This is a genomic window from Streptomyces sp. NPDC027672 (genome assembly GCF_055566335.1).
Map to the genome: position 1 here is coordinate 568,148 of NZ_JBVHSO010000002.1, position 115,343 is coordinate 683,490.

A 115,343-nucleotide genomic window follows, 5' to 3' on the forward strand; every position below is an offset into this window, starting at 1 on the left:
GAGGGGGCCGGCCGTGCCGGTCCAGAACTGGCCGCGCAGCTTTCCGTCGGTGCCGACGTACAGCATCGGGACGCCGGTGCCGGGCGTGGTGCCCCAGGCCTTGTCCTGGTAGCCGACGAGCGGACCGCCGACGCCGCCGGCGATCGTCTTGAACCACACCTCCACCGCTGCGTCGCGGCTCTTCTTCAGCGTGCCGGCGGGCAGGTCGACGCGTGAGGTGGTGCCGTTGAAGGAGGCGGCGGTGCCGGGGTCGCCGGTGAGCGCGCCGGCGGCTTTCAGGGTGACGTTCTGGTAGGTGCCGCGGTCCTTGCCGAGGTTGGCCTCGTTGGCGCTGTTCGCCGCGGTGCCCTCCTCCTCGCCCAGGCGCCAGTAGGACTCGGGGCGGGAGTCGAGCACGGTGGTGGCGTAGTGGCTGCCGGTGCCGTAGGCGTACTGGGTGCAGCCGCTCAGCGGGTCGCAGACCTTGTCCAGCAGGTCACCGGTGTAGCTGTAGTTCCAGGTCAGCGGGGCGCCGTCGACGGGGGTCGTCTGGACCCGGGTGATGTGCGCGCCGGTCCAGGTGAAGGTCAGCGAGCGGGAGGTGCGGTTGTTCGTCGCGGTCGTCAGCTTGCCGGCGGTGTAGGTGTAGGTGACGGTGTTGGAGTACGCGTCGGTGATCTTGGCGAGCAGGCCGCTGGTGCTGAAGTCGTACGTCGTGCCGGACTTGTCCTGGAGCCGGTAGGTGCCGGCCGTGGAGTCGAAGGTCAGCTTGGCGAAGCGGCCGGGCGGCGGGGCGAAGGTCCCGTCGGCGTTCTTGCCGAAGCGGACGTCCTGGCCGTCGGGGTAGCGGATGACGACGTTGCCGCTGCCGTCGTCGTCCGGGGTGAGCCGCATGTCGAAGCGGGTCGTCCAGCCGGCGCCGAAGGCGAGGTCGCGCCGCGGGTCGAGGCTGTTGTAGGTGCGGATGAGCGTCAGGTCGGGGCCGACGCCGGCGAGGGAGGCGTCGGTGGCGCTGGCGGTGAAGTTGCCGACGTTCGGGTCGAACTCCTTGCCCTGCGCCCCGGAGAGCCGCGAGGTGATCTCGGGCTGCGGGACGGTGGCGACCAGGGCCACCTGCTGGGTCGGGACCTCGTTGGAGGCGTCCTTGACGAAGCCGCGCCACAGGTAGGTCTTGCCCCACTTCAGCCGGCCGGCGGGCACCGGGTAGGCCGAGCCGGTCTGGTAGGCGGAGGTCGTGCAGGCGGCGGGCTTGCCGTCCTTGTCCGCCTCGCAGATCTCGAACTTGTACTGGAGCGCGGACCCGGGCGGCGCGTCGATGTCGACGCCGGCCGCCCACAGCTGCGGGGTGAGCGTCTGGGCCTGGTAGCCGTTGGGCGGGAACTGCTCCTTGACCACCGGCGCGATGTCGAAGACCTGGAGGGTCAGCCGGCCCGGTGGCACCTGCTCGTCCGTGAAGACCTTGCCGCCCTGGCGCACCATCGTGAAGTCGAGCAGGTAGACGCCCGGCGGGAGCGCCTTGATGGTGGCGTCGACCGTCGCCCGGGCGCCGTGGGCCACGTTGCCGGTGAGGCTGCCCGCGCGCTGCTGCGTGACCAGCTTGCCCTTCTTGTCGTAGGCGCGGTAGGCGAGGTAGTAGGTGGCGGGCGTCCAGGTCTCGGCGCCCTTGTTGGTGACGGCGACCTTCACCTGGCCGGCCTGGTTCTGGAGCACCGGCGGGTCGGGGACGGGCTTGGGGAAGCTGTACGAGGCGTTGTACGGGGAGTGCGTGACGTACAGCTTGGGCGGGTTGGCGGTGCCGGGGCCGGTGAACTTCTTGAAGGCGAGCGGGTCGGTGGCCGAGGCCCGCAGGGACAGGCCGTTGTTGGCCTGGGTGCCGTCGACCCAGCGCTGCACCAGGTCGCGGCCGCCCTTGCCGAGGTCGAACAGCTCGCCGGCGGTGGGGCAGGCGGACTTGGACTGGCCGAGGCCGATGTAGCCGTAGGCGAAGGACTTCGACGCGAGGGCGCCGCCGACCGCCGGGCCGGGATAGGCGGTGCCGGTGCCGGCGGTCCAGGACTCGGTCACGGGGTGGACGGAGACCGAGCGCGGCTTGCAGGAGGGCGCCTCGAAGTTCACGGCCTGGAGCTGCACGCCGAAGATCTGGTGGTATCGCAGCTCCTCGTCGAGTCCGGGGAAGCCGAGGTAGGCGGCGGTGGGGCCGTCCGGGCCCTTGCCGGCCTGGAGTTCCTTGGGGTCGGTGACGGAGCCGCCGCTGCGGACCGTCATGGCGGTGGAGGCGGACGTGGTGTCGACGGAGGGGTCGACGCGGACGGGGAAGGCGCGGGCCGGGTCGGCGAGCCACTCCCGGTCGGCGGTCACCTTCAGCGCCTGGCCGCCGTCCGGCTGCCGGACGAGCGTGTACGACACGGCGTGCGACACGGACCGGGCGGCGTCCTCCATGACGCCGGCCGGGATGACGGCGCGGGTGCGGCCCTTGCCGTCCGTCAGCAGAATCGATTCTTCAGCGGCCTTGGCGGTGAGGCCCTGAAGGTGCAGCGGGAAGACGAAGGTGTTCGGCGCGGCGGCGGACTTCAGGACGAGGGTCTCCTTGGCCCCGCCGGCCCGCGAGTCCAGCCAGAGGTCGGTGCCGGGCAGCACCCGCGGGTAGCTGACGCGGACGCCGTCCGCGCTGCCCGGCACCGGTGCGGCGCCGCTCAGCCCGTACCCGAAGGACTCGCCGGACGGCAGCGTGACCGAGGCGAGGACGCCGTCGTCGGCCTGGCCGGCGAAGCGGACGGCCACCGAGTCGGCGGTGTTGGCCCAGCCGCCGCCGCTCTCGACGAGGGAGCTGTCGATGCCGCGCCACTTCCCGTCGCGCTCGCGGTAGTTGAGCGGGCTGGTGGAGAACTCGGTGGTGCGGGTGCCGTCGTCGTTGGCGTAGGTCCGGCTGTGGGCGTCCCGCCGGGAGACGATCTCCCTGCTCGTCGCGCGGTCGAAGCCCTCGGCCTTCGCGGGCGGCGCGGTGCTCACCCGGACCTTGTTCTCGCGCACCGCGGGCCGGACGGCGGACGGGGTCTTCAGCGGGTACTTGGCCCGCAGGGAGCGCGGCGCGTCGTCGTTGCGCCTGCCGCCCACGGCGTGACCGAGCCCCTCGGCGCTGCCCCAGCGCTGGGCGGGGCCCCTCGCCGCGGCCGGGTCCGCCGGGAAGAACAGGATGCCGCCGTCGGCGACGGCGAGCGCCCCCATGGCGATGACCGCCGCCACGGCGAGCGCGACGGCTCTGCCCCACCGAGTGCGCGGCATCCTGGCCGGCAGGAATTTGCGCACGCGTATCCGATACACCGGCACAGTCCCCCCACGGGAAATTCAAAGAAGTGAGGGGAGCCTGACTGTTCGCCGGCCGCTTTGTCGACCCGTCACCCGGACCATTCATCTGGGCGTGATCTTTCCGTGATCACCGCCGTGCGGACGAATACGACCATCTCAGAAGGCACTTGCACAAGGCGCCGGAAACTCCCGGACTCCCGTGGGAAATCCCCGCGTTCATGGAATCGCAAGATCCAAAATAACGACGTTCATCTTTTCGCCACCGCACCGTTCACCGAAGGCTGCCTAATGTCCGTCGCCATGACTTCCGACTCAGCGCTCCGAAGAGCGCGCCTGACGGCCCTCGCCACCGTGGTCGCCGCGACCATGCCCCTCCTGGTGGCCGTGCCCGGCACCGCGCACGCCGCCGAATCCGCGTCCTGCACCGCCACCGGCCCCACCTACGGGCTCGACTCCGCGGGCAAGCTGCTCCGCTACGACATGCCGACCCCGCTCTCGGGCGGCAACCTGAGCGACCCGAAGCAGATCGACACGGGCTGGACCGGCTACGGCCGGATGCTGGCCGGTCCGTCGGCGCAGTTCTACGGCATCAAGGCCGACGGGCTCTACCTCAGCCACCGGGTCAGCTCCACCGGGACCTGGGACGTCCACCACAAGAAGATCAGCGACAGCTTCGGCTGGCTGACCAAGGCCGAGGACCGCAATCAGGTCACCGTCGACCGCGGTGGCTGGATCTGGGTGCTCGACAACGCCGGTGCGCTGCGCGCGTACAAGTACGACACCGAGGACGGCACCTGGGTCCCCGGCAGCGGCAAGATCCTCGACCAGGGCTGGGACCGCTACAACCTGATCGTCGCGGCGGACACCGGGGTGCTCTACGGGCGCTCGGCCACCGACGGCAAGCTCTACCGCTCCCGCTACGACTTCTCCAGCCAGCGCTGGATCGAGCGCCATGTCGTGGAGAGCCTCGCGGACTGGAACCAGTACACCAAGGGCATCACGTCGATCGGCGGGGACACCCTGCTCGGCGTCAACGCCGCCGGTCAGGCCCACTACTACCGGTTCGACGAGAACATCCGCGACTTCCCGGTCTACAAGACGACCGTCGGCGCGGCCGGCTGGGCCGACTACTCCAACGTCTCGGGTGCCCCGGACGCCTGCCGGATCCTCAACAGCCACACGCCCGCCGCGACGCCGGTGCCGCTGGAGTGGTACACCCCGAACACCGTCATGCAGGCGCCCGACGGCAAGCTGGAGTTCGCCTACACCGACAACGTGGGCCACCTGGTGCACGGCCGCACCGACCCGGCCGACATCAACGGCGCCCAGTGGACGGTGATTTCCGGCCAGGAGGCCTTCGCCGGCACGCCCTCGCTCGCCGCCCACACCGACGGCCGGGTCGTGGTCACCGCCCACAACACCTCCGGCCGGGTCTGGCAGCGCAACCAGAGCGCCAAGGGCGCCGCGGACTGGAGCGACTGGACCGACCTGGGCGGCGCCATGGCCCAGCACCCCGTCACCGGCAAGACGCCCGGCGGGCTGCTGGCCGAGTTCGCCCTCGACGCGGGCGGCACGCCCTGGTACCGCATCCAGCAGCGCGCCAACGTCGACTTCATGGGCTGGATGCGGCTCTCCGGCACCGGCCTGACCGGTCCGCTCAGCGCCGTCACCGTACGCGACGGCGTCCAGCTCTTCGCCAAGAACGGCTCCGGCTCGCTGAGCACCGCCACGTTCAAGGAGGACGGCACCCTCTCCGCGTGGACCTCCCTCGGCGGCCCGGCGATCACGGGCAGCCCGTCCGTCGTCGTCTACCCCGGCTACCGCATCCGCGTCTTCGCCACCGACACCGGCGGCAACGTGGTCACCGCCGGCCAGTCCGCCGAGGGCGGCGCCTACGGGGCCTGGGACACCGTCGCCGGCATCACCGCGCAGGGCTCCCCCAGCGCCGTGATCTCCCCGCTGACCGGCCTCACCGAGGTCGTCGTCCGCGGCACCGACAGCCTCGTCCACAGCACCGGTGAGACCGTCCAGGGCAGCGCCCAGTGGCGCACCTGGAAGCAGGAGACGTACGAGGGCGACGCCGCGGCCACCGAGCCGACCGCCTTCACCTACACCAACCCCACCGGCCCCACCTGGGCGTTCACCTTCCGCACCGCCGACAACCAGACCCGCCTGTACCAGGTGCAGCGGACCACCTCGCTCGGCGCGATGCGCGCCGCCGCCGACGCGCCGGCCTTCAAGAGCGGCGAGCTGCCCGCGCCGCCGGCCAAGTGATCACACCGTAGAGGCTCCGTGACGGCCCGACGCCGTCGCCTGTCGTACCGCCGCCCGCTCCGCCCCGCGTCCTCGCGTCCCGCCGGCCCGGGGACGGGGCGGGCCGGGCGGCGGTGTGCCTCCGGTCAGGTCCGCACCGCACCAGAAAGGTCCGCCCCGCCGTGTCCCGGGTCCGCGTACGCGCCCTCGTCGCCCTGTCCCTGCTCCTGCTGATCGGAGCCCTCGCCCCGCCCGCCGCCGCCGGCGGCACCCAGCCGTCGGCCGACGGCCTCATCGGGTCCGAACAGATCCTCTTCCGCTCCGGGACCGCCGGCTACGGCTGTTTCCGCATACCCACGATCGTCCGTACGAAGGCGGGCACGCTGCTCGTCTTCGCGGAGGCCCGGCGCTCGCCCTCCTGCGCCGACCGGGGCGCCATCGACCTCGTCGTCCGCCGCTCCACCAACGGCGGCCGCACCTGGGGGCCCGTCCGGGTGGCGCTGAGCGGCAGCGACAGCGATCCGGAGGCGCCCTACACACGCGGCAACCCCGCTCCCGTCGCCGACCTGCGCACCGGCGACGTCCATCTGCTCTCCACCTCCGAGCCGGCCGAGCCGGGCGGCACCCGGCTGCCGTGGGTCCAGCGCAGCACGGACGACGGGCTGACCTTCGGCGCGCCGAAGCCGCTGCCGCGCCTGACCGACGCGCGGGACGGCTGGTTCGGCACCGGACCCTCGCACGGCATCCAGCTCAAGCACGGCGACAAGGCGGGCCGACTGGTGGTCGGGGCGTACGAGTCCCTCCCGCGCTCCGGCACCCCGCAGTTCGTCGGCGTGCTCTACAGCGACGACGGCGGCGAGAAGTGGTCCGCGAGCACCACGGCCGACTCCACCGCGCCCGGCATCGCACCGGGCGAGCCCACCGTCGCCGAACTCGACAACGGCCAGGTCTACATAGGCGCCCGCAACAACACCGGCACGCCGGCCGGGCACCGTACGCACGCCGTCAGCTCCGACGCCGGTACGACCGTGCCGGCGCAGCAGGTCGTGCCCTCGCTGATCACGCCCGAGGCCCAGGCGTCGGTCCTGGCGCTGGAGCAGACGTACCGGGCCACGCCCGGTGACACCCTCGTCCTGTCGGCGCCCTCGCACCCCACGGACCGGCAGAACATGCGGCTGCGCTACTCCACGGACCGCGGCACCACCTGGCGCGACGCGGCGCAGATCAACGCCAGACGGGCCGGCTACTCGGACCTGGCCGAGCTGACCGACGGCGAGATCGGCCTCGTCTACGAGGGCGGCGACACCTTCTCCGCGGCCAGCGTCTACTTCAACCGCTTCACCCCGGCGGCGGCCGGTGTGCCGGGCACCTTCACCGGCGCGGTCCACCCGCAGGAGTCCCGGGCCGCGGGCCGCACCACCCCCGATGCCACCGCGGACGCCAACGACGCTTATCTCGCAGGCGGTTCGGGCCTCGGCGCCGGCCGCTGGCAGCAAGGGCTGGCGCTGGACGGCGCCGGTGAGTACGCGGACGTGCCGTACGCGCCGGGAATCGACCCGGGCGACGGCGACTTCACCTACTCGGTGTTCTTCGCCTACAGGGCGCAGCCCGGCGAGACCCAGCAACGGGTGCTGCTGTGGGCCTACGGGTACGGCGCGACGAAACCGCAGGTGTGGGTGCGCGCCCAGCCCGGCCAGAACCGGCTGTACGCCTGGGTGCAGGGCACCGCGGGCACCGCCTCCGTCGCACTGACCGCTCCCGGTCCCTCGCCCGCCTTCGGTGACGGCGCCTGGCACCATCTGACGCTGGTGCGCGACGGCGGACGGATCACGCTCACGGTGGACGGCACGGCCTCGGCGCAGGCCACCGGGGTGGCCGGGCCGGTCGGCGCCGGCCGCGCCGAGGGCGTCGACGGCATCCGGCTCGGCGCCAAGCCCGACTCGACGGCCGGTGATCCCTTCGCCGGGGGCCTGGACGAGTTCCGGGTGTACCGCGCCGCGCTGACGGACGCCCAGCTCGCCGAGTTGCGCACGGCGAACTCGGCCTCCTCCGCTGAGGGTTCGCTCGGGGTGCGGCTGCCGTTCGAGGTGGTCGACACGGCCGACGTGCCGGCGCTGACCTCGGTCGCGATCGAGGACGACGTCTCCGGGCACTGCGCCGACGGCACCCTGCTCGGCGGGCTGCCCGGCGAGGTGACCGGCCGGGTCGGCAAAGGCGCGATCTCGGTCTCGGCGTCCCGGCCCGGCGTCGAGGTCCCCTATCTGCCGGCCCTCGACGTCGGCTCGGGCGACTTCACCTACACCCTGTGGTTCCGGCACAGCCTGACCGAGTCCGACGCGAACGCGGCGCTGCTGTGGGCCTACGGCTCCGTCTCCGGCGAGCCCTCGCTGTGGGTGCGCGCCCAGCCGTCCCAGGGGCGGCTGCTCGCCTGGGCCGAGACGCCCGCGGGCGCGACCCAGGTGGCGCTGACCGATCCCGGCCCGTCGGCCGCCTTCGGCGACGGCGCCTGGCACCTGCTCGCGGTCAGCCGCAGCGGTGGCACGCTGCGGCTGAGCGTGGACGGCACCGCGGCGGCCGAGGCGACCGGGCTGTCCGGTGCCCTCACCTCGACGGCGACGCCGGAGGGGCTGCGGGTCGGCTCCAAGCCGGGCGACCTCGTGCCGTTCACCGGTTCCCTGGACGAAGTCCGGCTCTACAAGCGGGCGTTCACCACGGACGAGCTGGCGAGGATCGCGCGCTCCGCCGTCGGTTCCACGGGCGGCTACCCGGCCGACCGGCCCGCCGTGTCGTGGTCCATGGAGAACGGCCACACCGAGGCCCACCCGGTGATGCGGCCGGCCGCGGGCCCGGCGACCCCGGACGCCTCGGTGCACTGCGACCACGCCTTCGTCCGGGGCGGGGCGCGGCCCGTGGCCTCGGCGGGCGGCGGCAGGTTCGGCGCCGGGCTGGCCCTGGACGGCACGGACGACTCCGTCGAGCTGCCGTACGGCGCGGACGAGGCACTGGGCTCCCGGGACTTCACCGTGGCGACCTGGATGCGCTACACGGCCGGCCAGACCGGCGGCAACCAGGTCCTGTTCTGGGCGTACGGCATCGGCGGCGCCGAGCGGCAGGTGTGGCTGCGGGCCCAGCCGGGCCAGGACCGGCTAGCCGCCCTGCTCCAGACGGACACGGCCACCACCACCGTCTACGCCCCCGACCCGAGCGCCGCCTTCGCCTTCGGCGACGGCGCCTGGCACCACGTGGTGCTCCAGCGGGCGGGCGGCAGGCTGAGCCTGTCCGTGGACGGTGGCACGCCCGGCGAGGCCGCGGCTCCGGCCGGCTCGCTGACGTACGACGACGGCTTCGCCGTGCTCGGTCTCCATCTGGGGGCCAGCCCGGACGGCTACGACCGGTTCAAGGGGTCGCTGGACGAGTTCCGCCTCGTGCGGCGCGCGCTGACGGCACAGGAGCTGACCGCGCTGCGCACGTCCAACGCGGACACCGGAACGGCCACCACCGTCCGGCTGCCCTTCGAGACGCTGTCGCCCCAGCCGTACGCCCGGATGTGAACCGGCCGGGCCGCGCCGGACGTTCCCGGCCGGCGGGGCGCGGGTTCCCCGGGCGCCGCCGGCTGAGGACTTGCTTCAGCCGTCCGTGTCCGGGGCCAGCAGGCCGTCGAGTGTGGCCGCGAGCGGCCCGGGGTCGGTGGCGAAGTACATGTGGCCGCCGGGCAGGTGACGCAGTCCGCTGCCCGGCGCGCCGGCCTTCGACCACAGCGCGGCCTCGTCGGAGGACACCAGCTCGTCGTCGGTGCCGAGCAGCGCGGTGACCGGTGCCGGGAGCACCGCGGTGGTGGCGGGGGCGTACCTCTCGGTGATGCCGAGGTCCGCGCGCAGGGACGGCAGCAGCAACTGCCGCAGCTCCGGGTCGTGCAGCGCCGGGTGGTCGTAGCCGACGAGCGCGCGCACGCGCGAGACCAGCGCGTCGTCGTCCAGCTCCGCGACGCCGATGCGCGGCCGGGGCAGCCAGGGAGCCGCCGCGCCGCTGACGACGAGACGCTCGATCCGTACGCCCTCGGCTGTCAGCCGCTGGGCGACCTCGTAGGCGACGAGGGCGCCGAAGCTGTGGCCGAACAGGGCGGTGGGACCGCCGGCGGCCGTCTCCAGGGCGAGCGGCAGGCACGCCTCGACGAGGTCGGCCATCGACTCGCAGGGCGGTTCGGCGAACCGTTCCTCGCGGCCGGGCAACTGCACCGGGACCACGCGGGTGTGGCGGAACGGGTGGCGTTGCGGCCAGGTGCGGAACAGGCCCGCGCCCGCGCCGGCGTAGGGGAAGCAGAGCAGGTTGCCGAGCGTCATACCGGGCCTTCCTGACGTTGACGCACCAACCGCGCCATGGCGGTCAGCGACGCGTGGAGATAGAGGTCGCGCAGCGGGATGTCGGGGAAGCCCGCCGTGCGCAGCTCCTCCCGCAGCCGTGGGACGAGGACCGAGGTGCCGCCCGCCTCGAAGAAGTTGTCGTCCGGGCCGGTGACGGGTACGCCGAGGAGCCGCTCCCAGATTCCGGCCAGCGCCGTGGCGACCGGGTCGTCCATGGTGCGGGGCGGTGCGGCCGTGGCGGGGGCCGTGGTGCGCGGGGGCGGGAGGCGGTCGGTGTCGATCTTGTTGTTGGGGGTGAGCGGTATCTCGTCGATGGCGGTGAGGGTCGCCGGCAGCAGGTGGCCGGGCAGTCGCCGGGCCAGCCGCCGTCTGATCTCCGCGATGCCGTCCGGCTGTGCGGTCACCACATAGGCGTCGATGCGCGCGTCCGCGCCGTGCGCCGTCCCGCGGGCCACGACGGCCGCCGCCCGGACCTCCGGGTCCTCGGTGAGCACGCTGCGGATCTCGCCCAGCTCGACCCGGTGTCCGCGGATCTTGACCTGGTCGTCGAGTCTGCCGAGGTGTTCCAGCTCGCCGTCGGCGCGCAGCCGCCCGCTGTCACCGGTGCGGTAGAGCAGCCGGCCCGGGGTGCCGGTGACCCGGTCGGGGACGAAGCGCTCGCGGGTCAGCTCGGGGCGGTTCAGATAGCCCAGGGCCAGGCCGCGCCCGCCGACGTAGATCTCCCCGGGTGTCCCGGGCGCCGTCGGGTCGCCCTGTTCGTCCAGGACGTACACGTCCCATCCGTCCAGCGGGCGGCCCACCGAGCGGGTGCCGTCCCGGGCGTCCGCCGGGGTGAGCGTGCGCCGGGTGCAGTGCACGGTCGTCTCGGTGATGCCGTACATGTTCTCCACGCGGCACTCCGGATACCGGGCGAACCACCCGGACAGGGTCCGGGTGTCGAGCGGTTCACCGCCGAAGATGAGGAGCCGTACCGCCAAGTCCTCGGTGCCGAACGCCGGGGAGGTGACGAGCTGGGAGAACGCGGACGGGGTCTGGTTGAGCACGGTGACCTGTTCGGCGGCCAGCAGGGCGTGGAAGGCGCGCGGGTCACGGCTGGTCCAGTGGGGGACGACGACGAGCCGGCCGCCGGTCAGCAGGCAGCCCCACATCTCCCACACCGAGAAGTCGAAGGCGAAGGAGTGGAACAGCGTCCATACGTCGTCGGGGCCGAACCCGAACGTGTCGGCGGTCGCCGCGAGCAGCGCGACGACGTTGCGGTGCGGGACGAGGACGCCCTTGGGCCGGCCGGTCGACCCGGAGGTGTAGATGACGTAGGCCACCGCGCCGGGGTCCGCCGGGGGCAGGGCCGGGGACGGCGGGTCCGGGGCTGAGGTCACCGGCAGGCAGACGAGCCCGGGGAAGGAACCGTCGCCGACCACGGCGCTCAGTCCGGCGTCCTCGGCGATGAACTCCAGGCGTTCCGCGGGGTAGCCGGGGTCCAGCGGCACGTACGCGGCCCCGGCCTTCAGCACGCCGAGCAGCGCGACGACGAGGCCGGTGCCGCGCTCCACGCGCACGCCGACGCGGTCCCCGGGGCGGACGCCCCGCTGCGTCAGGGCACCCGCCAGCGCGGTGGAGCGGTCGTCCAGGTCCGCGTAGCTGAGCGTGCGGTCGCCGCAGGTCACCGCGGGGCGGTGCGGGCCACTGCGGACCTGGCGGGCGAACAGTGCGTGGAGGGTGACGTCCGGGGGGAAGCGCGGTTCCTCCCCGGCGGCGCGGGAGAGCGCGCCGCTCAGCGGGCGAAGGGACATGGGACCCTCCCTGGGTTCGGTGGTGCGGGCGGGGCGGGCGTCACGGCAGCGGGGGCGCGGGATAGCTGAGGACCGCCGCGTCCCGTTCGACCAGGACCCGCCGGGGCACGGTGCGGTAGTAGGTGTCCCGCTTCAGCCGGCGCAGGAAGTTCTCGCTGTGCTGGGCGTTGCTGGCCGTGCGGGAGGCCAGGACCAGTTGGCGGTTGCGTTCGCGCCGCCGGTCCTCGTAGGTGCGCAGTCCCCGGGCCGGGTCCTCAGCGGTGGCCAGGCTCTGCGCCAGGACGACGGCGTCCTCCATCGCCATGGCGGCGCCCTGCCCCAGGCTGGTCAGCATGGGATGGGCGGCGTCGCCGAGCAGCGTCACCCGCCCGGTGCCCCAGCGCTCCAGGAACGGCCGGTCCTGCGCCGGTACGGTGATGATGTCGGCGTCGGGGGTGAGCGCGATCACCTCCCGCACCTCCTCGGCCCAGCCGGCGTAGAAGCGCGCCACATCGTCCTTGCCGCCCTTCCACGCGGCGGAGTCCGTGAGCGTCATGGCCTTGGTGCCCCACCAGTAGGCCCGGCCGCCGCCGATGTCGATGAGGCCGAAGCGCTGGCCGTCGCCCCAGTAGTGGCCGACGTACCCGGTGACGAACCGCGGGTGGTGGAAGTCGACGATGCCCAGCCAGCACAGGTAGCCGCCGTCGCGGACGTCGTCGAGGCCGGCGAGCTGCCCCCGCACGGCGGAGCGGAATCCGTCCGCGCCGATGAGCACGTCGCCCTCGGCGGTCCTGCCGTCCTCGAACCGTACGCCCACACCGTCGTCGTGCTGTTCGAACGCGACGGCGCCGGCCCCCATCTCGATGGGGCAGTCGGCGGCCGACAGCAGGGCCTGGTGCAGCCCGGCCCGGCTGACGCAGTAGCTCGGTGCCCCGGCCTTGCGGCACGCCTCCTCGAACGGCAGCGTCCGGATGAGGGTGCCGCGGCCGCTCCTGATCTGGAACCGCCGGATGCGCTGGCCGTACTTGTCGAGATGGAGGTCGATGCCGAGGGTGTCGAGCGCGGTGACCGCGTTGCTCATGACCGACAGCGCGGAGCCCGCGGCGCGGAACTCGGCCGCCCTCTCGTACACCTCCGCCTCGATGCCGACGCGGCGCAGGGCGATCGCCGTGGTCAGTCCGCCGATACCCCCTCCGACGATCACGGCCTTGCGCGCGCGCCTCCTGCCCCGCGCGCCCGGGGTGGCCCTGTCGGTGCCGGTGTGTTCCGTCATGAGCGGTCCTTCGCCGTGGCGTCGGTGAGCCTCGTCAGCTCCGAGGCGACCACCTGTACGTAGGGTTCTTCGATGATCCGCAGATGGTCACCGGGGATGTCGACGACGGTGAGCCTGCCGCGGGTGCAGCCGTCCCAGCCGTTGTGCGCGTCCTCGTGCAGCGTGCGCGCGACCGTGTGCATCTCCCGCAGGACCGCGGGCAGCGGCTGGGTGGCCCGCAGCAGGGTGAAGTCCACGTCGAAGGTGTGGCCGGCGTAGTCGATGGCGGCCTGCCAGTTGGCCTCGTAGACCTTGAACAGCCTGCGGACCACGGAGGCCGAGCTGTCCGGCGGGAGGACGCCCTTCTCGACGGCCCGCTGTGCGATGAACGCGAACTTCTGCTCCAGGTCCGGCAGGTGGCGCGGGACGAGGGCCTCCGGGGAGTCGCTGCCCAGCTTGAGGAAGAGCAGTTCCCAGAAGAACCAGCCGAGCAGGGCGTCGTCGGTCAGGCCGGTGCGTTCGCCGGGCTCCAGCGCGACGGTGTCGAGCAGGAACACGTCCGCCGTCTCCTCGCCCGCCCGGCGGAGCCGTTCGGCCATCTCCAGGGCGACGAACCCGCCGAACGACCAGCCGCCCAGCGTGTAGGGGCCGTGCGGCTGCACCCGCCGGATCGCCGCCAGGTAGTTCTCGGCGAGCGCGGCGACGGAGGTGAGCGGTTCGGTGCCGGCCTCGGTGCCGGCCGCCTGGAGTCCGTAGAACGGCTGGTCGGGCGGCAGGTGTTTGGCGAGCTGCACGAAGCACAGCACGTTGCCGCCGGCGGGGTGCACGAAGAACATCGGCGGGCGCGTGCCCTCGGTCCGGAAGGGGACCAGCGGGTCGAAGGTGGCGACCGCGCGGTCCGAACGCAGCAGCCCGGCCAGGTCGGCGACGGTGGGCGCGGCGATCAGGCCCGACATCGGGATCTCGACGCCGAACCGCTGTTTGACCTGCATGACCAGGCGCATCACGGTGAGCGAGGTGGCGCCGAGGTCGAACAGGTCGTCGTCCACGGAGACGGTGGGGAGCTGCAGCAGTTCGGCGACGGTGGTGACGAGCACCCGTTCGTACGCGTCGCGCGGGGGCGTCACCGCGGTCCGCGTGCCGTGCCGGGCCAGGGGCAGCCGGCGCAGTGCCGCGTCGTCCCGTTTGCCGCTCGGGGTCAGGGGCAGCGCGTCCAGCCAGGTGAAATGGGTGGGGACCAGGTGCTCGGGCAGGGTCCGCCGCAGGCTCTTGCGGATCTCCTCGACATCGGTCCGGCCGGCGTCGCCGACGAGGAACGCGGCCAGGAACGCGTCGTCGTCCTGCCGTGTGCGGGCCACCACCGCGGCATCCCGCAGGCCGGTGCCCCGCGCGGCGCGCAGGACGGCCACCTCGACCTCGGCGGGTTCCACGCGGAACCCGCGGACCTTGACCTGGGCGTCCGCCCGCCCCAGGTAGGCGATCGCGCCGTCCCGCAGCCGGACGCCGAAGTCGCCGGTGCGGTACAGCGTCCGGCCGGGGTCGCCGGGGTGCGGCCGGAAGCGTTCCGCGGTCAGTCCGGGCTGGCCGAAGTAGCCGTCGGCCAGGCAGGTTCCGCCGAGGTACAGCTCGCCCTTGATCCCGTCCGGGACCGGGCGCAGCCGCTCGTCCAGCAGGTGCAGCTCGGCCCCGTCGACCGGGTGCCCGATGGGCGGCAGGGCCGGGGCGGCGCCGAAGTCGCCGGTGAGGGTGAACCGGGAGACCACGTGGGACTCCGTGGGCCCGTACTGGTTCTCCAGCAGGGCGTCGGGGAGGGCCGCGCAGAGCCGGCGGATCTCGTCGGTCAGCCGCAGTTGCTCGCCCGAGGAGACGAGGACCCGCAGCCGGCGGGGCACCAGCCCGAGGGTCCCCGACGCCTCCGCGAGCTGCTGGAGGGCCACGTACGGCAGGAAGACCCGCTCCACGCGCGCACTGTCGATCAGCCGCAGCAGCGCGGCGGGATCCTTGCGCTGGTCCTCCCGGACGAGGACCAGCGTTCCGCCGGAACACAGGGTCGAGAAGATCTCCTGGAAGGAGACGTCGAAGCTCAGCGGGGCGAACTGGAGCGTGGCTCCGCCCGGGGCCGCGCTGGGCGCGGCGTTCTGCCAGGCCACCAGTCCGGCCAGGGACCGGTGGGGCATCGCGACGGCCTTCGGCACACCGGTGGACCCGGAGGTGAACAGCAGGTACGCCGTGTCCTCGGGTGCGATGACGGGCACGGGGCGGGGTCCGTCCCCGGGGATCTCGCTCAGCGCGGTGGCGAGAGGCAGGAGGTCCTCCTGCGCCTCGACGAGGTGGGTGTGGTCCGGACCGGCCACCACCCTCGTGGGACGGGCGTGCCGCAGCATGGTCCGCAGGCGTTCGACCGGGTAGCCGGTGTCGAGGGGCACGCTCGCGGCGCCCGCCCTGGCGATGCCGAGCACCAGGGCCACCAGCTCCGGCGAGCGGTCGACGGCGATGGCCACCCGGTCGCCGGGCCGGGTGCCGGACGCCCACAGGTGGGCCGCCACCCGCTCGGCGGCGCTGTCGAGTTCCCGGTAGGTCCACCGCACGTCGCCGAACCCGAGCGCCTGCGCGTCAGGGGTGCGCGCCGCCTGGTCCGCGAAGAGCCGCACCACATCGGGGTGCGCGGGCGGCTGGGGCGCGGCTTCGGGGAGGCCGGGGCTGAGGAAGCCGAAGTCCGCCTGTTCCCCGGGGTGTTCGGTCATCCGGGTGACGACGGCGCGGTAGAGGCGGGCGAACAGTTCGGCCTGGTCGCGGGTGAGCGCGCGCCCGTCGTAGTCGACGCGCAGGGCGATGCTCTCCTCCAGCGGATCGACGATCGCGTTGACCAGGAGCTTGAAGTTCGTCTCCTCCCACGTCCGGAAGGCCGGCATGCGCACCCCGGGAGTGCGCAGGATCGAGCCGAGGACGTGGAAGTGCACGTAGTTGAAGCAGGATTCGACGGAGAAGCCCGAGGGCTGGCCGGCCTGGACGGCGCTGAGCGGGTACCGGCGGTGCGGGTGGCTGCGCTGCTCCTGCGCGTACAGGGCGCCGGCCACCTCCAGCCAGGTCATGCCCGTGGTGTCCACCCGGACGGGCATGCTGTTGAGGAACAGCCCGACCATCCGCTCGGCGCCGGGCAGGTCGGGGCGTCCGTGCGTGACCAGGCCGGTGACGTAGTCCTGGGCGCCGAACTGCGCTTGCAGGGCCAGGCAGTAGGCGGCGAACAGCAGCGACTTCACCGGCACCTGCCGCTCGGTGGCGAGCGCGCGGACCGCCGCCGCGTCCTGCCGGGACAGCGGCACGTGCAGCGAGTCCGCCCGCGCGGGCGTGTCCCGTGGGGCGAACGGGCGCAGACCGTCGAGCTGGGGCAGGGCGGCGCCGTCCAGCAGGGTGCGCCAGTAGGCGCCGGCCTCCTCGGACGCGAGGGCGCGCAGCTCGTCCCGGACGTAGTTGGCCGGCGACGGGAGCAGGGCCTCCTGGACGGCGCTCACGCCGAGGCCGATGCCGTGCGCGTAGTCGCGGAGCAGTTCGCTCAGCAGTGTGGCCACGCTGCCGCCGTCCAGGATGGCGTGGTGGAAGCTGAAGACGATCTCCAGGCTGTCCGGGCACACGTGGACGTGGAAGAGGTACAGCGGTGCTTCTTCGAACACGTACCGGTGGGTGCGCCGCTGGTCGACGTGTGCGCGGACCGCGGCCTCGATCTCGTCCGCCGGCGCGGCGCGCAGGTCGGTGACGGCCAGGCCGCCGGGCGCCTCGGGGTGCACGATCTGCAGGGGCTGGGAGTAGCCGGCGAGGCCGAACGAGGAGCGCAGCACGGGATGGCGCCGCACCAGCCGGTCGAACGCCTGCCGGAAGGCGTCCTCTTTCCAGGGCAGGTCCAAGGTGTACTGGAAGACGTCGTGGTAGGCGGCGGAGTTCTCCTGCTCGCGGCTGTGGTAGAGCAGTCCGAGCTGGACGCGGCTGACCGGGAAGGCGTCCACCGCGGCGGTCAGACGGGCCCGGTCGACGGCCGAGACCAGCTCGAACGGCGCGACCGCGCTGGTGGTGGCCTTGTCGTCCCGTGCCACCGCCCGCGCGGCGAGCCGGGCGACGGTCGGTGCCTGCATCAGATCGGTGAGGCTGAACTCGATGCCGCGCTGGAGGCACACGGCACGCAGCCGGAGCATGGTGAGCGAGTCCCCGCCGAGGACGAAGTAGTTGTCGTGGACGCCCACGGACGGCTTGCCCAGGACCTCCGCCCAGACGGCCGCCAGGGCCCGTTCCATGGCGGTGCGCGGGGCGACGTGGCGCGCGGGTTCCTCCGGTGCCGCCGGCTCCGCCGCCGGGGGCCGCTGCGTCACCGCGGCGGCCGGTGCGCCGGCCGCGCGGTCGAGGGCCGCGACCGGGCTGTCCGGTGCGTCCAGGCCCTGCCGGAGCAGTGCGAGCACCTGCTCGCCGATGGTCTCGGCCGGCAGCGACCGGTCGAACACGTTCCGGTCGTACTCGAGGTCGACGTACAGGGCGGGAGATCCCTCGGGTGCCTGGACCACGACCGACAGCGCGTCCTGGTCGCGCAGCATGGCCGCCAGTGAGCCCTGCCGGCTGATGCCGGGGGCGGCCGGCGGTTCGGGAAAGTTCAGATAGGACAGGGTGACGTCGAAGAGCCGGCGGGCGTCCGGCCCGGCGGCCGTGCTGTCCGGCAGTACGTCGCCGAGACAGACCCGGCCGTGGTCTTGCAGGGTGCGCACCGACTCGCGGACCTCGGCGGCCAGTTCACGCAGGGGCCGGGTGCCGTCGGCTCGCACCGGGAGCGGCAGCAGGCTGGTGAACATCCCGGGTGTGGCGCGTTCCGCGGCGGTCCGGCGGTTCAGCAGCGGGACGCCCAGCACCACCTCCGCGGTCCCGTGCAGTCCGGTCAGCCAGCTCGCGAAGGCGGCGGTCAGATAGGGGAAGGGCGAGCCGCCCTGCGCGCGGAGCCGGGTGACGAGACCGGCGTCGACGACGAAGGAGGTGCGCCCCACGCCCTGTCGCGCGCCCTCGCCGCGCCGGGCGAACAGCGCGGGCCGGACGCCGGAGAGGAGCCGGCGGACGGCCGCCGTGTCGCGCGCGTGCTCCGCGGAGGCCCGGTAGCGCAGGTCGTCGGCCACGAAGTCCGCGTAGGGTGCGGGTCCGGTCAGGGCGGCGGGCCGGCCGGCGTAGTCGGTGAGCACCTGGGCGGTGAACTGCCGCAGGCCCCAGCCGTCCATGATCAGGTGGTGTGCCCTGAGGTAGAGATGGACCTCGTGGTCGCTCTCCCGCAGCAGCGCGGCCTGGTAGAGCCTGCCCCGCCTGGTGGTGAACCGGGTGCGGGCGGCCTCGGCCAGCCATGACGCGCGGGCGGCCGGCGGGTCGGGGGTGTGCCGGAGGTCCACCACGTCGACTTCGGCGCTCGCGGGTCCGGTCCACTGGCAGGGGCGGCCGTCGGTCTCGTCGAAGCGTAAGCGGAAGGTGTCGTTACGCTCCAGGGCGCGGCGGACGCTCGCCGCCAGCCTGCCGATGTCGACCGGCCCGGTGAGGCGTTCGTGCAGGGCGCAGGTGAGCTGCGGGGCCGCGGGCGCCAGGGATTCGGAGACCCAGATGTCCTTCTGGTAGGAGGTCAGTGCGAAGGTGGGCATGGCAGTCATGGCTCTCTTCGTCTTCCTTTACGTGTTCTCCGGGCAGGACGAACAAAAGCCGGTCCGCGGCGGGTGTCCGCGCGGGACGGGGCGCCGGCTTCGGTGCAGAGGTCGAAGGGCGGGTACGGCACGGTGGAGCCGGCGCTGCCCGGCGGGAAGGGGGACGCTGCCGGCGGCTCCTGAGCGGAACCCGCCGAGCGGGTACCGCTCGCCGGTCCGGCCGGCTGACAGCCGCCGGGTCGCCCGGGGCGTGCGGCTGCCGTTGCCCTGTGCCTTGCCCGCCGTCGCGGGGTCTCGTGAGTCTGGCGGCCCGGGAGCTACGTGAGTCACCCGGCGGGGCGTCTGGGCTTCCATCGTCCCCACGAGCCGGCTGAGGTGTCAACGAGGCGTATGACCGCGGCAGGTTCCGCAGCCGGGCGGGAGGTCCCTTCCGTGGCTGGTCATCGCGCGGTTGCCGGGAGCGGGCCCGCCTATGGTCCCGGCCGGTGGCGACGCGCGATTTGGTCAGGTCCGGCGCGGCCCGGGCGCCGGGGCACCGGGCGGGAGCACGGCCCGGCCGCGCGGCGGCCGTCGCTGCCTCTCCGTGAGACGTGCGGGCCGGAGCGGCACGATGACGCGAACTCCCCCTTCGCCGCGCCCCCGACGCGGCGATCCGGCCAGGGAGGGCGGGCCGCTCCGGACCGGCGGCCCCCTCCCCCGCCGGGTCGCGGCTGCCGTGCGGACACCACCGCCACCACCTGGGATTCGGCGCCGGCCGGGTGGGGCGCCGCCGATCGCCGGGACGGCGGACCACGGCCGGGAGGAGGCGATTTCGGGTCACTCATTGCGCCACCCTGGTGCGGCGCACGGGGGCGTCTCCGGGCACGGCCGCGCCTCGGCACTCCGCCGGCCCGCGCATTGGTCTACCGGCTGCCGGCACCGGAGTACGCGGGCGTCCGGCCGCCCCGGGACGGCATTGGTTGCCGCGAAGCGGGGCAAAGGCGGCGCCCCTCAGGGCAAGTCCGTCGGTCCGCCGGGCCGTTGACACGGGAGGGCGCCCTGGGGAAGCTGTTGCGGTCTGTACGCGTACGACGCGTCCGCGAGGGACGCGGGCGAAGGCGCCACGGAGTCGCCGCACCGATGGTCGTCGGCGGCACCGCCGAGCGGCGCCCGGATCGCCATCGGAGCCCGGTCGTCGGTCCGGGTGCGGGTCGCAGGGGCGAGGACCGCACCTCCGGCGGGGAGATCAGCGCAGCCGGCTCTCTGCCGCGCTTGTCGGGGAGCCGTTCCCACCTGCACGTCGACCATGGACCAGCCGAGCCGAGCGGGGACATCCGTGCGCAGTCCGCCTGCTGGAAACAGAAGCACCGACGCGGGACCCGGCCCGGCCGCCGTCGAGGCGCCGCGTGCCGCCCGGCTCCCGCACCGGCCGGACGTACTGCCGCGCCTCGCCTCCGCCGTACGGGCTCGCGCGGTCGCGGCCGAACGCGCCGGCGACCCGGCTCGTGCGCCCGCTGTCGTCCGCGCGCGCCGGCCACGGCCACCGGCCGCGGGCCGTCGCGGTCTTCCGCCTCAGCACCGAGAGGGTGCCGGCGCCGGCTGGCCGCCGCGCCGTACCTGCCGGCGGTCCCCCTCGCGCGGCGCCGGGCCGCCGTGAGGTCAGAGCACGGTCACCGGATGGCGTACCACCGCGCCGAACAGATAGCCCTCCGTGTTGGGCACCGCCGTGTCCGGCTGGGTGCGGCCGGCCGTGTCGGTGGCGCGGGCCAGCAGCTGGGCGGGTCCGGGGGCGGCGGGCGTCCAGGGAAGGGACCAGCGCGTCCAGGTGCCCGCGCGCGGCCGGTCGTGCAGCCGGGCCGGCCGCCAGGTCGTCCCGCCGTCGGTGCTGACCTCCACCCGTGCGACGCCTCCCGCGCCGGACCAGGACCGGCCGCGCAGCACCTGCCGCCGGCCCGCCGGGAACGTGGCGCCGCTCGCCAGCTCGAAGGCGCTCTTGACGGTCTGCCGGGTGAGCGGCGCGGTGCCCTCCTTCGGGTAGGCGGAGCCGAACAGCCGGTAGAAGGTGGTGTTCCAGGGCGAGAAGAGCGGGTGCGCGGACACCTCGATGTCGCCGACCCACTTGACGGACGAGATCCCCACCCAGGAGGGCACCAGCACCCGCACCGGATACCCGTGGTCGTACGGCAGCGGCTCGCCGTTCATCTCGTAGGCGAGCAGGACGTCGTCCAGCGCCTTGCCCAGCGGCAGCGGACGGCGCACCCGGCCCAGGTTCTCGCCGCCGCTGACGTACTCGGCGTCCAGGCCGCGCGGCTGGACGTCCACGGCGTGGGAGGACAGCCCGGCCCTGCGCAGCACGTCGGCCAGGCGCACCCCGCGCCAGCGGGCCACGCCCACGGCGCCGAGCGTCCACGGGGTGCCGTTGACCGTCTCGCCCTGCTGGGTCGTGTAGTAACTGCGGCCGTTCCCGGCGCACTCGACGAACGCGGTGCGGGTGACGGCGGGCAGGGCACGCAGATCGTCGTAGCCGAACTCGACCGGCCTGTCCTCGCCGGGGGCGCCGCGCAGTCCGTCACCCCACAGGCGCAGCCGCCAGCCGGCGGCGTCCAGGACGGGGGTCGCCGTGTGGTTGCGGACGAAGAACAGCTCGTTGGGGGTGTGGTGCCCGGTTCCGCTCAGGGCCTCCCAGCGGGTCTCGGCGTTGGTGCCGCGCGGGATGAACCACTCGGGCGGCAACGGCTTGAGGATCGACGAGCCGGCGGCGTGGGCCGGAGCCGCCGCGGGCAGCGCGGTGCCGCCCGCGGTCGCGGCGAGCAGGGTGAGCAGCCGGCGGCGCGTGACTCCTTCCGCTCTGGCCTGGCCGGCGAGCCACTGGCGCAGTCTGCGGCGGTCGTAGGCCGTTTCGTGAGGGGTGACGGAGCCGACAGCACGCATGGCAGGTCCTCGTCATAAAGGAGGGAAAGGGAAGGAGGCGGTCACGGCACTCGTGTGACGGGGTCGTCGAAGGAGGGGGCCGGGGGAAAGCCGGTCAGCCGGACGGCCGACACGGCGCCGCGGCCACCCGGACGAGGTCCACAGGGCGGCACCGCGTCAGGGGCTCCGGCGCAAACATGGCGGGATGCAAGCATGCGACCGGCGCGGGTGTCAACGGATCGGTGACGTACGGAGGTTCGCAAGGTGAGCGCGGCGCGCGGCCCGGAGCCGTCCGCGCGTCCGGGTGAAGGGAAGCGGGCTCCGTCAGGGGCTGCTGCGGTCCGGGGGCCGTCCGCGCGTCCGGGTAAGGGAAAGGTCACGCCGTGCTGGTGCGGCGCCGCGTCCATGTGGTTATCTGGCTCCATGACCGTGCTCGTGACCCGCCGCCACGTCGACTACGTGCGTGTCACCGCCACGGGTTGTCCCGCCGCGAACTGACGTCGCGCCGCCGGCTTCCGGCCGGCCTCCTCTCCACCGCACCACGCTGAACGCCGCCCTGTTCCGGGCCCGGCTCGCAGCCCTGCGGCACCTTCGCCCCTCCGCGTGCCTCACCGCACGCGTCTTCGCTTTGCGCACAAGGGAGTTACCCCATGAGCCAGCCCGTCGACTCCGTCACCGCCGGCCACACCCCCGAGGACGGGCCCGCCGGCCCCGACACCTCCGCCTGGTCCTTCGAGACCCGGCAGATCCACGCGGGCGCCACACCGGACCCGACGACCGGCGCCCGGGCGACGCCCATCTACCAGACGACGTCCTTCGTGTTCCGGGACACGCAGCACGCCGCCGACCTGTTCGCGCTGGCCGAGCCCGGCAACATCTACACCCGTATCCACAACCCGACCCAGGACGTCTTCGAGCAGCGGATCGCGGACCTGGAGGGCGGGGTCGCGGCCGTGGCGCTCTCCTCCGGGCAGGCGGCCGAGACCCTGGCCATCCTGACCCTGGCCGGTGCCGGCGACCACATCGTCTCCAGCACGTCGCTGTACGGCGGCACGTACAACCTGCTCCGGCACACCCTGCCGAAGCTGGGCATCGAGGTGTCGTTCGTGGACGACCCGGACGACGTCGAGGCGTGGCGGGCGGCGGTCCGGCCGAACACCAAGGCGTTCTTCGCGGAGACGCTGGGCAACCCGCGCGGCAACGTCCTCGACGTGCGGGCCGTCGCCGACGTTGCGCACGCGGCCGGGGTGCCGCTGATCGTGGACAACACCGTCCCGACGCCCTATCTGCTGCGGCCCATCGAGCACGGCGCGGACGTCGTCGTCCACTCGGCGACCAAGTTCCTGGGCGGCCACGGCACCGCCATCGCGGGCGTGGTCGTGGACGGCGGCACCTTCGACTTCGGGGCGCACGCCGAGCGGTTCCCCGACTTCACCGAGCCCGACCCCAGCTACCACGGGCTGCGGTACTGGCCCGCGCTCGGCCCGGGTGCCTTCGCCGTCAAGCTGCGGGTGCAACTGCTCCGCGACCTCGGTCCGTCGCTCTCCCCGCACTCCGCCTTCCTGCTCCTGCAAGGCGTGGAGACGCTCAGCCTGCGCCTCGAACGGCACTCCTCGAACGCCCAGGCCCTCGCCGAGTGGCTGGAGCAGCGCGACGAGGTCGCCGTCGTGCACTACCCGGGGCTGAAGTCCAGCAGGTGGTACGAGGCGGGGCGCAAGTACCTCCCCCGGGGCGCCGGTGCCGTGGTCTCCTTCGAACTGCGGGACGGGGTCGAGGCCGGCAAGCGGTTCGTGGACGCGGTCGAGCTGTTCAGCCATCTCGCCAACATCGGTGACGTGCGCAGCCTCATCATCCACCCGGCGTCCACCACCCACAGCCAGCTCGACGAGACGCGGCTGGCGGCCACCGGCGCCGCCCCCGGCCTGGTGCGCCTGTCGGTCGGGATCGAGAACCTCGCCGATCTGAAGGCCGACCTGGAAGCGGGCTTCCGCGCGGCGAAGGGCGCGTCCTGACCGCCGTACCGACCGCGCCCACGGTCCCCCTCCCGCCGGCCTCCGGGGCCTGGCGGGAGGGGGACCCGCCCGGGCGCCGCCAGTGGTACGTGCGCGACGGGCCGCTCGCCCTGGAGGCGGGCGGCGAACTCCCGGGCGTACGGCTGGCGTTCGAGACCTGGGGCCGGCTCGCCCCGGACCGGTCCAACGCGGTGCTCGTGCTGCACGCCCTGACCGGTGACAGCCACGCCGCCGGTGCCGCCGGGCCCGGCCACCCCGCCCCGGGCTGGTGGGACGGGCTGATCGGCGCCGGGCGCGCGCTCGACACCGACCGCTGGTTCGTGGTGGCGCCGAACGTGCTCGGCGGCTGCCAGGGCAGCACCGGGCCGTCGTCCCGGGCGCCGGGCGGCCGCCGCTGGGGCGGCCGCTTCCCCTTCCTGACCCCGCGCGACCAGGTGGCCGCCGAGGCCGGCCTGGCCGACGCGCTGGGCATCGACCGCTGGGCGCTGGTCGCCGGCGGGTCGATGGGCGGCATGCGGGCGCTGGAGTGGGCCGTGTCGTATCCGGAGCGGACGCGGGCGCTCCTGGTGCTCGCCACGGCCGCCGCGGCGAGCGCGGAGCAGATCGCCTGGGCGGACCTCCAGCTGCACGCCATCCGCGGCGACCCGCACTGGCGCGGCGGCGACTACCACGACGCCGGCCCCGGGCTCGGCCCGCACGCGGGACTCGGCCTGGCCCGCCGCCTCGCCCATGTCACCTACCGCAGCGAACCGGAGTTGCAGGCGCGTTTCGGGCGGGCGCCGCAGGGCGCCGAGGAGCCCTGGCACGGCGGCCGGTACCAGGTCGCGTCCTACCTCGACCACCACGCCGCCAAGCTGGTGCGCCGCTTCGACGCGGGCAGCTACGTCACCCTGACCGAGGCCATGAACAGTCACGACGTCGGCCGGGGCCGGGGCGGCACCCGGGCCGCCCTGAGCCGGGTGACGGCCAGGACACTCGTCGCCGGCGTGGACTCCGACCGCCTCTATCCGCTGCGCCAGCAGGCCGAGCTGGCGGCCGGCATCCCCGCGGCGGACCGGTTGCGGGTGATCGCGTCCCCGTGCGGTCACGACGGCTTCCTCGTCGAACAGGAGCAGGTCGCCGCGCTCGTGCGGGAACTGCTCGGATAGCCGCGGGATCGCCGCGCTCATGCGGGAACGGTTAGCCGCGCCGGCCCGCCGTCGGATCAGCGGACGATCTTGAACCCGAACATGTCGGTGCCCAGGGCCGCCCAGGTGTCGATCCACATGCGCAGCATCATCTCGGTGGCGCGGGCGGTCCGGATGCCGCCGAGGTCGAGGACGTCCTTCCAGCCCAGCGACTCCAGCAGCCCGGTCACCACGGCCTTGGCCGCGGCGTCGTCACCGCTGACGAAGACCGTGTGGTCGCCGTCCCCGATCGCCGCGGGCGCCGCCATGGCCTGAGCCGCCAGGGTGTTGAAGGTCTTGACCACCCGGGCCGCGGGCAGCGCGCGCTGGAGCTGCTCGCCGAGGCTGTCGGTGTTGACCGGGTCGAGGACGGCGTCCGGGTCGGACCAGTCGAGCGGGCTGGACACGTCCATGAGGACGCGGCCGGCCAGGGCCGGGGCGAGCGGGGTGAGCGCCGCGACGCAGGAGGGCCCGTCGATCGCGTTCACCACCAGATCGGCGCCCGGCACCGCGTCCGCGAACGCGCGCAGTTCCAGGGCCGGATGCCGCTCGGCCAGCCGGGCGTACGCCTGGTTGGTGTCCAGGGTGGCGCGGGGCGAGCGGGTTCCCACGACCACGTCGTGTCCCAGGTCGAGGAAGGCGGGAGCGAGGACGTGGCACACGGCACCCGTCCCCAGCAGGGCAATTCTCATCGGCTCGCTTTCTTCCGGAGGATCTGCGCCGGCCGGCTGGACAAACCGTACCCGACCCGCGCCAGTGCCCCGGAACCGAACTTATTGCCGCCGAACACGGACTTGAGCAGCGTGCGGGGTGCGGCCGCCGGGTCAAGGAGCGGACCACCGAGCCGTTGTTACGGGTGAGTTGCTGTAGCAGTCGTTCCAATTGGAGCAGCCGCTACGGTAAGGTGGGCACCACGGACCGGCGAAGGCGGCGCGACAGGGGGCATCTTCATGACCAGGCCGCAGAATGCGCGGAAGAAACGCGCGAACGGCGTGGAGTCGCGGCAGCGGATCCTGGACGCGGCGGTGGAGATCGCGGGCGAGCGTGGGTACGAGGGGACGTCGATCGCGGCCGTCAGCGCCAAGTGCGGGCTGCCGGCCAGCTCGATCTACTGGCACTTCAAGGACAAGGACGACCTGATCGCCGCGGTCATCGAGCGCAGCTTCGAGACCTGGCTCGCGGCCGTCGAGCTGCCGGACGAGTCGGCGGGCACACCCATGGACCGGGTCGTCGCCATGGCGGCGAACGTGGCGAAGTCACTGGTGGACGCACCCGACTTCCTGCGCCTCGGCCTGATGCTCGCCCTGGAGCGGCGGCCCGTCGAGCCCCGGGGCCGCACCGTGTTCCTCGAAGTCCGGGACATCGCGCGGCAGAAGATCGGCGAGGTGGTCCGGTTCCTGCTGCCGGAGCTGGCCGATGACGCGGTGCACCTGCTCACCGCCTACGCCGTCGCCGGGGCCGACGGCCTGTTCGTCCAGCGGGAGATCAACGGCGACGACGTGGACCTGGTCGCCCTGTTCGAACTGCACGCACGGCTGGTGTACGCGGAGGCGGAACGGCTGGCGGCGAGGAGCGAGTGATGATGCTGACCGATCGAGAACGCACCGAGGCGGCACGGATGTTACGCGAGGCGGAGCGGCACGCGGCCCCGGTGGAGCCGCTGTCGGCCGTCCTGCCCGGCCTGGACCTGACCGACGCCTACGCCGTGCAGCGCGACACCATCGCCCTGCGGCTGGCCGAGGGCGCCACCGTCGTCGGGCACAAGGTCGGCCTGACGTCCGCCGTGATACGCAGGCTCCTCGGCGTCGAGCCCGACTTCGGCCATCTGCTGCACGACATGGTCCACCGCGACGGCGCCACGGTCCGTGCCGGGCGGTACTGCGCGCCCCGCGTGGAACCGGAGATCTGCTTCCGGCTCGCCCGGCCGCTGCGCGGTCCCGGTGTCGGCGTCGCCGACGTCCTGGCCGCGACCGAGGCGGTGGCCCCGGCGCTGGAGATCGTCGACAGCCGGATCCGCGACTGGCGGATCACCCTGGTCGACACCGTCGCCGACAACGCCGGCACCGGTGGTCTGGTGTGCGGTCCGTGGACACCGCTGGAGCGGGCTCCCGACCTCGCCGCCGTCACGGCCGACCTCCTCGTGGACGGCGAGCGGGTCGCCTCCGGCAGCGGCGCGGACGTCCTCGGCCACCCGGCCGCCGCGGTCGCCTGGCTGGCCGACACCCTCGCCGGTCACGGCACCGGCCTGGAAGCCGGTCAGCTGGTCCTGTCCGGCGCCATGACCACCGCGCCCCGCGTCGGCGCCGGACAGACCGTCGAGGCACGCCTGAGCCGCCTCGGTCCGGTGTCGGTGACGTTCGGCTGAGCGCCACCCGGCCACCGCCGCCGTCTCATCACCCCGCATCCATCCCCGAGAGAGAGCCAGCAGGTCAGCGCATGCCCACCGCACTACGCCGCATCGACGTCCACCAGCACGTCGTACCGCCCTTCTACCGCGGTCTTCTCGCACAGACGGGCATCGCCGAGGCGGGTGGCCGCGCCCTGCCCGACTGGAGCCCCGAGGCAGCGCTGGAGGCGATGGACCAGTTGGGCACGGACGCGGCGATCGTCTCCGTCTCGACGCCCGCCACCGGCTTCCTCACCGACCCGGCCGAGGCCGCCGGTCTGGCGAGGCGGCTCAACGACTTCTCCGCCGGCCTGGCCGCCGACCACCCCGGCCGCTTCGGCTGGTTCGCCACCCTGCCCATGCCGGACACCGCCGCCGCCGCGCGGGAGGCCGGGCGGGCCCTGACCTCGCTGGGCGCCGACGGGGTCGTCCTGCTCGCCAACACCCAGGGCGTCTATCTCGGCGCGCCCGGCCAGGACGCGCTGTGGCGGTGTCTGGACGAGCGGGGCGCCGTCGTGCTGGTCCATCCGTCCGAACTGCCGGCGCCCGCGGTGAAGGACGTCCCGCCGTTCGCGGCCGACTTCCTGCTCGACACCACCCGCGCCGCCTATCTGCTGGTGCGCAGCGGCATCGTGCGCGCGTACCCGAACATCCGGTTCATCCTGAGCCACGCCGGCGGTTTCGTCCCGTACGCCTCCCACCGCTTGGCCGTCACCATCGCGCACGACACCGGGCGCAGCGTCCTGGACGTGCTGGACGACTTCCGGGCCTTCTACTTCGACACCGCGCTCTCCTCCAGCCCGGCGGCCCTGCCCACCCTGCTGGCCTTCGCCCGGCCCGGGCACGTCCTGTTCGGCAGCGACTGGCCGTTCGCGCCCGCCGGCGCCGGGAAGTACTTCGCCACCGGCCTGGACACCCAGCTCGACCCGGGCACGCTGACCGCGGTCAACCGCACCAACGCCGAAGCGCTCTTCCCCCGGCTGGCCGCCGCGCGCCCCGCGGCCCCGGGCCGTCCGCTCGGCTCGCGCCTGCGGCACTCGGCCCAACGGGCCGCCGCCCGGCTGCTGTTCAGCCTCATGCAGCCCGGCGCCGACTGACGGGCCGTACCGGCCGGTCCGCGGGGAGGCCCGGGGGCCGGCCGGTCAACGCCGCAGACCGTGGTAACGGCCGGGATCGACCACCGTGGTCAGGCCGTTGAGCAGCAGGCGGGTGCCGCCGCGCAGATGGGCGATGTCGTCGCCGCCGTCCCCGGTGGGCACGAGCCAGGTGTACTGCTCGGTCCAGGTCAGCCGGCAGCCGGCTCCCTCGTCGGTCAGTTCGACGGTGACCAGGGAGATCCAGCGGCGGACGCCGCCGACCTCCGCGGAGTAGGCGAGGACGATCCGGGTGTCCGGGACGATGTCCAGGAAGCGGGAGCGGTAGGCGAGCCGTTCCTCGGTGTCCTCGGAGACGAAGACGTTGCGGGCGCTCTCGCCGCCGCCGACCCGGAAGTCCAGTGCGTGTTCGGCGGTGGCGGACGCGCCGGGCAGCCGGAACCAGCGGCTGCGCAGGTCCGGGTCGGCGAAGCCGCCGAAGACCTCCGCCCGGGTCACCGTGAAGTCGACGGAGACGCTGAACGAGCCGTGCCGTACGGGGGATTCCGGGCCGGCGGCCGGGGAGCCGTCCGGCCCGGCCTGGGTGAGGTCACTGGCGTCCATGCGCCGAACGTAACACGGGCCCGGCCGCGTGCCGGGCGGTCCCGGTCAGCGGTCCCGGGCCGCCGCCCGGCCGGTCAGCAGGTCCCGCAGGTCACGGGCGTTGCGGCGGCTCACGGCGAGCACCCGGTCGCCGATGCGGACGGTCAGATTGCCGCCCTCCACCCGGAGTTCCTCGATCCGGCCGAGGGCGACCAGCCGGCTGCGGTGGATGCGCACGAAGCCGTGGGGGCGCCACTGCTCCTCCAGGGTGGACAGCGGGATGCGCACCAGATGGCTGCCCCCGCCGGTGTGCAGCCGCGCGTAGTCGCCCTGTGCCTCGACATGGGTGATGTCGGCCAGCGGCACGAACCGGGTCACCCCGCCCAGTTCCACGGGCACCTGGTCGCCGGCGGCGGGTACGGCGGGCCCGGGTGGCGCGAGCGCCGCCGGGCGGGGGCCCTGGCCGGCCCGGACCAGTTCGGCGACGCGTCGTACGGCCTCGGCGAAGCGTTCCTTGCGCAGCGGCTTGAGCAGGTAGTCGACCGCCTTGAGGTCGAAGGCGCGCACGGCGAAGTCCTCGTAGGCGGTGACGAAGACGATCAGCGGGGGCGCGGCGAGCCCGCCCAGCAGCCGGGCCAGTTCGAGACCGGAGAGGCCGGGCATGCCGATGTCGAGGAAGACGACGTCGAAGCCGTCCGCGCTCTCCGGGCCGCCGGCCGTCCCGCTCAGCCGGCGCAGCGCCTCGGCGGACTCCAGGGCGGGCACGGCGGTGCCGACCCGCGGGTCCTGGTCCAGCAGGTACAGCAGTTCGTCGAGCGCGGGCCGCTCGTCGTCCACGGCCAGGACGCGCAAGGGCTGGTCGGTCACCCGCATGTCCGGCGGCTCCTTCCGTCCTCGGCCGCTCCCCCATGGTGGTCCCGGCCGGGCGGCGCCGTCGAGATCGCGGACGGCGGTGTGTCCCGGCCGTGATGTTCGGCCGCCTCCGCCTCCCTTCGGTCCGCCCGCCGCTACTTGAGGCCGCTGAGCATGACTCCGCGGACGTAGTGCTTCTGGAGCAGCAGGAAGAGGACCAGGACCGGCAGGACGCTCAGCACCAGGCCGGCCATGACGACGGGCATCGTACGGGCCGGGTCGACGTGGTCCTGGAGGAGCTGGATGCCGACCGGCAGCGTCATCACGTCCGGGTTGGCGGTGGAGACGAGCAGCGCCCAGATGTACTCGTTCCAGGCGTCGACGAAGGTCAGCAGTCCCAGGGTCACCAGCACGGGCCTGGTCTGCGGGACCACGATCCGCCACCACACCGTGAACTCGCCGGCCCCGTCGACGCGTGCGGCCTCCAGTACCTCGTCCGGTACGGAGAGCAGGAACTGGCGGGTCAGGAAGATGCCGAAGCCGTTGACGAGGAACGGCACGGTGAGCGCCACCACGCCGGTGGTCAGGCCCGCGCCGCCGCGCCCGAGCAGGTCGTTGCCGCCGGCCAGCGGCCAGTGCACCAGGATCAGGAAGTGCGGGACGAGGAAGAGGAACGGCGGGAACATCATCGTGGACAGGACGAACCGGAAGAGGAAGTGCCGCCCGGGGAAGCGGAGTTTGGCCAGCGCGTAGCCGGCCAGCGACGAGGTCAGCAGTACCGAGGCGGTAATCACGGCGGTGGCGACGGCACTGTTGCGGAAGAGCACCGGCAGGTTCAGCTGGGCCATGGCGGCGCGGTAGTTGGACAGGTCGAACGCCTGCGGCAGGAACCGGTACGGCAGGGTGCCCGCCTCGCCCGCGCCCTTGAAGGACGTCATCACCATGTCGGCGAACGGCACCACGGTGAGCACGGCGCCGGTGACGACGACCGCGTACGACAGCCAGGGGAAGCGGCGGCGGTTCACCCGTCCTCCCCGGTGCGCCGGAAGAACCACAACTGGGCCAGCGTGACCACCAGGACCACGGCGAACAGCACGAACGCGGCGGCGCTCGCCGTGCCCCAGTCGCCGTAGGCGAAGGCCTGCCGGTACATCTCCAGCGCGGCCACGTTCGTCGCGTCGCCCGGCCCGCCCTGGGTCATCACGGTGATCAGCGCGAACGACTGCAGGCCGGTGAGGAACTGGGTGACGCACACGAACAGCAGGGACGGCCGCAGCAGCGGCAGCGTGATCCGCCAGAAGACGGTGGCGGGTCCGGCGCCGTCCAGCGCGGCGGCCTCGTGGTAGGAGGCGGGGATCGACTTCAGGCCGGCGGTCAGGACGAGGACCGCCGAACCGAGCGAGGCCCAGGCCTGGACGACCACGACCGAGGGCAGCGCGGTGTCCGGGTCCTGGAGGAACGCCACCGAGGCGAGCCCGAGGGCGTTGAGGACGCCGTTGGCGAGGCCGCCCGGCTCGTACATGTACTTCCAGACGTTGCCGACGGCGACGACGGTGGTGACGATCGGCAGGAAGTACAGGGTGCGCCACAGTCCCTGGAACCGCAGCCTGTCGATGCAGGCGGCGACGAGCACGGAGCCGGTGAGGGCGAGGGCCACGGTGCCCAGCGCGTACAGCAGCGTGTTGGTGAGGACCGGGGTCAGGAAGGCGGATCCGGCGGCGAAGAGGCGGCCGAAGTTGTCCAGTCCGGCCGGTTGGATGCCGCCGAGGTCGAACCCGGTCCAGTGGGACGTCGACAGCAGCAGCGCGAAGCCGAGCGGCAGGACCAGGAAGACGGCGAAGAACAGCAGCGCCGGGGCCAGGAAGAGGTACGCGACGGCCGTCTGGCGGCGCCGGGCCCGGCCGCGGCGGCGGACGGCGGGCGCGGCGGGCCGCGGGCCGGGCGCCCGGCCGGTCGTCTCCGGCGCCAGGACGTTCACCATGGGCGTGCCACCTCCCGGTCGGCCTGGCGGCGGGTCGTGCGCAGCGCCTCGTCGACCGACCGCCGGCCGGTCCACAGCGCCTCGATGTTCTTGCGCAGCAGGGACTTGGCCTGCTGCGCGCCCGGCACGTTCGGTTCCGGCACCGCGTACGCCAGCGCGTCCAGGAACGGGCGCAGGTTCGGGTCGCCGCCGGTGCCGAGGAGGGCACGCATGTCGTCGGCGCGGCCGGTCAGCGAGCCGACGGAGACCTGGAGGGCGCTCATCCGGGTCGCCGTGGCGCCCCGGCGCGCGGTCACCCTGCCGGTGTTGAGCCAGTGCAGGAACTCCCAGGCCTCGCGCGGGTGCGGGCTGGCCGTGTTGACGCCGAGCATGAAGCCGGTGGCGAGGGTGGCGGGCCGGCGGCCCGGCTCGGGCACGGGGACGGGTGCGATGCCGACGTCCCGGTAGCCGGCGCCCATCAGCTCCCGCAGGCTCGCGGTCCACCAGCCGGCGCCGATCACCATGGCGACCCGGCCGGCCGGGAACGCCCGGTAGACGTTGACGGCGGGGGCGCTGGCGCCGCGGGCGACGAGGCGGTGCTCCAGGGTGAGCACGGCGCGGCCGGCCGGCGAGTCGATGGCGGTGCTCCGGCCGTCCGCGGCGACGAACCGGCCGCCGGCGGCGTGCAGCAGGGCGAGCGTCTGGCCGACGGTGGTGGCGTCGTCGTAGGCGGACAGGCCGAAGCCCTGGACCAGCGGGTTGCCGTACCGGTCGCGCCGGGTGGCGCGGTAGGCGGTCTCCTCCAGCTCCCGCCAGGTGCGCGGCGGGCCGTCGGCGCCGGCCTCGCGCAGCAGCCGCTTGCTGTAGTAGAGGGCGTACGTCTGTGCCTCCGTGGGATAGCCGTAGACCGTGCCGTCCACCGAGGCGGCGCCGACCGCGGCCGGGCCGTAGCCGCGCCGGATCTCCTCGGCGTGCTCGGGCGGCGCGGGCCTGAGGACGCCGGCCCGGACGAGCTGGCCGTTCCACAGGCAGTACGGGTGGAGGATGTCGGCGCCCTGGCCGGCGGCCTGCCGGACCATGAGGGTGGTCAGCAGGTCGCCGAACTCGACGGCCGTCGTCCGTACCTTGACCCGGTCGTGGGTGGCGTTCCACTCGTCGACGGGGCCCTGGAGGGCCTGTCGGAGCGTGCCGCTGGCGTAGTGGGAGAGCAGGGTGAGGACGATCGGGTCGCCGGGGCGTCCGGTGCCCCGGTGCGGTCCGGCGCAGCCGGCGGCGAGCAGCGCCGCGGGCAGCGCGAGCGCGAGGTGCCGGCGGCTCGGCCGGCCGGTGCGGGGGGCCGGCGTCACGGGGCGGTCTCCCGGCGCATGATCCGGAACACCCGGGTGGTGCGGAAGCCGGCCGCGCGGTACAGACGGCCCGCCGGGGACCGTTCGCCGGTCCACAGGAACCAGGCGCAGTGGGCGCCGTGCGCCCGCATCCGCTCCAGGGTGAGGTGGAGCAGGACCGTGCCGAGCCCGGTGCCGCGCATCTCCTCCAGCACGCCGAACGGGCCGAACCGCTCGTCCACCGCCTCGTAGGCGCCGTGCATCGCCCAGCCGGCCAGGCGGCCGGAGGGGTGCCGGGCGAGGACGATCCGGTCGAGCGGGGTGCCGGCGGCCGGACAGGCGCGGATGGCGCGCGCCCAGTCCGGGTCGAAGTGGCGTCCGGCGAAGGCGGCCAGTTCCGCCAGTTCGTCGTCGGCCGGGGTGGTGAACCGGTAGCCGCGCGCGGTGAGTTCCGCGTGGCGGTGGGCGACCTCGTCCGGGAGGCGGTAGCCGACGAGGCCGCGGTCCATCGCCGCCGCCTCGTACCGCGTCCGGAAGCCCAGCGCCTCCAGCAGCCGCGCGGCGTGCGGATAGGCCTCGGCGTCCAGGCCGGGCAGGACGTAGTGCGGGGTGTACGAGGAGAAGTCGACGCGGGTGCGGCCGTGGCCGTGCAGCCAGTCGAGGGCCTCGGCCAGCAGCCGGCGGCCCAGGCCGTGCCCGCGGGCGGCGGGGTCGACGAAGAAGAACGGGATCCAGCCCTGGTCCGGTTCCAGGTCGGTGCCGGCCAGCGGGACGAGCCGGCGCACCGCGTAGGCCGCGCCGAGGACCCGGTCGCCGGCCACGGCGACCCGCAGCCCGTTCGGGTCGAAGTTGGGGTCGAGCAGCACCAGGGAGCGGAAGCGGCCGGAGCTGAGCGGGTCGGCGGGGGCGCTGCGCCGCCACGCCTCCACCAGCGGTGGTCCGTCGCCCGTGCGGAAGCCGCGGATCGCGGTCCGGGAGCGGGTCGTGGGTCCGGTCGCCGGCGGAAGGTGCCCTGCCCCGGGCCGGTCGTGCTGGCTCATCCTCTGCCCCCGTCTGCCGGTGACCTCTCGAAACGGTGGCTGGAAATCTACTGGTCCGTCCGGGAATGTCGAGCCGGACGCGCCCGGACCTCAGTCCGGCAGCACCAGCCGGGCCGTCTCGCCCGGGCCGACGGGCACCGTCCGGCCGCGCAGCCGGACGTCGATGGGTGACTGGCCGGAGTCCGGTACGGCGATCTCCAGCAGGCCGCTGCGCAGCCGCAGCCGGACGCCCCAGTGGCCGTGGTAGCGGATCGAGAAGCCGTAGGAGGACAGCTCGGGCAGCGGGACCGGGTCCAGGCACAGGCCGCCGCCGCGGGTGTCCAGGCCGGTCAGTCCGCGCTGGACGAGGTCGAGGGTGCCGGCCATCGCGCCGAGGTGGATGCCCTCGCCGGTGGTGCCGCCCTGGAGGTCGGCGATGTCGCCGCGCAGCGCCTCCTGGACGAAGCCCCAGGCGGCGGCGCGGCGGGCGCGGGTCAGGATCCAGCCGTGGACGAGTCCGCTGAGGGTGGAGCCGTGGCTGGTGCGGTGCACGTAGTGGTCGACGGTCGCGGACCAGGTGCGCTCGTCCAGCGGGTGGCCCAGCCGCTGGAACAGGGCGCGCAGTTCGACGGGCGAGAAGAGGTAGCCGAGCATCAGGACGTCGGCCTGCTTGGACGCCTTGTAGCGGTTGACGGTGTCACCCTCGGCCTCCAGGATGCGGTCCAGGCGCCGGATGTCGTCGTACCGCTTGCGGTAGGCGTCCCAGTCGAGTTCGGCGAGGTCGCCGTAGCCGTCGAACTGGCTGATCACCCCGTCGTGGAAGGGGATGTGCAGGCCGCGGGAGACCTCCTCCCAGCGGGCGGGTTCGTCCTCGGCGAGACCGGAGTACTCGGTGAACTCGCGCCGGCGCGGCTCGGGCAGGGCGGCCAGCAGTTCCAGGGCGCGGGTGAGCACCCAGGCGGCGGTGACGTTGGTGTACGCGTTGTCGTCCAGGCCCGGCCGGAGGGCGCCCGGATAGGCGTCGTGGTATTCGTCGGGGCCGACCACGCCGCGGATCCGGTACCGGCGCAGGCGGTCGTCCCAGGTCGCCGAGTCGGCCCAGAAGCGGGCGATCTGGAGGAGCATCTCGGCGCCCTCGCCGTGCCGGAAGTCGGTGTCGCCGGTCGCCTCGCAGTACTGCCAGACGTTGTACGCCACCGCCGAGCCGACGTGGTGCTGGAGCCGGGAGTGGTCCGGCAGCCAGCGGCCGGAGCGCGGGTTGAGGTGCAGTTGCTGGGTCTCCTCGTGGCCGTCGCTGCCGCTCTGCCAGGGGTAGAGCGCGCCGCGCCGGCCGAGGGCGGCGGCCGCGTGGCAGGCGGCGTCCAGCCGGCGGTGGCGGTAGCGGAGCAGGGCCCGGGAGACCTCGGGCAGGTGCAGGTTGAGGTAGGGCAGGACGAAGAGTTCGTCCCAGAAGACATGGCCGCGGTAGGCCTCGCCGTGCAGTCCGCGGGCGGGCACACCGGCGTCCAGGTCGGCGGTGTGCGGCGAGAGGGTCTGGAGCACGTGGAACAGGTGCAGGCGCAGGATGCTGCCGGCCTCGCCGGGCACGTCGAGCGCGGTGCGCCGCCAGAGCTGCTGCCAGGCCGTGCGGTGGCCGTCGAGCAGTTCCTCGAAGGCGGGCGCGGCGCGGGCCCGCTCGACGGCCGCGCACAGCGGGTCGCTGATCGCCGGGTCGCGGGAGGTGTGCAGGGCGACGGTCTTGTCCACGGTGACGGTCCGGCCGGGCGGCAGCCGCAGCCGCAGCCGCTGTACGGCGCGCGGTGGTTCGCCGGCCTGGGTCACGGGTGCCTCGGCGGTCAGCCGGGCGGCCAGGCCGAAGCCGATGTCGGAGGTCCGGGTGCGGCAGCGCAGCCAGACGGTGCCGGGCCCGGCGGTGCCGACGCCGACCCGGGTGAGGTGGCGGCCGTCCAGCTCCCGGTAGCGGGCGACCCCGGAGTTGGTGACGCCGCCGTCGAGCGCGGCCTCCACCTCCAGGTCCAGGGCGCGGCCGTCGGCGGTGAACTCGGTGCGCAGTGCGGCCAGGTGCGGGTCGGCGAGGTGGACCAGCCGCAGTTGCCGGACGAGCAGGCCGGCGCCGGTGCCGAGCGGGTAGCGGGTGCGGCGCTCCAGCAGGCCGGGGTCGAGGTGGAGGACCTGGTGGTGCTCGGTGACGGTGGTGGTGTCCGGGGTGAGCCAGGTGCCGCCGGCCGGCCGGAAGCGCAGCGGCAGCCAGTTGGGCAGGTTGACCATGTCCTCGTTCTCGACCCGGCGTCCGGCGACCTCGGAGGTGAGCCGGTTGTAGCAGCCGGCCGCGTAGGTGCCGGGGTAGTGGACGGCGTCGGCGGTGCACTCGGGCAGCGCGCCGCGGGTGGCGAAGTAGCCGTTGCCGAGGGTGCACAGGGATTCGCGCAGGCGTTCCTCGGCGGGCCGGTAGCCGTCGTACTCCCAGGCGGGTCCGGTCACGTCATGCCTCGGACAACAGGCCGGCGAGGATCCGGTCGGGGGTGAGCGGCAGTTCGCGGAAGCGGATGCCGGTGGCGTGGTGGACGGCGTTGCCGAGGGCGGCGGCGGTGCCGACGATGCCGATCTCGCCGATGCCCTTGCTGCCCATGGGGTTGAGGTGGGGGTCGTCCTCCTCGATCCAGTCGGCCTCGATGTCGGGCACGTCGGCGTGCACGGGCACGTGGTAGGAGGCGAGGTCGGACTCCGGGAAGTCGCCGAACGCCGGGTCCACGGTGCTGTGTTCGGTCAGGGCCATGCCGAGGCCCATGACCATGGCGCCGGTGAACTGGGAGCGCGCGGTGCGGGCGTTGAGGATGCGGCCGGCGGCGAACACGCCGAGCAGCCGGCGCACCCGGATCTCGCCGGTGACGGTGTCGACGGCGACCTCGGCGAAGTGGGCCCCGAACGCGTGCCGGGCGTAGGGGCTGTCGGCGTCGGCCTCGCCGGTGGTGTCCGCGCGGGCCTCGATCCCGCCGGCGGGCAGCGGTCCGGGGTGGGCGGCCAGCCGGGCCGCCAGGTCGGCGCAGGCCGCGTGGACGGCCCAGCCCCAGGAGGCGGTGCCCATGGAGCCGCCGGCCAGCGGGGCCGGGGGCAGGCCGGTGTGGCCGACCTCGGTGCGCACCCGGTCGAGGGGCACGCCGAGGGCGTCGGCGGCGACCTGGGCGAGGACCGTACGGGCGCCGGTGCCGATGTCGGTGGCGTTGATCTTGATGATGAAGGTGCCGTCGGGCAGGGCGCGGGCGGCGGCCGTGGACGGGGACGCCTGGCTGGGGTAGGTCGCGGCGGCGACGCCGGTGCCGAGCAGCCACGGGCCGTCGCGGCGGACGCCGGGGCGCGGGTCGCGGCCGGCCCAGCCGAAGCGGCGGGCGCCCTCGCGCAGGCACTCCACGACGTGCCGGCTGCTGAAGGGTTTGCCGCTGCCGGGCTCGCGCTCGGGTTCGTTGCGCACCCGCAGGTCGACCGGGTCGGTGCCGAGCGCGTGGGCGAGTTCGTCCACGGCGGACTCCAGGGCGTACATGCCGGGTGCCTCGCCGGGCGCGCGCATCCAGGACGGGCTGGGCACGTCGAGCGGGACCACCCGGTGGGTGCTGAGCAGGGCGGGCGTGGCGTACATGACGCGGGAGACCGCCCCGGCCTGTTCCACGAACTCCCGTACCCGCGAGGTGTGCGCGGTGACCTCGTGCAGCAGGGCGGTGAGCCGGCCGTCCGGGCCGGCGCCGAGCCGCATCCGCTGCACGGTGGGCGCGCGGTGGCCGACCGTGGTGGGCAGGTGGCGGCGGGGACAGGTCACGGTGACGGGCCGGCCGGTGTGCCGGGCGGCCAGCGCGGCGAGGACGACGTCGGGGCGCGGGGTGCCCTTGGAGCCGAAGCCGCCGCCGACGTGCTCGGCGACGACGGTGACGTCCTCCTCGGGCAGCCGGAACAGTCCGGCGAGCACGGACCGCACGGCGGTGCCGCCCTGGCTGGAGGTGTAGACGGTGAGCCGGTCCCCGTCCCAGTGGGCGGTGCTGGCGTGCGGCTCCATGGGGTGGTTGTGCAGCGGCGGTGTCCGGTAGGTGACGTCGACGCGGACCTCGGCGGCGGCGAAGGCGGCCTCGGGGTCGCCGTGCTCCAGCCGGCCCGGCCCGCTGGTCACCTCCTCGGGCGTGTAGGCGTCCGGGTGGTCCTCGGTGAGGCGGGTGTCGTGGGGTGCGCCGGCGTACTCGACCCGGACGGCCCGGGCGGCGGCGCGGGCGGTCTCCAGGGTCTCGGCGACGGCGAGGGCCACGTACCAGCCGCGGTGCGGCACGTGCGGGCCGCGCAGCACGCCGAGCGTGCCGTCCTCGGGTTCGCCGAGCCCGGCCGCGGCGCCGGGAGTGAGGACGGCTAGGACGCCGGGCAGGGCGAGGGCGGCGGAGGTGTCGACGCCGGTGACCCGGCCGTGGGCGATCGCCGCGGGCACGGGCCAGGCGTGGGCGCGGCCGGGCAGGTGGTGCTCGGCGGCGTAGCGGGCGGTGCCGGTGACCTTCTGGCGTCCTTCGCGGCGCTCGGCGGGAGCGCCCAGGGCAGTGCCCGTCGTGCCGGTCATAAGGGTCCTCCTGTGTCGGCTCAGGCCGCCGCCGGGGCCGGGGCGAGACGGCTCAGGACGTCCAGGGCGAGGTTGCGGGCGAGGGAGACCTTGAAGGCGTTGTCGCGCAGCGGCTCGGCGTGGGCGAGTTCCAGCGCGACGGCTCCTTCGAAGGCGGCGGGCGTGGCGGGGGCGCCCAGCAGGGCCAGCTCGGTGTGCCGGGCCCGCCAGGGCCGGTGGGCGAGCCCGCCGAAGGCCACGCACGCCTGCTCGACCACGCCGTCCACGACCCGCAGGGCGATGGCGACGGAGGCGAGGGCGAAGGCGTACGACGCCCGGTCGCGGGCCTTGCGGTAGGCGGACGGGACACCGGCGGTGGCGGCCGGCAGCAGCACGCCGGTGATCAGTTCGCCGGGGCGGATCCAGGTGTCGCGTTCGGGGTGCTCGCCGGGCAGCCGGTAGAAGTCGGCGATCGGCAGGCGCCGGCTGCCCTCGGTGCCGTACAGCTCGACCTCGGCGTCCAGGGCGGCGAGGGCGACGGCCATGTCGGAGGGGTGGGTGGCGATGCAGTGGGCGGAGTGGCCGAGGACGGCGTGGTCGCGGTGGACACCGTCCCGGGCGCCGCAGCCGCTGCCCGGCTCCCGTTTGTTGCAGGGTTTGTCCAGGTCCTGGAAGTAGGGGCAGCGGGTGCGCTGGAGCAGGTTGCCGCCGGTGGTGGCGGCGTTGCGTAGCTGGCCGGAGGCGCCGGCGAGGAGGGCCTGGGACAGGGCCGGCCAGCGCACGCGGACGCGCGGGTCGGCGGCGAGGTCGCTGTTGCGGACGGTGGCGCCGATCCGCAGGGAGCCGTCGGGCAGCTCGGTGACGGCGTCCAGCGGCAGCCGGCCGACGTCGACCAGGACGGTGGGCCGCTCCACGCCGAGTTTCAGCAGGTCGACGAGGTTGGTGCCGCCGGCCAGATAGCGGGCGCCGGGGTGGGCGGCGTACGCCTCGACGGCCTCCTGGACGCTTCCGGGCCGCAGGTATCCGAAGCCGTTCACTCGATCACGTCCTCGATCGCCTCGACGATGCGCGGGTAGGCGCCGCAGCGGCACAGGTTGCCGCTCATCCGCTCGCGGATCTCGGCCCGGTCCAGCGGGACGGGCCGGCCGGCGGGGGCCGCCGGGCCGGTGACGTGGGAGGGGTGGCCTGCGGCGGCCTCGGCGAGCATGCCGAGGGCGGAGCAGAGCTGGCCGGGCGTGCAGTAGCCGCACTGGAAGGCGTCGCGGTCCAGGAAGGCCCGTTGCAGCGGGTGCGGTTCCTCGCCGTCGCCGCCCAGGCCCTCGACGGTGGTGACCTCGCTGCCGTCCAGGGCGACCGCGAGCAGCAGACAGCTATTGAGGCGGCGACCGTCGACCAGCACGGTGCAGGCACCGCACTGGCCGTGGTCGCAGCCCTTCTTGGAGCCGGTGAGGTCCAGGTCCTCACGCAGCAGGTCCAGCAGGACGCGCCGGTGGTCGACGCGCAGGGTGTGGGGTTTGCCGTTGACCCGGAGGGTGACCTCCGAGTCGTGGCCGGGCTGGGATGCGCTGGTCATGGCCGGGATGACCTTCCGGAAGGACGGACTGCCGTCCCCACCGCGTATCCAGCTCACCCCCGGCTCACACCTGTGCGCGGCCATCCGGTGCCGCGCCGGGCACCCCGGTCAGCGGTGGCCGGCCGCCGGCACCTGCGGGTCCGCCTCCGCCGGCGCCGGGGACGCCCCGGCCGGTGCCGGGGACGCCTCGGCCGGCCGGGTGAACCGGCTGCGGTGCAGCTCGGCGTACCGGCCGCGGGCGGCGAGCAGTTCGTCGTGGGTGCCGCGTTCCACGATCCGGCCGGACTCCACGACCAGGATCTGGTCGGCGGCGCGGACGGTGGACAGCCGGTGGGCGATGACCAGGGCGGTACGGCCCTCCAGCGCCTCGGTGAGCGCTTCCTGGACGGCCGCCTCGGAGGTGTTGTCCAGGTGGGCGGTGGCCTCGTCCAGGATGACCACCCGCTGCCGGGCCAGCAGCAGCCGGGCGATGGTCATGCGCTGGCGTTCGCCGCCGGACAGACGGTAGCCGCGCTCGCCGACGACCGTGTCCAGGCCGTCGGGCAGGGACCGTACGACGTCGGCGAGGCGGGCCCGGCCGAGGGCGTCCCACAGCGCTTCGTCGTCCGCGTCGGGCCGGGCCAGCAGCAGGTTGGCGCGGACGGTGTCGTGGAAGAGGTGGCCGTCCTGGGTGACCATGCCGAGGGTGGCCCGTACGGAGGCGGCGGTCAGGTCGCGGACGTCGACGCCGCCGATCCGGACCGCGCCCGCGTCCACGTCGTACAGGCGGGGCAGGAGCTGGGCGATGGTGGACTTGCCGGCGCCGGAGGAGCCGACGAGGGCGATGGTCTGGCCGGGTTCGGCGCGGAAGGAGACGCCGTGCAGCACCTCGGTGCCGCCGCGGGTGTCGAGCGCGGCGACCTCCTCCAGGGAGGCGAGGGAGACCTGGTCGGCGGACGGGTAGGCGAAGCGGACGCTGTCGAACTCGACGGCGACCGGTCCCTCGGGCACCTCGCGGGCGTCCGGCTTCTCCTGGACGAGCGGCTTGAGATCGAGCACCTCGAAGACCCGCTCGAAGCTGACGAGCGCGCTCATCACCTCCACCCGGGCGCCGGCCAGCGCGGTCAGCGGGGTGTACAGCCGGGTCAGCAGCAGGGCGAGGGAGACGACCGCGCCGGGCTCCAGGGTGCCGCGCAGCGCGAACCAGCCGCCGAGGCCGTAGACGAGGGCCAGGGCGAGGGCGGAGACGAGGGTGAGGGAGGTGATGAAGACGGACTGGGCGGTGGCGGTGCGCACGCCGATGTCGCGGACCCGGGCGGCGCGGGCCGCGAACTGGGCCGACTCCTCCTCGGGGCGTCCGAACAGTTTGACCAGGGTGGCGCCGGGCGCGGAGAACCGCTCGGTCATCCGGGTGCCCATGGCCGCGTTCAGCTCCGCCGCCTCGCGCTGCATACGGGCCATCCGGCTGCCCATGCGGCGGGCGGGCAGCACGAACACCGGGAGCAGGACCAGCGCGAGCAGGGTGATCTGCCAGGACAGGGTGAGCATGACGGCGAGGGTGAGCAGCAGCGTGACCAGGTTGCTGACGACGCCGGACAGGGTGTTGGCGAAGGCCCGCTGGGCGCCGATCACGTCGTTGTTGAGACGGCTGACCAGCGCGCCCGTACGGGTACGTGTGAAGAACGCGACCGGCATGCGCTGCACATGATCGAACACAGCCGTTCTGAGGTCGAGGATGAGTCCCTCCCCGAGCGTCGCCGAGAGCCGCCGGCCGAGGATGCCGAGGGCCGCCTCGGCGAGCGCCACCAGCGCGATGAGCAGGGCCAGCCGGACCACGGTGCCGGAGGGGCGCCCCGCCACGATCGCGTCGACGACGCGGCCGGCGAGGACGGGGGTCGCGACCGCGAGCAGCGCGGTCACCACCCCGATCAGGACGAACCGGACGATGCCGGCGCGGTGCGGGCGGGCGAAGGCGGCGATGCGGCGCAGCGTGGCGCGGGCGAACGGACGGCGCTCGGACTGCGCCGTCATCACGCTGTGCAACTGGGTCCAGGCCGTGGTTTCCATGCTCATGCTGTCGAACCTAGGACCTCAAGCATCGTTGAGGTCAAGGTCCGCGGCATTTCACCCGCGCTGCGGACGGCCGGACGGCTCCGGAGGCACTGGTGCGGCGGGCGGTCGTCTGCGGGACAGTGGGGTCGTCGAGTCGCCGTACGGGAGGGAGCACCCATCGTGCCGGTCCGCGTGGAACGCGAGGAGTACGTCACCACGGTCGTCCTGTCCCGGCCGGCCGCCCGCAACGCGGTGGACGGTCCGACGGCCGCCGAACTGGCCGCCGCCTTCCGGGAGTTCGAGGCAGACGACGGTGCCCGGGTGGCGGTGCTGTGGGGCGAGGGCGGCACGTTCTGCGCGGGCGCGGACCTGAAGGCGATCGGCACGGAGCGCGGCAACCGGGTGGCGGCGGACGGGGACGGGCCGATGGGTCCGACGCGGATGCGGCTGTCCAAGCCGGTGATCGCCGCGGTGGCCGGGCACGCGGTCGCGGGCGGTCTGGAACTGGCCCTGTGGTGCGATCTGCGCGTCGCGGAGGAGGACGCGGTGTTCGGCGTGTTCTGCCGCCGCTGGGGCGTGCCCCTGATCGACGGCGGCACGGTACGGCTGCCCCGGCTGATCGGCACCGGCCGGGCGCTGGACCTGATCCTCACCGGCCGCCCGGTCCCGGCCCGCGAGGCCCTGGACATGGGGCTGGTCAGCCGGGTGGTGCCCACCGGGCGGGCGCGCGCCGAGGCCGAGGCCCTGGCGGCGGCCGTCGCCCGGTTCCCGCAGGCGTGTCTGCGCGCCGACCGGGCGTCCGTCCTGGACCAGGAGGGGCTGGACGAGGAGTCGGCGCTGCGCCGCGAACTGCGGTACGGCGGGGGCGTGCTGGCCCAGGGCGCCGAGGGCGCCGCGCGGTTCGCGGCCGGGGCCGGGCGGCACGGCTCGTTCACCGGTTTCTGACCCGCGCCCGGCCGGTGGTCACTCGGCGGCGACCCGGCTCGTTCACCAGTCCCTGAGCCGCGCCCTGCCGGTGGTCACTCGGCGGCGACCCGGCTCGTTCACCAGTCCCTGAACCGCGCCCGGCCGGTGGTCACTCGGTGGCGACCCGGATCTCGCCGCCGCCGGGGTCGACGCGGCCGTGCCAGCGGGTGCCGAGGGTCAGGGTGCGTCCGGGCAGCGCGGTGGCGGGGCCGAGCCGTTCCCGGTGCAGCAGGCGGCCGTCCTGGCGGACGTACAGGACCGGGCGGGGCAGCGGGGTGCCGGTGCGCAGGACGTGGCGGTCGGGCCGGGCGGCGGCCTGGACGCGGTTCGGGGCGATCCAGCGCAGCGGCGCCGCCACGGTGACGGGCACGCCGGGGTCCGGCCAGGGCGCGCCGGCCAGGAAGTCCAGCACGGCGCGGCCGGCCCGGGCGCCCTCGCGGGCCGCGGTGCCGGCCTCCTCCACGGCGTGCAGCAGGTTGCCGGCGGCGAAGACGCCGGGCCGCGAGGTGTGCGCGGAGCCGCCGACGGCGGGGCCGCGGGTGCCGGGGTCGAGGAGGATGCCGCCGCGCCGGGCGAGTTCGTGCTCGGGGAGGAAGTCGCCGGTGAACACCACGGTGTCGCAGGCCAGTACGGCCGTGCGGCCGTCCCGGTGGCGGACGCGGACGCCGGAGAGCCGTCCGCGGCCGAGGAGTTCGGTGACCGTGGTGCCGGTGAGCAGCGGGATGCCGTGGCCCAGCCGGGCCGTCTGGGCCCGCGCGCGGCCGGCCTGGGCGCGCGGGTGCTCGGTGACCAGGGCGACGACCTCGGCGCCGGCCGCGCGGACGGTGGCGGCCGCCGCGTAGGAGACGCCCTCGGCGCCGGCCACGACCGCGCGGGTGCCGATGTGCTGCCCGAACAGGTGGACGGCCTGCTGGAGTTCGCCGGTGGTGTAGACGCCGGCGGGGCGGGTGCCGGGCACCAGGCGGGCGGTGCGCGGGCGTTCGCGGGCGCCGGTGGCCAGGACGACCGCCCGGGCCTCGATCGTCTCCGGCCCGCCGGGGCCGACGGCGGTGAGCACGGGTGCGTCCGCCGCCCAGTCCAGGGCCGTCACCCCGGTGCGGAGCGTGGCGCCGGCCCGCTCGGCGGCCCGGGTGAGCAGCCGGGCGTAGCCGGGGCCGGTGAGCGGCCGGGTCCAGGTGCCGAAGCCGCCGTGGGCGCAGTGCCGGGGCACGCCGCCGGGCTGCATCTCGCGCTCCAGCACCTCCACGCGCCCGGCCCCGGCGGCGGCCAGCCGCGCGGCGGCGGCGAGCCCGGCGGGGCCGGCGCCGACCACGAGGACGTCGACCCGGCGCGGCACGGCCCGCTCCCCCGTCACGACCGGCCCCCGTCGCCCAGCTCGCCCGTCATGACCGGCCCCTCTCGAACAGTCCGCCCCACGATCCGTCCCGCTCGAACAGTCCGCCCGTCATCGCCGGCCCCGCTCGAACAGCTCCCGTACCGCGGCTCCGCAGTAGAAGCCCTGGCAGCGGCCGGCCCGGGCGCGGGTGCGGCGGCGCAGGCCCTCCAGGCTGCGCGGCGGGACCGTGCTGGCGAGGGCGTCGCGGATCTCGCCGCGGGAGACGCGCTCGCAGTGGCAGACGAGGGTGCCGTAGGCGGGGTCGGCGGCGATCAGGTCGGCCCGCTGGTAGGGGCGGGGGAAGGCCTCGCCGATGTTGGGCATGGTCACCGGAGCGGGTTCGCGCACCGGGCCGGGGTCGAGGCCGGCGTCGGCGAGCAGGGCGGTGACGTGGGCGGCGATGGCCATGGAGGCGGTCAGTCCGGTGGAGCGGATGCCGCCGACGGTGACGTACGCCTGCGCGGGGTGGGCGGTGATGCGGTAGTCCTCCCGGCCGGTGGCCGCGCGCAGCCCGGCGTAGACGGCGGTGACCTCCTCCTCCACCAGGGCGGGCAGGATGCGCCGGCCCTGGTCGCGCAGCCCGGCCAGCGCCTCGGCGGTGGACTCGGTGGCACGTTTGTCGCGCAGGTCCTCGGCGGTGGGGCCGAGCAGGACGTTGCCGTAGACGGTGGGCGCGACCAGGACGCCCTTGCCGAGGGCGGTCGGCACGGGCAGCAGGATGTGCCGGACCAGCGAGCGGGCCGGCTTGTCGTAGACCAGGAGCTGGCCGCGGCGCGGGGTGACGGTGAAGTCCTCGTGGCCGAGCGCGCGGTCCAGGGTGTCGGCGTGCAGTCCGGCCGCGTTGACCAGGTGGCGGGCGCGCAGGGTGCCCCGGCTGGTGGTCAGCAGGTGTCCGTCCGCCCGGGTCACCCCCTCCACGGCCGTGTTCAGATGCAGGTCGGTGCCGGCCCGGACCGCCTGGGTGGCGTAGGCCAGGGTGGTGGTCCAGGGGCAGATGACGCTCTCGCCGGGCACGTGCAGGGCGCCGAGCGCGCCGGGGCCGAGCTGCGGCTCGCGGGCGTACAGCTCCGCGCGGCCCAGCAGGGCGGTGTCGTGGCAGCCGTTGTGCCCGGCCTTGGCGGCCAGGCGGGGCAGCGCGGCGAGCTGTTCCTCGTCCCAGGCGACGAGCAGGGCGCCGACGCGTTCGACGGGGATGCCGCTCTCGGCGGCGTAGGCGCCGAGCCGGGCGTGTCCCTCGCGGACCAGCCGGGCTTCCAGGGTGCCCGGCGAGGCGTCGAAACCGGTGTGCAGGATCGCGGTGTTGGCCTTGGAGGTGCCCTGGCCGACGTCGTCCTGGGCCTCGACCAGGGCGACGCGCAGCCGGGGGTGGCGGGCGAGTTCGCGGGCGATGGCGCAGCCGACGACGCCGGCGCCGACGATCGCCACGTCGTACACCGTGCGCGGCAGCGGCCCGGCCGCGGTGACGGTCACGGGCCGAGGAGGGCCGCGACGGCGGCGCGGAAGCCGGCCCGGCGTTCGGCGGCCTGGCCGGCCGGCATGCGCGGCTCGTACACGGCGGCGGGCTTCCAGTCGGGCAGGACGTCCTCGACGCTCAGTCCGGGCTCCGCGCCGAGCCGGGCGAGGGCGGCGGCGCCGAGCGCGGTGGCGTCGGGCAGCGCGGACACCTCCACCGGGCGTTGCAGCAGGTCGGCCTGGGTCTGCAAAAGGAGCGCGGAGCGGGTGAGGCCGCCGTCGACGCGGAGCGTGTCCAGCGGTGCGCCCAGGTCGGCTGCGGCGGCCTCGGCGAGTTCGGCGACCTGGGCGGCGATGCCCTCGCACAGGGCGCGCACCAGGTGTCCGGCCGTGGTGTCCAGGCCCAGGCCGGTCAGGGAGCCGCGCAGGTCGCCGCGCCACCAGGGCGCGGCGAGTCCGGCGAGGGCGGGGACGAAGGTGACGCCGCCGCTGTCCGGGACGGCGCCGCCCACGGGGTCGAGGTCGGCGGCGGAGGAGATGACCCCGAGGCCGGTGAGCCAGTGGACGGCGGAGGCGGCCGTGTAGACCTGGCCGTCCAGGCAGTAGCCGGTGTGCCCGCCGAGCCGCCAGGCCACGCAGTTGACCAGGCCGGAGCCGCCGCGCCGGGGCGTGTCGCCGGTGTGCGCGAGCAGGAACGCGCCGGTGCCGTAGGTGCACTTGACGGCGCCGGGCCCGGTGATCCGCTGGGCGAGGAGGGCGGCCTGCTGGTCCACGATCAGCCCGGTGAGCGGGATCTCGGGGCCGAACGCCCTGGTGGTGCCCACCGGCTGGGCGTTGTCCGTGATCTCCGGCAGGCGTTCGCCGGCCAGGCCGTACAGTTCGAGGGCGCGCGGGGACCACGCGGCGCGGTCCAGGTCGAGGAGTTGGGTGCGGCCCGCGGTGGCGGCGTCGGTGGCGTAGACGCCGGTGAGGCGGTGGACCAGCCAGGCGTCGGAGGTGGTGACGACGCCCTCGCGGGTGAGGTGGCGGCGGATCCAGGCCATCTTGGGCGCCGCGAAGTACGGATCGAGGGGCAGGCCGGTGAGGTGCCGCAGCTCCTCGGCGTGGCCGGCGAGGTCCGCGCAGACGGTGGCGGCCCGCCGGTCCTGCCAGACCAGGGCGTCGGTGAGCGGGCGGCCGGTGGCCGGGTCCCAGGCGAGGACGGTCTCGCCCTGGTTGGCGAGGCCGAGCGCGACGACGTCCTCGCCGGCCTCGGCGAGCGCGCGCCGGCCGGCGTCGACCACCGAGTCGTACAGCTCGGCCGGGTCCACCTCGACCAGGCCGCCGGGCAGATGGCGGGGGCGGACCGCGGCGAAGCCGGTGCCGAGGAGGCCGCGCTCGGGGCAGACGACGAGCGCCTTGGTGCCCGAAGTGCCCTGGTCGACGGCGAGCACCGGCCCCGTCATCGCGCGTCCCGCGCCTCGGACCTGAAGATCACCGCGCCAGCCTGCCGCCGTACCCGGCCCGGCGTCAAGGCACCCCCGGGAGCGCTCGCGTCAACTGGCGTGGCGAGATGGTTCACTTGGCAACGATGGTACGCCGCAACGTCCGCCTCTATAGTGACCGCCGACCACCCGAGATCGCTCCGACACCGCCCAGGGGAGGGCTGTTGCCACATCACCCCGCCACCTCGCCCGTGCCCCGGCGGCGGGGGGCCGGCGGCTGATGGCCAGAGACGGCACCCGCCTCTCCTACGACCCCGCCGGTCCCGACCACGCGCTGCGCGCCGCCCTCCAGGACCTGCGCACCGGCCGCTGGATGGCCATGCGCACCCTGCTCGCGGAGACCGGGCAGTGGTGGCAGTGGACCCAGCGCACCCAGATCCTGGCGACGGCCGCGGCCGGCACCGACGTGGTGCGGGCCTGGCTCACCGAGGAACCGGACAGCGTGCACGCGGCGGTGATGCAGGCCCGGGTCGGTGTGGAGCGGGCGCTGCGGGCCCGGCGCGAGCGGCACCGCCGTACCCACGAGCTGTGGATCGAGGCGTGGGACACCGCCCAGTCGGCCACCACGGTCGCCCCGCGCGACCCGGTGCCCTGGGTGTGCCTGCTGGCGCTGGCCCAGCTCGATCCGGAGCAGCGCTGGGAGGAGCACCGGACCGCCCCGCCGGAACCGATGCTGCCGCCGGGCCCGTGGGGACTGCTGGCCGAGGCCGGCCGACGCGATCCGTTCAACCGCGAGGCGCACCACCGGATGCTCCAGTTCCTGTACGCGCGCGGCGGCTCGGGACGGCTCGCGGAGGCCGCCGGGTTCGCGCAGTGGGCCGCCGGCCAGGCCCCGTCCGGCTCGGCGCTGCACGTGCTGCCGCTGTACGTCCGGGTCGAGCGCTACCGCCGGGACAGCGGGCAGGACGCGGCGCTCGACCTGCACTGGGTGGCGGAGGAGGCGGCCCGGGAGGCGCGGCGGGCGCTGCACTCCTGGTTCGAGCCGGCGCCGCCCGCCGAGCGCGCGCTGCCGGACCTGAACCATCTGGCGCACGCGCTGTGGGGGTCGCTCCAGTTCCCGGAGGCGGCCCGGGTGTTCGACGCCATCGGCCCGTACTTCACGCCGCCGCCCTGGATGTACCGCACCCGGGACCGGGACCGCGCGGTGGAGGTCTTCGCGCAGGCCCGGGACCGCTGCCGGGCCGCCGCGGACCGCCCCCGCCCCTGACCCGCCGGCCGGCGCCCGGCCGGCCCCCGCAGCACCACCCCGCACACCCCGCCGCACCACCCCGCACACCCCACCGCGTCACCCCGCACCACACCCCGGAACGCTCCTCCGCACCACCTCTCGACGCTCCTCCGCACCACCTCTGAACGTCCCGTTCGACCACCGCTGAACGTCCCGTTCGGCCACTGTTGATCTCCGGAGGTCCCCGCGTGTCCCCCATCCCCGACCCCTCGTCCGCCCCGTCGTCCCCCGGGCTGCCCCAGCAGGACGAGGAGCAGCGCCTGCGCGAACTCGGCTACCAACCGGTGCTGGCTCGCCGCATGGGCGGCTTCGGCAACTTCGCGATCAGCTTCTCCGTGATCTCGATCCTGTCCGGCTGCATGACCCTGTACGGCTTCGGCCTGATCACCGGCGGCCCGGCCGTGATGCTGTGGGGCTGGGCGGGCGTCGGCCTGTTCGTGCTGTGCGTCGGCCTCGCGCTCGCCGAGGTCACCAGCGCCTATCCGACCTCGGGCGCCCTGTACTACATGGCCGACCGGCTGGGCGGCCGGCGCTGGGGCTGGTACACCGGCTGGCTGAACCTGCTCGGCCTGCTCGGCGCGATCGCCGGCATCGACTACGGCGCCGCCCTGTTCGCCGGCGCGTTCGCCAACCTCCAGTGGGGCTTCACGCCCACACCCGGCAAGACCATGATCATCTTCTGCGCCATCCTGCTGCTGCACGCGGTACTGAACCTGTTCGGCGTGCGCCTGGTGAGCCTGCTGAACTCGGTCAGCGTGTGGTGGCACCTGGCGGGCGTCGCGCTGATCGTCGGCGCGCTGGCGATCGTCCCCGACCACCACCAGTCGCCGTCCTTCGTGTTCACGAAGTTCGTCAACGAGACCGGCTGGGACAACCCGCTGTACGTGGCGGCGGTCGGCCTGCTGCTCGCCCAGTACACCTTCTCCGGCTACGACGCCTCCGCCCACCTGTCGGAGGAGACCTCGCACGCCTCGGTGGCCGCCTCCCGCGGTATCGTCCGCGCCATCTGGGTGTCCTGGCTCGCGGGCTTCGTGCTGCTGGCCGGTCTCACCTTCGCCATCCAGGACTACGACGGCACGCGCGCCACGGCCACCGGTGTGCCGCCCGCCCAGATCATGCTCGACGGCCTCGGCACCGACGGCGCGAGCGCGCTGCTCCTGGTCGTCATCGTCGCCCAGCTGTTCTGCGGGAACGCCGAGGTCGCCGCGGCCAGCCGGATGGTGTTCGCGTTCAGCCGGGACGGCGCGCTGCCCGGTTCCCACCTGTGGCGCAAGGTGAGCGGCCGCACCCAGACCCCGGTCGCCGCCGTCTGGCTGTCCGTGGGCGTGGCCTGCGTCCTGGCGCTGCCGTCGCTGTACTCGGCGACGGCGTACAACGCGGTCACCGCCATCAACGTCATCGGCATCACGCCGGCCTACGCCATCCCCGTCTACCTGCGGCTGCGCGCCGGCGACCGGTTCCGGCCGGGGCCGTGGCAGCTCGGCCGGTGGAGCAAGCCGGTCGGCTGGATCGCGGTCGTGTGGGTGGCGTGCGTGACCGTCCTGTTCTGCCTGCCGCAGTCCTCGCCGGTCACGGCGGAGACGATGAACTACGCCTCCGTCGCCCTCGCCGTGGTCCTGGTCCTCGCCAGCGTCTGGTGGTACGTCGCCCGCCGGTCGTACGGCACGCCCGCCTCCGCGGCCTACGGCAGCGACCGTGACCAGGAGGAATTCGCGGAGGGCATCGTCTGAGCCGGCCGTCCGGCGAGCGCCGCCTCCGGTTCGGACAGGTGTGCCGGATGCGGCAGGATGAACGAGCGCGCCGGTTCCCGGAGTTCCTCCGGCCGGCGCGGTCGCACATCCCGGACAGAGCAGGTGACAACGTGACGAGACTGCACAACCGGCCTCCCGCAGCGGCTGAGCGCCCCGGAGGTGACCGGTGAACCGCACGCTGACCCTGGACGACCTCGTCCTCGCCGGTATCGCCCTGGCGGCCGGTCTGGTGCTCGCCTTCATGTCGCGCACCCTGCTGCGCTGGCTCGCCAAGCACGCCAAGCGGACCCGCTGGAGCGGTGACGACGTCATCGTGGACGCGCTGCGCTCGGTCGTGCCGTGGGCGGCGATCGCGGGCGGCGCGGCGGCGGCCGCGGCCGTGCTGCCGCTGACCAGGATCGTCCAGCACCACATCGACCAGGTCCTCCAGGTCTGGGTGATCGCCGTGGTGACGTCCTCGGCGGCCCGGGTGATCGCCGGGCTGGTCCGCTCGGTCACCCAGTCCCGCTCGGGCGTGGCGGGCTCGGCGACGATCTTCGTCAACATCACCCGCGTCCTGGTGCTGGCGATCGGCTTCCTGGTGATCCTCCAGACGCTGGGCGTCTCCATAGCGCCGCTGCTCACCGCGCTGGGCGTGGGCGGTCTGGCCGTCGCCCTGGCCCTCCAGGACACGCTCGCCAACCTCTTCGCGGGCATCCACATCCTCGCCTCCAAGACCGTCCAGCCGGGCGACTACATCCGGCTGAGCAGCGGCGAGGAGGGCTACGTCGTCGACATCAACTGGCGCCAGACGACGGTCCGGCAGCTCTCCAACAACCTGGTGGTCATCCCGAACGGCCAGCTCGCCAAGGCCAACATGACGAACTACACCCGGCCGGAGCAGGAGCTGACCGTGCTGGTGCAGGCCGGCGTGAGCTACGACTCCGACCTGGAGCACGTGGAGCGGGTGACCGCGGAGGTGGTCGCGGAGGTGATGACGGACGTCACCGGCGCCGTCCCCGAGCACGAGCCCGCCATCCGCTTCCACACCTTCGGCGACTCCCGGATCGGCTTCACGGTGATCCTCGGCGTGGGCGAGTTCAGCGACCAGTACCGGATCAAGCACGAGTTCATCAAGCGCCTGCACCGCCGTTACCGCGAGGAGGGCATCCACATCCCCTCCCCGGCCCGCACCGTGACCCTCCAGCAGGGTACGGCGGCCATCCCGCACCAGCGCACCGGGCAGACACCGGCGGACACGTTCCCCGGGACACCGGGCACGGAGTAGCCCGGCGGGGCGCGGGGCCGGGGGGCGGCACTGGTACCCCGCAGGGAGCCCCCTCGTCTTATCCTCGGAGGGTATGACCAGCCCGTCCCCCGATCCCCGCTCACTCGACCAGCGGCTCGACGCGCTCGCGCGGGAGCCGTTCCGGGTCCGGTTCCGGCTGCGCGGGCGGGAGCGGGCGACCGCCGCGCTGAAGGGGCCCGCGACGCTGCGGTGGCACGCGTACGACCTGACCGCCCGGCGGCTGGCGCCGGCCGAGCCGCACAAGGACGGCCGGCAGACGCCGTACCGCGGCCACCCGGTGTTCGTGGCCCAGCACGCGACCGCGACCTGCTGCCGCGGCTGCCTGGAGCGCCGGCACGGCATCCCGAAGGGACGGGAGCTGACCCGCGCCGAACACCTGTACGTCGTGGAGGTGATCTGCCGCTGGATCGCCCGCGAGATGACCGGCGGCGCGTTTTCCGGCCAGGACCCCTGTCGAGCCGGACCCGATCACGAGATATCTTGATGTCGAGCAATGTTGCAGACGTGGAGCGGAGCACCCGGTGACTGACTCGACCATCATCTACACCTACACAGACGAGGCCCCGGCCCTGGCGACGCATTCGTTCCTGCCGGTGATCCAGGCGTACGCCTCGCAGGCCGGTGTGCCCGTGGAGACGCGTGACATCTCGCTGGCCGGGCGCATCATCGCCGTCTTCCCGGAGTACCTGGACGAGGACCAGCGCATCCCGGACGCGCTGACCGAGCTGGGCGAGCTGGCCAAGACCCCCGAGGCCAACATCATCAAGCTGCCGAACATCTCGGCGTCCCTGCCGCAGCTGAAGGCCGCCGTCGCCGAGCTGCAGGGCAAGGGCTACGCGCTGCCGGACTACCCGGACGACCCGAAGACCGACGAGGAGCGCGAGATCCGCGCCCGCTACGACAAGGTCAAGGGCTCCGCCGTCAACCCGGTGCTGCGCGAGGGCAACTCCGACCGCCGCGCCCCGGCCTCGGTGAAGAACTACGCCAAGACCCACCCGCACCGCATGGGCGCCTGGTCCTCCGAGTCCAAGACCAACGTGGCCACCATGGGCGAGAACGACTTCCGCTCCACCGAGAAGTCCGTGGTCGTCCCCGAGGCCGGCGCGCTGAGGATCGAGCTGGCCGGCGAGGACGGCACCACCACCGTCCTGAAGGACTCCGTGCCGGTCCGGGCGGGCGAGGTCGTCGACGCCTCCGTCCTGCGCGTCGCCGAGCTGAACACCTTCCTCGCCGCGCAGGTCGCGCGCGCCAAGGAGGAGGGCGTCCTGTTCTCCGTGCACCTGAAGGCCACGATGATGAAGGTCTCCGACCCGATCATCTTCGGTCACGTGGTGCGCGCCTTCTTCCCGAAGACGTTCGCGAAGTACGGCGAGACCCTCAAGGCCGCCGGCCTCACCCCGAACGACGGCCTCGGCGGCATCCTCAAGGGCCTCGACAACCTGCCCGAGGGCGCCGAGATCAAGGCGTCCTTCGACGCCGAGATCGCCGAGGGCCCGGCCCTCGCCATGGTCGACTCCGACAAGGGCATCACCAACCTGCACGTCCCCTCGGACGTCATCATCGACGCCTCCATGCCGGCGATGATCCGCACCTCGGGCCACATGTGGGGCGCCGACGGCCAGGAGCACGACGCCCTCGCCGTCATCCCGGACTCCTCCTACGCCGGTGTCTACCAGGCCGTCATCGACGACTGCCGGGCCAACGGCGCCTACGACCCGTCCACCATGGGCTCGGTGCCGAACGTCGGCCTGATGGCGCAGAAGGCCGAAGAGTACGGCTCCCACGACAAGACCTTCGAGATCCCGGCCGCGGGCACGGTCCGCCTGGTCGACCAGGCCGGCAACGTGCTGATCGAGCAGCCGGTCGCGCGGGGCGACATCTTCCGCGCCTGCCAGACCAAGGACGACCCGATCCGCGACTGGGTCAAGCTGGCCGTCACCCGCGCCCGCGCCACCGGCGACCCGGCCGTGTTCTGGCTGGACGAGGACCGCGCCCACGACGCCAACCTGATCGCCAAGGTCAAGCAGTACCTGCCGGAGCACGACACCGAGGGCCTGGACATCCGGATCCTGTCCCCCGTGGAGGCCACCAAGCTGTCGGTGGAGCGCATCCGCCGCGGCGAGAACACCATCTCGGTCACCGGCAACGTCCTGCGTGACTACCTGACCGACCTCTTCCCCATCCTGGAGCTGGGCACCAGCGCCAAGATGCTGTCGGTCGTCCCGCTGATGGCGGGCGGCGGCCTCTTCGAGACGGGCGCCGGCGGCTCCGCGCCGAAGCACGTCCAGCAGTTGGTCAAGGAGGACTACCTGCGCTGGGACTCCCTCGGTGAGTTCTTCGCGCTGGTGCCGTCCTTCGAGCAGTACGCGGCGGCCACCGGCAACAGCCGCGCCAAGGTCCTCGCCGACACCCTGGACCGCGCCACGGCGACCTTCCTCAACGAGGACAAGTCCCCGACCCGGCGCGTCGGCGGCATCGACAACCGCGGCAGCCACTTCTACCTGTCCCTGTACTGGGCGCAGGAGCTGGCGCGGCAGACCGACGACGCCGACCTCGCGAAGGCGTTCGCGGCGTTCGCCGAGACGCTCGCCGCGAACGAGCAGAAGATCGTGGAGGAGCTGAACTCCGTCCAGGGCAAGCCGGCCGACATCGGCGGCTACTACCAGGTCGACAAGGCCAAGGCGGACGCGGTCATGCGCCCGTCGGCCACCTGGAACGAGGCCCTGGCGTCCCTGAGCTGACGCCCGCCGCCACCTCGTCCCCGCCCCGTCCGGTCCTCTCCGGGCGGGGCGGAGCCGTTGTCAGTGGGGTGTGGCACCTTGATCACGTACGCCGTGACCGACCACCTCCCTGGAGCAGCCCGTGACCCGGACCGACCCCTCCTTCGCCCTCCTGCCCGGCGCCGCCGGCTCACCGGTGCTGCTGCACGTGCCGCACTCCGCGCGCGCGATACCGGACGACGTGCGCGCCGGGATCGTGCTGGACGACGCGGAGCTGGAGCGGGAGCTGGACCACATCACGGACGCGCACACCGCCGAGATCGCCGAGCGCGCCGCCGCGCTGGCCGGCGTCCGGCCCTGGCGGTTCGTGAACCGGCTGTCGCGGCTGGTGGTGGACCCGGAGCGGTTCCCGGACGAGCGGGAGGAGATGGCGGCCGTCGGCATGGGCGCGGTGTACACCCGCACCACGCACCGGGGCGTACTGCGGCCCGCGGACACCGACCCGGAGCCGCTGCTCGCCCGCTACTTCCGGCCCTACGCCGCGGCCATGACCGAGGCGGTGGCCGGCCGGCTGGCCGCGGCCGGGCGCGCGGTGATCATCGACGTGCACTCGTATCCGGCCGAGCCGCTCCCGTACGAGCTGCACGGCGCCGGGCCGCGCCCGCCGGTGTGCCTGGGCACGGACGCCTTCCACACCCCGCCCTGGCTGGCCGAGGCCGCGCGCGAGGCGTTCGCCGGCTGCGGCGGGACCGGCCTGGACAGCCCGTTCGCCGGGACGTACGTACCACTCGACTTCTACGGCACGGACGCCCGGGTCGGCGCGCTGATGGTGGAGATCCGCCGGGACACGTACATGACCGAACCGGGCGGCCCGGCCGGCCCCGGCCTGAACACCCTCGCCACAGCCCTGGCGACACTGATCAACGCAATACGCTAACCGGCCCCCCGCCCGAGCCGGCCGGGCCCATGCGCCGGGCCGCCCCAGCCGCCCGAGCCCCGCGCCGGACCCCGCCCGGACCGGCCGCCCCTCCGCGGCAGGCCGCCGCAACCGACCGACTCCCGTACCAGACCCGTGCGCCGGGCCGCCGCAACAGGCCAAGTCCAGTGCGGCCCCCACGTCGGACCCGCCGCTCCTCCGCGGCAGGCTGCCCCAGCCGGCCGAGCCCCGCGCTGGACCCGCCTCGGGCGACCGAGTCCCCCGCCAGGCCGACACCGGACCCGTCCCAGCCGGCCGAGCCCCCGCACCGTGGCCGCCCTACCGGGCCCGTGGCCGCCCCAGCCGGCCGAGGCCGTGCCGGGCCCGCGGAGTGCGCGGGCCCGGTCGGGTTCGTCAGGCTCTCAGCCACTCCGTCACGATGACGTCCGCGCCGGTGCGCAGGCGCAGGGCGAACGGGCCGGTCGGCGGGGTGTCGCTGGTGAAGCGGCCGAGGGTGTCGGTGCTGACCGGGCGGGCGGGCGGCGGGCCGCCCAGCACCTCGATCCGGGCGGACTGCGGCGGCAGGAGCTGGCCGATCAGCCCGTCCCCGGTGACCTCCACGTCCACGGTCAGCTCGCCCGCGCGGAACGTCAGCATGCGCGGCGGGGCCATGGCCCCGCGCACCGGCAGCGCGTCCACCAGCGAGTCGAAGGTCAGCTCGGCGAGCCGCGCGTCCAGGCCGTGCCACGCGAAGGCGTCCAGGGCCGACTGGAGCAGCTCGGCCGGCACCGGGTCCAGGACGGCGGCGGCCTGCCGCAGCTCCTCCTCCAGCAGCGCGTCCGCGAACGCGTCCTCGTCCGGGAGCGGGCCCGGACCGCCGGACGTCAGGTGATCGTCGTCGTTCACACCGCACCTCCCGCGTCCATCCGGGCCCGCAGCCGGCGCAGACAGCGCTGGCGCAGCGGGCCGATGCTGCCGACCGCGATGCCGAGCGCGGCCGAGATCTCCCCGTAACTGGGCGGCGGCGAGGTCATCAGCACGCGCAGTAGCTGCCGGCAGCGCTCGCCGAGCGCGTCCAGTTCCTGCCACAGCCGGCGGATGCGCTCGGCGCGGTCCGCCGCCTCCTCCGAGTCGATCAGCGATTCCTCGGGCGTCCGTTCCTCACTGGCCCGGTCCAGCACCCGCGGGTCGTCGGTCAGGGTCAGCCGGGCCAGGCCCTTGAGCACCTTCAGACACTCGTGGCGGGCCGTACTGGCCAGCCAGGAACCGGCCTTGTCGGGTTCGCGGATGCGGCCGAGATGCTGGGCGAAGCGGAACCACACGGTCTGGAAGACCTCGTGTCCGTCGGCGTCCGACAGCCGGTGCGCGCGCACCACCGACCACACCAGCGGGCTCAGCCCCTCCACCAGCGCCTTCCAGGCCGCGGCGTCCCCGTCGACGGCGGACTGGACCAACGCGCCGACCTCTGTTCGGTCCACGGCTCCACCCCTTGTGTACGGCACGTCATCGTACGCCGTGGAGGGCAGCGTTCCGGACCTCATGCGGGCAGCGCCGGGGTCGCGAGCGGGACGGGGCGCCAGGTGGGCGGGCGGAGCGCCCGGACGTGTGCCCCGCGCACCTCGGCCCGGTCCGTGGCGGCCGCCAGCAGCCGGGCGGCGGCCGCGCGCGGGTCGCGGTCCCGGTCCGCCGTCATCCGCGCGGCGACGAGCCCCGCGGCCACCGGCGCGGCGAACGAGGTGCCGCTCCACTGCGCGAGGCCCTCGAACATCACCTGGTCCGGTTTGCCGCCGGTGCTCTCCCGGCCCTCGCTCAGCACGCCGGTGTGGCGCGGGTACTGGCAGGTGCAGGGGTAGTCGGCGCCGAACCGGCAGGTGTCGTAGGTGGAGTGCTGGTAGACGTACGGCACGGGCGTGGCGAAGCCGGTGAGGGCGCTGGTGAGGCGTTCGCCGGGGGCGTGCGCGCGCACCCAGGGGCCGTGGTTGGTGAAGCAGGCACCGCCCGCGCCGTCCGAGCGGAGCGCGCCGACCGACAGCACGGTGTCGGCGTACTCGGGCAGACCGGCGTAGGCGGCGGGCCAGAACGGGGTGTCGCTGCCGTTGTTGCCGGCGGCGGCCACCAGCAGGGTGGGCCGGCCGCGCAGTTCCCGCATGAACGCGTCCAGTCCGATCAGGCCGTCGGTGTCCTCGCTCGGGGTGCCAGCGGAGAGGCTGATGATGTCCGGCCAGCCGTCCCGGTCGACCGCTTCGAAGAGCAGGGCGCCGAACTCGGACTCCAGGACGGCACCGGCGTCGTTCAGCGCGCCCCGGACGGTGATGTCGGTGTTGGGCGCGACGGCCGCGAGCAGCCCGGCGATGAACGTGCCGTGGCCGACGTACTGGTGGAGCACCCCGTCGGCGTCGGTCTCGGACTGCTGGGCGTCGCCGCTGGTGTGGGCGAACAGCGGGTAGCGGCGGTGGTCGTGCACCAGACCGGTGTCGATCACGAGGACGCCGACCGCGGTCGCCGGATCGTGACGGGCCGCGGCGGCGCCCGGGTTGGCGGGCTCGGAGCGCGGGACGGGCACCGGCTCGTCGCCGGGGCAGGCGTTGACCGCGATGTGCACCACGTGGTTGCGTCCGGCCAGCCGGCGGCCCCGGCGGGCCTCGGCCTGCCGTACGGCGCGCAGGGCGTGCGGTACCGCGTCCTCGCCCTCCGCCGGGTCGCCGACCCGGATGCGGGTGACGCCGCCGCGGCCCGCCTGCGGGCCGACGCGGCGCACGTGGTCCGGGACGAGGCCCCGGGTCTCGGTGAAGTGGGTGCGCACGGCGTCCTCGACGAACCGGGCCTCTTCCCCGTCCCGGACGAGGACGACCCCCTTCTCGTAGAGGAATCCGGCCGAGTCGTCCGGTCCCATGGTCAGCGGGACGTCCGGCAAGGAGCGCTGGATGTGGTGGAACTGCTCGTGGAAGCGCTGTGGTGCCACCTGATGTCCTCCCCCGTAAGACGGTGTTCCACAGTGAGAGTCGCGGGACCGCCGTCTGATACAGCAGGCCACTACCATGCGAGACGTGACAGCGGGAAGCGAGCCGGTTCTCGAACTGCTGCCCATGGTGTTCGCCGATCCGGGCGAGGCCCGGGCGCGGGCGGAACACGTCCTGCGCGCCGCTCCGCCGCCGCTGCACGCGAGCGTGGCCCACCAGGTACTCGGCATCTGGCAGCGGGACTTCGGCGATCTGCGGATCGCGCTGCGGCATCTGCGGCGGGCCCGGGACCTGGCCGCGCGGGCCGAGTCGGCCGACCGGGAGGCCGACGTGCTGGCGACGCTGGGGGTCGCCCTGGTGCACGCGGGGCGCACCCGGCAGGGGCTCGCCTCGTTCGAGCGGGGCGTCGCCCGGGGCAGCGGGCACACCCGGGCCCGGGTGCTGTACCGGCGGGCCTACGTGTGGTGGGTGCTCGGCCGGCACCCGGAGGCGCTGGAGGACGTACGGCGGGCGCTGCCCGTGCTGCGGCAGGCCGCCGACGACATCTGGACCGCGCGGGCGCTGACGCTGCGGGCCACCGTGCACCTGGCGCTCGGCGCGGTGGACCGGGCGGCCGCGGACTTCACGGCGGCGGAACGGCTGTGGGAGACCACCGGCCAGGAGCACGACAAGGCGGACGCGGTGGAGAGCCGGGGCCTGGCCGCCTTCCGGTCCGGGGACATCCCGGCGGCGCTGCGGCTGCTGGACGAGGCCGAGGAGCGCTACGCCAAGCTGGGCACGCCGGCCTACAACCTGTCGATCCGGCGCTGCGAGGTGCTGCGGGCGGCCGGGCTGGCCCCGGAGGCGCTGGCCGAGGCGGACGCGGCGATCGCGGAACTGGACCGGATCGGCGGGCAGTCCACCCGCAAGGCCGAGCTGCTGCTCGCCGCGTCCTGGGCGGCCCGCTCGGCGGGGGACGCGCACACCGCCATAGCCCGCGCCGCCGTCGCCGTACGGCTGTTCGCGGCGCAGCGCCGGACGTGGTGGGAGACGCACGCCCGGCTGGTGCTGATCGAGGCCCGGGTGGCGGCCGGGCGCCGCTCGGGCCGGATGGTCGCGGACGCGGCGGCGGTGGCCGACCGGCTGGCCGCGTTCGGTTCGCCGGCCGCGCCGGAGGCCTCGCTGCTCGCGGGCCGGATCGCGCTGGCGCTGGGCTGGACGGCGGACGCGGAACGGCACTTGGCGGTGGCCGCGCGCAGCCGGCACGGCGGTCCGCCGCCGGCCCGGGTGACCGGCTGGGCGGCGCAGGCGCTGCGGGCGCGGGCGGCCGGGTCGCGGCGGGGCGTGCTGGAGGCGTGCCGGCGGGGTCTGGCCGTGCTGGACGACCACCGGATGACGCTGGGCGCCTCGGAGCTGCGCGCCCACGCCACCGCGCAGGGCGCCGAACTGGCCGCGCTGGCACAGGAGGTGAGCCTCGCCCAGGGCGGTCCGCGGCGGCTGCTGGTGTGGAGCGAGCGGTGGCGGGCGACCGTGCTGTCCGCACCGCCGGCCCGGCCGCCCGGCGATCCGGCGCTGCTCGGCTGCCTGACCGCCTACCGGGAGATCGCGGCCCGCGCGGAGGAGGCCCGGATGGAGGGCCGCCCGGTGCCGGCGCTGGAGCGGGAACAGCGGCGCCTGGAGCGGGACATCCGCTCCCGGACCCGGCACACGGGCGGGGCGGCCGGCGGCGCCGGGCACCGCTTCGACGTGGACCGGCTGCTGGACCGGCTCGGTGCCGGGCGGCTGGTGGAGCTGGTCGTGGTCGACGGCCGGGTGCACGTCCTGCTGTGCGGGCAGGGCAGGGTACGGCGGTTTCCCGGCGGTTCGCTGGCGGAGGCGGCGGCCGAGGCCGAGCATGTGCAGGCGGGGCTGCGGCGGCTGGCGCATCCGGGGGCGGAGGGGCGGCTGCCGCTGGTGGAGGCGGCCGGCCGGCGGCTCCAGGAGATCCTGCTGGCCGGCGCGGTGCCGCATCTCGGTACGGGCCCGGTGGTGATCGTGCCGCCGGGCGCGCTGCACCGGGTGCCGTGGGCCCTGCTGCCCGCGCTGCGCGAGCGGGTGCTCAGCGTGTCGCCGTCGGCGGGCAGTTGGCTGCGTGCCCGGGAGACGGCGCCGCCGCCGCGGGGCCGGCCGGTGCTGGTGCGCGGTCCCGGTCTGGCGACCGGCGGCGCGGAGGTGCCGGAACTGGCCGAACGGTACGGCACGGCGACGGTCCTGGAGGGCGACGACGCGCAGGTGCCCCGGGTGCTGAGGGAACTCGACGGCGCGGGTCTGGCGCACCTGGCCGCGCACGGCACGTTCCGCGCCGACAGCCCGCTGTTCTCCGCGCTGCGGATGGCCGACGGGCCGCTGATCGTGCACGACTTCGAGTGCCTGGCGCGCAGTCCGTACCGGATCATCCTGTCCAGTTGCGAGACCGCCCGTCTGGCCTCGGTCGGCGCGGACGAACTCCTCGGCCTGGTCACGGCGTTGCTGCCGCTGGGCACGGCCGGTGTGGTGGCGTGCAGCGCGCCGGTCAACGACGCGGCGGTGGTGCCGCTGATGCTGGCCCTGCACCAGGGTCTCGACGCGGGCCTGTCGCTGGCCGAGGCCCTCCGCGACGCCCGCGCGGCCCTGCCGGGCGACGCGGTCCACCAGGCGACGGGCTGGGCCTTCGCGGCGTTCGGCGCGGCGTGAGCAACCCGCCTCCCGCCCCGCCGCCCTGGCAGCGGTCCCCCGCGCCTCCCGGGCCGCCTCCCGCCCCGACCCGGCACCGGGCCCCGCGCCCCGCGGGCCGCTTCCCGCACCGGCCCCGCGCCTCCCGGCCCGTCTCCTGCACCGGCCCGCCGCCTCCCGGCCCTTCACGCCGGTTCCGGTACCTCCACCAGCCAGGGCAGCGCGCCCCGGTCGCCCGTGCCGAGCCGGGTGTAGGCGCCGTAGAGGTGATTGCCCACCGTCCGCACGGACAGGGTGAGCCGTTCGGCGATCTCGCGGTTGCTGAGCCCGGCCGCGGCCAGGGTGACGATCTGCCGTTGCCGGGCGGTGAGTTCGCCCAGCACCAGTCCGGCCAGCGCGGGCGTGCTCGCGCCCGGGCAGCGGCGGGCCAGCGCCACCGCCCGGGTGCGGGAGCGGCGCGCGGCCCGTGGATCGCGGTGCGCCCGCACGGCCTGCGCGTACGCCTCCGCCGCGTAGAGCAGGAACCCGCGGTCCGCGAGCGCCTCCGCGGCCCGGTCCAGCGCCGTCCCGTCACCGCGCGCGAGGGCCTCGGCGTGCCGTGCGAACACGCTGCCGGCCGGCAGCCGTCCGGCCGCCCGCGCGGGCGTGCCGAGGCGTACGGCGTCGTAACCCGCCCGCGTCGGGTCCGGGTCGGCGACCTCGCCCACCGGCCCCTCGGCCAGGGCGAGTTCGCGCCGGCACCCGGGGTCCGCCGGGAACCGGCGCAGCCCCTCCCGGGCCCAGGCCGCCGCCTCGCGCAGGTCGCCGCCCAGGCGCGCGAACCGGGCGCGGACCTCGGCGTACCCGGCCGGCAGCGGGCCGTCCTGCGCCACCAGCCAGTCCCCCACCGGCGTCGGCACCGGCCGCACGTCGCACCGCGCCATCCGCCCTTCCAGCGCCTGCCGTTCGGCGGTGAGCGCCGGACCGCCGGCGCAGGGCGCACGGCCCAGCCGCCGGGCCCGCAGCCGGCCGGCCATGGCGCGCAGCGCGGCTCCGTGCAGCGGATGGGCGAGGCTGACCGCGCCCCGCTCGTCCACGTCGATCAGGCCGTCCGCCTCCAGACGTTCGAGGGCGTCCAGGTCCAGTTCGTCCGCCGGCAGCGGCAGCGGCTCGGCGAACGCGAGGCGGTCCAGGGCGTCGCGCTCGCCGGGACCGGACCGGCCCAGGGCGGGCGCGAGCCGGTCCCGGACCGCCGGGGTGACCGGCAGCGCGCCCCGCCAGGCCCGCTCGCCGGTGCCCGGGACGGGCGTCAGCCGGCCGGCCGCGGCGAGCGCGGTGACCAGGTCGCGCAGCAGCCGCAGATCGCCCCGGCACGCCTGGTGCAGCCGGCGCACGGTGAGCGGTTCCAGTCCGGCGCCGGCCAGGAGCCGTGCGGTGTCCTCGCGGGGCAGCGGGCCGAGGGCCAGCCGGGGCAGCATCGACCCGGTCCACAGCCGGGACACCGCGCCGGGCGCGGGCCCGCCGTCCGCCGCGACGACGATCAGACGGGTACGGCCGTGCACGGCGAGCTGGTGCACCAAGGCGGCGGAGGTCTCGTCCAGCAGGTGGGCGTCGTCCACGACGAGGACGCGCACACCGGTCAGCGCCCGGACCGCGCGGTGCGGCGGGAGGGTGTCCGGGAGCAGGTGCGCGAACGCGGCGAGGGGCAGGCCCCGGGCCTCGGGCGTGCCGGTCACCCGGGCGTGGTCCGCGCCCGCCACCGCCTCGGTGATCAGCCGGGTCTTGCCGTGGCCCGCCGGGCCGGTCACCACGATGCCGGGCCGGCCGGCGGCCAGCGCGCCGCGCACCGCCTCCAGTTCGGCCGCCCGGCCGGTGAACGGCCAGGGCGGCTCAAAGGCCCCGGTGTCCGCGTAGGTCCTGGTCGTCGCGTCCTGTGCGTCAGTCCTCACACCATCTGGAGTCCGCCTACCCAGTTCTGATACAGGGCGGGTTGAGTAGGCCCCGACTCAGGCGCCCGGCCGGGGGCGGGCGGCATCCTTGCGGCATGACCCGACGCCTCTGCTCGCTTCCACGGCAGCCGGCCCCGATGTTCGCACCGGGGCTGACCGCCGAGCGGCTGGGCGCGCTGCTCGCCGGGCGGCGGATGTGGGTCAACGGCACGGTGCTGCACTACTGCTTCCTGGACGCCCGTACCGACGCCTCGGTCATCCCGGTGCCCGGCACCGGGGAGTTGCGCCGGGTGCCGTGGGCGGGCGGCGAGGAGCAGCGGGAGGTGGTGCGGGACTGCTTCCGCGAGTGGCGGGACCTGGGCGTCGGCGTCGGTTTCGCCGAGGTCGCGGACCGGCACGAGGCGGAGCTGCGGATCGGGTTCCAGGCGGGGGGCGGGTCCTGGTCGGCGGTGGGCCGGGACGCGCTGTCGGCCGGCCGGGCCGAGCGCACCCTGAATCTGGGCTGGGACGTGACCGCGCCGGGGGAGCGCGGGACCGTCCTGCACCAGATCGGGCACGCGCTCGGCATGGTGCACGAGCACCAGAGTCCGTTCGCGGGCCTGCACTGGGACGACGAGGCCGTGTACGCCGAGCTGGCCGGGCCGCCGAACTTCTGGAGCCGGTCGACGACGTACGCGAACGTGCTGGACCGGCTGGACGCCTGCGAGGCGGGGGCCTCGGTGTGGGATCCGCAGTCGGTCATGACGCTGCCGTTCGGGCCGGGGCTGGTGCTGGAGCCGGAGCAGTACCGCGGGGGGCTGCGTCCGCCCGGCTCACCGTCGCCGGCCGACAAGGAGTTCGTGCTGCGCTGGTACCCGCCCACGGGTGCGGCGGCGCCCGCGGCGCTGGTGCCGTTCCGGTCGGCGCCGCTCGGTCTGGGGCCGGGCGGGCAGGCGGACTTCACCGTGGCGCCACCGCAGACCCGCGAGTACACCGTGGGGACCTTCGGTGAGGCCGACGCCGTGCTGGTGGTCTTCGAGGAGCGCGACGGGGAACCGCGCTTCCTCGCGGGGCACGACGACGGCGGCACCCCGGACAACGCCGCCGTCCGGGTCCGGCTCGTCAAGGGCCGCCGCTACACCGTCCGGGTCCGTCTGTACTCCGGCTGGGGGGCGGGAGAGACGGCGGTCATGTGCTGGTGACGGCACACGGGCGGCGGACGGGGCCGCGGCCCCGTACCGGGGGGAAGGGCGTGGATGTCGCCAACGGGGGCGGTGACATCCACGCCCGCACCGGTGTTCCCGCGGACGGGCACCGGGGAGCCGGGTGCGCGCGCGGACGTACGCCGGGCGAGCGCCGAAGGTGCGGGCGCGAACGCGGTGTGTCCGTGTGCGACGCGCGTGTGTCCGTCCTGCGAACGGTGCCCGGGGTACGGCGACCGGGGCGTGGCGGGCGTGTGAGCATGACCGCATGCTTCCCGGAGAGACCCGCGCCGCCCGGCGCGCGCTGACGGTCTGCCTGGCCGCCGGAGTGACCACCCTGCTGGACCAGTCGGTGCTCAACATCGCCGTCCCGGCTCTGCGGGACTCGCTGTCGGCGGGCGCCACCGACGTGCAGTGGATCGTGGCCGGATACTCGCTCTCCTTCGGCCTGGTCCTGGTGCCCGGCGGCGGGCTCGGTGACGCGCGCGGCCGCAAGGGGCTGTTCCTGCTGGGCCTTTCGGTGTTCGTGCTGTGCGGGCTGCTCGCCGCGACCGGGACCGCGCCGGGCACGGTGGTGGCGGCGCGGCTGGCGCAGGGCGCGGGGGCCGGACTCGTCAACTCGCAGGTGATCGGCACCCTCCAGGACGTCTTCCAGGGTCTGGACCGGGCCCGGGCACTGGGTCTGTACGCGGTCACCGGGGGCGTCGCGGCGGCCCTGGGCCCGGCCCTGGGCGGCGCGCTGGTCGCGGTGTGCGGACCGGACACCGGCTGGCGGCTGTGCCTGCTGCTGAGCACGCCCTGCGGCCTGCTCACCCTGTGGCTGGCGGCCCGGTGGCTGCCGCCGGGCCGGCGGTCGGCGGCGGGCCGGGGACTCGATCCGTGGGGCATCTGCTGCGTGGCCGCGCTGACGCTCGCGCTGATGCTGCCGTTCATCCGCCCGCCCGGCGACGCCGCCACGGCGGCCCGGTGGGCGGTGGCCGCCGCCGGTGCGGCCGGTGCGCTCGTGCTGGGGCAGCGGCGGCGGCTGCGGGCGGGCCGGACGCCGCTGGTGCATCCGGCGCTGTGGCGGTCGGCGCCGTACGCGCTGGGCACGGCGGTGGCGATGGCCCAGTTCGGCGCCTCGCTCGGCGCCGGTCTGGTGCTCACCCTGTTCCTGCAGTCGGGGCTCGGGCTGTCCGCGCTCGCCACGGCCGCGGTGACGCTGCCGTCGGCCGTCGCGATGGGCGTGGTGTCGGCGGTGGCGTGGCGGGTCGTACGGCGGCTGGGTGAGCGGGCGGTGCCGGCGGGTCTGGCCGTCGGCGTCCTCGCCCTGCTGGGCGGCGCGTTCGCCGCGGCCGTCGTCCCGGTCGCCGCGCTGCCGTGCGCGCTGGCCGGGGTGCAGTTGGTCTCCGGCGCGGCGTCGGGTCTGACCGTCTCCCCGAACCAGGCCCGGGTGCTGCGGTACGCGCCCGCCGAGGCGGCCGGGGTGGCGGGCGGCATCCTGCAGATGGCGCAGCGGGTGGCCGCGGCGGTGTGCCTGAGCGCCGTGTCCGGGATCTATCTGCGGGGCGCGGCCGCACCGGCGGGTCCGCCGCGCGCCGCGTACGCGCAGGCGTCGCTGGTGTGCGCGGCCCTCCTCGCCGTCGCGCTGGTGCTGTCCCTGGTCCGGGGCCGCCCGGCCGAAGAGTCCGGCCGGTCGCGTCCGCTGCCCGCGCGGGCGGCGGACGCGACCGTGGAAGCTCTGGACGAGCCGGCGTGAGCCGGGCGGCCGCGGAACCGGTCAGGCGGCGGTGCGCAGCGGTTCCACGCCGATGACCTTGCGGTAGACGCGGGCGCCGTCGCCGTAGTCGTCCACGGCGTAGTGCCAGGTGGCCTGGTTGTCCCAGAGGACGAAGTCGCCGGGCCGCCAGCCGAAGCGGATCGTGTAGTCCGGCGAGGCGGCGTGCCGCAGGAGGTGGTCGAGCAGGGCGCGGCCCTCCTGCGCGGTGACGCCGGTGAGCCGGAGGGCGGAGGAGCTGAGGAAGAGTCCCTTGCGCCCGGTGAGCGGGTGGGCGAGGACGACGGGATGCTCGACGGTCGTCTCGCCGACGGGGCTGTTGCCGCGGCCCTGCGCGTAGTTGCGCGGATCGCCGTCGTAGACCGCGCCGACACCGGCCAGCAGCGTCTTGAAGGGCTCGGACAGATCGTCGTAGGCGGCCTGGAGGTCCGCCCAGAGGGTGTGCCCGCCGAGTTCGGGCACCTCGTCGTAGGTCAGCGACTCGATGGCGAAGGCCGGGGTGCGCCACAGGCCGCCGATGTGCCAACTGCTGGCCTTGCCGGTGTGCCGCACGTTGTAGGGGTAGACCAGCGGGTTGTCCGGGTGCCGCTGGGCGGTGGGGTGGTCGAACGGTTCGGCGAACAGCCGTACCGCCTCGACGTGCTGATTGGGTGTCAGGTGCTGGTCCCGGAAGACCAGCACCTTGTGGTCGCGGAAGGCCCGGCGCAGCGCGTCGGCGGTGGTGCCGTCGACGGGGCCGGTCAGGTCGACGCCGGTCACCTCCGCGCCGATGCGCGGGCCGGCCCGGTGGAGGGCGAGGTGGGTGTCGGGATGGGTGACGATGGTCATGCCCGTCTCCTTGGGAACGCCGTGCGGACGAGGGCGCCTTGGAGGCACGTGCGCGGGAGTGGTCGCTCGGAACCGCGCACGGGCCCGGGGGCGGTGGAGAGAGGTCAGGCGTGCCGACACGGCGCGGCGCCGGTGTGCGCCGGGGCCGCGTGCGGTGTGCGGGACAACGCCGGGGAGGTCACCCCTCCACGGTAGTCCGCCGGTCCGGCCCCGGGCCAGGCTCCACCATTGCACTCGCGTGAACTTCCGCCCGGGGCCGGGGCCGTCATCTGCGCTGCCACTCCTGTGCCAGCAGTTCGTACGAGCGGACGCGGGCCTTGTGGTCGTGGGTGAGGGTGGTGACGAGGAGTTCGTCGGCGCCCGTGGCCTCGCGGAGCTGTTCCAGGTGGTCGGCGACCCGGCCGGGTGAACCGACGAACCGGGTGTCGAGGCGGTCCTGGACCAGCGCCTGGTCCTCGTCCGTCCACGGCAGCGCGCGGGCCTCGGCCGGCGTCGGGTACGGGAGGGCGCCCTCCCCCGTGCGGATGCTGCGCACCCACGGGCCGTAGCCGGCGGCGAGTTCCCGGGCGGTGTCGTCGTCCTCGGCCACCACCACGTCGGCGGAGACGCTGACGTACGGCTCGGCCAGGTCGGCGGACGGGGTGAAGTGGGCCCGGTAGCCGTCCACGGCGTCCAGGACCGTGCCGGGGCTGACGTGGTAGTTGGCGGCGAACCGCAGGCCGCGCGCCCCGGCGGTCTCGGCGCTCACCCCGCCGCTGCTGCCCAGGATCCACACCTGGACCTCGGCGCCCTCCCCCGGCACGACGTGCGCCTCCACGCCGTCCGGGGAGCGGTAGGTGCCGGCGAGCAGGGCGAGGATGTCGTCGATCAGTTCGCCGTACTCCTGCGGCTGGGCGTGCGGCTGCCGCAGCAGCTTGGTCACCAGGGCGACGCGGGGCGAGCCGCGCAGGTGCTCGAAGCTGAAGGGCGGCGGGATGAGCAACCCGCCTGGGGCCCGGCCGTCCACCACCGGGGTGGCCGACGGGAGCGGGGTCCGGGGCCCCGGCGGGCCGGCCAGGGAGCGGCCGAGGCCGAGGTCCAGCCGGCCGGGGTGCAGGGCGTCGATCAGGCCGAACTCCTCGACCGTGGACAGCGCCGTGCGGTGGCCGAGCTGGACCGCGCCCGAGCCCAGCCGGATCGTGCTGGTCGCGGCGGCGGTCAGGGCCAGGACGACCGCCGGGGAGGTGCCGGCGACGCCCGGGTTGAGGTGGTGCTCGGCGAACCAGTAGCGGGCGTAGCCGAACCGCTCGGCGTGCCGGGCGAGGTCGAGGGAGTTGCGCAGCGCCTCGGCCGCGTCCGAACCGGAGGTGATGGGCACCAGGTCGAGCACGCCGAGCGGGGTGTTCGAGGACCTGTCGGACGGCGAGGAGCCTGAGGAATCCGAGGACATGAACGCCTCCTCAGCGGTCGGCGGGCACGGAACCGGCTCCGGAGGCGGCGGTTCCGGACACGGGTCGGGTCGCGGGCACGGGGCGGTCCGCGGGGACCGGGTCCGTCGCGGGTGCGGACGCGGGTTCGGGGTTGACCGGTGCCCAGGGGAACGGCGGGTCCGGGATGTTCCGGCGCAGCACCGGGGCGACCTCCGACTGGAACAGCTCCAGCGAGTCGTGGTGCCGGCCGGGCGGCAGTCCGTTCGCGTCCGCGCTCACGTGCAGCACGGTGTGTCCGAGCCGCTCGTGGTAGCGGTGCACCTTGTCGACGACCTGCTCGGGGCTGCCGATCAGGGCCGAGCTGCGCGCCACGAAGTCCTCCAGCGACTCGAAGACCACGGGCAGGCCCGTCGTGCGCTGGAAGGCCAGGTTCCGTTCGAAGACCGGGCGGTACGCCCGCAGCGCCTCCTGCGAGGTGCGGGCCACGTACAGCCCGGCGGAGCCGGCGCCCACCGCGATGTCCGCCGGGTCGTGGCCGTAGTGCTCCCAGCGTTCCCGGTAGTGCCGGGCCAGCTCGGCGTACGGCTCCACCGGGTGGGTGACGTTCGCCGAGAACAGCGGGTCGCCGTAGCGCGCGGCGAGGTCCACGGACTCCTTGCTGGTGGCGCTGCCGTGCCAGACCCGCACCGGCCGCTGGTAGGGCCGGGGCCAGACCTCGGCGTCCGTCAGCGGCGGCCGGAACCGGGTGTCGGCACTCACCTTCTGCTGCCGCCACAACTGCCGGAACACCTCGTAGCTCTCCGCGTTGCGGTCCCACTGGTCCTCGGGGGTGACCTGGAACAGCTCCCGCTGGGCGGTGCCGTTGCCCTTGCCGATGATCAGGTCGAGCCGGCCGTCGGAGAGGTGGTCCAGGGTGGCGTAGTCCTCGTACGCCCGGACCGGGTCGAGCAGGCTCAGGGTGGTGACGGCGGTGAAGAGCCGGATGCGGCGGGTGAGCGCGGCGATGTGGCTGAGCACCACGGTCGGCGCGGAGGAGAGGAAGGGCCGTTCGTGCCGCTCCCCCACGCCGAATCCGTCGAAGCCCAGCTCCTCCGCCAGCACCGCGTTGTCCAGGACCTCGCGGAACCGCTCGTGGGTCGGTGCGTACCGGCCGGTGACCGGGTCCGGCCGGTGCGCGATCAGGGTGATGGCGAGGAACCTCACGACGCGGCCCGTTCGGCCGGGGCTCCGGCGTCGGTGCCGGGGTGGGCGAGGCCCAGGTGGTCGCGCAGGGTCGTGCCCTCGTACTCGGTGCGGAAGACGCCCTGTTCCTGGAGCAGCGGGACGACCGTGTCGGCGAAGCCGTCGAGTCCGCCCGGCGTGATGTGCGGGACCAGGATGAAGCCGTCGGAGGCGTCGGTCTGGACGAACTCGTTGATGGTCCGGGCGACGGTGGCCGGGGAGCCGATGAAGGACTGCCGGTTGCCGGTGTTGATGACCAGGTCGCGGATGGACCAGTTGTTGGCCTCGGCGAGCTGCCGCCACTCGCGGGCGATGGCGACCGGGTCGCGGTACATCCGCACCTGGGCGCGGCCCCGGGAGATGTGCTCGTCGCCGACCACCGGGTCGACGTCGGGCAGCGGGCCCTCCGGGTCGTACGCCGACAGGTCCCGGTTCCACACGAATTCCAGGTGCTTGATGGCGGTGGCGCCGCTGACCTGCTGCCGGCGCACCTCGTGGGCGAGTTCCTCGGCCTCCTCGTCGGTGTCGCCGAGGACGAAGGACGCCGCGGGCAGGATGAGAAGCTGGTCGGGGCGGCGGCCGTAGGCGGCGAGGCGGGACTTGACGTCCGTGTAGAAGGCCCGGCCCTCCTCCAGGGTGGAGTGGCGGCTGAAGATGGCGTCCGCGCTGGAGGCGGCGAACTCGCGGCCCTCCTCGGAGTCGCCGGCCTGGAAGATGACGGGGCGGCCCTGCGGGGAGCGCGGGACGTCGAACCGGCCGTGGATGTCGAAGTGCTGCCCCTGGTGCACGAAGGCGCCGGCCTTGGCGTCCCGCAGGAAGGCGCCGGTGCCCTGGTCGGCGAGGATCTCGTCCTCACGCCAGGAGTCGAACAGTTCGTGCGCGGTGGTGAGGAACTCCTTGGCGCGGGAGTAGCGCTCCTCCTGCGGCAGGAAGCCGCCGCGCCGGAAGTTCTCGCCGGTGAAGGCGTCCCAGGAGGTGACGACGTTCCACGCGGACCGGCCGTCGGAGAGGTGGTCGAGGCTGGCGAACTGGCGGGCCACCTCGTACGGCTCGTTGAACGTGGAGTTGATGGTGCCGGTCAGGCCGAGCCGGTCGGTGACGGCGGCCAGCGCGGCGAGCACGGTGAAGGTGTCGGGGCGGCCGACCACGTCCAGGTCGTAGATCCGGCCGCCCTGTTCGCGCAGCCGCAGGCCCTCGGCGAGGAACAGGAAGTCGAACTTGGCGCGTTCGGCGGTCCGCGCGAAGTGCGCGAAGGAGCTGAACTCGATGTGGCTGCCGGCGGCCGGGCCGCTCCAGACGGTGGTGTTGTTGACACCCGGGAAGTGGGCGGCCAGATGGATCTGCTTCAGCGGCTTGCTCATGACGGTGCGGTCCTCCCGGCTCAGACGGCGGCTGTGGCGTAACGGTTGGCGGGGCGGGCGAGGCCGAGGTGGCCGCGCAGGGTCGTCGCCTCGTAGGCGGTGCGGAAGCGGTTCCGGCGCTGGAGTTCGGGCACCAGGTCCCGGGTGATCCGGGGCAGGTCGTGGCCGGCGACCGCGGGGCGCAGCCGGAATCCGGTCAGCCCGCCGGCCGCCAGGTCCTCCAGCAGGTCGGCGAGCTGGGCGGCGGTGCCGGTGAAGATCCGGGCGTCGCTGGTGTACGGCTCGCCGGCGAGCGTGTCGAGGCGGTCCAGGCGGGCCCGTGCGGCGGTCTCGCTGTCGTCGAGGAGGACGACGAGGTCCCCGAAGAGGTGCAGGGGCTCGTCGGCGCGGCCCGCCGCCTCCTGCTCGGCGCGGACCACGGAGACGATCGCGCGGGCCTGGTCGGCGTCGTGCGGGGTGAGGTAGCCGACGTCGGTCCGGCTGGCCACCAGCCGGTACGGGAGGGTCTGGTGGGCGAGGGAGGTGACCAGCGGCTGGCCCTGCGGCGGGCGCGGGGTGATGGAGGGGCCCTTGACGCTGAAGTAGCGGCCTTCGAAGTCGATGTAGTGCAGCTTGTCCCGGTCGATGAAGCGGCCGGTGGCGGCGTCCCGGATCTCGGCGTCGTCCTCCCAGCTGTCCCAGAGCCTGCGCACGACCTCGACGTAGTCGGTGGCCTCCTCGAACAGTTCGGTGAGCAGGTCCTGCGCGGACGGGCCGTCGAAGGACTCGACCCGCGGGATGGTGCGGCGGCCGAAGTGCGCGGCCTCGTCGGGGCGGGCGCTGACCCGGACGCGCAGGCCCGCGCGTCCGTTGCTGACGTAGTCGAGGGTGGCGATCGCCTTGGAGATGTGGAACGGCTCGGTGTGCGTGGTCACCACGGTCGGGACGAGACCTACGTGCCGGGTGACCGGGGCGACGCGGGAGGCGATGAGGACCGCGTCGAGCCGGCCGCGGACCTGGTCGGTGCGCTCGTCGGGGTCGAGGAGGAGGGAGGACTGCTGGCCGAGGCTGTCCTCCAGGGTGACGAAGTCGAGCAGGCCGCGTTCGGCCTCGGTGATCAGGTCGGTCCAGTAGCCGGCGGTGAACAGGTCGCGGGGGCGGGCGACCGGTTCGCGCCAGGACGCGGGGTGCCAGCCGGTGCCGTCCAGGGCGACGGCGAGGTGCAGGGGTGCGGAGGAGGTCGGGGACACGTCGGTGCCTTCCTTGATGTCCGTACGAGTCGGAGCGTCCGGGTGGGTCGGAGCGGCGCGCGGGCGGCCGGGGCCGGGGCGTGCGGCACCGGCGGGGGCGGCACACGGCACCGGCCGGGGCGGGCGCGCGGGAGCAGGGGAAGCCGGGCCTCGGGCCGGGCGGACGTCAGTGGCGACAGAGCGCGGCGGACACGCGCTGGAGATCGATGTGCGGCCGGGAGTGCAGCCGGACGGAGCGGTACGGCCGCGCGGCGCGCGGCGGGCGGGCCTGCCCCGGCAGTCGGGTCACGGCCGTCACCTCCCTCCGTCGGACGCGGCGGGCCGGGCGGGCGCCCGCCGGTCGGATCTCGTCTTGACGTTCAACGCGCGGCCGGCGCCGGATGTTCCCGGGGTGCGCGGCCGGCCGGTCAGGAGTTGTCCAGCGGCAGCCCGGGCGGGTTGACCTCGGCCTTGCCGACGGCCTCGTCGGACAGGTTGTAGGCGGCGAGCCACTTGGCGTACTGGCCGTGGTCGATCAGGTAGTTGAGGGCGTCGGCGAGCGGCTTGGCCAGGCCGCTGCCCTTCTTGGCGGTGGCGGCGATCAGACCCTGGACGGTCTCGCCCGCGCCGGAGAAGGTGCCCGCGCTGCGGGTGGCGTCGGGTGAACTCGCGGTCAGCCGGGCGCGGTAGGCGACGGCGGGGTTGGGGCCGAAGAAGGCGTCGACCTTCCCGCTGCGCAGCGCCAGGTTGATGCTGTTCTGGTCCGGGTAGTACTTGACCGTGAGCGTCTTGCCCTCCTTGGCCAGTCTGGCCTTCCACTCCAGCAGGATCTTCTCCTGGTTGGTGCCGGCGCCCACGGTGACGGTCTTGCCGGCCAGCTTGCGGTAGTCGCCGTCGAAGTTCCAGGTGCTCTTCTTCAGCACCTCGAAGGCCAGGTTGTCCTTGCGGTAGGAGGCGAACTCGTACTTCTTCTTGCGCTCCTCGGTGACGGTGACGTTGGTGAAGGCCGCGTCGACCTTGCCGCTGTCGATGCCGACGAACAGGTTCTCCCAGGTGGAGTTGCGCACCTCGGGCTCCAGTCCGAGCACCGCGGCGACCAGCCGGCCGAGGTCGGGTTCGGCGCCGGTGAGGGTCTTCTGGTCGCTGCCCACGAAGCCCAGCGGGGCCGACCCGGAGGGCAGCGCGCCGACGCCGATGACCAGCTTGCCGCTCTTGCGGACGGAGGCGGGCAGCTCGGCGCTGATGGACTTCACTTCGGAGACCTTCAGCGCGGTCTCCTTCGCGGCTCCGTTGGACAGCCGTCCCACGGTCACCGTGCCGGCGGCACCGGTGGTGGTGGCGGCGTCGCTGTCTCCTCCGCAGGCGGCGAGTCCGCCGGCGAGCAGGGCGGTCGCGGTCGTCGCGGTGAGGCCGCGGATCAGGCTGCGTCGGGAGAACTGGCTGGGCATGGCTGTCCTTGTCGTCGTGAGGTGCGGGAGGCCCGCGGGTGGTCGGTCGGAGGGAGGAGCCGGGGAGGCCGCCGGGGCGGTCGGGCGGTCAGAGGACCTTTGCGAGGAAGTCGCGGGTGCGTTCGTGCCGGGGGTTGTCCAGCACCTCGGCGGGCGGGCCCTGTTCCACGATCCGGCCGGCGTCGATGAAGACGACGCGGTCGGCGACCTCGCGGGCGAAGCCGATCTCGTGGGTGACGATGACGAGGGTGGTGCCGCCGCTCGCGAGGTCCTTGATGACGGCCAGCACCTCGCCGACGAGTTCGGGGTCGAGCGCCGAGGTCGGTTCGTCGAAGAGGATGATCCCGGGCCGCAGCGCGAGGGCGCGGGCGATGGCGACCCGCTGCTGCTGTCCGCCGGACAACTGCCGTGGATAGGCGTCGCACTTGTCGCCGAGGCCGACGCGGACGAGCAGTTCGCGGGCGAGTTCCCGGGCCGCCGGCCTGCTCAGTCCGCCGGTGGCGACGGGCGCGGCGGCGATGTTGTCCAGGACGGTCAGGTGCGGGAAGAGGTTGAAGTTCTGGAAGACGAAGCCGATGCGGCCGCGCTGGGCGAGGATGGCGCGCTCGCCGAGTTCCTTCAGCCGGTTGCCGTGCCGCTTCACGCCGATCAGTTCGCCGCCCACGCTGACGTGCCCGATCTCGGGCTTCTCCAGGTGGTTGATCACCCGGAGCAGGGTCGACTTGCCGGAACCGGAGGGCCCGAGGATCACCGTGACCTCGCCGGGGCGGACGGTCAGGTCGATGCCGTCGAGGACGCGGTGGGCGCCGTACCACTTGTGGACGTCGTGCACTTCGAGCGCGGCGGGCGCGGCGGGCGCGGTCTTCGCCGGGGTGTGTGCGGTGGTCATACGGCGGCCTCCCTGCGCAGCCGGGCCCGCAGGTCCGTCAGCCGGGCGCGGACCTTCTGCAGCGGGGTCGGCGGCAGGGTGCGGGTGGCGCCCCGGGCGTAGTACCGCTCGACGTAGAACTGGACGACGGACACGGCGCTGGTCAGGATCAGGTACCAGACGGTGGCGACCAGCAGCAGCGGCACCACGTCTCCGGGGTAGGTGCTGCCCATCGACTGCACCGTGCCGAACAGGTCGAGCAGGGACACGTAGAACACCAGGGACGTGCCCTTGATCAGGCCGATCAGCTGGTTGACGTAGTTCGGGGTGATGGACCTGAGGGCCTGCGGGAGGACGATTCTGCGGAACCGGTAGCCGCGGGGCAGGCCGAGTGCGGCGGCCGCCTCGTGCTGTCCCTGGTCGACGGAGAGGATGCCGGCGCGGACCACCTCGGCCGCGTACGCCGCCTCGTTGAGGCTGAGGCCGACCACGGCGATCGTCAGGTCGGTGGCCAGCCGGGACTCGTCGAAGGTGACGAAGGCCGGGCCGAACGGCACGCCGAGGCTCAAGGTCTTGTACAGGGCGCTGAAGTTGTACAGGAAGATCAGCACCACGATCAGCGGCACGGAGCGGAACAGCCAGGTGTACGTCCAGCTGACCGCGCGCAGCACCGGGCTTCCGGAGAGCCGGGCGAGGGCGAGCAGGACGCCGCCGAGGAGCCCGAGGACGGCGCTGAGCGCGGCGGCTTCGAGGGTGACGAGGAGTCCGTCGAGGACGGTCGGGCGCAGGAACCAGTAGCGGAAGCGGTCCCACTGGTAGAAGGGGTTCGTGACCAGTCCGTGCAGGATCTGCGCGACGAGCACGAGCACGGCGGCGGTGACGATCCACCGGCCGGGCCGGCGCAGCGGCTGAACTCGCTGCGCCTTCAGTGCTCTTGACGGTGTGTCGGCGGGTATCGGCGCCTCGGCGAGGGAGACGGCGCCTGGAGGTTCACTCATGAGGGGCTCCGGAGTCGGACACCCCGGGCCGCGGCCGGGCGGGCGGGCCACGACGGCACGGGGGCACGAGGCGGCGCACGGGGCTGGCGCGGAACCGGGGGCTGGGCGGACGACGGCACACCGGGCGGCGGGTGCGCGGCGGGGACGCGAGGGCGGGGAGGAGTCCTCAGCCCTGGCGGCGGGCAGAGCCCGGTGCGGTACACAGTGCGCTGTTCACGCGGAGCAGATCGACGGCACGGTCGGCGACGAGCAGGCCGGCGTACGACGGCACGCAGCCCTGAGGGCGGCTTACGGCCGTCCTGGGAGCTGCGTCCATGGCGTCACCTGTCACTGTTCCGGCCCGGCGGGGCCTCGCGCTTACCGAAAACGTCATCCGGTCCGGTCGTCACCTGGGGCACCCCACCGCGGTGCGAGGGTTGCCGGTCAGCGAGCCAGGGCTTGGCGCTGACGCTCATGACCGTTCTGAGGCGTAAGTAAGGCAGTTGACCGTTCGAATGTCAACGCCCGTCCGCCTTGTGGACGGTGGCCGACCGCTGTCACCTGCGGCGGGCCTGCGAAGGCTGTCCGGCGTGGCTCGCCCAGTCCAGGATCTGGACGGCGGCGCCGGCGGCCTCCAGGCCCTGGCAGTGGCCGTGATGGCGGCGGGCGATGCCGTCGAGGTCGAGATGGCGGCCGAAGGCCGGGTGGGCGGTCAGGCGGCGGGCGTAGGCCCACAGCGCGCGGTGGCCGGCGACGCGGTGCACGGCGGAGGCGTCGAGGTGGCAGCGGTGGACGGTGTCGAGCCGCAGCAGGGCGACCCACAGCTCGATGTCGGCGGCGGTGAGCCGGTCGCCGGCCAGGTACTCCTCCCCGTGCAGCCGCCGCTCCAGCCGGCCCAGGGTGTCCAGCAGCACGTCGAGCGCGGCGGCCCGCTCCTCCGGGTGGGCGCCGGCCCGGCCGGCGCGCTGCGCGGCCTCCTCGACGCCCTCGGCGCACATCCGCTCGACCGCGTCGAGCACGGACTCCAGGCCGGCCGGGTAGAGGCGGGCGTCGTCGTCCGGCCGGAACCGGTCCAGGTCGCGCAGGATGTCGGGGGTGTGGGTGCTGACGATGCGCCCGGACCAGTCGTCGCTGAGGACCGGGCCGAGCGCCGGGCCGGTGTAGTGGTGGGCGCTGGCCTCGTACAGCGGGCGCAGCGCCGCGTGGCCGCCGCCGGGACAGTCCGGGACGGCGGGCAGGAAGGTGACCGGACAGCTGGTGTCCAGGCCGAGGAGGGTGTGGCCGACGGCGAGGCGCAGCCCGTCGGGGCAGGCGGTCGACAGGTGGAGCCGGTAGCGGTGCGGCACGGCGTAGTGGCCACTGCGCGCGTCCACGCCGATGCGGCCCCGGAAGAGCGGGGCGGGGCGGAGGGCGGGCTGGACGGCGGCGAGCGGAGTGATGGACATGCGTCTCCCCGGGTGATGGGTGTGCGGACGGGTGCTCCGGCGCGGGCGCGTGCGGCGGCGGTGTGCGGGGCGGACCGGGTCCGGCGGAACGGGGCCCGGATCAGCGGTGGCGGCCGATGGCGCTGCAGACGCGCTGGAGGTCGATATGACGGCGGGAGGTGAGCAGGAGCGCGCGGGGCGGGGTCCGGTCCGTGCGGCCGGTGCCCGTCGCGAGGCGCGTCATGATTCCCTACCTGTTCACTAGGATTCCCTTCCTGGAGTGTCGATCGGGCCGCCTGCGGCGTCAAGGGGGCGTCCGCGCCTGGGAATCGGGGGTCTCCTCAGAGTGAGAAACATGTGACATAGTACTGCCGTGGCGAAGCGACTGACCTGCGATGTCGTGGTCGTCGGAGCCGGGATGGCGGGCGCGGCCTGCGCGCTGTACGCCGCCCGGGCCGGCCTGGAGGTACGGGTGGTGGACCGGGGCGCGGTGGCCGGCGGCACCACCGGAGCGGGCGAGGGCAATGTGCTCGTCTCGGACAAGGCACCGGGCCCGGAGCTGCGGCTGGCCCTGCTGTCCGTCCGGCTGTGGGCCGCTCTGGCCGAGGAGCTGGGCCCGAAGGTCGAGTACGAACCCAAGGGCGGTCTCGTGGTCGCCCGGGCACCGGCCGGCCTGGCCGCGCTGCGGGACTTCGCCGCGGGCCAGCGGGCGGCCGGCGTCACGGCCGTACCGGTGGACGGCGGCCGGCTCGCGGAGCTGGAACCGCGGCTGGCTCCCGGCCTGGCCGGCGGTGTCCACTATCCGCAGGACGCCCAGGTGATGCCCGCGCTCGCCGCCGCCCACCTGCTCCGCGCCTGCGGGGCCCGGCTGCATCCGGGGCACACCGTGACGGGGGTGCTGCGCACGGCCGGCGGCGCGGTGTACGGCGTGCGCACCGACCGGGGCGACCTCCACGCGCCGGCGGTGGTGAACGCGGCCGGCACCTGGGGCGGCGACCTCGCGGCGCTGGCCGGCGTGCGGCTTCCGGTGCTCCCGCGGCGCGGTTTCGTCCTGGTCACCGAGCCGCTGCCGCACGTGATCCGGCACAAGGTGTACGCCGCCGGCTATGTGACGGACGTGGCCGACGGCTCGGCCGGGCTGCGCGCCTCGCCGGTGGTGGAGGGCACCGCCGCCGGACCGGTGCTGATCGGCGCCACCCGGGAGCGGGTGGGCTTCGACCGCACCCTGTCGCTGCGCGCGGTGCGGGCGCTGGCCGCCGGCGCGGTCGGGCTGTTCCCGTTCCTGGAGCGGGTCCGCGCGCTGCGCGCGTACGCGGGCTTCCGGCCGTATCTGCCCGACCACCTGCCGGCGATCGGCCCCGACCCGCGGGTGCCCGGGCTGTTCCACGCCTGCGGGCACGAGGGCGCCGGCATCGGACTCGCCACCGGCACCGGGCGGCTGATCGCGCAGGCGCTCACCGGAACGGCGCCGGAACTGGACCTCGCTCCGTTCCGGCCGGAGCGGTTCGACACCGAAGGACACGGCACCGAAGAACACGCCATCGAAGGACACGGCACCGAAGGGCAGGGCGGCCGGGGACGCGGCGGCCCTGGACCCGGCACCGGTGCCCGGGACGCCGACGCGGGAGAGGCCGATGCGGGAGACGAACGGTGAACGCCAGGGAGCAGGGCCGGGCGCGGTCTGTACCGTCACCTTCGACGGCCGGCCCCTGCGGGCGCGGGCGGGCCAGACGGTCGCGGCGGTGCTGTGGGCGGCGGGCGTGACGGCCTGGCGCGAGACCCGGGGCGGCGGCCGGCCGCGCGGGGTGTTCTGCGGGATCGGGGTGTGCTTCGACTGCCTGGTGACCGTCAACGGCAGCCCCGATCAACGGGCTTGCCTGGTGCCGGTGGCCCCGGGCGACGCGATCCGCACCCAGCGGGGAACGGGCCGGGACGATGACTGAGGAACCGTCCCTGGCCGTGGTGGGCGCGGGGCCCGCCGGTCTCGCCGCCGCCCTGGCGGCGGCGGCGCGCGGTGTCCGGGTGACCCTGCTCGACGCGGCCGGCCAGGCCGGCGGCCAGATCCACCGGCAGCCCGCCCCGGCCCTCGCCGCCCGCCGGGACCGGCACGGGGGGCGCACCTGGGAGCGGCTGCGGGCCGGTCTGGAACACCACCGCGCGGCCGGCCGGATCACCCACCTGACGGACCACCATGTGTGGTGCGTGGTACGCGCGTCCGGCTCCGGGACGTTCGCCGTGCACGCGCTGCGCGGCCCCGCGCAGGAGGAGGGCGTCACCGTCCGCGCCGCCGCCGTCCTGCTCGCCACCGGCGGCTATGAGCGGGTGCTGCCGTTCCCGGGCTGGACGCTGCCCGGGGTCGTCACGGCGGGCGGTGCGCAGGCCCTGCTCAAGGGCGGCCCGGTGCTGCCGCCCGGGCGGACGGCCGTGGTCGCCGGGACCGGTCCGCTGCTGCTGCCGGTGGCCGCCGGGCTGGCCGCGGCCGGCGCCCGGGTCGCCGCGCTGGTCGAGTCCGCCGGCCCCGCCGCGCTGCCGCGCCGGGCGCCCGCCCTGGCCGCCCAGCCCGGGAAACTGGCGGAAGGCGCCGGATACGCGGCCCGGCTGCTGCGGCACGGCGTGCGCGTGCTGACCCGGCACACCGTGGTGGCGGCGCACGGCACCGACCGGCTGACCGCGGTGACGGTGGCCGCGCTCGACCGGCACGGCCGGCTCCGCCCCGGCACCGCCCGGCGCGTCCCGTGCGACACGCTCGCGGTGGGCCACGGCATGCTGCCGCACACCGACCTCGCCGAGACCCTCGGCTGCGCCCTGTCCGGCACCGCCGTGCGCGTCGACGCCGAGCAGCGCACCGACGTGCCCGGCGTCTGGGCGGCCGGGGAGGCCACCGGGATCGGCGGGGCGGCGCTCGCACTCGCCGAGGGGCACATCGCCGGGCGCTCGGCCGCCGCCCGGCTGTACGGCACCGCACCGGATCCGCGCGGCTGGGCCGCCGCCGGCCGGGCCAGGGCCCGCGCCCGGGCGTTCGCCGCGGCCCTCGACGCGGTGTACGCGCCGCCGGCGGACTGGGCGGAGCGACTGCCGGACGACACGGTGGTGTGCCGCTGCGAGGAGGTCACCGCCGGGCGGGTGCGCGAGGCGGCCGGTCCGCTCGGCGCCGGCGACACCCGCACCGTGAAGCTGCTCACCCGGGCCGGGATGGGCTGGTGCCAGGGCCGGATCTGCGCCCCGGCGGTCGCGGAGCTGGCGGGCTGCCCGCTCACCGCAGGGCGCAGGCCGTTCGCCCGGCCGGTGCCGCTCGGCGTGCTGGCCGCCCTGCCGGACCCGGAGTGAAGACCGGCCGCCCTGCCGGACCCGGAGTGAGCACCGGCCGCACGTCCCGACCAGTGTTATGTCACACCCTGCCGAAAGGAGCACGACTCGATGAACCACGCGGAGCACCACCGTCCCTGGCACGGCGTCCTCGTCGCCACCGCCCTTCCGCTGCGCGCCGACCTCTCGGTCGACCTTGAGCGGTACGCCGAGCACTGCGCCTGGCTCGTCGCACAGGGCTGCGACGGTGTCGTGCCGAACGGCTCGCTGGGCGAGTACCAGACGCTCACCGCCGAGGAGCGGGCCCGGGTGGTGGAGACCGCCGTGGCCGCCGTCGGCGGGCAGCGGGTGATGCCGGGCGTCGCCGCGTACGGCGCGCGGGAGGCCCGCCACTGGGCCGAGCAGGCCGCCGGGGCCGGCTGCGCGTCGGTGATGCTGCTGCCGCCCACCGCCTACCGCGCCGGCGAACGCTCCGTCCTCGCCCACTACGCCGAGGCCGCCAAGGCGGGCCTGCCGGTGGTGGCGTACAACAACCCCGTCGACACCAAGGTCGACCTGGTGCCCGAACTGCTCGCCCGGCTGCACGGCGAGGGCCTGGTGCAGGCCGTCAAGGAGTTCTCCGGCGACGTCCGCCGCGCCTGGCGGATCGCCGAACTCGCCCCCGGTCTGGATCTGCTGGCCGGTGCCGACGACGTGCTGCTGGAGCTGGCGGTGGCCGGCGCCAAGGGCTGGGTGGCCGGCTTCCCCAACGCGCTGCCGCGCGTCTCGGCACGGCTGTACCGCGCGGCGGCGGCCGGTGACCTCGCCACCGCCGTCCCGCTGTACCGCCGGCTGCACCCGCTGCTGCGCTGGGACTCCGAAGTGGAGTTCGTCCAGGCGGTCAAGGCCGCCATGGACGCCGTCGGGCGCTACGGCGGCCCGGTGCGCCCGCCCCGGGTGCCGCTGTCACCCGAGCGGGAGGCCGCCGTCCGCGCGGCCACCGAGCGGGCCCTGGCCGCGGACCTCGGCTGACCGGGAGGCAGCGCATGCGCAGCGGACTCGTCCTGCACGCCGTCGACTCGCACACCGAGGGCATGCCGACCCGGGTGATCACCGACGGGATCGGCACCGTGCCCGGCGCGACCATGAACGAGCGGCGGCTGTACTTCCGTGACCACCGCGACCACATCAGGCGGCTGCTGGTGAACGAGCCGCGCGGCCACTCCGCGATGAGCGGCGCCATCCTCCAGCCGCCCACCCGGCCCGACTGCGACTGGGGCGTCCTGTACATCGAGGTGTCCGGCCATCTGCCGATGTGCGGGCACGGCACCATCGGAGTGGCCACCGTGCTGGTGGAGACCGGCAGGGTGACGGTCACGGAACCGGTGACCACCATCCGGCTCGACACCCCGGCGGGCGTCGTGGTCGCCGAGGTCGCGGTGGCGGACGGCGCCGCCCGGGGCGTGACGCTGCGGAACGTGCCGTCGTTCGCCGCCGGCCTGGACCGCCGCGTCACGCTCCCGGACGGCCGTACCGTCACCTACGACCTCGCCTACGGCGGCAACTTCTACGCGATCCTGCCGCTGGACGCCTTGGGACTGCCCTTCGACCGCGCCCGCAAGGACGACATCCTCTCGGCGGGCCTCGCCCTGATGCGGGCGGTCAACGGGCGGGAGGAGCCGGTGCACCCCGAGGACCCGTCGATCCGCGGCTGCCACCACGTCCACCTGTACGCGCCCGGTGCCACGGCCCGGCACTCCCGGCACGCCATGGTCATCCACCCGGGCTGGTTCGACCGCTCCCCGTGCGGCACGGGCACCAGCGCGCGCATGGCGCAGCTTCACGCGCGCGGGGAGCTGCCCCTGCACACCGAGTTCGTGAACGAGTCCTTCATCGGCACCCGCTTCACCGGGCGGCTGCTGGGCACGACGCAGGTCGCCGGGGTGCCGGCCGTGCTGCCCAGCTTCACCGGCCGGGCGTGGATCACGGGGACGGCCCGGTATCTGCTGGACCCGTCCGACCCGTTCCCGGAGGGGTTCGTCCTCTAGCGGGCGCGGCCTGTTCTAGACTCGCCCGGTGATGCGTGACATGGCACCAGACACCCGGGACGCCGGACTGTCCGCGCTCCCCCGGCTCGGCGGACGGCGCAGCAGCTACCGGGAGCGGGTCGCGGACGCCCTGCGCGCCGCGCTGATCGCGGGCGAGCTGCGACCGGGCGAGGTGTACTCGGCGCCCTCGCTGGCCGCCCGGTTCGGGGTCTCGGCGACGCCGGTGCGGGAGGCGATGCTCGACCTGGCCAAGGAAGGGCTGGTCGACACCGTGCCCAACAAGGGCTTCCGGGTCACCGTCGTCTCCGACCGGCAGCTCGACGAGTACACGCAGATCCGGGCGCTGATCGAGATCCCGACCGTGACGGGCCTGGCCCGCACCGCCGACCGGGTCTCGCTGGAGGCGCTGCGCCCGGCGGCCCGGGAGATCGTCGCCGCCGCCGCGGCCGGCGACCTGATCGCCTACGTCGAGGCCGACACCCGCTTCCACCTCGGTCTGCTCGCCCTCGCGGGCAACGCCCATCTGGTCGAGGTCGTGGCCGACCTGCGCAAACGCTCCCGACTCTACGGGCTGACCGCGCTGGTGGAGGCGGACCGGCTGCACGCCTCCGCCGAGGAGCACCTGGAGCTGCTGGACGCGCTGCTGGAGCGCGACGAGACGGCCGTACACGCGGTCATGAGCCGGCACCTGGGACATGTGCGCGGTCTGTGGGCCGCCGGGGACTGACCGCCGCCGGCCCGGACAGCGCCGTACATCTCGCTGCGGAAAGCGCCCCTGACCTCAGTTTTTTCATGGCCTCGGGGGCGTCGCGGGACAAGGAACGGCGATTTTGCGCCAGATAGGGGCATCCCCGACCATGGCTGCGTCCCGGCACCCAGGGGCAGCTGTTCGATGAGAGGCGCACCACCCATGCACGTCCCCGGAACCGCACCGCAGCCGGCTCCGGCCCCCACGGAGTCCCCCGCCGCCACCGCGGCGGAGCCCCGGTCCGGCAGCAAGCACGCCCGCAGCTTCGGTCTCCCCGTCGCCACCGCGCTGGTCATGGGCAACATCATCGGCGGCGGCATCTTCCTGCTCCCGGCCTCCATCGCACCGTACGGCACCGTCAGCCTGGTCGCCTTCGGCGTGCTGACCGTCGGCGCCATCGCGCTCGCCCTGGTCTTCGGCCGGCTCGCCGCCCGCGACCCGCGCACCGGCGGCCCGTACGTCTACGCCCGGGAGGCGTTCGGCGACTTCGCGGGCTTCCTCGCGGCCTGGTCGTACTGGATCACCACCTGGGTGTCGAACGCCGCGCTCGCCGTCGCCGCCGTCGGCTACCTCGACGTGCTGATCCCGGTGAACGGCCACCGCTGGAGCGCGTGCCTGGCCGCGCTGACCCTCCAGTGGCTGCCCGCCCTCGCCAACTTCGCCGGCACCCGCTACGTCGGCGCCGTCCAGCTCGTCTCCACGGTGCTGAAGTTCGTGCCGCTGCTGCTCGTCGCGGTCGGCGGGCTGTTCTTCTTCGACCCCTCCCGGCTCGGCCCGTTCAACTCCAGCGGGCAGGGCGCGGTCGGCGCGGTGTCCGCCTCCGCCGCCCTGCTGCTCTTCTCCTACCTCGGTGTGGAGTCCGCCGCCGTCAGCGCGGGCGAGGTGCGGGACGCCCGCCGCAACGTGGGCCGCGCCACCGTCATCGGCACCGCGGGCGCCGCGCTGGTGTACCTGCTGGGCACGGTGTCGGTGTTCGGCACGGTCCCGCACGAGCGGCTGCTCACCTCCACCGCGCCGTTCTCGGACGCCGTGAACGCGATGTTCGGGGGCGGCTGGGGCGGTACGGCGGTGGCGCTCGCCGCGCTCGTGTCGATGACCGGCTGCCTCAACGGCTGGACCCTGCTGAGCGCCCAGACCCCGTACGCGGCGGCCCGCGACGGCCTGTTCCCGAGCGCCTTCGCGCGCCGCCGGCGGGGCGTGCCCACGGTCGGTGTCGGTGTGACGGCCGTGCTCGCCTCGCTGCTCACCGTCTACAACTACTTCTCGGGCTCGGGCAGGGTCTTCGAGGTCCTGGTCCTGGTCACCACGTTCACCGCGACCGTCCCGTATCTGCTGGCCACCGCCGCGCAGATCTTCCACCTGGTGGCCGGCCGGCCCGGGGCGGTGGACCGGGGGCGGCTGGTGCGGGACTCCGTGGTCACCGCGGTGGCCGCCGCCTTCTCCGTCTGGCTGATGGCGGGCGCCGGCTACGCGGCGGTGTACCAGGGCGTGCTGTTCCTGTTCGTCGGGATCATCGTCTACGCGGTGATGGCGGCCCGGCGGCAGCGGCAGCGGCCGTCAGCGAGCGGGGCGGTCTGACCGGCCGGCGTCCGGCCGGTCCGGCGGGCCGGGTCCCGGGGGCCCGTCGCGCACTCCGGGCCGGTACTTGGGGACGCGCAGGGTGATCTTCATGCCGGCTCCCACGCCGGTCTCGATCACCAGGCCGTGGTCGTCGCCGTAGACCTGGCGCAGCCGCTCGTCCACGTTGCGCAGCCCGATGCCGGCCGCCGCGTCCTCGCCGCCGCCGAGGATGCGGCGCAGCCGGTCCGGCTCCATGCCGACGCCGTCGTCCTCCACGACGATCCGTGCCGTCGCCCCCTCGTCCCGCGCGGTGAGGGTGATCCGGCCGCGCTCGCCGCCGTCCCCGAGGCCGTGCTTGACCGCGTTCTCCACCAGCGGCTGCAGGCACAGGAAGGGCACCGCCACGGGCAGCACCTCCGGGGCGATCCGCAAGGTCACCTCCAGGCGCGGCCCGAACCGGGCGCGGACCAGCTCCAGGAACTGCTCGATGGAGCGCAGCTCCTCGGCCAGGGTGGTGAACTCGCCGTGCCGGCGGAACGAGTAGCGGGCGAAGTCGGCGAACTCCAGCAGCAGGTCACGGGCCCGCTCGGGATCGGTGCGCACGAAGGACGCGATCGCCGCGAGCGAGTTGTAGAGGAAGTGCGGGGAGATCTGGGCCCGCAGCGCCCGGATCTCCGCCTCGATCAGTCCGGTGCGGGTGCGGTCGAGGTCGGCGAGTTCGAGCTGTACGGAGATCCAGCGGGCCACCTCCTCGGTGGCCCGGGCCCCGGACGCCGGCTCGCCGGCGCCGAGTACGACGAGGGCGCCGGGCACCCGCCGGTCGACGGTGAGCGGCGCGACGGCGCCCCAGCGCACCGGGCAGTCCGGGTCCGGGCAGTCCACGGTGAACGTGTGCGGGCGGCCGGTGTCCAGCACCGCGCGGACCCGGTCCAGGGCCGTGTCCGCGTGGTGCCGGCCCGGCCCCTCCCAGGCCAGCAGCCGGTCGTCGGCGGTGAGCCCGAGCGCGGCCGTGCCGAACAGCGGCCGCAGCCGGCGCACCGCCTTGCGGGCCGCGTCCGGGGTGAGTCCGGCGCGCAGCGGGGGCGCGGCCAGGGAGGCGGTGTGCAGGGTGCGGAAGGTGGCGCGGGCCGCGGGGGTGCCGAGGTCCGTGCCGTCCCGGGCGGACCGGCGGGCCAGCAGCCGCCCGGTGACGAGGCCGGCGGCGAACAGCAGGGGCGCTCCGGCGGCGGCGACGGCGAGGCCGTTCACCGGCGGGCACGGCGGGCGGTACGGGCCACGGGCGGGCGGGTCGTCATGGGGTCCTCACTCCTCGGCGGGCGGTGGGCGCGTCCGGTCCGGCCGGGCGTTCGGGCAGATGGAGCCGGGCCATGGCCGCCTCGGTGCCGGCCGGGATGCGGTCCCGGGTGGCGAGGGAGACCAGGATCATGGTGAGGAAGCCGAGCGGTACCGACCACACGGCCGGCCAGGCGAGCAGCGCGTGCGGCCAGCCGCCGGCCGGCCGCCCGGCGATGGTCAGCGCGACCGCGGTCAGGGCGCTGCCGCCGCCGGTGAGCAGGCCCGCGACCGCGCCGGGCGCGGTCAGTCCGCGCCACCAGATGCCGAGCACCAGCAGCGGGCAGAAGGACGACGCGGCCACGGCGAAGGCGAGCCCCACGGCGTGGGCGACGGGCAGCTTCCCGGCGGCCACGCTCACCGTGCCGGGCACGGCGACCGCGAGCAGCGTGGCGAGCCGGAAGCGGCCGACCCCGAGCGAGGGCAGCACGTCCTGGCTGAGCACGCCGGCGACGGACAGGGTGAGCCCGGAGGCGGTGGACAGGAAGGCGGCGCAGGCACCGGCGGCGATCAGCGCGCCGAGGAGGTCGCCGCCGGTGCCGCCGACGAGCCGCTGGGGCAGCACGAGCACGGCGGCGTCGGTGGTGCCGGTGAGCAGCAGGTCGGGGGCGTAGAGCCGGCCGAGGAGGCCGTAGAGGGGCGGCAGCAGGTAGAAGCCGCCGACGAGGGCCAGCACGATCACGGTGGTGCGCCGGGCGGCGCGGCCGTCGGGGTTGGTGTAGAAGCGGACGAGGACGTGCGGCAGTCCCATCGTGCCGAGGAAGGTGGCGCAGATCAGCCCGTACGTCGAGTAGAGCGGGTGTTCGTCCCGGCCGCCGGACAGCGGCGCCGCCCAGCTGGAGGCGGTGCGCCGGCCGTCGTCGGCGCGCTCGGGCACCGGGGCGCCGGGCGGGAAGCGCAGGGTCGTTCCGGCGCGGATCTCGTGCACACCGGGGTCCAGGTCCAGCCGGCCGCCGGTGTAGTCCTTGCCGTCGACGGCGCCGGTCGCGGTGGCCCGCAGCGGTGTGTCGATCCGGACGCGCACGGTGCTCTCGACGGTGACCTGGGTGGACCGGCGGAAGGCCGGCGGCTCGTCCACCGCGCCGGCGGGTCCCGGGTCGCCGTGCCAGGCGACGGCCAGGAAGACCGCGGGCACCAGGAGCGCGATCAGTTTCAGGCAGTACTGGAACGCCTGGACGTAGGTGATGCCGCGCATGCCGCCGGCGGCCACGGCCAGGGCGACGACGACGGCGACGAGCACCCCGCCGAGCCAGTGCGGCGCGCCGGTGACCAGGCCGAGGGTCAGGCCCGCGCCCTGGAGCTGCGGCAGCAGGTAGAGCCAGCCGACTCCGACGACGAGCACCCCGGCGACGCGCCGGGCGGCCCCGGACTCCAGCCGCGCGTCGGCGAAGTCGGGCAGCGTGTAGGCACCGGAGCGGCGCAGCGGGGCGGCGACGAACGCAAGCAAAACGAGGTACCCGGCCGCGTAGCCGACGGGGAACCAGAGCATCTCCACGCCCTGGGCGGCGACGAGTCCGGCGATGCCGAGGAAGGAGGCCGCCGAGAGGTACTCGCCGCCGATGGCCATGGCGTTGAGGTACGGCGGCACGCTGCGGGAGGCGACGTAGAAGTCGGAGGTGGTGCGGGAGACGCGCAGTCCCGCGGAGCCGATCAGCAGCGTGGCGAGGACCGCCGCCGACACGGCCACGACACCGTACGTCTGGTTCACCCGGCGGCCCCCGCGGCGCGGGCGGGCCCGCGCGGCCGGGCACCGGTCACCTGCGGGCCCTCCCGGCGGGGTCCGCCGCGTCCCGTCCGGTGTCCCGCACGGAGTCGCGTTCGTTGCGTTCGGCGCGGACGACGTACCACCGGCCGGTCAGGACGAGCACGGGATAGACCGCGACACCGAGGACGGCCCAGACGACCGCCGCGCTGCCCGGCCGGGTCGCCGGGTCCGGCAGGGCGGCGAAGGCGAGGGGCAGCGGTCCGAGCAGGGCGAGGAGCAGCGCGAAAGTTACGAGTGCCAACCGGAGTTGACGGCGCATCAGGGAACGCAGGGCCGGGGAGCCGACGGCGGGGTCCGCCGGGTGCGTCCGGGCGGGGCGGGCGGGTCCGTGGGCCGGGCGGGGCGCCCGGGGAACCCCCGTGACCACTTCACGCCGAGGAGTCCCCGGTGCACTCATGCCGCGTCCTCCGACCCGCGAAGATCAGACGTCGCAGTGGAGTGTACGCACCGGGCGACGAAAGGGACAGGTTCCCGGACGGCCCGCCCCGCACTCCGCACGGCGCCGTACGGTAAGTCCGGCACGGGGGTCGCGCGTTCCGCGCGGTGGCCGGTGTCCCCCGGCTCAGTCGCCGCCGGTGCGGAACCGGCGGCGGTACTCGGTCGGGGTCGTGTCGAGGCGGCGGCGGAAGGCCCGGACGAGGGTGTCGACGGTGCCGAACCCGCAGGCGGTGGCGATGCGTTCGAGGGTGGCGTCGGTGGTCTCCAGCTCGTGCCGGGCCCGTTCGACGCGGACGGACTCGATGTAGACGTGCGGGGTGGTGCCCAGCTCGGTCTTGAAGATCCGGGTGAGCTGCCGGTCGCTGACGTGGGCGTGTTCGGCGAGGTGTGCGACGGTGAGCGGTTCGGCGATGTGGCGCAGGATGTGGTGGCGCAGGTCCTCGATGCGCCGGGTCGCGGAGACCTGCTCCAGCGGGACGCTGAACTGGCTCTGGCCGCTGGGCCGTTTCAGGTACATCACCAGTTGCCGGGCGACGCGCAGCGCGACGGCCTCGCCGAGGTCGTCGGCGATGAGCGCGAGTGACAGGTCGAGACAGGCGCTGATCCCCGCGCCGGTCCAGACGTTCCCCTCGCGGATGAAGATCGGGTCGGAGTCGACCTCCACGGCGGGATGGTCGGCGGCGAGCTGCTGCGCGGTCGACCAGTGCGTGGTGGCCCGCTTGCCGTCCAGGAGCCCGGAGGCGGCGAGGATGTGCGCTCCGACGCAGACGGAGGTGATCCTGCGGGTGCGGGGCGCGAGTTGGCGTACCCGCTCCACCACGGCCGGGTCGACGAGCGCCTGCACCCGGTGCTGGCCGTCGACCTCGACCGCGCCCGGCACGACGAGCGTGTCGATGCTCCTCCTCGTCAGCTCCGCGAAGGTGACGTCGGGCAGGACCCTGACCCCGGCGGCGGTGGTGATGGGGTCCATGGTCTCGGCGGCGAGGGCCACGTCGTAGCCCGCCGCCTCCTCGGTCTCGCGCCGGGCGAGGGAGAACACCTCCGGCGGCCCGGTGACGTCGAGCAGGTCGACGCCTTCGAACAGGACGATGACGATGAGTCGTTCGCCGGTGTGCACGGGTCCCCCTGACCGTACGACGGTGATGTCGGTATCTGCATGCTAGACGACATTGCCGACGCGTCCGCCGGGCCATAGCGTCATGAGTGCAGGTCATCGCACCGGCGCAGTCCCCTCCCAACTCCCTTTCCTCAGGTGGTACTCCATGCCCAGAACGACGCTCCGACAGCTCAACGGCTTCGACGACGCGCCCGCGAAGCTGGCCGACTCGACCCTGGTCATGATCGACTACCAGAACACCTACACGACCGGTGTCATGGAGCTGGACGGCTGGCAGCCCGCGCTGGACGCCGCCGCCCGGCTGCTGGAGCGCGCCCGCCGGGAGGGTGCCAAGGTCGTCCACGTCGTCAACGACGGCGGTGAGGGCACGCCGTACGACATCCGCGCCGAGATCGGCCAGATCCACCCGAGCGTCGCGCCGGCCGACGGCGAGCCCGTGGTCGTCAAGCAGGCGCCGAACGCCTTCCACGGCACCGACCTCGGCGACCTCGTCGACGAGGCGGGGCGCGGCGATCTGGTCATCGCCGGGTTCATGACCCACATGTGCGTGGCGTTCACCGCCCAGGGCGCCTTCCTGCGCGGCAACCGGCCCACCGTGGTGGCCGACGCCAGCGCCACCCGTTCGCTGCCGGTCGCCGGCACGGAACTGGACGCCCGCCAGGTGCACCTCGGCGCCCTCGCCACCATCGCCGACCTGTACGGGGTCGTCGTTCCGTCCCAGGAGGACCTCGCCTGATGAAGCCGTTGCGTTCAGCCGTCGCGCTGTGCACCGCCGCCCTGCTCGCGGCCACCGTCGCCGCGTGCGGCGGAACGTCCGAGGCCGCCGCCGCCAAGGACGCGCCGTCGGCACCCGCCGCCCGGACGAACGTCGCCAAGGACACGAAGACGCTGAGGCAGCTCAACGGCCTCGACGAGACACCGGCCACGCTGTCCGACGCGACGCTGATCATGGTGGACTACCAGAACACCTACACCGACGGTGTGATGGAACTCGACGGGTGGAAACCCGCGCTGCACAACGCCGAAGCGCTGCTGAAGCGGGCGCGCGCGGCGGGCACCCCGGTCATCCACATCGTCGACAAGGGCTACGACCTGAAGTCGAAGGCGGGACAGATCATTCCGGCGCTCAAGCCCGCCAAGGGCGAGCCGGTCGTGGTGAAGAGCGTCCCCAACGCCTTCCACGGCACCGATCTGGCCGAGAAGGTCGAGAAGACCGGCAAGAAGAACGTCATCGTCGCCGGGTTCATGACCAACATGTGTGTTCTGTTCACCGCGCAGGGCGCCTTCCTCGACGGATACCGGCCGACCGTGGTCGCCGACGCCTCGGCCACCCGGCCGCTGCCGCTGAAGGGCGACCCGGAGGGCATTCCCGCGCGGCAGCTCCACGAAGCCGCTCTCGCCACGGTCCAGGACCTCTACGGCGTCGTGGTGCCGTCGCAGAAGTCGCTGACCTGACCGGCTCGCGCCGGGCCTCCCCCGGTCCGGCGCGAGCGGGCCGGTCCGCCGGCGACCTGAACGCCGGCGGTCCGGCCCGCCACCCCACCCTCGTAACGGACTTACCCCACACGTCCCCCCACGCGTTCCCCCTGTGGTCTTCCCCCCACGCTTTCCCCACTTGATCTTCCCCCCACGCCTGACCCCCCACCCCGAGGCCCCCCCCCACATTCCTCCCCCCACCCCGCAGAGGACCGATCCATCACAACGGAAAGACGGGGCATGGCAACACGTAGAGGATTTCTGGGTACCGTTTCGGCAGCAGGGGCGGCCACCTTCCTCGCCCAGACGCAGACAGCCACCAGCGCGTCGGCCGCACCGGCAGCGACCGACGAGAAGGCGGCACGCAACGCGATACGCAATGTGAACGCCGGGATGCGCGCCAACTACGCGTCCCTCAAGGCCGAGCTGATCAAGCAGCTCTCGCCCGTGATCGTCGTCCAGAACAACGCCGTCGGCGGACGCTTCACACTGATCAACAAGGGCGTGCAGGTCGAGACGGTCGACCCGGTTCCGGAGTACTTCGAACTGGCCAAGTCCATCGCGCACATCCCGCTGGGCATCTACTCGGTGATCGCCGCCTACCTCAGCGACCAGGTGCCGAACATCCCCAACGCCGGCCGCATCGACCCGCACGATCTGGACATGGTCGCCTTCAAGACACCGGGCGACAAGGGCTGGGTCACTCCGCTGAACAGCTTCCGCACGACGCTGAGTTCGGCGCTCACGATGCTGCCGACGGCGAACCTCCCCACCGACCTCGACGCCTCCTGCACCAAGATCCTGTCGGAGGCCGTCAAGTTCATCGACACCATCGTCAAGGCGGGCTCCTTCGACATGGTGGCGTTCAACCGGTTCGCCGCGACCGTCTACCCGTCCATCCGCGTCAACATGACGTTCGCCGCGACCGCGCAGATCACCGGCATCGAGGCGCTGATGAAGCGGTGGCGCACGCTGATCGGCGAGGAGGCGTGGAGCAACCTGTACGTCACGGTGCTGTCGATCTGGACGACGGCCGAGCTGAACCAGGCGTCCATCATCATCCGCCGCACCATGAACCAGGCGAAGGTGAACACCCACCTGATCGACCTGCCCACCGTGGAGACCCCGTCGGACCCGATCGCCGTGGCCCTGGACAACCTGGCCCGGATCGTCCAGGACAACGTCGCCGCGGAGATGGTCTTCAACACCGACCTCAAGGTCGCCGACGCCCTCAAGGGCAAGGAGGACCTGCTGTCGGACGAGATCCTCCAGCAGATCGGCGGTACGGCGGCCACCGCCAACACCGCGGCCTTCACCACCGCCGCGGCAGCGGCAACCTGCCCGATCACGGGCCACACCGCAAGCGTCTGACCCCACGACGCCGCCCCCTGTCCCCCGACTCCCGGGGGACGGGGGGCGCTGTGGGTCGGGGCGCCGGGGGGGGGCGTCCGCCGGGGCGTGGCCGAAAGTTCACGCCGCTCACGCTGTGTGGTCAAGGTCACCTCCGTACGGGTTTCCGCCTCACACGATGTCAGGTCATACCGTCCTGTCCCATGACCCAGCCAAGAACTCGTGAGACGGCCCGAAGGCTCCTGTTCGTGGGGTTCGTGATCGGTGCGTTCGCCCTGGGCACCAGCGAGAACGTGGTCGCGGGCATCCTGCCCGAGATCGCCCGCGGACTGCGGGTGAGCGAGGGATCCGCAGGCTTGCTCGTGACCGCGTACGCCGGAACGGTGACCGTGGCCGGCCCGATCGTGACCCTGTTCTTCGACCGGGTGGGGCCCCGGAAACTGGTGACCGGATCGATCGCGCTGTACGCCGCGGGCTCCGTACTGGCCGCCGCGGCCGGTTCCTTCCCCGCGGTGGTCGCGGGACGGGTGATCACCGGCCTGGTGCACACCACGATCATGGTGGTGTTCATGACGGCGGCCATGCGCGTGGCCGAGCCCGGCAAGGAGGCGTCGGCCGCCGCCAACATCACCCTCGGCCTGTCCGTGGCCACCGTGCTCGGTGTTCCGATCGGTGTCTTCCTCGGCCAGCACCTTGCCTGGCAGGCGGCGTTCTGGCTGGTCGCCGTGCTGGCCGCGGTCAGCCTGCTGGTGATCCTCGCCGTCTTCCCGGCCGACGAGCCGGCCGGTGCGCCCGCGCCGCGGGCCGGCCTGCGCGGGCTGGGCCGCCCCGAACTGCTCCTCGGCATCTGCGTCACCGCGCTGACCGGCATGGCGGCCCTCACGGTGGTGACGTACGTGGCCCCGTTCCTGACCCAGGGCTCCGGGGTCGGTTCCGGTGCGATCGTGTGGATCATGCTCGCGTACGGCGCCGGCTGCGTCGTCGGCAACACCCTGGGCGGACGGATCGCCGACGGCCGGGTGCTCCAGGCGATGGCCGGCACCGTCACCGCCACCCTCGCCGTGCTCGCCGTGCTCCTGCTGGTGTCCGGCAGCGCGGTACCGACGGTGATCGTCACCGTCCTGGTCGGCCTCGCCTACTTCGCCACGTTCCCGGCCCTGAACACCTGGGTGGCCTCCAACGCCGAGGGGCTGTCGCCCAACCTGGCCCTGGCCCTCAACAGCTCCGCCTTCAACATCGGGATCGCGCTGGCCGGCTGGACCGGCTCGGCCTGGCTGAACTCCGGCCGGCCGGTCGGGAACCTGCCGCTCATCGCCCTGCCGCCCGCCGCCCTGGCCGCCGCCCTCGCCTGGGTCCTGGTGCGCCGCCGGCGCTCGGCTCCCGGCTCCGGGACCGCGCGCCCGGCGGACGAACCCCACGCGGGCACTCCCACGACCGCCTGACACCGCATCCCCGCGACCGATTCCGGCGAACCGATCGATGGAGACCCCTTGCCTTCCATGACCGCCTCCGCCCCGCAGTACAAACATGCGCTGACCCGCCGTCCGCAGGGCCGATGGACCGTGGACGCCGTCAAGCAGGTGTCGTACGAAGTCCTCGTCCACCACCACCTGCTGGACCCCTCCGACCCGCACCTCGCCGACGCGCTCCGCCGATGCGTCGCCCAACCGGGAGCCACCGGCCCCGGCACGCCCAGCGACCGGCGGCTGCTGGTCGTGGACCGGACCGTCCACGACCTCTACGGCACCGCGATCGCCGCCTACTTCGACACCCACGGCTTCACCACCGACACCCTCGTCCTCGACGCCCACGAGCAGGTCAAGGACTGGCAGAGCGTGGACGCCGTGCTCGCCGCGATGGACGAGTTCGGCGTGGACCGCCGGCGGGAGCCCGTCATCGCCATCGGCGGCGGCGTACTGTGCGACATCGTCGGCTTCGCCGCCAGCATCTACCGGCGCGGCACCCCCTACATACGCATACCCACCACCTTGGTCGGCCTGATCGATGCGGGCGTCGGGGTGAAGACCGGGGTCAACCACCGCTCTGGCAAGAACCGCATCGGCACCTACGCCCAGCCGCTGCTGAGCCTTCTCGACACCAGCTTCCTCGCCACCCTCCCGCAGCGGCACCTCAGTAACGGGTTCGCGGAGATACTCAAGGTGGCCCTGGTCAAGTCCGAGACGCTGTTCACCATGCTGGAGCGCGCGGGCAGGTACGGGATCCGGGACGTCTTCGACGACGCGTTCCACGCCGGCATGGCCGAGTACATCACCCACGAGTCCATCCATCTGATGCTGGAGGAGCTCCAGCCGAACCTGTGGGAAGCCGTCCTCGAGCGCTGCGTCGACTACGGCCACACCTTCAGTCCCACCATCGAGATGCACTCCGTGGCCGAACTGCTGCACGGCGAGGCCGTCGCCGTCGACATGGCCCTGACCACGGGCATCTCCCTGGGACGCGGCCTGACGACCGAGGCCGAGGCCGCCCGGGTCCTCGCGGTCATGCGCGGCCTCGGCCTCAGCCCGTGGAACGATGCGCTGGCCGACACCGGGCTGCTCGTACGCGCGCTGGAGGACACCGTCCGGCACCGTGACGGACAGCAGCGGCTCCCGCTGACCCGGGGCATCGGAGACCACGTGTTCGTGAACGACGTCACCGCCGACGAGATCGCCGCCGCGGTGCGTTACGTGGCCGCGTACGCCGAGTCCGGCGACGGCACCCGGGTCCAGGCGGCTGCCGCATGAGCGCCGGACGAGACCCGGACGGACCCGCCGGGACCACCGACGGCGCACGCCTGGGCTCCGACGGCGCCCAGGGCTTCGTCGCCCCGGGTTTCGAGGCCGTACGGGACTGTTTCGAGGCGAACCTGCGCGAGACCGAGGTGGGGGCCGCGTTCGCCGTCCACCACCGGGGCCGGCTCGTCGTCGACCTGTGGGGTGGTACCGCCGACCCGGCGACGGGCCGCCCGTGGGCGAGGGGCACCCGGGCCCAGATCTTCTCCGGTTCCAAGGGGATCATCGCCGTAGCCCTGCTGCGCCTGTGCGACAGCGGAGTGCTGCGGCTCGACGAACCCGTCGCCCGCTACTGGCCGGAGTTCGCCGCCCACGGCAAGGACCGCGTCACCGTCTCCGACGCCGTGACGTACTGCGCGGGTCTGCCCGCCGTCACGGGCCGGGGCGTCGGCCACCAGGACCTCGCGGACGTCCGGACCATGGCACGGGCCCTCGCCGGCCAGGCCCCGGTGACCGAGCCCCGGCTCATCTACGGTCCGTGGACCATGGGCTGGATCGTCGACGAACTCGTCCACCGCACCACTGGTCTGTCCCTGCGCGCCTACTTCCGCCGCGAGATCGCCGAACCGCACGGCCTCGTCCTCGACTGGTGTCTGAGCCCGGCCGCGGAGGTGGCGACCGTGGTCCACGACGACGCGTTCGCCGCCCAGTACGACCGCTTCAACGACAGCGAGGACCCGCTGACCCGCGCCATCTGGGCCAATCCCATGCCCTTCCCGAAGGGCAGGGTGGTGTGGAACGACGACGCCCTGCGCACCGCGTACATCCCGGCGGCCAACCTCGTCGGCACCGCGCGTGACATCTCGCGCCTGTACTCGCTGGTCGTCGAGGACCTGCACCGGCCGGACGGACAGCCGGGCAACCTGGCCCGGGCCGAGACGGTCCGCGCGGCACTCACCCCGTACGTGCGGCAGGAGGACCCGACGCTCGGCTTCCCCTTCGCCTACGGACGCGGCGGGTTCCGTCTCAAGGGCACCCCGCGCACCGGTGTGGACGCCGACATGTTCGGCCACGACGGCGGTGGCGGGTCGGCGCACTTCGGCTGGCCGGACGCGCGCATCGCGCTCTCCTACACCCCCAGCCGCCTCCTTGACATCGGCAACGACGACCACCGGGCCGGCAACCTGATCCGCGCGCTGAAATCCGCCCTGCGGGATCCGGAAGCGCAGAGTGCGCCGGACGGCGAGCAGGCCATGGCCTCCGCCTCGGCGGAGACCGGAAAGGCAGTACCAGCATGAAGATCAGCGTCTCGGTCTTCCAGACCACCCGGACCGCCCGGGTGACGGATCTGGCCCGCCGGCTGGAGGACACCGGGTACGACGCCCTGTACTTCTGCGAGCACACCCACCAGTCCCTGGCCTTCGCCCGCCAGGCCCCCACCCTGGAACGCCGCTTCCGCGAGACCTTCGACCCGTTCGTGGCGGCACAGGCCGCCGCCGCGGTGACCGAACGCCTCCGGGTGGGGTCCGCCGTCAGCCTGCTGGCCCAGCACGAGCCGATCGCCATGGCGAAACGGCTCGCCAGCCTGGACCGGCTGACCGACGGCCGCCTCGACGTCGGCGTCGGCGCCGGCTGGATCGAGGACGAGATGCGCCGGCACGGTGTCGACCCGGCCCGCCGCAACGCCCGTCTGGCCGAACACGCCCTGGCCGTACGGGCCCTGTGGTCGGGCGAACCGACCACGGTGTCCTCGCCACACGTCCAGTTCGAGGACGTGGTGGTGTTGCCGACACCGCTGCAGCGGCCCGGACCGCCGATCCTCGTCGGCGGCGCCGGACCACGGGCCCCGCACCGGGTACGCACCTTCGGCGACGGCTGGATGCCCGACTTCGGCTCGGTTCCGCTGGAGCGGCTGCTGACGGGACTCGCCGAGGTCCGCGCGGTCGGCCGGGAACAGGGCCGGCACCTGCCGGTGGTGGTGATGGGCGTGCCGCACGACCCGTCCGTCCTCTCGGTCCTGGCCGAGGCGGGGGTCGACCAGGTGGCCACGCTGCTGCCGTCGGCGCCCCTGGACGACATCGAGGAGTTCCTCGCGCCGTACGAGGCGGCCCTGCGCGCCGCCCTCGGCGTACGGGTGGGGCGCTGACACGACGACGGCCGGGGGACGGGCCGAACGACCGGCGGATCCTTCGCGCCGAGAACTCCACCAAGACCAGCGCCGTCAGCGGCGGTACGGAGAACGGGACGCATGGACAGCACGAGAAGCGGCTCGACCGGCGACCACACGTCCGGTGACCCTGTAGTTGGCGACCACATAGGTGACAGACATGTAAGACACATAAGACAGATAGCTGCGGACTACACGACGCCAGGGCGTACGGTCCCGGCCCGCACAGTGCCCGGCCCCACCGGATCCGGAGGGCCGCCCGGTGTCCGGCGGTCCGCTCGTCTGAGACGCCGCGGCTTCCTCACCGCCGTCGCCGGGGCCGGCGCGGCCGGTGCCGGCACGTCGGTGGCGGGAACGGCGCGCGCCGCGGCCGCCGGCCCGGCCGTGACGGCCGGCGTACCCGTGGTGTTACCGGGCCGCGATCCCCAATACGACTCGCTGCGCACCGGCTACAACCGGCGCTTCGACGTCCGTCCCACCGAGATCCTCGCCCCGCGCACCGCCGCCGAGACGGTGGCGGCGGTGCAGCGGGCCCTCGACGGTGGCCGCCGGTTCACTGTCTACGGCGGAGGGCACTGTTTCGAGGATTTCGTGCTCTCCGCGGACGTGCAGACCCTCATCACCATGGGCTCCCTCGACCAGATCGGGTACGACTCCGCGCGGGGCGTGTACACGGTCGGTTCCGGTGCCCGCCTGTTGAACGTGTACGACCGCCTGTACCGCGACCACGGCGTCACCGTTCCCGGCGGGGTCTGCTACTCGGTCGGCGTCGGCGGCCATGTCACGGGTGGCGGCTACGGTCTGCTGTCCCGTCGGCACGGGCTGACCGTGGACCACCTCGCGGGCGTGGAGGTGGTGACCGTGGATGCCCACGGCAAGGCCGCGCTCACCTACGCGCGGCGCGGCGACACCGGCGCTCTCGGCGACCTGTTCTGGGCGCACACCGGCGGAGGAGGCGGCAACTTCGGTGTCGTCACCCGTTTCGACTTCCACAGCCCCGACGAGCCGCGCGGCCTGCCCTCGCCGCCTGCGGACGTCTTGCTGGTGTTCTGCGACTGGCCGTGGGAGGGCGTCGGTCCGGAACGCCTCGGCTCGTTCCTCGACGTGTTCGCCGACTGGTGCGCCCGGCACCACACCTCCTCCGGACCGGCCGACTCCGTCTTCCCCTGGCTGACGATCCGGCACCGGGACCACGGCGGCGTGGGCATGGTCATGCAGGTCGCCGACCCGGCGGGCGAGCCCGTCGGTGACGACCTCGTCGCCCGGCTCGGTGCGGCCCTGGGCCGCACCGACGACGAGCGGTACGTCACCCGCGCCCGTATGCCGTGGATGAACGCCGTCCGGCTCGTCGGCACATCCAGCGACGAGAACAGCGACCCCAACCGGCGGGGCAAGCAGGGTTCGGCCAATCTGCGGGGCCGGCTCACCACGGCCCAGGTGGCGGAGATCCACCGGTTCCTGCACGAGCCGGTCGAGGGCTCGCTGTCGGCCGGCGTCGACATCGCGGCCCTGGGCGGAGCGATCTCCCGCGTCCGGCCCGCCGACACGGCCGTCTTCCAGCGCGACGCCACGATGAAACTGCTCGTACAGACCTTCTGGGCGGACCAGCGATACGACGCCGGCAACATCGGCTGGCTGCGCCGCGCCTACCACGGCATGTTCCGGGAGACCGGCGGCGTGCCCGGCTACGACGAGGCCACCGCCGGCAGCTACGTCAACTATCCGAACAGCGACCTGTCAGACGCGCGGTTCAACACCTCGGGGCTGTCCGCCGGCGATCTGTACTACGGCGACAACCACACTCGCCTCCGGGCGGTCAAACGGCAGTGGGACCCGGGGAACGTCTTCCGGCACGCCCAGTCGGTGCGGCCGTGACGGCGCCCGGGGCCGGCTCCCCGGCCGCCTCCACACGGGCGGCGGACGGCACGGAACTCGCCTGCCAGGCTGTGCTGTTCGACATGGACGGCACGCTGATCGACTCGTCGGCCTCCATCGAGAGGGCCTGGTCCGCCTTCGCGCGGGAACGGCGACTGCCCGTCGAGGCCGTCCTGGCCGCCCTGCCCGGCCGGACCGCCGTCGACATCCTGACCGACTTCCTGCCCGGCCCGGAAGCGGTCGCGGCGGGTGCCGAGCGCGTCCGCCGCATGCAGCGGGAGCACGCCGGTGACGTACGCCCGCTGCCCGGCGCCTTCGACCTCCTGGCGGCTCTCCCCGCCGACCGGTGGGCGGTGGTCACGGCCGCGTACGAGGAGGTGGCGCGGGCCCGCCTGGCCGCCGCCGGACTGCCCGAACCGCCGGTCCTGATCGCCGCCGAATCCGTACGCTCCGGAAAGCCCGATCCCGAGGGGTACGAGCGTGGGGCGCAGGCCCTCGGCGCACCGCCGCGGACCTGCGTGGTGTTCGAGGACGCCGACGTGGGGATCCGTGCCGGCCGGGCCGCGGGGTGCCGCTGCGTCGGTGTCGGCGAGGCGGTGACGGACGTGGAGACGGACGCCCGGGTCCCCGATCTGCGGGGCGTCACCGTCACCGTGACGGAGACCGGACTGCTCCTGCGCGTACCGGCACCTCGCCCCTCCCGCCGCGACGGAGGCGACGGGAACAACGGACGGAGACGGACGATGACCGCCAGCCACCCGACTGCCCTGGCTCCTGCCCGGGTGCACGGGGGCGCGGCGGGCCGGGCGGCCGAAGCGGTCCGGCCCGCGCCGGCCCCGGTGTCCTCCGCGGCTGCCGTCACCGGCTCGGGTGCCGTGACCGGATTCGACATCGGCGGCACCTGGCTCCGCTTCCGGTCCGGGGGACACACCGTCCGCCGCCCGGCACCCAGTCGACTCAACCACCCGACGCTGTCCGTCGAGGACCTGACGGAGCGGCTCCTCGACGAGCTGACCGGTCCCGAAGTGAGCGCCGGCCGGGTGGTGGTCTCCCTGGGCGCGGCCATGGACGACCTGACCGGCCGGGTGCACGGCTCGGGCCCGCTGTGGGGCTCCGGCACACCCGGCCGCGATCTGGTGGCGGAGCTGGCCCAGCGGCGCCCGGACATCTCCTGGCATGTGTACAACGACGTCACCTGCGCGGTCACCGACCTCGCCGCCGGGCGGGGCGCGGCACTGCCCGGCGCCCCGCACGTGGCCTACGTGACCGTCAGCAGCGGCATCGCCCTGAAGACCGCGGACCTCACGACCCGCACCATCGCGGTCGATCCGGACGGTTTCCAGGGCGAGATCGGCCATCTGCCCGCCGCCCTGCCCGCCGGGCTCGAACCGGTCGTGCACACACGGCTGCTGGAGCTGCCCTGCCCGTGTGGCGGCGCCGGGCATGTCTCCTCCGTGGCGGCGGGACCCGCGCTGCCCCGGGTGGCCCGGGTGCTCGGCATGTCCGGCTTCGACCCCGCGCGTTTCCCGGAGCGGGTCGCGGGCGGGGACGCGGAGGCGACACTCCTCCTGGATGTCGTCGTCCACCCGCTGGCCCAGGCGATCCGCTGGCTGACGGCAATCGACCCCCTCGTCGCGCTGGTGGTGATCGGCGGCGGAGTCGCCGAGGGGCTGGGCACCGCCTATCAGCGGGCCCTGGAAAGCCACTTGGACCGGGAGGCCGGCTACACCGCTCCCTCCGGGCGCCACGCCACGCTGGCCGTGCCGGCCCACGGTGAGATCGATCCGATCCGGGGCGCCGCCCTCCTCGCGGACGGCTTCCTGCGGGTGGTGAAACCATGACCGCGGACACCGAGCGCGCGCATGCCGAGACGACGAGCGTCCCGGCCGTACCGGCATGGCAGGCCGCCCGGCCGGCCCTCGAGCATCCGAGGAGAAGGAGCATGGCCACCCACCGCGCCATCGTCCGAGAGGCCGGCGTCAGCCGGATCGTCACCCGGCCCACCCCTGAACCCGGCCCCGGCGAGGTTCTTCTCGCCCCCGAGGCGGTCAGCCTGTGCGGCACGGACATCCAGATGCTGCGCGGCCTGCGGGACGACCCGTCCCCGGTCCTCGGCCACGAGGGCGCGTGCCGCGTGGTGGCGGTCGGTCCGGGAGTCACCCAGGTCCGCAGCGGCGACCGGGTGACCGTGAACCCCACCCACCCCGCAGATCCTTCCTTCCTGCTCGGGCACAACGTCGACGGCCTCTTCCAAGAGCGGGTGCTGATCGCCTCCTCGGCCGTGTCGGCGGGCCTGCTGGTCCCGATCGGGGAGGAACCCGGGCCCGCCCAGGCCACCCTGGTGGAACCGCTCGCCGTCGTGGACTACGCCTGGGAGTGCCTGGCGCCGCGCCCTGGCGAGGAACTGGTGGTGATCGGCGCCGGTCTCATCGGCAACCTCGCGGCGGCCCGCGCCCGCGATCTCTTCGGCGGCACCGGCACTCCCGACGACGGCCTGGCCGTCACCCTGGTGCACACCAACGCGGCGGGCCGGGCGTGGTCCGAGACGGCCTGGCGGGACCGGGGCGTGCGGCACCTCGACCTCGCCGGCCTGGCCGCCCCCGGCAGCCGGCGGCAGCTCCCGGACCGTCCCGTCCTCGTCCTCGTCGCCACCCACCGGGACCGCACCGTCGAGGCCCTGGCGGCGGCGCACCGCCGTTTCGGTTCGGCGGTGCGCGCGTACCACGTCATCGGAGGGGTCTCCGCCGACGCGCGCAGCGCCGCCCACCCCGGGGTGGACCTGGCCGGGGTACGGGCGGCCAACACCGGCGGCCCCCTGCCCGCGCGCCGGGTCGTGTGGAGCGACGGCCAGGGCACGACGGTCGTGTTCACCGGCAACCGGGGCGTCACCGGCGTATCCCTGGCCGCGGCGGCCGCGGAGCTGGGGCGGCAGCCCGAGCGCTACGGGCGGCTGCTGACCCACCGTCTCGGCCCGGAGGCCGGGGTGGATGTCATGAACCGTGTGGTGGCGGGCGGACGGGTGGTCGACGGCGAGGTCGTCGTCCGGTTGGTGATCGAGCTGAACGGCGAAGGAGTTCGGGGATGACGGGAACGGCTGTCGTGACGGGCGCCAGTTCGGGCATCGGGGCGGCCACCGCCCGCGCGCTGGGCGAGGCCGGTTTCGACGTGGTGGTCGGCTACGGAGGCAATCGACAGGCCGCCGAGGAGGTCGCCCGCGAGATCGCGGAGGGCGCCAAGGTGCGCACCTGGGCGGTGGGTTTCCCGCTGACGGACCCGGCGGCCGCGGTCGCGGCCCTGCGCGCGGCCGTCCGGACGGCCGGCGGGATCGACGTCCTGGTCAACAACGCGGGCGTCAACCGGCGCGCCTCCGTCCTGACGGAGGATCTCGACTCCTGGTCACACGTCTTCACCGTGAACCTCGACAGCCCGTTCGCGCTGGCGCAGGAGGCGGCTCGGACGATGGTGGCGGCGGGTCGCGGCGGCCGGATCGTCAACGTGACGAGTGTGCACGAGCACATCCCGATCGCGGGCGGCAGCGCGTACTGCGCGGCCAAGAGCGCGCTCGGCATGCTCACCAGGACGATGGCCCTGGAACTCGGCGAGCACGGCATCACCGTGGTGTCGGTGGCCCCTGGGGAGACCGCCACGCCCATGAACGGGCACGATCCGGCCGTCGATCCCGCGACGGTCGCCCGGCCGGTGGTGCCGGCCGGGCGGCCGGGTGACCCGCGTGAGGTCGCCGATCTGATTCGCTGGCTCGTGTCCGGCCGGTCCGCCTACGTCACCGGGCAGTCGTTCGTCGTCGACGGCGGTCTGTCGCTGATCGCCGCGGACGCCAACGTCCGCTCCGTGCTGGGAGAGGATGCGGTCGGCTACCGGGGGCGTCGGACCGGCGCCGTGCACTCCTGACCGGGATCCACCCACCGGCCCGCCTGCTCCCACGCGGCGGGCTGCGCGAGGGGACGGCCCGTCAGGACGGCGAGGTACCTGCGGGTGAGTTCGAGGGACTGGATCTCCTTGCTGATGCGGACGTACTCACGCGTCAGCACGGTGTCGAGTTCCTCGCACACCCGGGACACGTCCACGCCCTCGTGGACGCACTCCAGCAGGAAGCGGATGTCCTTCGTGCTCATCCCCCCGTCGATCAGGAACTTGACCAGCCGCACCCGGGCGACGTCCGCGCTCGTGTAGAAGCGGTGACCGCGCGCCGTGCGTCCCGGGGTGAGCAGACCACGGCTCTCGTAGTAGCGCAGCAGTCGTTCGCTCACCCCCGTCGTCTCGGCCATCTCGCCCATACGCAGCGTCTCCTCGTCCACCGCGGGATCGGGGGACATCCGGTACGGGGAGGCCGGCGGTCCCGGCACCTCCACCGGGCCGGGTGCACCCGGCTCCGTCAGTCGATCGAGTGTGCCCACCGATGTGTTCATCAGGCGCTCCGTTCGGCCGGCTGCGGCCGGCATAAAAGCCTCGGCATAGCGGTTCTCTCCTCCGGGTCGCTCCACTGGCATGCCGCGGTCACCGGCCCGACGCGACGGACGGAGCGGTGCCACGCAACGCGCGAACACCCGTCGGCTCATCCGTATTCCGGGAGCGCGAGGTCATGAACGCGGATGTCCGTCCCGCACCACCGCGTCGGGACGGCCCGTCTCCCCCGGCCGTGCGTGGCGCAGACACAGCTCCGCGCGAAGGCGTCGAGAGCCGGGGCAGTCGCGTCCAGCCGGAGAGCGGGAAGGTCCCGTGGAACCGGCGGCTCACGGGCGGGTCCGTCCGGTGGACTCCAGTACCGCGGTCAGGAAGCGGCGCACCGTCTCCAGCTCGCCCGCGTCGAAGCCTTCCGCGGCCGCCATCACCTCGCCGATCACCGGCCCGAAGAAGGTCCACCCGAGTTCCGTGGCCTTCTCTTCCACGTGCAGCAGGACGCGTCGCCGGTCTGCCGTGTCCCTGCTGCGCCGGACCAGGCCCAGCCGCTCCAGCCGGTCCACCAGGGAGGTGGTTCCCGCGGAGTTCAGCCGGAGCTGCTCGCCGAGCCACCCGGGCGTGGCCCGCGTACCCGCCCGTGCCGCGTCCAGAAGGTGGATCAGCGCGCGCACATCGGTGGGATGCAGCCCGTGGCGCGCGGCGAACTCGGCACCGAGCAGGTCGAACTCCACGGTGACCGCGCGCAGCAAGTGGACCAGTCGCATCGCCGGTTCCCGTTCGTCCATGCGCACTCCTCGGCCTCGGCGTAATATCTCGCTGAGCGAGATTATCGCCTGGCGAGAGGAATCCCGTGTCCCCGTCCGCCTTCGACCTTGCCTACGACCAGCTCCGCGCCCGCTGGCCCGAGTCCACCGAGGAGCGCGATGTCGGCACGCCGTACGGCCGCACCCGGGTCCATGTGTACGGCCCGGCGGACGGCAGCCCGCTGGTGCTGCTGCCCGGCGGCTCGGCCACCGGCCTGTCCTGGTTCGCCAACGCACCGGCCCTCGGGGAGCGGTACCGGGTGCATGCCGTGGACCTGCTGGGCGACGCCGGCCGCACCGAACGCCGGGGCGCACCGCTGAGGAACGCCGACGATCTGACGGCGTGGCTGGACGCGCTGCTGGACGGCCTCGGGCTCGCCCGCACCCACCTGTGCGGTCACTCGTACGGCGCCTGGCTGGCCGTCAGATACGCCCTGCACGCACCGCGCCGGGTGGACCGTCTCGCCCTGGTCGACCCCACCCAGGTCTTCGCCGGGTTCCGCCTCGGCTATCTGCTGCGCGCGCTGCCCGCCCTGATCCGTCCGAGCGAGGCCCGCGCCCGCGCCTTCCTGGCCTGGGAGACGGCGGGCACCCACCCGGACGAGACCTGGCAGCGCCTCTACGCGCTGGCCACCACCGTTCCCGGCCGCAAGCTGGTCACCGGCGCCCGGCCTCGGCCGGCCGGCCTCGCCATGCCGGTCCTGGTCCTGCTCGCGGAACACAGCCGCGCCCACTCCACCGCCAAGGTCGCGGACCGGGCCCGCCGGGCGCTTGCGCGCGGCGAGGTGGCCGTACTCCCCGGAGCCACCCACCATTCCCTGCCGCTCACCTCGCCGCAGCAACTGGACGACCGGCTGACGGCTTTCCTGGGCTGAGCCTCCGTCGACCTGAAACCACGGGTGGGAGGCCGGGTGTGGCCGGACGGCCTCCTGCCATCCGGCGCATGCCGGAGCCCGAGTCGGGGCGATGGTCCTTCTGATCGGCAGGCCGGCGCTCTACCTTCGCTACTGTGATCAGGATCTCCGGGGTGGCGAAGCGGCTCATGGTCGGCCGTGCCCTGCGCAGCAGCGAGTTGGGCGAGGCATTGCTGCCCAAGCGTCTGGCCCTGCCGATCTTCGCCTCGGACCCCTTGTCGTCGGTTGCCTACGCGACGCAGGAGATCTTGCTGGTGCTCACGCTGGGCGGGCTGGCCTATGTGCGTGTCACGCCGTGGATCGCGGCGGCGGTCGTCGCGCTGATGACGGTGGTGGTGCTGTCGTACCAGCAGGTCGTGCGCGCCTACCCGAGCGGTGGCGGCTCGTACGAGGTCGTGTCGGCGAACCTGGGCGAGAACACCGGTCTGGTGGTGGGGGCCGCCCTGCTGGTCGACTACGTGATGACGGTGGCGGTGTCGGTGGCTTCGGGCGTGGACAACGTCATCTCCGCCGTTCCGCAGGTGCACGCACAGCGGGTGCCGATGGCGCTGGGTTTCGTGGTGGTGCTCGCGGTGGTGAACCTGCGGGGGGTGCGCGAGTCCGGGCGGGCTTTCGCGGCGCCGACGTACCTGTTCGTCGGCGGTGTGCTCATCATGATCGTCACCGGGCTCTTCCGGTATCTGGCCGGGGACGCGCCGGTCGCCGAGAGCGCCTCGTACGGCATCCGGCCGGAGGCGGGCGACTCGCGGCTGGCCGGTGTGGCGCTGGTGCTGCTGGTCCTGCGGGCGTTCTCCAACGGCTGCACCGCGTTGACCGGCGTGGAGGCCATCTCCAACGGGGTTCCCGCCTTCCGGAAGCCGAAGTCGCACAACGCGGCGACGACCCTGGCCGCGATGGGCCTCATCGCGGTCACCATGTTCGTCGGTGTCACCGCTCTCGCGCTCGTCTCCAAGGTCCATATCGCCGAGGACACCTGCCGGCTCACCGGACTGGGCGAGGACTGCTCCTCGTACCAGCAGCGCACGGTCATCGCCCAGATCGCCGCCGCGGTCTTCGGCGGGGAGAGGAGTCCCGGCTTCTACTTCATCCAGGCCGCCACCGCGCTCGTCCTGGTCCTCGCCGCGAACACCGCGTTCAACGGTTTCCCGCTGCTCTCGTCGATCCTGGCGCAGCGCCGCTACCTGCCGCGCCAGTTGCACAGCCGCGGCGACAGGCTCGCCTTCTCCAACGGCATCGTGGCGCTGGCCGTCACCGCCGGTATGCTGCTGTGGGGGTTCGAAGCCAGCGTCACGGCCCTGATCCACCTCTACATCCTGGGCGTCTTCACCTCCTTCACGCTGTCGCAGACCGGCATGGTCCGGCACTGGAACCGGGCCATGTCCGCCGGGAGCGACCCCGCGCTGCGGCGCCGCCGGCACCTCGCCAGAGTCATCAACGCGGCCGGCGCGGTGACCACGGGCCTGGTCCTGGTGGTGGTCCTGCTCACGAAGTTCCTCGAAGGCGCCTGGCTGGCCGTGCTCGCCGCCGGGGTGCTGTGGCTGCTGATGCGCGCGATCCGCGGGCATTACGACCGCACCACCGCCGAGCTGACGAGCACCGACCCGCACGCCGACCTCACCTCCCCCTCCCGTGTCCTGGCGATCGTGCTGGTCTCCAACGTCCACAAACCGACCCTGCGGGCGCTGGCCTATGCCCGCGCTCTCCACCCCGACCGGCTGGAGGCGCTCACCGTCGCCGTCGACCACGACGAGGCACGGGCGCTGGAAGACGAGTGGCAGCGACTCGGCATCGACATCCCCCTCAAGGTCCTGGACTCTCCCTACCGTGAGGTCACCAGGCCCGTCGTCGACTACGTGCGCTCCCTCAGCCGTGAAGGTCCCCGCGACATGGTCGGCGTCCACATCCCCGAGTACGTCGTCGGCCGCTGGTGGGAGAACCTGCTGCACAACCAGTCCGCGCTGCGGATCAAGGCGCGCCTGCGCTTCATTCCCGGCGTCATGGTGATCAGCGTGCCCTGGCAGCTCCTCTCCTCCGCAGGGGCCGACCACCACGGTCCGCGTGCCCCGGGCTCCGTCCGCCGCGGCGAACCGTCACGCTGACCGGATGCCATCCGGACGCCCCGCGCGGCTTGCGGGCACCGCGGACCGTCGTTTCACTGGTGACGAGAGGGAGCGTGGCCGGTGGACGAACCAGTGACTGTGGGCGTGGACGGCTCCCCCTCCAGCATGAGGGCGCTGGACTGGGCCGCCGACGAGGCCGCTCTGCACGGCCGGCCCCTTCGCATCGTGCACGCCTCCGTATGGGAACGCTTCGAAGACGCCACCCCTGCAGAGGACTCTCCCGAAGGCCGGGCTGAAGCCGCCGCACTGGAAGAGATCATCACCGACGCCGAGGCCCGGGTCCGCCGGCGCCGCCCCGAGGTGAGGGTCCACGCCGAAGTGCTGCCCGGGGAACCCGTCGACGTCCTGGTCCACGCGGGAGAAGGCGCCTTCGCGCTGGTCGTCGGCCATCGTGACCACGGCTCCCTCGCACGCCGCCTGTCCCTCGGTTCCGTCGGGCCTCGTGTCGCGGAACGCGCGTGGTGCCCCGTCATCCTCGTCGGCGGCCCCGCCCCAGAGCGCCCCACAGGAGACCGGCGGGTCGTCCTCGGTGTCGGGGAGGCAACCGACGCCGGTGCCGCCCATGTCGCCTTCGCCCTCCGCGAGGCACAGGCCCGTGGCGGCGACCTGGTCGCGGTGCACGCCCGGAGCCGGCAGGAAACACGGCAAGAACCACCGGATAACGGCTCGGCGGCAGCCGACGCGCTCCTCAGCGCGGCGGTCCCGGCACGGGCCGCCCTCGAAAGCGGCGTCACCGTGCACAGACACGTCGTCGACGGCCCCGCACCCCATGCCCTGCCCCACGCCGCGCAACACGCCGACCTCCTCGTCCTGGGAGTCCGGCACCGGCACGGCATGGTCCACCGCGAACTCAGACCCACCCACCACGCCGCACTGCGCCACTCGCCCTGCCCCGTCGCCCTGGTAGGCGTCGTCCCCGGGCCCCCCACGAAGGCCGGAAACTAGCTCCGCGGCCCCGGGGTGCCTCGTCGTCGGACCGGCCGGGCGACCGCGCGGCTTCCGACGTACGGGGCAACGTCACCGCACGCCACACGACCCGGGACATCGACACCGGCGTCCGCGCACTGGCCGCCGCATTGCGGCAGAGCCCCTGACGACCCGGCACGCCCCGCAGAGCGGACGAGGCTCCGCGAGCCCTGCGGGGCGTCACAGGAAGGGTCAGGCCGACGGCCGGTAGGCCAGCAGAACGGGTCAGGCCGCCGGCCGATAGGCCAGCAGGAGGGGTCAGACCGCGGGCCGGTAGGCCAGCAGGAAGGTGCGCACAGCCGAGCCCGCGACGGCGCGCAGCTCTTCCTTGTCCACCGCCTGGGTGCCGAGGCGGGAGCGTCGCTCCATCGGGCCGGTGAGCAGTGCGAGGAACTGCTCCGCGGCCTCCGCGGGATCGCACGAGCGCAGCCGCCCGGCCAGCGACAGACGGGCGAGCCGGTCGGCCAGGGACTGCTGGAGGCGGCTCGCACCGCGGCCCCAGACGATCTCCAGCAGCTCGGGGAACCGGGCCACCTCCGCGTAGAGCAGCCGCCGCAACGCCCATGACCGCTCGTCACAGCACTGGAGCAGCAGGCGGTGTGCCACGTCCTCGAACACCGCCTGCACCTCCTCGTCGCCGGCCTCGGCTCCGTGTCCGTGTCCGTGTCCGTGTCCGTGTCCGTCGACGGTCAGCAGCTCGACCACGGCGATGTTCTCGGCCATCACGGTGTCGGCGGCCGTTTCGAGCGCACTGCGGAACACGTTCTCCTTGTCGCCGAGGTGGTTGTACACGGTGTGCTTCGCCACCCCCGCCACCTCCGCGATCTCCTCCATGCACGCGCGGGCGTAGCCGCGGTGGGAGAACACCGTGAACGCGGCACGCAGGATCGCCTCCCGCTTGTCGATCCGTCCGCGGGACGCCGCCCGCGGCGCCGCCTTGCCCGTCTTCCCCACTGCACTCGCTCCCGTCACCGGATCATCGTACCCACCCGTGCCAGAGACTGCACTGGCCAGTGCAATGAACTAGGCCAGCGATTGCAATCACAGTCCACCGGCCCCTACAGTGCAGCCGTCGGAGGGGCGCCCGTGACCGGACGGACGCCTGGATCCGCCCGGCACGCCGCGACGACACGAGGAGAGACGACGTGAAGGTCCTGGTCATCGCGGGAGGCACGGACGGCATCGGCAAGGCCCTGGCCGAACGGCAACTGGCCCGGGGCGACAAGGTCTTCGTCATCGGGCGGAACCCGGCCAAGGGCCGCGCCTTCCTGGAGCGTGCCGCGCGGCACGGCGCCGCGGACCGGGCGCGGTTCGTGACCGCGGACCTGAGCCTGCTGGCCCAGACCTCCGCGGCCGTCGACGAGATCACCCGCGAGACGCCGTCCGTGGACGCGCTGGTCCTCTGCGCCCGGCACTACCAGTACCGCCGCACCGTCACCGCGGAGGGCTACGAGGAGAACTTCGCCCTCTTCTACCTGAGCCGCTACCTCCTCGGCCACGGCCTGGTGGAGTCCTTGCGCAAGGCGGAACGCCCGGTGGTGGTGAACATCGCGGGCCCCGGAGCCGGTCTCGGCGTGGTCCGCTGGGACGACCTGCAACTGCGGCACGGGTACCACGGGGGCGCCGCCCTCGGCCAGGGCGGAAAACTCAACGACCTGCTGGGCGTGTCGTTCGCCGAGCGGTACGGCGCCGCCACCGGCGTCCGCTACGTCCTCATCCACCCCGGGGTCACCGCGACCGGCTTCTCCGGTGTGTACGACGCCGGGACGCTCGAACACATCCGGTCGATGCAGCGGAACGCGAAGCCCGTCTCCGCCGCACTGCCACCGATCGTCGCCGCCCTGGACGATCCCCCCGACGACCCGTTGAGCGCCTTCGTCGAAGGGCAGCGGATCCGGGTCGACACCCAGGACTTCGACCGCGCGGCGGCCGGCCGCCTGGAAGCCCTCACCAAGCGACTTCTGCTACGGAACTGACGTCCCGTCCGGGAAACCGGCGCGGACCTGAAGCGACGGGCCCTGGGCGCGGCGGCGACGTGACGTTCACGCCCGGGACGGTGCTGCCGTAGAACGGCAGCACCGTGCCTCGGAGGCAGGGACGGCCTCCGAGGCACGGTGCTCACGACGGGCGGACCGTCGGCGAAGCGGTCACGGCACCAGCTTCAGCAGGCGGTTGGGCGAGCCCGAGCCGGCGCCGGTGACCTTGCCCGTCGTCGCTCCGTCCACCAGGGCCGTGGCGACCTGGGCCGGCGTGGCGGAGGGGTGGCCGGCCAGGTAGACCGCGGCGGCTCCGGCGACGTGCGGGGTCGCCATGGAGGTGCCGGAGATCGTGTTGGTCGCGGTGTCGCCGGTGTTCCAGCCGGCCGTGATGGAGGAGCCCGGGGCGAAGACGTCCACTACGGAACCGTAGTTGGAGTAGCTCGCCCGGGCGTCGGTGTTGGTCGTCGCGCCGACGGTGATGGCCTCGGTGACCCGGGCCGGGGAGTACGAGGAGGCGTTGGCGTTGCTGTTGCCCGCGGCCACCGCGTACGTCACGCCGCTCGCGATGGAGGTGCGCACGGCCGCGTCCAGCGTGGCGGAGGCACCGCCGCCGAGCGACAGGTTGGCGACGGAGGGCCCGGAGTGGTTCCGGGTCACCCAGTCGATGCCGGCGATGACTCCGGCGGTGGTCCCGGATCCGTTGTTGTCCAGCACGCGCACGGCGACGATCTTCGCCTTCTTTGCCACGCCGTAGGTGGAGCCGGCGATGGTGGTGGCCACATGGGTTCCGTGGCCGTTGCCGTCCGCGGCGTCGGTGTCACCGTCGACGGCGTCGTAACCATAGGAGGCACGGCCGCTGATCTGCTGGTGCGTGATGCGTACGCCGGTGTCGATGACGTAGGCGGTCACACCGCTGCCGGCGCTGTCCGGGTAGGTGTAGGTGCCGGACAGGGGCAGGGAGGTCTGGTCGATGCGGTCGAGGCCCCACGGCGCGCTGGACTGCGTGGTGTCGGCGACACGGACGCGCTGGTTCTGCTCGACGGCCGCCACCGCCGGGTCGGCGGCCAGGTGCTTGGCCTCCGTCGCGGAGAGGGTGGCGGTGTAGCCGTTCAGCGCGCTGCCGAACGTCTTGTTCACGCTGCCGCCGTACTCCTCGACCAGATGCTTGCCCGTGGTCGAGGAGGCCTTGAATCCGGCGTCCTTCCGCAGCGTCACGAGGTAACTGTCCCGGACCGCCGTGGGCGAGCCGGCACCGATCACCGTGCCCTGGGCGGGAGCGGCCTGGGCGGGGACGGCGGCGAGGCCGCCGGCCAAGGTGGTCGCCGCGACAGCGGCGATCGCGACGGACCGTATTCTCTTGCTACGCAGTTGTGCCATTACGAGGGGTTCCTCCTCTTGGCGGCGCGCGCACGGGTGGGGCGCGCTTCCGTGGGGGCGGGTGCGCGTCATCGCGCCCCCTGCCGAGGCGGGGACGTGGCGCCCCGCTCGAACTGCGATCAAGAGTTGCCAACAACGGGCTTGGGTTACAAGGCAGTTGACGAACCATCAACATACTTGCCATGCGCACGACACAACAGCGCGCGCGTCGAACCGGGGCACACGCCTCCACAAGAGGCCGTGCCTGAGTCACGACGTGTGCGCTCGTTCAGGGTGTGCGGAACTGCAAGAGGGCCTTACTTCTGCCGGTAGTTCCGCATGGTCTGCCCTCACATGCCCGTGATGGACTGATCAGAGGCGCTGGGGGGCCTGACCTGCCCCCTCGCCGACCCGACAGGACAGCATCACGGGACGAAGGAGCATGCACATGCGCGGATTCAAAAGTGTCCTCGCGGCCGTCGCGGCCGTGGCCGCGTGCGCAGGAGTGGGAATGGCAGCGGCGCCGGCACAGGCGGCGACCTCCTGCACGAACAAGAGCCAGAAGTACTTCTGCGAGTACGGCATCTCGACGACGAAGCTGGCCAACGGGACGAAGGAGGAGTTCGTCGTCGGCAGCGATCACGCGGTATGGACCAACTGGACTTACCCTGACGGCTCCTGGAACGGATGGGTGTCCATGGGCGGATGGGTCCAGAGCCGCATCCAGGTCGACCCTCAGCAGAGCACCAGTGACTCTCTCGTCTTCATGTCGGCCCTCGGCAAGGACAACAACTACTGGTTCCGGGTCCGCTACCCCAACGGTACGTGGACCGACTGGCAGGTGAGCTGCCTCGTCGAACCCAACGGCCAGTTCTGCCCGTGACCGCCGGGGGCACCAGCCCACGGGGAAGGGCTTCACCGAGGAGAGGACACCTCGATGCCGCAACCCCTCCGGTTGCGACGGACACGGCGGCACGGTTTCCGGCGCGTCCGTCGGGTCAGGTGGGAACGACCACCGTCAACCGTTACACGGTGAACAGGCGTACGGAGACGTCCGCGCCGGAGGTCTGGAGGGCGAGCTCGCATTCGCCGGTCGGTGTCACCTGGTCGTCCTGGAGCGGGAAGCCGGTGAACTCGATCCAGGCGACGCCGTCATCCCCCTCGTCCCACGTGATCGTGCCCTCCCCGAAGAAACCGCTGCTCCCGGAAGGGTCTGTCAAAGTGGCCTTCAGCGAGTTGGCCTCACCTTTGGTGTTCTCGGCCTTGATATCGACGGTGAGCGCCACACCGGGACTGGCGAGCGCCGTATCCGTCACCGGTGCCAGGCTCCCGACGTTGAAGGAGCTGCCGAGACCCGTGGAATCGGTGCCGGTGACCGATTGCACGGTCACGTTGGATGTCAGCGGGCTGACCGAGACGGTGGACATGATGCGGCCTCCTCACGGCAGGCTGGAACGCACTGGTCGGTCACGGCCCGGTACGAGAGGGGGGCGGCGCCACCCGCGGGCGGCGCGGGCCCGGTCCAGCCAGCCTCACCTTCAAGGGTGTCGCAGCCTGCGGAGGGCCGCAACCTGGCACCCGTTTGCGCCCGTCCGGTAGCTCCGGAAGCATCGTGAAGTGCACGGTCTTGTTCCCTCGCGCGAAGGAGAGCTGTCATGGGAGAAGACACCGACCTCACGCCCACGCTCAACGAGCTCGTCGCGGATTCCTCTGAGTTGTCACCGGTTTGGGGTGCCTGGTGTCCGGAGGAGGAGAAGCAGGTAGCCCAGGATCTGACGACGGAGCAGGACGGGATAACCGCCGCCGAGGAACACAATCTGTCCACGGGTCACACCGCCGTCGCGACTCTCTCGCTGCCGAACGCCGTCGAGGCCGCCGTCGGTGTCCAGTTGTTCCCCTTCCCCTTCTGCTTCCGCTACAACGGCCGCCCCTGGCAGTCGATGACCATCACGGCTCCCGGAGTCGACGAGGCGGGCCAAACGGCCGCCGGCCTCGTCAGCCTCCTGAACACGGCGGCCACGCAGAAGGGTTTCCCAGCCCTCTTCTCCGCCACTGGCGGTACCTGCCCGACCGCATAGGCGGCCGTGTGCTCCGGTCACCGCGCACGGTCGGCTCCCACCCCTACCGGGTCTTCCCCAAGCTGGGCATCACCGCCCGCTCACAACTCCGTGACGTGCTCGCTTCTGAGGCATCCGGGCTCATGGCCGGCGGGTGTACATGGGTGACTATGAGCTTCAGTTGGCCAGTGAGCACTCGAGTTGGACACACCAAGCTCAACGCGGCGTCATCGCTGCGGCTGAGGCACGGCCGCCCGATCTGGGTGGGCGCCGCGCCCCACCTGGATCAGCAGAACGGCCGGAACTCCCTGAAGTCGGGCGTCGGGCGCAGATCGGGCAGCCGGTAGGCACCGATCCGCGGCCGATCACGGGCCGGGTCGGCGATCCCGTCGGCCAGAGCACCCGGTATCGGACGCCACCCGAGATTGATCTCGAAGTACGCCACGGCAGCTCGGACCGATGGCCACCAGACATCGTCGAGCAGCACGATGCCGCCGGGTCGGACGATCTCGCCCAGGAAGTGGAGGTCGACGAACACGTTGTGGAAGTGGTGACTGCCGTCGACGAACGCCGCGTCCGCGGCGAAACCCGCGCCGGCCAACCGGGCAAGGAACCGCTGTGATGGTTCGGTCACCAACTCGGCCATGTCGTCCAGACCGGCGCTGCACAGCAGTTCCCACCCGATACCGTCGTATGCCGTGTACTGGAACGGGTCGATCACCACATGCCGTGGGTTTCGTGCACCGGTGCGCAGGAGTGCCTCGCTGATCGCCAGTGCCGAGCTGGCATAGGCGAGCCCGATCTCGACGACGGTGCCGACTCGCTCTTGCACCAGAAGGTCACGTACCTGATCACAGTCGCGCTCCGGCAGCGTGGCCGTGGCGAAGTCCGGACCGCCGTCAGGACTCCGCGGCGGCCCGTCACTGGTGAGCGCGCGACGTACGGCGGCCACTCGATCCAGCCGCTCGCTTGCGCCTCCGTCCGGTTGCACGATCGAGTTCACCAGGCACTCCTTCCGGCTGGGTGAGCGGCAACGGCAGTCTTCAGCTGGTCCATGCTCATGCCGAGCGGCCTTCGATCTGTTCGGTGAGCATCTCCACGACATTTTCTATCGCACCGAGTGGCCAGCGCCGCTCGTCCGTGCCCCAGGCGGCGGCCGGCGCCGCCACGAGACGCAGGCCGCGCCCGCCCTCTTCGCTGTCGTCAGCCTCGCGCTCCACCGGCCGCGTCCTGGAGAGGTCCCCGACGCCGGCACGCACCCGCGCGGCGTCGGGGCGGTCGACGACGACTCGGATGGACTCCCGCCGGGCGTGCTGGACGGCGTGGGCCACCAGCTCGGAGACGATCAGCGCCCCGTCCTCGGCCAGGTCGGGCCTAGTGGGTGACCCGCGAGGAGCTGGAGGTCATGGACGCCCGGGTGTTCACCGAGCTGGGCCGCCCGCTACGCGCGGTGCCGCTGCTCCAGGACGTGCTGGGACGCTACGACGCCACGCACGCCCGGGAAGTCGCTGTGTACCGGTCGTGGCTGGCCGTGGCGCTTGCCGACGCGAACGAGCCCGAGCAGGCCGCCGAAGAGGCACGCCGTGTCATCGACGCGTCCGGGGATCTCTCCTCGGAGCGCGCGGCGGAGCGGGCCCGGACGGTCCTGCGGCGGCTGAAGGAGTACGAAGACGTACCCGAGGCGCGCGAAGTACTGACCGACTACGGGCACTTGTTGCTCGCTTAGGGATGTGCCGAGTGTGCGGCATGTGGGTGCGCTGAGCCGCCCCAGCAGCCGCACCACGTGGCCGGACGCCCGCCGGATGAGCCGGGACACGACTACTGCCGGATCTTCCTGCGGACCGTCCACATCCCCGTAAGTGTGCAGGAACTCGGCCGTGTCAGGAGGCGAAGGCCTTTTCCAGCCTGGGGATCAGGTCCCGGAGGTCCTGCTCCCAGCAGCCGCCGTTGTGGCCGCCGTTGCATTGAGTGCCCCAGGCGGAGCCATCGCCGTAGTCGACGTAGTGGTAGGACATGCCCAGCGCGTCCATGCTGTCCTTGACGTGCTGGGCCGCGCCTTCGAGCCAGAACTCGGGTTCGACGGGTGAGCCGCCTCCGTTGCCCACGTAGACGGAGACCCCGATTCCGGCGAGTTTGTCCATGTGCGCTGCGGGGTCGACCTCGTTCCACCGCCAGTCGGCATTGAACACCGGGTAGGGCGAGCCGAACAGCGCGTCACTGTCCACGCCGGGTTTGTAGGGGGAGTTGTCGGGGTCACAGGCTCCGGATGACGAGCCGCAGATCGCGCCCAGCGCATCGGTGACGGAGGCGACGACGGCCAGCCGCAGGTCCATGGACTTGGCCGACAGGTCGATGTCTCCCGAGAGGGATGCGGTCTGGCTGAACAG

90 protein-coding genes and 1 riboswitch (2 of these 91 running past the window's edge) are annotated in these 115,343 nt (G+C 73.9%); of the genes, 42 read left to right on the top strand and 48 right to left on the bottom strand.

The genetic code is table 11. From position 1 onward, the window contains the following. Positions 1-3,285, bottom strand: partial view of a polymorphic toxin-type HINT domain-containing protein gene (locus tag ACZ4SV_RS06910; protein WP_468002039.1) — the beginning only. It extends 6,426 nt beyond the left edge of the window; only the first 3,285 of its 9,711 coding nucleotides appear in the window; its start codon is at positions 3,283-3,285; the stop codon falls past the left edge of the window. Between the two features lie 300 nt (positions 3,286-3,585). On the opposite strand from ACZ4SV_RS06910, the gene ACZ4SV_RS06915 reads away from it, so the two are divergent. Together ACZ4SV_RS06915 and ACZ4SV_RS06920 are read left to right on the top strand one after the other, a co-directional pair. Next, positions 3,586-5,559: a tachylectin-related carbohydrate-binding protein gene (locus ACZ4SV_RS06915; protein ID WP_468002041.1), complete on the top strand. Its 1,974-nt coding sequence runs from the start codon at positions 3,586-3,588 to the stop codon at positions 5,557-5,559. Positions 5,560-5,720: 161 nt separating this feature from the next. Further along, a complete protein-coding gene (locus tag ACZ4SV_RS06920; RefSeq protein WP_468002043.1) occupies positions 5,721-9,089 on the top strand; it encodes a LamG-like jellyroll fold domain-containing protein in 3,369 nt (1,122 codons plus the stop codon). A 75-nt stretch (positions 9,090-9,164) separates the two neighbouring features. Here ACZ4SV_RS06920 and ACZ4SV_RS06925 read toward each other — a convergent pair whose 3' ends face one another. The 5 genes from ACZ4SV_RS06925 to ACZ4SV_RS06945 form a co-directional block, all read right to left on the bottom strand. Then, positions 9,165-9,878 carry a thioesterase II family protein gene (locus tag ACZ4SV_RS06925; protein WP_468002045.1) on the bottom strand — a complete coding sequence of 238 codons (714 nt, stop codon included), beginning with the start codon at positions 9,876-9,878 and terminating at the stop codon, positions 9,165-9,167. Then, a complete protein-coding gene (locus tag ACZ4SV_RS06930) occupies positions 9,875-11,689 on the bottom strand; it encodes an amino acid adenylation domain-containing protein (protein ID WP_468002047.1) in 1,815 nt (604 codons plus the stop codon). The genes ACZ4SV_RS06925 and ACZ4SV_RS06930 overlap by 4 nt, the downstream gene beginning before the upstream one ends. A 40-nt stretch (positions 11,690-11,729) precedes the next feature. Further along, positions 11,730-12,941, bottom strand: a complete 1,212-nt coding sequence (locus ACZ4SV_RS06935; RefSeq protein ID WP_468002049.1) for an FAD-dependent monooxygenase — start codon at positions 12,939-12,941, stop codon at positions 11,730-11,732. Beyond that, positions 12,938-18,583 (bottom strand): non-ribosomal peptide synthetase, encoded by a 5,646-nt coding sequence (locus tag ACZ4SV_RS06940; RefSeq protein ID WP_468002051.1) that lies wholly within the window; start codon positions 18,581-18,583, stop codon positions 12,938-12,940. Before ACZ4SV_RS06940 ends, ACZ4SV_RS06935 begins: the two co-directional genes overlap by 4 nt. Before the next feature lie 1,629 nt (positions 18,584-20,212). After that, complete coding sequence (locus ACZ4SV_RS06945) at positions 20,213-21,484, bottom strand: sulfite oxidase (protein ID WP_468002053.1); 1,272 nt, start codon at positions 21,482-21,484, stop codon at positions 20,213-20,215. Positions 21,485-22,113: 629 nt separating this feature from the next. Here ACZ4SV_RS06945 and ACZ4SV_RS06950 point away from each other — a divergent pair. Together ACZ4SV_RS06950 and metX are read left to right on the top strand one after the other, a co-directional pair. Beyond that, entirely contained in the window at positions 22,114-23,475 is a 1,362-nt protein-coding gene (locus tag ACZ4SV_RS06950) for a bifunctional o-acetylhomoserine/o-acetylserine sulfhydrylase (RefSeq protein ID WP_397935276.1), read from the top strand. Further along, complete coding sequence (gene metX, locus ACZ4SV_RS06955) at positions 23,472-24,623, top strand: homoserine O-acetyltransferase MetX (protein ID WP_397935656.1); 1,152 nt, start codon at positions 23,472-23,474, stop codon at positions 24,621-24,623. Before ACZ4SV_RS06950 ends, metX begins: the two co-directional genes overlap by 4 nt. 56 nt (positions 24,624-24,679) lie before the next feature. Here metX and ACZ4SV_RS06960 read toward each other — a convergent pair whose 3' ends face one another. Next, entirely contained in the window at positions 24,680-25,333 is a 654-nt protein-coding gene (locus ACZ4SV_RS06960) for an NADPH-dependent F420 reductase (RefSeq protein ID WP_365882175.1), read from the bottom strand. A 258-nt stretch (positions 25,334-25,591) separates the two neighbouring features. On the opposite strand from ACZ4SV_RS06960, the gene ACZ4SV_RS06965 reads away from it, so the two are divergent. From ACZ4SV_RS06965 to ACZ4SV_RS06975, 3 genes are all read left to right on the top strand, one after another. Continuing rightward, entirely contained in the window at positions 25,592-26,221 is a 630-nt protein-coding gene (locus ACZ4SV_RS06965; protein WP_468002056.1) for a TetR family transcriptional regulator, read from the top strand. Then, on the top strand, positions 26,221-27,006 hold the full coding sequence (locus ACZ4SV_RS06970; RefSeq protein ID WP_468002058.1) for a 2-keto-4-pentenoate hydratase: 786 nt from the start codon (positions 26,221-26,223) through the stop codon (positions 27,004-27,006). The genes ACZ4SV_RS06965 and ACZ4SV_RS06970 overlap by 1 nt, the downstream gene beginning before the upstream one ends. A gap of 71 nt (positions 27,007-27,077) precedes the next feature. Then, positions 27,078-28,124 carry an amidohydrolase family protein gene (locus ACZ4SV_RS06975; RefSeq protein WP_397935280.1) on the top strand — a complete coding sequence of 349 codons (1,047 nt, stop codon included), beginning with the start codon at positions 27,078-27,080 and terminating at the stop codon, positions 28,122-28,124. Between the two features lie 45 nt (positions 28,125-28,169). On the opposite strand, the gene ACZ4SV_RS06980 is transcribed toward ACZ4SV_RS06975, so the two are convergent. From ACZ4SV_RS06980 to ACZ4SV_RS07030, 11 genes are all read right to left on the bottom strand, one after another. Next, positions 28,170-28,724, bottom strand: coding sequence for an SRPBCC domain-containing protein (locus ACZ4SV_RS06980; protein ID WP_468002060.1), 555 nt, complete (start codon positions 28,722-28,724; stop codon positions 28,170-28,172). Positions 28,725-28,769: 45 nt separating this feature from the next. After that, complete coding sequence (locus ACZ4SV_RS06985; protein WP_468002062.1) at positions 28,770-29,576, bottom strand: LytR/AlgR family response regulator transcription factor; 807 nt, start codon at positions 29,574-29,576, stop codon at positions 28,770-28,772. Between the two features lie 134 nt (positions 29,577-29,710). Then, a complete protein-coding gene (locus ACZ4SV_RS06990) occupies positions 29,711-30,580 on the bottom strand; it encodes a carbohydrate ABC transporter permease (RefSeq protein WP_468002064.1) in 870 nt (289 codons plus the stop codon). Next, positions 30,577-31,536 (bottom strand): carbohydrate ABC transporter permease, encoded by a 960-nt coding sequence (locus ACZ4SV_RS06995; RefSeq protein ID WP_468002066.1) that lies wholly within the window; start codon positions 31,534-31,536, stop codon positions 30,577-30,579. The genes ACZ4SV_RS06990 and ACZ4SV_RS06995 overlap by 4 nt, the downstream gene beginning before the upstream one ends. Further along, the gene (locus tag ACZ4SV_RS07000; RefSeq protein ID WP_468002068.1) at positions 31,530-32,861 is read right to left on the bottom strand and encodes an ABC transporter substrate-binding protein; all 1,332 of its coding nucleotides are present in this window, start codon (positions 32,859-32,861) and stop codon (positions 31,530-31,532) included. Before ACZ4SV_RS07000 ends, ACZ4SV_RS06995 begins: the two co-directional genes overlap by 7 nt. Next, the gene (locus ACZ4SV_RS07005) at positions 32,858-33,880 is read right to left on the bottom strand and encodes a GNAT family N-acetyltransferase (RefSeq protein WP_468002070.1); all 1,023 of its coding nucleotides are present in this window, start codon (positions 33,878-33,880) and stop codon (positions 32,858-32,860) included. The genes ACZ4SV_RS07000 and ACZ4SV_RS07005 overlap by 4 nt, the downstream gene beginning before the upstream one ends. Positions 33,881-33,970: 90 nt before the next feature. Continuing rightward, positions 33,971-36,340 (bottom strand): glycoside hydrolase family 65 protein, encoded by a 2,370-nt coding sequence (locus tag ACZ4SV_RS07010; protein WP_468002072.1) that lies wholly within the window; start codon positions 36,338-36,340, stop codon positions 33,971-33,973. Between the two features lies 1 nt (position 36,341). Beyond that, positions 36,342-38,447, bottom strand: a complete 2,106-nt coding sequence (locus tag ACZ4SV_RS07015) for a xanthine dehydrogenase family protein molybdopterin-binding subunit (RefSeq protein ID WP_468002074.1) — start codon at positions 38,445-38,447, stop codon at positions 36,342-36,344. A gap of 20 nt (positions 38,448-38,467) precedes the next feature. Next, complete coding sequence (locus ACZ4SV_RS07020) at positions 38,468-39,463, bottom strand: FAD binding domain-containing protein (RefSeq protein ID WP_468002076.1); 996 nt, start codon at positions 39,461-39,463, stop codon at positions 38,468-38,470. Then, entirely contained in the window at positions 39,460-39,999 is a 540-nt protein-coding gene (locus ACZ4SV_RS07025; protein ID WP_365881436.1) for a 2Fe-2S iron-sulfur cluster-binding protein, read from the bottom strand. Before ACZ4SV_RS07025 ends, ACZ4SV_RS07020 begins: the two co-directional genes overlap by 4 nt. Before the next feature lie 108 nt (positions 40,000-40,107). Further along, positions 40,108-42,051 carry an ABC transporter ATP-binding protein gene (locus ACZ4SV_RS07030; protein ID WP_468002078.1) on the bottom strand — a complete coding sequence of 648 codons (1,944 nt, stop codon included), beginning with the start codon at positions 42,049-42,051 and terminating at the stop codon, positions 40,108-40,110. A gap of 159 nt (positions 42,052-42,210) precedes the next feature. On the opposite strand from ACZ4SV_RS07030, the gene ACZ4SV_RS07035 reads away from it, so the two are divergent. After that, positions 42,211-42,975, top strand: coding sequence for a crotonase/enoyl-CoA hydratase family protein (locus ACZ4SV_RS07035; protein ID WP_365881438.1), 765 nt, complete (start codon positions 42,211-42,213; stop codon positions 42,973-42,975). Positions 42,976-43,105: 130 nt separating this feature from the next. Here the strand turns inward: ACZ4SV_RS07035 and ACZ4SV_RS07040 are convergent, their stop codons facing one another. The 3 genes from ACZ4SV_RS07040 to ACZ4SV_RS07050 form a co-directional block, all read right to left on the bottom strand. Then, positions 43,106-44,332: an NAD(P)/FAD-dependent oxidoreductase gene (locus ACZ4SV_RS07040; RefSeq protein ID WP_468002081.1), complete on the bottom strand. Its 1,227-nt coding sequence runs from the start codon at positions 44,330-44,332 to the stop codon at positions 43,106-43,108. Positions 44,333-44,440: 108 nt separating this feature from the next. Beyond that, positions 44,441-45,841, bottom strand: coding sequence for an FAD-dependent oxidoreductase (locus tag ACZ4SV_RS07045; protein WP_468002083.1), 1,401 nt, complete (start codon positions 45,839-45,841; stop codon positions 44,441-44,443). Further along, positions 45,838-47,268, bottom strand: coding sequence for an FGGY family carbohydrate kinase (locus ACZ4SV_RS07050; RefSeq protein WP_468002085.1), 1,431 nt, complete (start codon positions 47,266-47,268; stop codon positions 45,838-45,840). The genes ACZ4SV_RS07045 and ACZ4SV_RS07050 overlap by 4 nt, the downstream gene beginning before the upstream one ends. 259 nt (positions 47,269-47,527) lie before the next feature. Here ACZ4SV_RS07050 and ACZ4SV_RS07055 point away from each other — a divergent pair, with 259 nt between their 5' ends. From ACZ4SV_RS07055 to ACZ4SV_RS07080, 6 genes are all read left to right on the top strand, one after another. Continuing rightward, entirely contained in the window at positions 47,528-48,514 is a 987-nt protein-coding gene (locus tag ACZ4SV_RS07055; RefSeq protein ID WP_365883485.1) for a hypothetical protein, read from the top strand. 209 nt (positions 48,515-48,723) lie between these two features. Beyond that, positions 48,724-50,265, top strand: coding sequence for an amino acid permease (locus tag ACZ4SV_RS07060; RefSeq protein WP_468002087.1), 1,542 nt, complete (start codon positions 48,724-48,726; stop codon positions 50,263-50,265). A gap of 187 nt (positions 50,266-50,452) precedes the next feature. Beyond that, positions 50,453-51,553 carry a mechanosensitive ion channel family protein gene (locus tag ACZ4SV_RS07065; protein WP_468002089.1) on the top strand — a complete coding sequence of 367 codons (1,101 nt, stop codon included), beginning with the start codon at positions 50,453-50,455 and terminating at the stop codon, positions 51,551-51,553. A 73-nt stretch (positions 51,554-51,626) separates the two neighbouring features. Continuing rightward, the gene (locus ACZ4SV_RS07070) at positions 51,627-52,058 is read left to right on the top strand and encodes a DUF4186 domain-containing protein (protein ID WP_468002091.1); all 432 of its coding nucleotides are present in this window, start codon (positions 51,627-51,629) and stop codon (positions 52,056-52,058) included. A gap of 37 nt (positions 52,059-52,095) precedes the next feature. After that, on the top strand, positions 52,096-54,315 hold the full coding sequence (locus ACZ4SV_RS07075) for an NADP-dependent isocitrate dehydrogenase (protein ID WP_468002093.1): 2,220 nt from the start codon (positions 52,096-52,098) through the stop codon (positions 54,313-54,315). A gap of 121 nt (positions 54,316-54,436) precedes the next feature. Beyond that, entirely contained in the window at positions 54,437-55,231 is a 795-nt protein-coding gene (locus ACZ4SV_RS07080) for an N-formylglutamate amidohydrolase (protein ID WP_468002095.1), read from the top strand. Positions 55,232-55,624: 393 nt separating this feature from the next. Here ACZ4SV_RS07080 and ACZ4SV_RS07085 read toward each other — a convergent pair whose 3' ends face one another. From ACZ4SV_RS07085 to ACZ4SV_RS07095, 3 genes are read right to left on the bottom strand one after another with little or no spacing between them, the layout of a single operon-like run. After that, positions 55,625-56,116, bottom strand: coding sequence for a hypothetical protein (locus ACZ4SV_RS07085; RefSeq protein WP_468002097.1), 492 nt, complete (start codon positions 56,114-56,116; stop codon positions 55,625-55,627). Further along, positions 56,113-56,751 (bottom strand): RNA polymerase sigma factor, encoded by a 639-nt coding sequence (locus ACZ4SV_RS07090; protein ID WP_365882015.1) that lies wholly within the window; start codon positions 56,749-56,751, stop codon positions 56,113-56,115. Before ACZ4SV_RS07090 ends, ACZ4SV_RS07085 begins: the two co-directional genes overlap by 4 nt. Next, the gene (locus tag ACZ4SV_RS07095; protein WP_468002100.1) at positions 56,748-58,172 is read right to left on the bottom strand and encodes a S8/S53 family peptidase; all 1,425 of its coding nucleotides are present in this window, start codon (positions 58,170-58,172) and stop codon (positions 56,748-56,750) included. Before ACZ4SV_RS07095 ends, ACZ4SV_RS07090 begins: the two co-directional genes overlap by 4 nt. 85 nt (positions 58,173-58,257) lie before the next feature. Between ACZ4SV_RS07095 and ACZ4SV_RS07100 the strand changes: the two genes are divergently transcribed. Then, positions 58,258-60,861, top strand: a complete 2,604-nt coding sequence (locus ACZ4SV_RS07100) for a CHAT domain-containing protein (RefSeq protein ID WP_397935307.1) — start codon at positions 58,258-58,260, stop codon at positions 60,859-60,861. 164 nt (positions 60,862-61,025) lie between these two features. On the opposite strand, the gene ACZ4SV_RS07105 is transcribed toward ACZ4SV_RS07100, so the two are convergent. Then, positions 61,026-62,768 carry a LuxR family transcriptional regulator AbsR2 gene (locus ACZ4SV_RS07105; protein ID WP_468002102.1) on the bottom strand — a complete coding sequence of 581 codons (1,743 nt, stop codon included), beginning with the start codon at positions 62,766-62,768 and terminating at the stop codon, positions 61,026-61,028. Between the two features lie 95 nt (positions 62,769-62,863). Here ACZ4SV_RS07105 and absR1 point away from each other — a divergent pair, with 95 nt between their 5' ends. Together absR1 and ACZ4SV_RS07115 are read left to right on the top strand one after the other, a co-directional pair. Next, the gene (gene absR1, locus ACZ4SV_RS07110; RefSeq protein WP_365883947.1) at positions 62,864-63,949 is read left to right on the top strand and encodes a beta-glucuronidase AbsR1; all 1,086 of its coding nucleotides are present in this window, start codon (positions 62,864-62,866) and stop codon (positions 63,947-63,949) included. Between the two features lie 268 nt (positions 63,950-64,217). After that, a complete protein-coding gene (locus tag ACZ4SV_RS07115; protein WP_365941615.1) occupies positions 64,218-65,687 on the top strand; it encodes an MFS transporter in 1,470 nt (489 codons plus the stop codon). Between the two features lie 21 nt (positions 65,688-65,708). Here the strand turns inward: ACZ4SV_RS07115 and ACZ4SV_RS07120 are convergent, their stop codons facing one another. The 11 genes from ACZ4SV_RS07120 to ACZ4SV_RS07170 form a co-directional block, all read right to left on the bottom strand. Next, entirely contained in the window at positions 65,709-66,533 is an 825-nt protein-coding gene (locus tag ACZ4SV_RS07120) for a TauD/TfdA dioxygenase family protein (RefSeq protein ID WP_468002105.1), read from the bottom strand. 265 nt (positions 66,534-66,798) lie between these two features. Then, on the bottom strand, positions 66,799-67,962 hold the full coding sequence (locus tag ACZ4SV_RS07125; protein WP_468002107.1) for an LLM class flavin-dependent oxidoreductase: 1,164 nt from the start codon (positions 67,960-67,962) through the stop codon (positions 66,799-66,801). A gap of 10 nt (positions 67,963-67,972) precedes the next feature. Further along, positions 67,973-69,145, bottom strand: a complete 1,173-nt coding sequence (locus ACZ4SV_RS07130) for an LLM class flavin-dependent oxidoreductase (RefSeq protein ID WP_468002109.1) — start codon at positions 69,143-69,145, stop codon at positions 67,973-67,975. Continuing rightward, positions 69,142-70,524 carry an NtaA/DmoA family FMN-dependent monooxygenase gene (locus ACZ4SV_RS07135; protein WP_468002111.1) on the bottom strand — a complete coding sequence of 461 codons (1,383 nt, stop codon included), beginning with the start codon at positions 70,522-70,524 and terminating at the stop codon, positions 69,142-69,144. Before ACZ4SV_RS07135 ends, ACZ4SV_RS07130 begins: the two co-directional genes overlap by 4 nt. Before the next feature lie 20 nt (positions 70,525-70,544). Continuing rightward, entirely contained in the window at positions 70,545-71,753 is a 1,209-nt protein-coding gene (locus tag ACZ4SV_RS07140) for an LLM class flavin-dependent oxidoreductase (RefSeq protein WP_468002113.1), read from the bottom strand. Between the two features lie 166 nt (positions 71,754-71,919). After that, positions 71,920-72,042: a putative leader peptide gene (locus tag ACZ4SV_RS07145; RefSeq protein WP_365875983.1), complete on the bottom strand. Its 123-nt coding sequence runs from the start codon at positions 72,040-72,042 to the stop codon at positions 71,920-71,922. A gap of 118 nt (positions 72,043-72,160) precedes the next feature. Next, positions 72,161-73,180: a transporter substrate-binding domain-containing protein gene (locus ACZ4SV_RS07150; RefSeq protein ID WP_365875981.1), complete on the bottom strand. Its 1,020-nt coding sequence runs from the start codon at positions 73,178-73,180 to the stop codon at positions 72,161-72,163. 88 nt (positions 73,181-73,268) lie between these two features. Beyond that, positions 73,269-74,069 carry an amino acid ABC transporter ATP-binding protein gene (locus ACZ4SV_RS07155; RefSeq protein ID WP_397935321.1) on the bottom strand — a complete coding sequence of 267 codons (801 nt, stop codon included), beginning with the start codon at positions 74,067-74,069 and terminating at the stop codon, positions 73,269-73,271. Beyond that, on the bottom strand, positions 74,066-75,046 hold the full coding sequence (locus ACZ4SV_RS07160) for an amino acid ABC transporter permease (protein ID WP_365875977.1): 981 nt from the start codon (positions 75,044-75,046) through the stop codon (positions 74,066-74,068). The genes ACZ4SV_RS07155 and ACZ4SV_RS07160 overlap by 4 nt, the downstream gene beginning before the upstream one ends. A gap of 348 nt (positions 75,047-75,394) precedes the next feature. Next, positions 75,395-75,505, bottom strand: a riboswitch (SAM riboswitch). Between the two features lie 77 nt (positions 75,506-75,582). Further along, on the bottom strand, positions 75,583-76,470 hold the full coding sequence (locus ACZ4SV_RS07165; RefSeq protein WP_468002116.1) for a glutathione S-transferase C-terminal domain-containing protein: 888 nt from the start codon (positions 76,468-76,470) through the stop codon (positions 75,583-75,585). A 100-nt stretch (positions 76,471-76,570) separates the two neighbouring features. After that, positions 76,571-76,693, bottom strand: a complete 123-nt coding sequence (locus tag ACZ4SV_RS07170; protein WP_365875973.1) for a putative leader peptide — start codon at positions 76,691-76,693, stop codon at positions 76,571-76,573. A 129-nt stretch (positions 76,694-76,822) separates the two neighbouring features. Between ACZ4SV_RS07170 and ACZ4SV_RS07175 the strand changes: the two genes are divergently transcribed. The 7 genes from ACZ4SV_RS07175 (at position 76,823) to ACZ4SV_RS07205 (ending at position 84,108) form a co-directional block, all read left to right on the top strand. Further along, positions 76,823-78,103, top strand: a complete 1,281-nt coding sequence (locus ACZ4SV_RS07175) for an NAD(P)/FAD-dependent oxidoreductase (RefSeq protein ID WP_468002119.1) — start codon at positions 76,823-76,825, stop codon at positions 78,101-78,103. Next, positions 78,084-78,392 (top strand): (2Fe-2S)-binding protein, encoded by a 309-nt coding sequence (locus ACZ4SV_RS07180; RefSeq protein WP_468002121.1) that lies wholly within the window; start codon positions 78,084-78,086, stop codon positions 78,390-78,392. The genes ACZ4SV_RS07175 and ACZ4SV_RS07180 overlap by 20 nt, the downstream gene beginning before the upstream one ends. After that, complete coding sequence (locus ACZ4SV_RS07185) at positions 78,385-79,776, top strand: FAD-dependent oxidoreductase (RefSeq protein WP_468002123.1); 1,392 nt, start codon at positions 78,385-78,387, stop codon at positions 79,774-79,776. The genes ACZ4SV_RS07180 and ACZ4SV_RS07185 overlap by 8 nt, the downstream gene beginning before the upstream one ends. 90 nt (positions 79,777-79,866) lie before the next feature. Next, positions 79,867-80,766: a dihydrodipicolinate synthase family protein gene (locus ACZ4SV_RS07190; protein WP_468002125.1), complete on the top strand. Its 900-nt coding sequence runs from the start codon at positions 79,867-79,869 to the stop codon at positions 80,764-80,766. 14 nt (positions 80,767-80,780) lie between these two features. Then, entirely contained in the window at positions 80,781-81,782 is a 1,002-nt protein-coding gene (locus tag ACZ4SV_RS07195; RefSeq protein WP_468002127.1) for a proline racemase family protein, read from the top strand. Positions 81,783-81,822: 40 nt separating this feature from the next. Then, positions 81,823-82,509 (top strand): GntR family transcriptional regulator, encoded by a 687-nt coding sequence (locus ACZ4SV_RS07200; RefSeq protein ID WP_468002129.1) that lies wholly within the window; start codon positions 81,823-81,825, stop codon positions 82,507-82,509. A gap of 183 nt (positions 82,510-82,692) precedes the next feature. Continuing rightward, positions 82,693-84,108, top strand: coding sequence for an amino acid permease (locus tag ACZ4SV_RS07205; protein WP_468002131.1), 1,416 nt, complete (start codon positions 82,693-82,695; stop codon positions 84,106-84,108). On the opposite strand, the gene ACZ4SV_RS07210 is transcribed toward ACZ4SV_RS07205, so the two are convergent. The 4 genes from ACZ4SV_RS07210 to ACZ4SV_RS07225 all read right to left on the bottom strand — a co-directional run bounded on the left by ACZ4SV_RS07210 (position 84,088) and on the right by ACZ4SV_RS07225 (position 88,742). Beyond that, positions 84,088-85,338 carry a sensor histidine kinase gene (locus tag ACZ4SV_RS07210; RefSeq protein ID WP_468002133.1) on the bottom strand — a complete coding sequence of 417 codons (1,251 nt, stop codon included), beginning with the start codon at positions 85,336-85,338 and terminating at the stop codon, positions 84,088-84,090. The two genes, ACZ4SV_RS07205 and ACZ4SV_RS07210, sit on opposite strands and share 21 nt — an antisense overlap. A 43-nt stretch (positions 85,339-85,381) precedes the next feature. Next, on the bottom strand, positions 85,382-87,130 hold the full coding sequence (locus ACZ4SV_RS07215) for a sodium/solute symporter (protein ID WP_468002135.1): 1,749 nt from the start codon (positions 87,128-87,130) through the stop codon (positions 85,382-85,384). 46 nt (positions 87,131-87,176) lie between these two features. After that, positions 87,177-87,584 carry a hypothetical protein gene (locus tag ACZ4SV_RS07220; RefSeq protein WP_468002137.1) on the bottom strand — a complete coding sequence of 136 codons (408 nt, stop codon included), beginning with the start codon at positions 87,582-87,584 and terminating at the stop codon, positions 87,177-87,179. A 165-nt stretch (positions 87,585-87,749) separates the two neighbouring features. After that, entirely contained in the window at positions 87,750-88,742 is a 993-nt protein-coding gene (locus ACZ4SV_RS07225) for a GlxA family transcriptional regulator (protein WP_468002139.1), read from the bottom strand. A gap of 145 nt (positions 88,743-88,887) precedes the next feature. Here ACZ4SV_RS07225 and ACZ4SV_RS07230 point away from each other — a divergent pair, with 145 nt between their 5' ends. The 11 genes from ACZ4SV_RS07230 to ACZ4SV_RS07280 all read left to right on the top strand — a co-directional run bounded on the left by ACZ4SV_RS07230 (position 88,888) and on the right by ACZ4SV_RS07280 (position 102,251). Further along, on the top strand, positions 88,888-89,478 hold the full coding sequence (locus tag ACZ4SV_RS07230) for a cysteine hydrolase family protein (RefSeq protein WP_468002141.1): 591 nt from the start codon (positions 88,888-88,890) through the stop codon (positions 89,476-89,478). Then, positions 89,478-90,197: a cysteine hydrolase family protein gene (locus tag ACZ4SV_RS07235; protein ID WP_397935332.1), complete on the top strand. Its 720-nt coding sequence runs from the start codon at positions 89,478-89,480 to the stop codon at positions 90,195-90,197. The genes ACZ4SV_RS07230 and ACZ4SV_RS07235 overlap by 1 nt, the downstream gene beginning before the upstream one ends. A 261-nt stretch (positions 90,198-90,458) precedes the next feature. Beyond that, positions 90,459-91,589, top strand: a complete 1,131-nt coding sequence (locus tag ACZ4SV_RS07240) for a hypothetical protein (protein WP_468002143.1) — start codon at positions 90,459-90,461, stop codon at positions 91,587-91,589. Positions 91,590-91,771: 182 nt separating this feature from the next. Then, positions 91,772-93,010: an MFS transporter gene (locus ACZ4SV_RS07245; RefSeq protein WP_398214323.1), complete on the top strand. Its 1,239-nt coding sequence runs from the start codon at positions 91,772-91,774 to the stop codon at positions 93,008-93,010. A gap of 57 nt (positions 93,011-93,067) precedes the next feature. Then, positions 93,068-94,312, top strand: coding sequence for a sedoheptulose 7-phosphate cyclase (locus ACZ4SV_RS07250; protein ID WP_468002496.1), 1,245 nt, complete (start codon positions 93,068-93,070; stop codon positions 94,310-94,312). After that, entirely contained in the window at positions 94,309-95,598 is a 1,290-nt protein-coding gene (locus ACZ4SV_RS07255; RefSeq protein WP_468002146.1) for a serine hydrolase domain-containing protein, read from the top strand. The genes ACZ4SV_RS07250 and ACZ4SV_RS07255 overlap by 4 nt, the downstream gene beginning before the upstream one ends. Beyond that, positions 95,595-96,446, top strand: coding sequence for a TIGR03619 family F420-dependent LLM class oxidoreductase (locus ACZ4SV_RS07260; protein WP_468002148.1), 852 nt, complete (start codon positions 95,595-95,597; stop codon positions 96,444-96,446). The genes ACZ4SV_RS07255 and ACZ4SV_RS07260 overlap by 4 nt, the downstream gene beginning before the upstream one ends. 366 nt (positions 96,447-96,812) lie before the next feature. Continuing rightward, a complete protein-coding gene (locus tag ACZ4SV_RS07265) occupies positions 96,813-98,342 on the top strand; it encodes an FAD-binding oxidoreductase (protein ID WP_468002150.1) in 1,530 nt (509 codons plus the stop codon). Further along, a complete protein-coding gene (locus ACZ4SV_RS07270) occupies positions 98,339-100,183 on the top strand; it encodes an HAD-IA family hydrolase (RefSeq protein WP_468002152.1) in 1,845 nt (614 codons plus the stop codon). Before ACZ4SV_RS07265 ends, ACZ4SV_RS07270 begins: the two co-directional genes overlap by 4 nt. A 101-nt stretch (positions 100,184-100,284) precedes the next feature. Continuing rightward, on the top strand, positions 100,285-101,427 hold the full coding sequence (locus tag ACZ4SV_RS07275; RefSeq protein ID WP_468002154.1) for an alcohol dehydrogenase catalytic domain-containing protein: 1,143 nt from the start codon (positions 100,285-100,287) through the stop codon (positions 101,425-101,427). Beyond that, entirely contained in the window at positions 101,424-102,251 is an 828-nt protein-coding gene (locus ACZ4SV_RS07280) for an SDR family oxidoreductase (RefSeq protein ID WP_468002156.1), read from the top strand. The genes ACZ4SV_RS07275 and ACZ4SV_RS07280 overlap by 4 nt, the downstream gene beginning before the upstream one ends. Here the strand turns inward: ACZ4SV_RS07280 and ACZ4SV_RS07285 are convergent. Then, positions 102,215-102,769, bottom strand: a complete 555-nt coding sequence (locus ACZ4SV_RS07285) for a MerR family transcriptional regulator (RefSeq protein WP_468002158.1) — start codon at positions 102,767-102,769, stop codon at positions 102,215-102,217. The two genes, ACZ4SV_RS07280 and ACZ4SV_RS07285, sit on opposite strands and share 37 nt — an antisense overlap. Positions 102,770-103,093: 324 nt before the next feature. Next, positions 103,094-103,546 carry a MarR family winged helix-turn-helix transcriptional regulator gene (locus tag ACZ4SV_RS07290; protein ID WP_468002160.1) on the bottom strand — a complete coding sequence of 151 codons (453 nt, stop codon included), beginning with the start codon at positions 103,544-103,546 and terminating at the stop codon, positions 103,094-103,096. Positions 103,547-103,611: 65 nt separating this feature from the next. Between ACZ4SV_RS07290 and ACZ4SV_RS07295 the strand changes: the two genes are divergently transcribed. The 3 genes from ACZ4SV_RS07295 (at position 103,612) to ACZ4SV_RS07305 (ending at position 107,543) form a co-directional block, all read left to right on the top strand. Further along, positions 103,612-104,439: an alpha/beta fold hydrolase gene (locus ACZ4SV_RS07295; protein ID WP_468002162.1), complete on the top strand. Its 828-nt coding sequence runs from the start codon at positions 103,612-103,614 to the stop codon at positions 104,437-104,439. A gap of 167 nt (positions 104,440-104,606) precedes the next feature. Continuing rightward, positions 104,607-106,577 carry an APC family permease gene (locus ACZ4SV_RS07300; RefSeq protein WP_468002498.1) on the top strand — a complete coding sequence of 657 codons (1,971 nt, stop codon included), beginning with the start codon at positions 104,607-104,609 and terminating at the stop codon, positions 106,575-106,577. 81 nt (positions 106,578-106,658) lie between these two features. Continuing rightward, positions 106,659-107,543 (top strand): universal stress protein, encoded by an 885-nt coding sequence (locus ACZ4SV_RS07305; protein ID WP_468002164.1) that lies wholly within the window; start codon positions 106,659-106,661, stop codon positions 107,541-107,543. A gap of 279 nt (positions 107,544-107,822) precedes the next feature. Here ACZ4SV_RS07305 and ACZ4SV_RS07310 read toward each other — a convergent pair whose 3' ends face one another. Further along, positions 107,823-108,536: a TetR/AcrR family transcriptional regulator gene (locus tag ACZ4SV_RS07310; protein WP_468002166.1), complete on the bottom strand. Its 714-nt coding sequence runs from the start codon at positions 108,534-108,536 to the stop codon at positions 107,823-107,825. Positions 108,537-108,709: 173 nt separating this feature from the next. On the opposite strand from ACZ4SV_RS07310, the gene ACZ4SV_RS07315 reads away from it, so the two are divergent. Next, the gene (locus ACZ4SV_RS07315) at positions 108,710-109,540 is read left to right on the top strand and encodes an SDR family NAD(P)-dependent oxidoreductase (RefSeq protein WP_468002168.1); all 831 of its coding nucleotides are present in this window, start codon (positions 108,710-108,712) and stop codon (positions 109,538-109,540) included. Between the two features lie 171 nt (positions 109,541-109,711). Here the strand turns inward: ACZ4SV_RS07315 and ACZ4SV_RS07320 are convergent, their stop codons facing one another. Further along, the gene (locus ACZ4SV_RS07320) at positions 109,712-110,920 is read right to left on the bottom strand and encodes a S8 family peptidase (protein ID WP_468002170.1); all 1,209 of its coding nucleotides are present in this window, start codon (positions 110,918-110,920) and stop codon (positions 109,712-109,714) included. A 427-nt stretch (positions 110,921-111,347) separates the two neighbouring features. On the opposite strand from ACZ4SV_RS07320, the gene ACZ4SV_RS07325 reads away from it, so the two are divergent. Next, complete coding sequence (locus ACZ4SV_RS07325; protein ID WP_468002172.1) at positions 111,348-111,782, top strand: DUF8189 domain-containing protein; 435 nt, start codon at positions 111,348-111,350, stop codon at positions 111,780-111,782. A gap of 142 nt (positions 111,783-111,924) precedes the next feature. Here ACZ4SV_RS07325 and ACZ4SV_RS07330 read toward each other — a convergent pair whose 3' ends face one another. Beyond that, positions 111,925-112,326: a hypothetical protein gene (locus ACZ4SV_RS07330; RefSeq protein WP_468002174.1), complete on the bottom strand. Its 402-nt coding sequence runs from the start codon at positions 112,324-112,326 to the stop codon at positions 111,925-111,927. Positions 112,327-112,554: 228 nt separating this feature from the next. Here ACZ4SV_RS07330 and ACZ4SV_RS07335 point away from each other — a divergent pair, with 228 nt between their 5' ends. After that, the gene (locus tag ACZ4SV_RS07335) at positions 112,555-112,977 is read left to right on the top strand and encodes a hypothetical protein (protein WP_468002514.1); all 423 of its coding nucleotides are present in this window, start codon (positions 112,555-112,557) and stop codon (positions 112,975-112,977) included. Between the two features lie 265 nt (positions 112,978-113,242). On the opposite strand, the gene ACZ4SV_RS07340 is transcribed toward ACZ4SV_RS07335, so the two are convergent. Both ACZ4SV_RS07340 and ACZ4SV_RS07345 read right to left on the bottom strand, forming a co-directional pair. Next, complete coding sequence (locus tag ACZ4SV_RS07340; RefSeq protein WP_468002176.1) at positions 113,243-113,959, bottom strand: class I SAM-dependent methyltransferase; 717 nt, start codon at positions 113,957-113,959, stop codon at positions 113,243-113,245. A gap of 55 nt (positions 113,960-114,014) precedes the next feature. Continuing rightward, the gene (locus tag ACZ4SV_RS07345; RefSeq protein WP_468002178.1) at positions 114,015-114,287 is read right to left on the bottom strand and encodes an ATP-binding protein; all 273 of its coding nucleotides are present in this window, start codon (positions 114,285-114,287) and stop codon (positions 114,015-114,017) included. Positions 114,288-114,337: 50 nt separating this feature from the next. Between ACZ4SV_RS07345 and ACZ4SV_RS07350 the strand changes: the two genes are divergently transcribed. Continuing rightward, entirely contained in the window at positions 114,338-114,682 is a 345-nt protein-coding gene (locus ACZ4SV_RS07350; protein ID WP_468002180.1) for a hypothetical protein, read from the top strand. A gap of 154 nt (positions 114,683-114,836) precedes the next feature. Here the strand turns inward: ACZ4SV_RS07350 and ACZ4SV_RS07355 are convergent, their stop codons facing one another. Then, positions 114,837-115,343, bottom strand: partial view of an alpha/beta hydrolase gene (locus ACZ4SV_RS07355; protein WP_468002183.1) — the final stretch only. Its footprint extends 543 nt past the window's final position; only the last 507 of its 1,050 coding nucleotides appear in the window; its start codon lies off the right edge, out of view; its stop codon occupies positions 114,837-114,839.

Excerpts from the sequence above, each read along its gene's own strand:
- ACZ4SV_RS06915 (WP_468002041.1), top strand. The coding sequence starts at position 3,586 with ATGACTTCCGACTCAGCGCTCCGAAGAGCGCGCCTGACGGCCCTCGCC.
- ACZ4SV_RS07230 (WP_468002141.1), top strand. The coding sequence starts at position 88,888 with ATGCCCAGAACGACGCTCCGACAGCTCAACGGCTTCGACGACGCGCCC.
- ACZ4SV_RS06950 (WP_397935276.1), top strand. The coding sequence starts at position 22,114 with ATGAGCCAGCCCGTCGACTCCGTCACCGCCGGCCACACCCCCGAGGAC.
- ACZ4SV_RS07250 (WP_468002496.1), top strand. The coding sequence starts at position 93,068 with ATGACCGCCTCCGCCCCGCAGTACAAACATGCGCTGACCCGCCGTCCG.
- ACZ4SV_RS06975 (WP_397935280.1), top strand. The coding sequence starts at position 27,078 with ATGCCCACCGCACTACGCCGCATCGACGTCCACCAGCACGTCGTACCG.
- ACZ4SV_RS07090 (WP_365882015.1), bottom strand. The coding sequence starts at position 56,751 with ATGAGGTCCGGAACGCTGCCCTCCACGGCGTACGATGACGTGCCGTAC.
- ACZ4SV_RS06995 (WP_468002066.1), bottom strand. The coding sequence starts at position 31,536 with ATGGTGAACGTCCTGGCGCCGGAGACGACCGGCCGGGCGCCCGGCCCG.
- ACZ4SV_RS07015 (WP_468002074.1), bottom strand. The coding sequence starts at position 38,447 with ATGACCGGCACGACGGGCACTGCCCTGGGCGCTCCCGCCGAGCGCCGC.
- ACZ4SV_RS06965 (WP_468002056.1), top strand. The coding sequence starts at position 25,592 with ATGACCAGGCCGCAGAATGCGCGGAAGAAACGCGCGAACGGCGTGGAG.
- ACZ4SV_RS06985 (WP_468002062.1), bottom strand. The coding sequence starts at position 29,576 with ATGCGGGTGACCGACCAGCCCTTGCGCGTCCTGGCCGTGGACGACGAG.
- ACZ4SV_RS07170 (WP_365875973.1), bottom strand. The coding sequence starts at position 76,693 with ATGACGCGCCTCGCGACGGGCACCGGCCGCACGGACCGGACCCCGCCC.
- ACZ4SV_RS07205 (WP_468002131.1), top strand. The coding sequence starts at position 82,693 with ATGCACGTCCCCGGAACCGCACCGCAGCCGGCTCCGGCCCCCACGGAG.
- absR1 (WP_365883947.1), top strand. The coding sequence starts at position 62,864 with ATGACCCGACGCCTCTGCTCGCTTCCACGGCAGCCGGCCCCGATGTTC.
- ACZ4SV_RS07255 (WP_468002146.1), top strand. The coding sequence starts at position 94,309 with ATGAGCGCCGGACGAGACCCGGACGGACCCGCCGGGACCACCGACGGC.
- ACZ4SV_RS07030 (WP_468002078.1), bottom strand. The coding sequence starts at position 42,051 with ATGAGCATGGAAACCACGGCCTGGACCCAGTTGCACAGCGTGATGACG.
- ACZ4SV_RS07235 (WP_397935332.1), top strand. The coding sequence starts at position 89,478 with ATGAAGCCGTTGCGTTCAGCCGTCGCGCTGTGCACCGCCGCCCTGCTC.
- ACZ4SV_RS07335 (WP_468002514.1), top strand. The coding sequence starts at position 112,555 with ATGGGAGAAGACACCGACCTCACGCCCACGCTCAACGAGCTCGTCGCG.
- ACZ4SV_RS07190 (WP_468002125.1), top strand. The coding sequence starts at position 79,867 with ATGAACCACGCGGAGCACCACCGTCCCTGGCACGGCGTCCTCGTCGCC.
- ACZ4SV_RS06960 (WP_365882175.1), bottom strand. The coding sequence starts at position 25,333 with ATGAGAATTGCCCTGCTGGGGACGGGTGCCGTGTGCCACGTCCTCGCT.
- ACZ4SV_RS07120 (WP_468002105.1), bottom strand. The coding sequence starts at position 66,533 with ATGACCATCGTCACCCATCCCGACACCCACCTCGCCCTCCACCGGGCC.
- ACZ4SV_RS07005 (WP_468002070.1), bottom strand. The coding sequence starts at position 33,880 with ATGAGCCAGCACGACCGGCCCGGGGCAGGGCACCTTCCGCCGGCGACC.
- ACZ4SV_RS07275 (WP_468002154.1), top strand. The coding sequence starts at position 100,285 with ATGGCCACCCACCGCGCCATCGTCCGAGAGGCCGGCGTCAGCCGGATC.
- ACZ4SV_RS07165 (WP_468002116.1), bottom strand. The coding sequence starts at position 76,470 with ATGTCCATCACTCCGCTCGCCGCCGTCCAGCCCGCCCTCCGCCCCGCC.
- ACZ4SV_RS07240 (WP_468002143.1), top strand. The coding sequence starts at position 90,459 with ATGGCAACACGTAGAGGATTTCTGGGTACCGTTTCGGCAGCAGGGGCG.
- ACZ4SV_RS07330 (WP_468002174.1), bottom strand. The coding sequence starts at position 112,326 with ATGTCCACCGTCTCGGTCAGCCCGCTGACATCCAACGTGACCGTGCAA.
- ACZ4SV_RS07050 (WP_468002085.1), bottom strand. The coding sequence starts at position 47,268 with ATGACGGGGCCGGTGCTCGCCGTCGACCAGGGCACTTCGGGCACCAAG.
- ACZ4SV_RS06970 (WP_468002058.1), top strand. The coding sequence starts at position 26,221 with ATGATGCTGACCGATCGAGAACGCACCGAGGCGGCACGGATGTTACGC.
- ACZ4SV_RS07320 (WP_468002170.1), bottom strand. The coding sequence starts at position 110,920 with ATGGCACAACTGCGTAGCAAGAGAATACGGTCCGTCGCGATCGCCGCT.
- ACZ4SV_RS07285 (WP_468002158.1), bottom strand. The coding sequence starts at position 102,769 with ATGAACACATCGGTGGGCACACTCGATCGACTGACGGAGCCGGGTGCA.
- ACZ4SV_RS07155 (WP_397935321.1), bottom strand. The coding sequence starts at position 74,069 with ATGACCACCGCACACACCCCGGCGAAGACCGCGCCCGCCGCGCCCGCC.
- ACZ4SV_RS06980 (WP_468002060.1), bottom strand. The coding sequence starts at position 28,724 with ATGGACGCCAGTGACCTCACCCAGGCCGGGCCGGACGGCTCCCCGGCC.
- ACZ4SV_RS07115 (WP_365941615.1), top strand. The coding sequence starts at position 64,218 with ATGCTTCCCGGAGAGACCCGCGCCGCCCGGCGCGCGCTGACGGTCTGC.
- ACZ4SV_RS07290 (WP_468002160.1), bottom strand. The coding sequence starts at position 103,546 with ATGGACGAACGGGAACCGGCGATGCGACTGGTCCACTTGCTGCGCGCG.
- ACZ4SV_RS07220 (WP_468002137.1), bottom strand. The coding sequence starts at position 87,584 with ATGAGTGCACCGGGGACTCCTCGGCGTGAAGTGGTCACGGGGGTTCCC.
- ACZ4SV_RS07245 (WP_398214323.1), top strand. The coding sequence starts at position 91,772 with ATGACCCAGCCAAGAACTCGTGAGACGGCCCGAAGGCTCCTGTTCGTG.
- ACZ4SV_RS07135 (WP_468002111.1), bottom strand. The coding sequence starts at position 70,524 with ATGAGCAAGCCGCTGAAGCAGATCCATCTGGCCGCCCACTTCCCGGGT.
- ACZ4SV_RS07150 (WP_365875981.1), bottom strand. The coding sequence starts at position 73,180 with ATGCCCAGCCAGTTCTCCCGACGCAGCCTGATCCGCGGCCTCACCGCG.
- ACZ4SV_RS07070 (WP_468002091.1), top strand. The coding sequence starts at position 51,627 with ATGACCAGCCCGTCCCCCGATCCCCGCTCACTCGACCAGCGGCTCGAC.
- ACZ4SV_RS07300 (WP_468002498.1), top strand. The coding sequence starts at position 104,607 with ATGGTCGGCCGTGCCCTGCGCAGCAGCGAGTTGGGCGAGGCATTGCTG.
- ACZ4SV_RS06925 (WP_468002045.1), bottom strand. The coding sequence starts at position 9,878 with ATGACGCTCGGCAACCTGCTCTGCTTCCCCTACGCCGGCGCGGGCGCG.
- ACZ4SV_RS06935 (WP_468002049.1), bottom strand. The coding sequence starts at position 12,941 with ATGACGGAACACACCGGCACCGACAGGGCCACCCCGGGCGCGCGGGGC.
- ACZ4SV_RS07195 (WP_468002127.1), top strand. The coding sequence starts at position 80,781 with ATGCGCAGCGGACTCGTCCTGCACGCCGTCGACTCGCACACCGAGGGC.
- ACZ4SV_RS07260 (WP_468002148.1), top strand. The coding sequence starts at position 95,595 with ATGAAGATCAGCGTCTCGGTCTTCCAGACCACCCGGACCGCCCGGGTG.
- ACZ4SV_RS07180 (WP_468002121.1), top strand. The coding sequence starts at position 78,084 with ATGCGGGAGACGAACGGTGAACGCCAGGGAGCAGGGCCGGGCGCGGTC.
- ACZ4SV_RS07200 (WP_468002129.1), top strand. The coding sequence starts at position 81,823 with ATGGCACCAGACACCCGGGACGCCGGACTGTCCGCGCTCCCCCGGCTC.
- ACZ4SV_RS07185 (WP_468002123.1), top strand. The coding sequence starts at position 78,385 with ATGACTGAGGAACCGTCCCTGGCCGTGGTGGGCGCGGGGCCCGCCGGT.
- ACZ4SV_RS06930 (WP_468002047.1), bottom strand. The coding sequence starts at position 11,689 with ATGTCCCTTCGCCCGCTGAGCGGCGCGCTCTCCCGCGCCGCCGGGGAG.
- ACZ4SV_RS06940 (WP_468002051.1), bottom strand. The coding sequence starts at position 18,583 with ATGACTGCCATGCCCACCTTCGCACTGACCTCCTACCAGAAGGACATC.
- ACZ4SV_RS07125 (WP_468002107.1), bottom strand. The coding sequence starts at position 67,962 with ATGTCCTCGGATTCCTCAGGCTCCTCGCCGTCCGACAGGTCCTCGAAC.
- ACZ4SV_RS07160 (WP_365875977.1), bottom strand. The coding sequence starts at position 75,046 with ATGAGTGAACCTCCAGGCGCCGTCTCCCTCGCCGAGGCGCCGATACCC.
- ACZ4SV_RS07025 (WP_365881436.1), bottom strand. The coding sequence starts at position 39,999 with ATGACCAGCGCATCCCAGCCCGGCCACGACTCGGAGGTCACCCTCCGG.
- ACZ4SV_RS07325 (WP_468002172.1), top strand. The coding sequence starts at position 111,348 with ATGCGCGGATTCAAAAGTGTCCTCGCGGCCGTCGCGGCCGTGGCCGCG.
- ACZ4SV_RS06945 (WP_468002053.1), bottom strand. The coding sequence starts at position 21,484 with ATGCGTGCTGTCGGCTCCGTCACCCCTCACGAAACGGCCTACGACCGC.
- ACZ4SV_RS07280 (WP_468002156.1), top strand. The coding sequence starts at position 101,424 with ATGACGGGAACGGCTGTCGTGACGGGCGCCAGTTCGGGCATCGGGGCG.
- ACZ4SV_RS07055 (WP_365883485.1), top strand. The coding sequence starts at position 47,528 with ATGGCCAGAGACGGCACCCGCCTCTCCTACGACCCCGCCGGTCCCGAC.